At 48.4% G+C, this 115,343-nt stretch carries 103 protein-coding genes (1 of these 103 running past the window's edge); 74 read left to right on the forward strand and 29 right to left on the reverse strand.

The annotated features are described in order from the left end of the window. Window positions 1–253 precede the first annotated feature (253 nt). Complete coding sequence (locus HMPREF0860_RS14200; protein ID WP_021329643.1) at window positions 254–376, forward strand: hypothetical protein; 123 nt, start codon at window positions 254–256, stop codon at window positions 374–376. Between the two features lie 321 nt (window positions 377–697). Here the strand turns inward: HMPREF0860_RS14200 and HMPREF0860_RS02875 are convergent, their stop codons facing one another. The 3 genes from HMPREF0860_RS02875 to HMPREF0860_RS02885 all read right to left on the reverse strand — a co-directional run bounded on the left by HMPREF0860_RS02875 (window position 698) and on the right by HMPREF0860_RS02885 (window position 3,123). Next, a complete protein-coding gene (locus HMPREF0860_RS02875) occupies window positions 698–2,434 on the reverse strand; it encodes an AMP-dependent synthetase/ligase (RefSeq protein ID WP_021329617.1) in 1,737 nt (578 codons plus the stop codon). 196 nt (window positions 2,435–2,630) lie between these two features. After that, window positions 2,631–2,861: a DUF7723 family protein gene (locus HMPREF0860_RS02880; RefSeq protein ID WP_021329641.1), complete on the reverse strand. Its 231-nt coding sequence runs from the start codon at window positions 2,859–2,861 to the stop codon at window positions 2,631–2,633. Further along, entirely contained in the window at window positions 2,854–3,123 is a 270-nt protein-coding gene (locus HMPREF0860_RS02885) for a DUF7724 family protein (protein WP_021329686.1), read from the reverse strand. Before HMPREF0860_RS02885 ends, HMPREF0860_RS02880 begins: the two co-directional genes overlap by 8 nt. 134 nt (window positions 3,124–3,257) lie before the next feature. Here HMPREF0860_RS02885 and HMPREF0860_RS13165 point away from each other — a divergent pair, with 134 nt between their 5' ends. The 8 genes from HMPREF0860_RS13165 to HMPREF0860_RS02925 all read left to right on the forward strand — a co-directional run bounded on the left by HMPREF0860_RS13165 (window position 3,258) and on the right by HMPREF0860_RS02925 (window position 12,036). After that, the gene (locus HMPREF0860_RS13165) at window positions 3,258–4,448 is read left to right on the forward strand and encodes a C40 family peptidase (protein WP_156002016.1); all 1,191 of its coding nucleotides are present in this window, start codon (window positions 3,258–3,260) and stop codon (window positions 4,446–4,448) included. A gap of 149 nt (window positions 4,449–4,597) precedes the next feature. Continuing rightward, a complete protein-coding gene (locus HMPREF0860_RS02895) occupies window positions 4,598–5,824 on the forward strand; it encodes a chloride channel protein (RefSeq protein ID WP_021329710.1) in 1,227 nt (408 codons plus the stop codon). Window positions 5,825–6,171: 347 nt separating this feature from the next. Next, window positions 6,172–7,482, forward strand: coding sequence for an extracellular solute-binding protein (locus HMPREF0860_RS02900; RefSeq protein WP_021329635.1), 1,311 nt, complete (start codon window positions 6,172–6,174; stop codon window positions 7,480–7,482). 58 nt (window positions 7,483–7,540) lie between these two features. Continuing rightward, window positions 7,541–8,416, forward strand: coding sequence for a carbohydrate ABC transporter permease (locus HMPREF0860_RS02905; protein WP_038080524.1), 876 nt, complete (start codon window positions 7,541–7,543; stop codon window positions 8,414–8,416). A 4-nt stretch (window positions 8,417–8,420) separates the two neighbouring features. Beyond that, a complete protein-coding gene (locus HMPREF0860_RS02910; RefSeq protein WP_021329671.1) occupies window positions 8,421–9,269 on the forward strand; it encodes a carbohydrate ABC transporter permease in 849 nt (282 codons plus the stop codon). Window positions 9,270–9,271: 2 nt separating this feature from the next. After that, window positions 9,272–10,234: a nucleoside hydrolase gene (locus tag HMPREF0860_RS02915; RefSeq protein WP_021329731.1), complete on the forward strand. Its 963-nt coding sequence runs from the start codon at window positions 9,272–9,274 to the stop codon at window positions 10,232–10,234. Further along, on the forward strand, window positions 10,231–11,139 hold the full coding sequence (locus HMPREF0860_RS02920; protein ID WP_021329665.1) for a nucleoside hydrolase: 909 nt from the start codon (window positions 10,231–10,233) through the stop codon (window positions 11,137–11,139). Before HMPREF0860_RS02915 ends, HMPREF0860_RS02920 begins: the two co-directional genes overlap by 4 nt. Before the next feature lie 3 nt (window positions 11,140–11,142). Continuing rightward, window positions 11,143–12,036: a dihydrodipicolinate synthase family protein gene (locus HMPREF0860_RS02925; protein ID WP_021329652.1), complete on the forward strand. Its 894-nt coding sequence runs from the start codon at window positions 11,143–11,145 to the stop codon at window positions 12,034–12,036. A 137-nt stretch (window positions 12,037–12,173) separates the two neighbouring features. Here the strand turns inward: HMPREF0860_RS02925 and ettA are convergent, their stop codons facing one another. After that, window positions 12,174–13,934, reverse strand: a complete 1,761-nt coding sequence (gene ettA / locus HMPREF0860_RS02930; RefSeq protein ID WP_021329621.1) for an energy-dependent translational throttle protein EttA — start codon at window positions 13,932–13,934, stop codon at window positions 12,174–12,176. Window positions 13,935–14,299: 365 nt separating this feature from the next. On the opposite strand from ettA, the gene HMPREF0860_RS02935 reads away from it, so the two are divergent. Both HMPREF0860_RS02935 and rlmB read left to right on the forward strand, forming a co-directional pair. Then, a complete protein-coding gene (locus tag HMPREF0860_RS02935; protein ID WP_021329655.1) occupies window positions 14,300–14,803 on the forward strand; it encodes a YchJ family protein in 504 nt (167 codons plus the stop codon). Between the two features lie 12 nt (window positions 14,804–14,815). Next, on the forward strand, window positions 14,816–15,667 hold the full coding sequence (gene rlmB, locus HMPREF0860_RS02940) for a 23S rRNA (guanosine(2251)-2'-O)-methyltransferase RlmB (RefSeq protein ID WP_021329685.1): 852 nt from the start codon (window positions 14,816–14,818) through the stop codon (window positions 15,665–15,667). Window positions 15,668–15,716: 49 nt separating this feature from the next. Here the strand turns inward: rlmB and HMPREF0860_RS02945 are convergent, their stop codons facing one another. Further along, window positions 15,717–16,292, reverse strand: coding sequence for a uracil-DNA glycosylase family protein (locus HMPREF0860_RS02945; protein WP_021329711.1), 576 nt, complete (start codon window positions 16,290–16,292; stop codon window positions 15,717–15,719). Between the two features lie 386 nt (window positions 16,293–16,678). Between HMPREF0860_RS02945 and HMPREF0860_RS02950 the strand changes: the two genes are divergently transcribed. Genes HMPREF0860_RS02950 through HMPREF0860_RS02960 form a run of 3 tightly spaced genes read left to right on the forward strand, consistent with a single transcriptional unit; the run spans window position 16,679 to window position 20,268 of the window. Further along, on the forward strand, window positions 16,679–17,308 hold the full coding sequence (locus tag HMPREF0860_RS02950; RefSeq protein ID WP_162146988.1) for an ECF transporter S component: 630 nt from the start codon (window positions 16,679–16,681) through the stop codon (window positions 17,306–17,308). A gap of 56 nt (window positions 17,309–17,364) precedes the next feature. Beyond that, the gene (gene trkA / locus HMPREF0860_RS02955; protein ID WP_021329742.1) at window positions 17,365–18,810 is read left to right on the forward strand and encodes a Trk system potassium transporter TrkA; all 1,446 of its coding nucleotides are present in this window, start codon (window positions 17,365–17,367) and stop codon (window positions 18,808–18,810) included. Window positions 18,811–18,822: 12 nt separating this feature from the next. Then, the gene (locus HMPREF0860_RS02960) at window positions 18,823–20,268 is read left to right on the forward strand and encodes a TrkH family potassium uptake protein (RefSeq protein WP_021329669.1); all 1,446 of its coding nucleotides are present in this window, start codon (window positions 18,823–18,825) and stop codon (window positions 20,266–20,268) included. 48 nt (window positions 20,269–20,316) lie between these two features. Here the strand turns inward: HMPREF0860_RS02960 and HMPREF0860_RS02965 are convergent, their stop codons facing one another. The 3 genes from HMPREF0860_RS02965 to HMPREF0860_RS02975 form a co-directional block, all read right to left on the reverse strand. Beyond that, complete coding sequence (locus HMPREF0860_RS02965) at window positions 20,317–21,429, reverse strand: ABC transporter ATP-binding protein (RefSeq protein ID WP_021329738.1); 1,113 nt, start codon at window positions 21,427–21,429, stop codon at window positions 20,317–20,319. A 3-nt stretch (window positions 21,430–21,432) separates the two neighbouring features. Beyond that, window positions 21,433–23,337 carry an ABC transporter permease gene (locus HMPREF0860_RS02970; protein ID WP_021329666.1) on the reverse strand — a complete coding sequence of 635 codons (1,905 nt, stop codon included), beginning with the start codon at window positions 23,335–23,337 and terminating at the stop codon, window positions 21,433–21,435. Between the two features lie 144 nt (window positions 23,338–23,481). Next, window positions 23,482–24,903 carry a hypothetical protein gene (locus HMPREF0860_RS02975; protein WP_021329730.1) on the reverse strand — a complete coding sequence of 474 codons (1,422 nt, stop codon included), beginning with the start codon at window positions 24,901–24,903 and terminating at the stop codon, window positions 23,482–23,484. A gap of 292 nt (window positions 24,904–25,195) precedes the next feature. On the opposite strand from HMPREF0860_RS02975, the gene HMPREF0860_RS02980 reads away from it, so the two are divergent. Both HMPREF0860_RS02980 and HMPREF0860_RS02985 read left to right on the forward strand, forming a co-directional pair. Then, a complete protein-coding gene (locus HMPREF0860_RS02980; protein WP_021329605.1) occupies window positions 25,196–25,426 on the forward strand; it encodes a hypothetical protein in 231 nt (76 codons plus the stop codon). A gap of 118 nt (window positions 25,427–25,544) precedes the next feature. Then, complete coding sequence (locus HMPREF0860_RS02985; RefSeq protein ID WP_021329691.1) at window positions 25,545–26,756, forward strand: phosphoribosylaminoimidazolecarboxamide formyltransferase; 1,212 nt, start codon at window positions 25,545–25,547, stop codon at window positions 26,754–26,756. A gap of 107 nt (window positions 26,757–26,863) precedes the next feature. Here the strand turns inward: HMPREF0860_RS02985 and pyrE are convergent, their stop codons facing one another. After that, window positions 26,864–27,541 carry an orotate phosphoribosyltransferase gene (pyrE, locus tag HMPREF0860_RS02990; protein WP_021329683.1) on the reverse strand — a complete coding sequence of 226 codons (678 nt, stop codon included), beginning with the start codon at window positions 27,539–27,541 and terminating at the stop codon, window positions 26,864–26,866. A gap of 182 nt (window positions 27,542–27,723) precedes the next feature. On the opposite strand from pyrE, the gene HMPREF0860_RS14205 reads away from it, so the two are divergent. The 3 genes from HMPREF0860_RS14205 (at window position 27,724) to HMPREF0860_RS03000 (ending at window position 29,077) form a co-directional block, all read left to right on the forward strand. Beyond that, window positions 27,724–27,855, forward strand: a complete 132-nt coding sequence (locus HMPREF0860_RS14205; protein WP_269208001.1) for a hypothetical protein — start codon at window positions 27,724–27,726, stop codon at window positions 27,853–27,855. Between the two features lie 91 nt (window positions 27,856–27,946). After that, the gene (locus tag HMPREF0860_RS02995; protein WP_021329720.1) at window positions 27,947–28,738 is read left to right on the forward strand and encodes a class I SAM-dependent methyltransferase; all 792 of its coding nucleotides are present in this window, start codon (window positions 27,947–27,949) and stop codon (window positions 28,736–28,738) included. Between the two features lie 24 nt (window positions 28,739–28,762). After that, on the forward strand, window positions 28,763–29,077 hold the full coding sequence (locus HMPREF0860_RS03000) for a class I SAM-dependent methyltransferase (RefSeq protein ID WP_021329715.1): 315 nt from the start codon (window positions 28,763–28,765) through the stop codon (window positions 29,075–29,077). Window positions 29,078–29,310: 233 nt separating this feature from the next. Here HMPREF0860_RS03000 and eno read toward each other — a convergent pair whose 3' ends face one another. Beyond that, window positions 29,311–30,612, reverse strand: a complete 1,302-nt coding sequence (gene eno / locus HMPREF0860_RS03005; protein WP_021329707.1) for a phosphopyruvate hydratase — start codon at window positions 30,610–30,612, stop codon at window positions 29,311–29,313. Window positions 30,613–30,900: 288 nt separating this feature from the next. Here eno and htpG point away from each other — a divergent pair, with 288 nt between their 5' ends. From htpG to HMPREF0860_RS03035, 6 genes are all read left to right on the forward strand, one after another. Beyond that, window positions 30,901–32,958 carry a molecular chaperone HtpG gene (gene htpG / locus HMPREF0860_RS03010; protein WP_021329611.1) on the forward strand — a complete coding sequence of 686 codons (2,058 nt, stop codon included), beginning with the start codon at window positions 30,901–30,903 and terminating at the stop codon, window positions 32,956–32,958. A gap of 346 nt (window positions 32,959–33,304) precedes the next feature. Then, a complete protein-coding gene (locus HMPREF0860_RS14210) occupies window positions 33,305–35,362 on the forward strand; it encodes a sigma 54-interacting transcriptional regulator (RefSeq protein WP_196799833.1) in 2,058 nt (685 codons plus the stop codon). A gap of 197 nt (window positions 35,363–35,559) precedes the next feature. Continuing rightward, complete coding sequence (locus HMPREF0860_RS03020) at window positions 35,560–36,744, forward strand: MalY/PatB family protein (RefSeq protein ID WP_021329648.1); 1,185 nt, start codon at window positions 35,560–35,562, stop codon at window positions 36,742–36,744. Window positions 36,745–36,816: 72 nt separating this feature from the next. Further along, window positions 36,817–37,950 carry a M20 metallopeptidase family protein gene (locus HMPREF0860_RS03025; protein WP_231364290.1) on the forward strand — a complete coding sequence of 378 codons (1,134 nt, stop codon included), beginning with the start codon at window positions 36,817–36,819 and terminating at the stop codon, window positions 37,948–37,950. A 9-nt stretch (window positions 37,951–37,959) separates the two neighbouring features. Beyond that, a complete protein-coding gene (locus tag HMPREF0860_RS03030) occupies window positions 37,960–39,507 on the forward strand; it encodes an AbgT family transporter (protein WP_021495484.1) in 1,548 nt (515 codons plus the stop codon). Window positions 39,508–39,521: 14 nt separating this feature from the next. Beyond that, a complete protein-coding gene (locus tag HMPREF0860_RS03035) occupies window positions 39,522–40,460 on the forward strand; it encodes a C39 family peptidase (protein WP_021329609.1) in 939 nt (312 codons plus the stop codon). A gap of 151 nt (window positions 40,461–40,611) precedes the next feature. Here HMPREF0860_RS03035 and HMPREF0860_RS03040 read toward each other — a convergent pair whose 3' ends face one another. Beyond that, on the reverse strand, window positions 40,612–41,175 hold the full coding sequence (locus HMPREF0860_RS03040; RefSeq protein WP_021329681.1) for a hypothetical protein: 564 nt from the start codon (window positions 41,173–41,175) through the stop codon (window positions 40,612–40,614). A gap of 190 nt (window positions 41,176–41,365) precedes the next feature. Next, entirely contained in the window at window positions 41,366–42,265 is a 900-nt protein-coding gene (locus HMPREF0860_RS03045) for a M15 family metallopeptidase (protein WP_021329741.1), read from the reverse strand. A gap of 470 nt (window positions 42,266–42,735) precedes the next feature. On the opposite strand from HMPREF0860_RS03045, the gene HMPREF0860_RS13170 reads away from it, so the two are divergent. From HMPREF0860_RS13170 to HMPREF0860_RS03065, 3 genes are all read left to right on the forward strand, one after another. Then, on the forward strand, window positions 42,736–44,445 hold the full coding sequence (locus HMPREF0860_RS13170; RefSeq protein WP_021329645.1) for an InlB B-repeat-containing protein: 1,710 nt from the start codon (window positions 42,736–42,738) through the stop codon (window positions 44,443–44,445). Between the two features lie 307 nt (window positions 44,446–44,752). Beyond that, the gene (locus HMPREF0860_RS03060; RefSeq protein WP_021329737.1) at window positions 44,753–46,120 is read left to right on the forward strand and encodes an MATE family efflux transporter; all 1,368 of its coding nucleotides are present in this window, start codon (window positions 44,753–44,755) and stop codon (window positions 46,118–46,120) included. A 19-nt stretch (window positions 46,121–46,139) separates the two neighbouring features. After that, window positions 46,140–46,640: a GNAT family N-acetyltransferase gene (locus tag HMPREF0860_RS03065; protein ID WP_021329664.1), complete on the forward strand. Its 501-nt coding sequence runs from the start codon at window positions 46,140–46,142 to the stop codon at window positions 46,638–46,640. Here HMPREF0860_RS03065 and HMPREF0860_RS03070 read toward each other — a convergent pair. Next, window positions 46,612–47,571 (reverse strand): LysR family transcriptional regulator, encoded by a 960-nt coding sequence (locus HMPREF0860_RS03070; RefSeq protein WP_021329718.1) that lies wholly within the window; start codon window positions 47,569–47,571, stop codon window positions 46,612–46,614. The genes HMPREF0860_RS03065 and HMPREF0860_RS03070 overlap by 29 nt on opposite strands. 151 nt (window positions 47,572–47,722) lie before the next feature. On the opposite strand from HMPREF0860_RS03070, the gene HMPREF0860_RS03075 reads away from it, so the two are divergent. Beyond that, window positions 47,723–48,742, forward strand: a complete 1,020-nt coding sequence (locus tag HMPREF0860_RS03075) for a TAXI family TRAP transporter solute-binding subunit (protein WP_021329638.1) — start codon at window positions 47,723–47,725, stop codon at window positions 48,740–48,742. Between the two features lie 109 nt (window positions 48,743–48,851). Then, the gene (locus HMPREF0860_RS03080) at window positions 48,852–50,759 is read left to right on the forward strand and encodes a TRAP transporter permease (RefSeq protein ID WP_038080520.1); all 1,908 of its coding nucleotides are present in this window, start codon (window positions 48,852–48,854) and stop codon (window positions 50,757–50,759) included. A 15-nt stretch (window positions 50,760–50,774) separates the two neighbouring features. Here the strand turns inward: HMPREF0860_RS03080 and pheT are convergent, their stop codons facing one another. Then, window positions 50,775–52,520 (reverse strand): phenylalanine--tRNA ligase subunit beta, encoded by a 1,746-nt coding sequence (pheT, locus tag HMPREF0860_RS03085; protein WP_021329630.1) that lies wholly within the window; start codon window positions 52,518–52,520, stop codon window positions 50,775–50,777. 160 nt (window positions 52,521–52,680) lie between these two features. Between pheT and rpmH the strand changes: the two genes are divergently transcribed. The 6 genes from rpmH (at window position 52,681) to HMPREF0860_RS03115 (ending at window position 57,207) form a co-directional block, all read left to right on the forward strand. Continuing rightward, complete coding sequence (rpmH, locus tag HMPREF0860_RS03090) at window positions 52,681–52,836, forward strand: 50S ribosomal protein L34 (RefSeq protein ID WP_016521223.1); 156 nt, start codon at window positions 52,681–52,683, stop codon at window positions 52,834–52,836. A 22-nt stretch (window positions 52,837–52,858) separates the two neighbouring features. Beyond that, window positions 52,859–53,221 (forward strand): ribonuclease P protein component, encoded by a 363-nt coding sequence (rnpA, locus tag HMPREF0860_RS03095; protein ID WP_021495488.1) that lies wholly within the window; start codon window positions 52,859–52,861, stop codon window positions 53,219–53,221. After that, window positions 53,218–53,439: a membrane protein insertion efficiency factor YidD gene (gene yidD, locus HMPREF0860_RS03100; RefSeq protein ID WP_021329642.1), complete on the forward strand. Its 222-nt coding sequence runs from the start codon at window positions 53,218–53,220 to the stop codon at window positions 53,437–53,439. The genes rnpA and yidD overlap by 4 nt, the downstream gene beginning before the upstream one ends. A gap of 80 nt (window positions 53,440–53,519) precedes the next feature. Beyond that, window positions 53,520–55,301, forward strand: a complete 1,782-nt coding sequence (yidC, locus tag HMPREF0860_RS03105) for a membrane protein insertase YidC (protein ID WP_021329624.1) — start codon at window positions 53,520–53,522, stop codon at window positions 55,299–55,301. Window positions 55,302–55,392: 91 nt separating this feature from the next. After that, on the forward strand, window positions 55,393–56,094 hold the full coding sequence (gene jag / locus HMPREF0860_RS03110) for an RNA-binding cell elongation regulator Jag/EloR (RefSeq protein WP_021495493.1): 702 nt from the start codon (window positions 55,393–55,395) through the stop codon (window positions 56,092–56,094). Between the two features lie 138 nt (window positions 56,095–56,232). Continuing rightward, window positions 56,233–57,207, forward strand: coding sequence for a peptidylprolyl isomerase (locus tag HMPREF0860_RS03115; RefSeq protein WP_021329699.1), 975 nt, complete (start codon window positions 56,233–56,235; stop codon window positions 57,205–57,207). Between the two features lie 111 nt (window positions 57,208–57,318). Here the strand turns inward: HMPREF0860_RS03115 and argA are convergent, their stop codons facing one another. Both argA and HMPREF0860_RS13955 read right to left on the reverse strand, forming a co-directional pair. Continuing rightward, window positions 57,319–58,641: an amino-acid N-acetyltransferase gene (argA, locus tag HMPREF0860_RS03120; RefSeq protein WP_021329682.1), complete on the reverse strand. Its 1,323-nt coding sequence runs from the start codon at window positions 58,639–58,641 to the stop codon at window positions 57,319–57,321. 7 nt (window positions 58,642–58,648) lie between these two features. Further along, window positions 58,649–58,927, reverse strand: a complete 279-nt coding sequence (locus tag HMPREF0860_RS13955; RefSeq protein WP_021329688.1) for a hypothetical protein — start codon at window positions 58,925–58,927, stop codon at window positions 58,649–58,651. Window positions 58,928–59,033: 106 nt separating this feature from the next. On the opposite strand from HMPREF0860_RS13955, the gene HMPREF0860_RS03130 reads away from it, so the two are divergent. The 8 genes from HMPREF0860_RS03130 (at window position 59,034) to HMPREF0860_RS03165 (ending at window position 65,522) form a co-directional block, all read left to right on the forward strand. Then, window positions 59,034–59,963: a hypothetical protein gene (locus tag HMPREF0860_RS03130; RefSeq protein WP_021329626.1), complete on the forward strand. Its 930-nt coding sequence runs from the start codon at window positions 59,034–59,036 to the stop codon at window positions 59,961–59,963. A gap of 188 nt (window positions 59,964–60,151) precedes the next feature. Next, the gene (locus HMPREF0860_RS03135) at window positions 60,152–60,859 is read left to right on the forward strand and encodes a glycerophosphodiester phosphodiesterase (RefSeq protein ID WP_021329714.1); all 708 of its coding nucleotides are present in this window, start codon (window positions 60,152–60,154) and stop codon (window positions 60,857–60,859) included. 25 nt (window positions 60,860–60,884) lie between these two features. Next, window positions 60,885–61,907, forward strand: a complete 1,023-nt coding sequence (locus HMPREF0860_RS03140) for a C4-dicarboxylate TRAP transporter substrate-binding protein (protein ID WP_021329672.1) — start codon at window positions 60,885–60,887, stop codon at window positions 61,905–61,907. A 74-nt stretch (window positions 61,908–61,981) separates the two neighbouring features. Then, window positions 61,982–62,467 carry a TRAP transporter small permease gene (locus tag HMPREF0860_RS03145; RefSeq protein ID WP_021329743.1) on the forward strand — a complete coding sequence of 162 codons (486 nt, stop codon included), beginning with the start codon at window positions 61,982–61,984 and terminating at the stop codon, window positions 62,465–62,467. Between the two features lie 12 nt (window positions 62,468–62,479). Continuing rightward, on the forward strand, window positions 62,480–63,766 hold the full coding sequence (locus HMPREF0860_RS03150; protein WP_021329693.1) for a TRAP transporter large permease: 1,287 nt from the start codon (window positions 62,480–62,482) through the stop codon (window positions 63,764–63,766). Between the two features lie 134 nt (window positions 63,767–63,900). Then, on the forward strand, window positions 63,901–64,734 hold the full coding sequence (locus HMPREF0860_RS03155; RefSeq protein WP_021329634.1) for a hypothetical protein: 834 nt from the start codon (window positions 63,901–63,903) through the stop codon (window positions 64,732–64,734). 213 nt (window positions 64,735–64,947) lie between these two features. After that, on the forward strand, window positions 64,948–65,145 hold the full coding sequence (locus HMPREF0860_RS03160) for a type II toxin-antitoxin system VapB family antitoxin (protein ID WP_021329616.1): 198 nt from the start codon (window positions 64,948–64,950) through the stop codon (window positions 65,143–65,145). Next, the gene (locus tag HMPREF0860_RS03165) at window positions 65,142–65,522 is read left to right on the forward strand and encodes a PIN domain-containing protein (protein ID WP_021329701.1); all 381 of its coding nucleotides are present in this window, start codon (window positions 65,142–65,144) and stop codon (window positions 65,520–65,522) included. Before HMPREF0860_RS03160 ends, HMPREF0860_RS03165 begins: the two co-directional genes overlap by 4 nt. A gap of 32 nt (window positions 65,523–65,554) precedes the next feature. Here HMPREF0860_RS03165 and HMPREF0860_RS03170 read toward each other — a convergent pair whose 3' ends face one another. The 3 genes from HMPREF0860_RS03170 to HMPREF0860_RS03180 are packed head-to-tail and all read right to left on the reverse strand — an operon-like array spanning window position 65,555 to window position 67,423. Beyond that, window positions 65,555–66,328 carry a DeoR/GlpR family DNA-binding transcription regulator gene (locus HMPREF0860_RS03170; protein ID WP_021329728.1) on the reverse strand — a complete coding sequence of 258 codons (774 nt, stop codon included), beginning with the start codon at window positions 66,326–66,328 and terminating at the stop codon, window positions 65,555–65,557. A gap of 16 nt (window positions 66,329–66,344) precedes the next feature. Further along, on the reverse strand, window positions 66,345–66,839 hold the full coding sequence (locus HMPREF0860_RS03175) for a VOC family protein (RefSeq protein WP_021329625.1): 495 nt from the start codon (window positions 66,837–66,839) through the stop codon (window positions 66,345–66,347). A gap of 35 nt (window positions 66,840–66,874) precedes the next feature. Then, window positions 66,875–67,423 (reverse strand): SIS domain-containing protein, encoded by a 549-nt coding sequence (locus HMPREF0860_RS03180; RefSeq protein ID WP_021329695.1) that lies wholly within the window; start codon window positions 67,421–67,423, stop codon window positions 66,875–66,877. A gap of 164 nt (window positions 67,424–67,587) precedes the next feature. On the opposite strand from HMPREF0860_RS03180, the gene HMPREF0860_RS03185 reads away from it, so the two are divergent. The 5 genes from HMPREF0860_RS03185 (at window position 67,588) to HMPREF0860_RS03205 (ending at window position 73,408) form a co-directional block, all read left to right on the forward strand. Beyond that, window positions 67,588–68,526 (forward strand): sugar ABC transporter substrate-binding protein, encoded by a 939-nt coding sequence (locus HMPREF0860_RS03185; protein ID WP_021329606.1) that lies wholly within the window; start codon window positions 67,588–67,590, stop codon window positions 68,524–68,526. 67 nt (window positions 68,527–68,593) lie between these two features. Then, window positions 68,594–70,114 (forward strand): sugar ABC transporter ATP-binding protein, encoded by a 1,521-nt coding sequence (locus HMPREF0860_RS03190; RefSeq protein ID WP_231364288.1) that lies wholly within the window; start codon window positions 68,594–68,596, stop codon window positions 70,112–70,114. A 19-nt stretch (window positions 70,115–70,133) separates the two neighbouring features. Next, entirely contained in the window at window positions 70,134–71,111 is a 978-nt protein-coding gene (locus HMPREF0860_RS03195; RefSeq protein WP_021329700.1) for an ABC transporter permease, read from the forward strand. 68 nt (window positions 71,112–71,179) lie between these two features. Continuing rightward, window positions 71,180–72,664: a xylulokinase gene (xylB, locus tag HMPREF0860_RS03200; RefSeq protein ID WP_021329631.1), complete on the forward strand. Its 1,485-nt coding sequence runs from the start codon at window positions 71,180–71,182 to the stop codon at window positions 72,662–72,664. A 66-nt stretch (window positions 72,665–72,730) separates the two neighbouring features. After that, window positions 72,731–73,408 (forward strand): fructose-6-phosphate aldolase, encoded by a 678-nt coding sequence (locus tag HMPREF0860_RS03205; RefSeq protein WP_021329659.1) that lies wholly within the window; start codon window positions 72,731–72,733, stop codon window positions 73,406–73,408. A gap of 33 nt (window positions 73,409–73,441) precedes the next feature. Here HMPREF0860_RS03205 and cls read toward each other — a convergent pair whose 3' ends face one another. Together cls and rbr are read right to left on the reverse strand one after the other, a co-directional pair. Further along, a complete protein-coding gene (cls, locus tag HMPREF0860_RS03210; RefSeq protein ID WP_021329676.1) occupies window positions 73,442–75,031 on the reverse strand; it encodes a cardiolipin synthase in 1,590 nt (529 codons plus the stop codon). A gap of 28 nt (window positions 75,032–75,059) precedes the next feature. After that, complete coding sequence (gene rbr / locus HMPREF0860_RS03215) at window positions 75,060–75,599, reverse strand: rubrerythrin (protein WP_021329607.1); 540 nt, start codon at window positions 75,597–75,599, stop codon at window positions 75,060–75,062. Between the two features lie 285 nt (window positions 75,600–75,884). Here rbr and HMPREF0860_RS13750 point away from each other — a divergent pair, with 285 nt between their 5' ends. From HMPREF0860_RS13750 to HMPREF0860_RS03235, 4 genes are all read left to right on the forward strand, one after another. After that, the gene (locus tag HMPREF0860_RS13750) at window positions 75,885–77,429 is read left to right on the forward strand and encodes an Hsp70 family protein (protein ID WP_021329679.1); all 1,545 of its coding nucleotides are present in this window, start codon (window positions 75,885–75,887) and stop codon (window positions 77,427–77,429) included. Window positions 77,430–77,450: 21 nt separating this feature from the next. Beyond that, on the forward strand, window positions 77,451–79,547 hold the full coding sequence (locus HMPREF0860_RS03225) for a flagellar assembly lytic transglycosylase (RefSeq protein ID WP_021329697.1): 2,097 nt from the start codon (window positions 77,451–77,453) through the stop codon (window positions 79,545–79,547). A 105-nt stretch (window positions 79,548–79,652) separates the two neighbouring features. Then, complete coding sequence (locus HMPREF0860_RS03230; RefSeq protein ID WP_021329614.1) at window positions 79,653–79,895, forward strand: NifU family protein; 243 nt, start codon at window positions 79,653–79,655, stop codon at window positions 79,893–79,895. A 10-nt stretch (window positions 79,896–79,905) separates the two neighbouring features. Next, a complete protein-coding gene (locus tag HMPREF0860_RS03235) occupies window positions 79,906–80,418 on the forward strand; it encodes an FKBP-type peptidyl-prolyl cis-trans isomerase (RefSeq protein ID WP_021329646.1) in 513 nt (170 codons plus the stop codon). 27 nt (window positions 80,419–80,445) lie between these two features. On the opposite strand, the gene HMPREF0860_RS13755 is transcribed toward HMPREF0860_RS03235, so the two are convergent. Beyond that, window positions 80,446–81,027, reverse strand: a complete 582-nt coding sequence (locus HMPREF0860_RS13755) for a shikimate kinase (protein WP_162146989.1) — start codon at window positions 81,025–81,027, stop codon at window positions 80,446–80,448. A gap of 57 nt (window positions 81,028–81,084) precedes the next feature. Here HMPREF0860_RS13755 and HMPREF0860_RS13510 point away from each other — a divergent pair, with 57 nt between their 5' ends. Both HMPREF0860_RS13510 and HMPREF0860_RS03250 read left to right on the forward strand, forming a co-directional pair. Next, on the forward strand, window positions 81,085–81,834 hold the full coding sequence (locus HMPREF0860_RS13510) for a PrsW family glutamic-type intramembrane protease (protein WP_021329702.1): 750 nt from the start codon (window positions 81,085–81,087) through the stop codon (window positions 81,832–81,834). Window positions 81,835–82,085: 251 nt separating this feature from the next. Continuing rightward, window positions 82,086–82,544 (forward strand): YbhB/YbcL family Raf kinase inhibitor-like protein, encoded by a 459-nt coding sequence (locus HMPREF0860_RS03250; protein ID WP_021329647.1) that lies wholly within the window; start codon window positions 82,086–82,088, stop codon window positions 82,542–82,544. A 148-nt stretch (window positions 82,545–82,692) separates the two neighbouring features. Here the strand turns inward: HMPREF0860_RS03250 and HMPREF0860_RS03255 are convergent, their stop codons facing one another. Then, window positions 82,693–83,133, reverse strand: coding sequence for a Dps family protein (locus HMPREF0860_RS03255; RefSeq protein ID WP_021329745.1), 441 nt, complete (start codon window positions 83,131–83,133; stop codon window positions 82,693–82,695). Window positions 83,134–83,307: 174 nt separating this feature from the next. On the opposite strand from HMPREF0860_RS03255, the gene HMPREF0860_RS03260 reads away from it, so the two are divergent. Beyond that, the gene (locus tag HMPREF0860_RS03260) at window positions 83,308–84,072 is read left to right on the forward strand and encodes an IclR family transcriptional regulator (RefSeq protein ID WP_021329705.1); all 765 of its coding nucleotides are present in this window, start codon (window positions 83,308–83,310) and stop codon (window positions 84,070–84,072) included. A gap of 83 nt (window positions 84,073–84,155) precedes the next feature. On the opposite strand, the gene HMPREF0860_RS03265 is transcribed toward HMPREF0860_RS03260, so the two are convergent. From HMPREF0860_RS03265 to HMPREF0860_RS14030, 3 genes are all read right to left on the reverse strand, one after another. Further along, window positions 84,156–85,592 carry an aldehyde dehydrogenase family protein gene (locus tag HMPREF0860_RS03265; RefSeq protein ID WP_021329633.1) on the reverse strand — a complete coding sequence of 479 codons (1,437 nt, stop codon included), beginning with the start codon at window positions 85,590–85,592 and terminating at the stop codon, window positions 84,156–84,158. A 20-nt stretch (window positions 85,593–85,612) separates the two neighbouring features. Next, the gene (locus HMPREF0860_RS03270; protein WP_021495486.1) at window positions 85,613–86,782 is read right to left on the reverse strand and encodes an FIST signal transduction protein; all 1,170 of its coding nucleotides are present in this window, start codon (window positions 86,780–86,782) and stop codon (window positions 85,613–85,615) included. Between the two features lie 460 nt (window positions 86,783–87,242). Continuing rightward, window positions 87,243–88,457: a pyridoxamine 5'-phosphate oxidase family protein gene (locus tag HMPREF0860_RS14030; protein ID WP_021329704.1), complete on the reverse strand. Its 1,215-nt coding sequence runs from the start codon at window positions 88,455–88,457 to the stop codon at window positions 87,243–87,245. A gap of 213 nt (window positions 88,458–88,670) precedes the next feature. On the opposite strand from HMPREF0860_RS14030, the gene HMPREF0860_RS03290 reads away from it, so the two are divergent. The 3 genes from HMPREF0860_RS03290 (at window position 88,671) to HMPREF0860_RS03300 (ending at window position 92,537) form a co-directional block, all read left to right on the forward strand. Further along, window positions 88,671–89,087 (forward strand): VanZ family protein, encoded by a 417-nt coding sequence (locus tag HMPREF0860_RS03290; protein ID WP_021329739.1) that lies wholly within the window; start codon window positions 88,671–88,673, stop codon window positions 89,085–89,087. 330 nt (window positions 89,088–89,417) lie between these two features. Further along, window positions 89,418–90,797 (forward strand): MATE family efflux transporter, encoded by a 1,380-nt coding sequence (locus HMPREF0860_RS03295; protein ID WP_021329639.1) that lies wholly within the window; start codon window positions 89,418–89,420, stop codon window positions 90,795–90,797. Window positions 90,798–90,956: 159 nt separating this feature from the next. After that, complete coding sequence (locus tag HMPREF0860_RS03300) at window positions 90,957–92,537, forward strand: HAL/PAL/TAL family ammonia-lyase (RefSeq protein WP_021329709.1); 1,581 nt, start codon at window positions 90,957–90,959, stop codon at window positions 92,535–92,537. 94 nt (window positions 92,538–92,631) lie between these two features. On the opposite strand, the gene HMPREF0860_RS03305 is transcribed toward HMPREF0860_RS03300, so the two are convergent. Further along, complete coding sequence (locus HMPREF0860_RS03305) at window positions 92,632–93,558, reverse strand: ROK family protein (RefSeq protein WP_021495485.1); 927 nt, start codon at window positions 93,556–93,558, stop codon at window positions 92,632–92,634. Further along, window positions 93,555–94,535 (reverse strand): LacI family DNA-binding transcriptional regulator, encoded by a 981-nt coding sequence (locus HMPREF0860_RS03310; protein ID WP_038080558.1) that lies wholly within the window; start codon window positions 94,533–94,535, stop codon window positions 93,555–93,557. Before HMPREF0860_RS03310 ends, HMPREF0860_RS03305 begins: the two co-directional genes overlap by 4 nt. Before the next feature lie 129 nt (window positions 94,536–94,664). On the opposite strand from HMPREF0860_RS03310, the gene HMPREF0860_RS03315 reads away from it, so the two are divergent. From HMPREF0860_RS03315 to HMPREF0860_RS03335, 5 genes are all read left to right on the forward strand, one after another. Next, window positions 94,665–96,551, forward strand: coding sequence for a PfkB family carbohydrate kinase (locus HMPREF0860_RS03315; protein WP_021329640.1), 1,887 nt, complete (start codon window positions 94,665–94,667; stop codon window positions 96,549–96,551). Between the two features lie 74 nt (window positions 96,552–96,625). Further along, a complete protein-coding gene (locus HMPREF0860_RS03320) occupies window positions 96,626–97,732 on the forward strand; it encodes a GSU2086 family protein (protein WP_021329703.1) in 1,107 nt (368 codons plus the stop codon). 122 nt (window positions 97,733–97,854) lie between these two features. Continuing rightward, a complete protein-coding gene (locus tag HMPREF0860_RS03325) occupies window positions 97,855–99,387 on the forward strand; it encodes a sugar ABC transporter ATP-binding protein (protein WP_021329696.1) in 1,533 nt (510 codons plus the stop codon). Next, on the forward strand, window positions 99,384–100,403 hold the full coding sequence (locus HMPREF0860_RS03330; protein WP_021329632.1) for an ABC transporter permease: 1,020 nt from the start codon (window positions 99,384–99,386) through the stop codon (window positions 100,401–100,403). Before HMPREF0860_RS03325 ends, HMPREF0860_RS03330 begins: the two co-directional genes overlap by 4 nt. 40 nt (window positions 100,404–100,443) lie before the next feature. Next, a complete protein-coding gene (locus HMPREF0860_RS03335) occupies window positions 100,444–101,349 on the forward strand; it encodes a substrate-binding domain-containing protein (RefSeq protein ID WP_021329650.1) in 906 nt (301 codons plus the stop codon). Between the two features lie 86 nt (window positions 101,350–101,435). Here HMPREF0860_RS03335 and HMPREF0860_RS03340 read toward each other — a convergent pair whose 3' ends face one another. Beyond that, the gene (locus HMPREF0860_RS03340; protein WP_021329712.1) at window positions 101,436–102,398 is read right to left on the reverse strand and encodes an ROK family protein; all 963 of its coding nucleotides are present in this window, start codon (window positions 102,396–102,398) and stop codon (window positions 101,436–101,438) included. 371 nt (window positions 102,399–102,769) lie between these two features. Between HMPREF0860_RS03340 and HMPREF0860_RS03345 the strand changes: the two genes are divergently transcribed. The 10 genes from HMPREF0860_RS03345 to HMPREF0860_RS03390 form a co-directional block, all read left to right on the forward strand. Beyond that, window positions 102,770–104,353 (forward strand): peptide ABC transporter substrate-binding protein, encoded by a 1,584-nt coding sequence (locus HMPREF0860_RS03345; RefSeq protein ID WP_021495492.1) that lies wholly within the window; start codon window positions 102,770–102,772, stop codon window positions 104,351–104,353. A 118-nt stretch (window positions 104,354–104,471) separates the two neighbouring features. Then, on the forward strand, window positions 104,472–105,401 hold the full coding sequence (gene oppB, locus HMPREF0860_RS03350; RefSeq protein ID WP_021329725.1) for an oligopeptide ABC transporter permease OppB: 930 nt from the start codon (window positions 104,472–104,474) through the stop codon (window positions 105,399–105,401). Window positions 105,402–105,419: 18 nt separating this feature from the next. Further along, window positions 105,420–106,469, forward strand: coding sequence for an ABC transporter permease (locus HMPREF0860_RS03355; protein ID WP_021329654.1), 1,050 nt, complete (start codon window positions 105,420–105,422; stop codon window positions 106,467–106,469). 7 nt (window positions 106,470–106,476) lie between these two features. Continuing rightward, window positions 106,477–107,493 carry an ABC transporter ATP-binding protein gene (locus HMPREF0860_RS03360; protein WP_021329692.1) on the forward strand — a complete coding sequence of 339 codons (1,017 nt, stop codon included), beginning with the start codon at window positions 106,477–106,479 and terminating at the stop codon, window positions 107,491–107,493. Then, complete coding sequence (locus HMPREF0860_RS03365) at window positions 107,490–108,491, forward strand: ABC transporter ATP-binding protein (protein WP_021329628.1); 1,002 nt, start codon at window positions 107,490–107,492, stop codon at window positions 108,489–108,491. The genes HMPREF0860_RS03360 and HMPREF0860_RS03365 overlap by 4 nt, the downstream gene beginning before the upstream one ends. A 155-nt stretch (window positions 108,492–108,646) precedes the next feature. Then, window positions 108,647–110,239 (forward strand): sensor histidine kinase, encoded by a 1,593-nt coding sequence (locus HMPREF0860_RS13180; protein ID WP_162146990.1) that lies wholly within the window; start codon window positions 108,647–108,649, stop codon window positions 110,237–110,239. Continuing rightward, a complete protein-coding gene (locus tag HMPREF0860_RS03375) occupies window positions 110,217–111,743 on the forward strand; it encodes a response regulator transcription factor (protein WP_021329623.1) in 1,527 nt (508 codons plus the stop codon). Before HMPREF0860_RS13180 ends, HMPREF0860_RS03375 begins: the two co-directional genes overlap by 23 nt. Window positions 111,744–111,935: 192 nt before the next feature. Further along, window positions 111,936–113,228: an extracellular solute-binding protein gene (locus tag HMPREF0860_RS03380; RefSeq protein WP_038080549.1), complete on the forward strand. Its 1,293-nt coding sequence runs from the start codon at window positions 111,936–111,938 to the stop codon at window positions 113,226–113,228. An 84-nt stretch (window positions 113,229–113,312) separates the two neighbouring features. Further along, a complete protein-coding gene (locus HMPREF0860_RS03385) occupies window positions 113,313–114,917 on the forward strand; it encodes a glycoside hydrolase family 32 protein (protein WP_021329619.1) in 1,605 nt (534 codons plus the stop codon). Next, window positions 114,904–115,343: the start of a carbohydrate ABC transporter permease gene (locus HMPREF0860_RS03390; protein WP_021329735.1), read on the forward strand. 451 nt of this gene lie beyond the right edge of the window; the window shows 440 of its 891 coding nt (coding positions 1–440); its start codon is at window positions 114,904–114,906; its stop codon lies off the right edge, out of view. The genes HMPREF0860_RS03385 and HMPREF0860_RS03390 overlap by 14 nt, the downstream gene beginning before the upstream one ends.

Raw genomic sequence — 115,343 nt, forward strand, 5'->3', positions numbered from 1 at the left:
ACCGAAAAAGTCGACAAAGACCGAATCTTTATACCGGCGATTATACTTTACCATAAAACCTCCGCTATATATATCGCGGAGATGTTGCGATTTCGGAGTTTTTTGAAGCGATTTTGGAGAAGGAGCTGCGGAACCGCCGTTCGGGGCAGTTACGTTTATTTTCATAAAAAACCGCGTAATTTATTAATTTACGGGCGATATATATTGCAGAGGCTTTCCTGCCGGCTCTATCTCAACAATCGAAGGTATCCCCATGGAATATATTCATAAACCCGTCGAAGAACTCACCTTTACCGACGACTTTATGTTCGGTACGGTCATGAAGATGAGGTATAAACCTACGCCCGGCCGGAGCGGTGCTGCAGGCAGCCACTGAAGCGAGCGCAAGCGAGCGAGGAGGCCGAGCGTGAGTGAGCCGCGGAGGGCGGGATCGCAGATACGTGTCGTCCGAAAAAATTAATAATTAATTTTATATCGCATTAAAGCCGGTTTCGGATCGCGTCGATAAATTCCCACGAGTTGAGCACGCGCTCGGGAACAGGATTTGCGATGCGCGCAGTTGTATCAAGTAGTTTGCTTTACTTGTATGCGCTTTTGTGCGAGGAAGTGTACTGTTTTTATCGGTGCGCTTCTCTATCATCACTAATACAGTATAGCATATTTCATCGCTTTCCACAACTTTTCGAATTATTAATTATTATTTTTTGTAATTTCGTTTTACTTTGAGCGTCGTCGTCATCTCCAGCGGCTTATCGAGTATCGTTATCTTTGTGATCCGCGCATAAGGCTGCAGTGTGTGATTTACCGCATCGACGTCGGCTTGGATCAAATGACGTATATCATCGTTCGAAAAAGAATCGCCTCGTTCTATGCCGAGTTTTTTAAACGCTTCGTCGCTCGGATAGACGAGCGCTTCTATGCTTTCCGATTTCGATTCGTCGTCTTCGACATAACCTTGCGCCGTGATCTGCTGGATGTTGTCGTAGAGCTGGAACGCGTCTTCGATCTCTTCGGGATACACGTTTTTTCCGCCCGACGTGACGATGATGTTCTTTGCCCGTCCGCACAGCGAAATATAGCGTTCGTCGTCGATTTTGCCGACATCGCCCGTTTTGAAAAAGCCGTCGTCGGTAAACATTTTCGCAGTTTCTTCCGGCATATTGTAATAGCCCTTCATCACCATCGGGCCTTTCACGGCGATTTCTCCGATGCCGTCTTTATCGGGATTGATAATTTTAACTTCTTCATACGGATAAAAATCTTTGCCGACGCTTTCGATTTTAAAACGTTCGACCGGATTCAGCGCGATGATGGGACTCGTTTCGGTCAAGCCGTATCCTTGAATAAAATTGATACCCGCAGCGTTGTACGCTTTGAACACACCCGACGAAAGCGGGCCGCCGCCGCAGATTGCGACGCGCAGCGTGTAGATGTTCGCCTGTTCGAGTACCGCTTTGAACAGCACTTTGCCGGGATTTTTTCCGGTGAGTTTTTTGACGAAGTAGGAAAATCCCATGAGAAAGCGCATAATGCCTGCGACGAGTACGCCTTTTTCGCGTATGCCTTTTTTTATGCCGGCGAGCAGTTTGTTGTATAAAAGCGGCACACCGAGCATAACGGTAATCTTACCTTCGCGCAGTTCTCGCATGAGGCGGGAGACGGCCATGTTTTTTCCGAATACGATTTCGGCTCCCGTCGACAGCGGATTGATAAACGCCGCCTGCATCGTGTACGCGTGATGAATCGGAAGGAGCGCGTAAAACACGTCTCCGTTGTAGTGCCTGAAATTCAGCTGTGCGATATAGCAGTCGCTTATTAAATTTTCGTGCGTGAGCATGACGCCTTTGGGCGTACCCGTCGTTCCCGACGTAAATAAAATTGCCGCGACATCGCCGCTTTCGGCTTCCCGGTTCGGTTCGATTTTACCGTCGGCTTTTAAATTACAAACATAGGTTTCCGGGTACTTCGGACTCAGCGACATGACTTTCAAAGAGGCGGCATTGCGCGCGAGGGATTCATATTTTTCTTCGTCGACGAAGATGATTTTCGGATCCGATACGCGCAAAAGATTGTCGACTTCGTTGTCGTGCAGCGCGTAATCGATCGGGACGACGATACCGCCGGCAAAGAGAATCGCCAAATACGCGATCGCCCATTCGGGCGAATTCTTTCCGGTTACGGCAACCCGATCTCCTTTTTTAACTCCGTTCACCGCGAGCCATATCGCAAGCGATTCTATATTTTTCAGCGCTTGCGCGTAACTGAAAGAGCGTTTTGAAGCGTTCGGCCCGTCGAAATCGGTAAAGCACGGACTGTCGGGAAACCGCTCTGCGGAAATCCGAAACACTTGCGGAAAAGTCGGCCATTCGGTGTCGAACACTTTGCCGCGGTATGAATCGAGAAACGACCAGGGAAGATTGTTTGTGTTTGTCATAATGTACTATTTTATCACATAATTGTGAAATCGGGGGATAAATTTATGTGATTTATGTCTGTTCTGAATCCTATCGGAAGGGATTGCTGAAATTATTTTCCCGTGAAGAATCCGCTGTCGCTGAGTGCCGACCACTTTTTATACATTTCTTTATAATTTTCACAGATAATAGCCGCAAACTTTAAAATCATAATATTTAGGCAATTTCATTCTCCATATATTTCCAGCTCCGTTTTAAATAATCTTTTACAATCGAAATTTCAATATCATCCATTGTGGTTTCAAGAACTTCGTTTTTTCGCGAAAAAACCGCCGCATGTGCCGTATTGTTGAGATTTAAGACGCGGACTCCTGATTCGTGTTTAAAAAAAGCATAACCGTCTATTATAACATCAGCCTTGTTCGCCAGTTCTTTTACATCAAGCATTTTTTAACCGTACCTCTTTTATTTGTTTTAAAAAATCCTCAGGGTCTATAAATAAATTTTTCAACATAGGTACTAAATCGATATACTCTTCTACGGCACCCGTTGTGTCGTAGTCGGCTGTCACGACAAGATATCCGTTATCCCAATGTTTGATTTCATCGTATTTACGTAAATGAGAAGAAGTCCTAAAGCGAATTGCATATTGATTAAAATCAAATTCCGAATAATTTCCGGAACAGCTTAAATATGCATAATTTTCCATGTTTAGAATCCTCATCGTGTCAAGGCTGGTATAACTATAACATAAGCCGCCGATGTTTTCCACTGTTCAAAACATAATTGCCGAACTTCAAAAAAAACTTTAAAAAATTACCGCTTTTCGCCTATAATAGAAGTATGGGAATTTTACGAAGGAGTCTGTACGTCGGCATGGTTTTGCTTGTGCTCTGCTCGGCGGCATACGCCGCATCGAAAACGGAAACGGCTCAGGCGAAACGCGAAGCTCTTATCGCGGATGCAAAAAAATATATCGGCTCTCCTTATGTTAACGGCGCAACCGGTCCGGAATCGTTCGATTGTTCCGGCTTTATCTATTTTATCGCGCGAAAATCGGCAAAGGTGCAGCTTCCGCGGAGTTCCCATGCCATATATCGATTTGTCGAGCATATTTCGGACGATGAAATCGAAGCGGGTGACTTGTTGTTTTTTTCGGCATCTTCGTCGGGGCGCATAACGCATGTCGGTCTGTACATCGGCGGTGATAAAATGATCCACGCGGCGAGCGACGGTCCGAAAACGGGCGTTATCGTTTCGTCGTGGAACGAGCGATATTGGAAGACGCATTACGTCGGCGCGGGGCGTTTTATTTCTTCGGCAAAAGGAGCGGCCGGCGCGGCTTCGGACAACTCCGATAAACAAAAATCCGATGCGCCTTCTTCCGGTAAAGATCGCGATAACAAAGCAAAGGGCACTGCGCCATCCGATAAAAACGGAACCGATAAGGGTACGCCGTCCGAGCCGTCGCATAAAGGTACGTCAAAAATCGATACTGCGAAAAAAAAGAACGGCGGCGATTCCGGTGCATTTATCGATAACTTTTATTGCAGTTTTTCGGCGGCAATCGATTGGTCGTTTTTTAAGAATAATGCTTTTGACGCAAATTTTCGCGGTGCTTGTACCGAAGCCGACGTAACGATTTCGAAATGGCCGCTTTGTCCGGGAATCGGCACAATGATTCGGGGATACGAAGGAGGGGCGGTTTTCGTTCCGCTTATGCTCGTACTGTCGCCCGCTGCCGCAGTCCGTATATATGCCGGTCCTGCCGTCGCACTCGGCGCTCCGACGTTTTCAGGCGAACGCATGAGCGTATCATCTTTTCCCGGCGTTTTCGGTATATCTTTTTGTACGCCGCCGCTCGATGCGGGCAGCGTGTCGATCCGTTTTACACAAGACATCTCGTATACCGTTTTTAAAAAACGCGACGGCTCAATGCCTTCCTTCGGCGATGCGTTTTGTGCGGGTTTTGCACTTGTGACGGGCATACGTGTGAGCCTTCCGATGCGCACCTTCGGCGGCAAGCGCGGTTAAGCGGAGGATGAAAGCATATCTTATAGTTAGAAATACTTTCAAAATTCGACATTCAAGTAAAATAATTTTTTACGAAAATATCACGTATCCTCGAGATTTTTTTTCAAAGCGATAGACGTGGAATTGTGAAATAATTATAATCGTATGTTATGCGCACGTTTCATATATGGTGGTATCGAATTTTATCCGCGCTCAAAATAGGCGCGCTGTCCTGCGCAGTCGGCGTGTGTTCCGGTGCCGTGTGCGCGGTATTCGGACGAGGCTTATTGTTAATTAATAATTTTCGCGACGCACATCAAATATTTTTAATTCCGCTTTTGCCGCTGCTCGGGCTTTGTATCGTGTTCGTATACGACAAGTGGGGCGGCGGCGCGGAAGAGGGTATGAATCTCGTGTTCGCCGCAGAGTTTGACGACGGACGCACGATTCCGTTCCGCATGGTGCCGCTTGCCGTCGGTGCAACGTGGCTCGGACACGTCGGAGGGGCGAGTGTAGGGCGGGAAGGGGTCGCCTGCCAAATCGGCGCGGTGATCGGATATACTGTCGGAAAGCTCGTAAAAAACAAACGCCTCGCGCAGACCTTTATCATTGCGGGGATGGCCGGCGGTTTTGCGGGTTTGTTCCGTACGCCCGTTGCTGCGGTGTGCTTTGCGCTCGAAGTGATGATCACGGGTCGCCTCTTTTATTATGCACTCGTGCCGGCGATTATCGCAGCGGGAAGCGCGTCAGCCGTTTCGGGGCTCTTCGGCGTTACGCACGAATATTCGCCGCTTTCGGATATGGGCGGCGCAGCGGCTTTTACGCTGCCCTTTATCGCAAAGCTCACAGTGCTCGCCCTGCTCTTTTGCGCCGCGGGGCAGCTTTTTGCGCATCTTTTAAAATATTGTCATGAGCGTTTTCAAGTTTGGCTGCCGAATAAATACAAGCGGGTTTTTATCGTCGGCGCGGTTTTGAGCGCGCTGCTTTTTGTCGCCCATCGCGGAAGATACGCGGGTTTGAGTTTTCAGATAACCGATGCGATTTTTGCGGGCGGAAACGTGTTTGCGTACGACTGGATTTTAAAATTGCTGTTTACCGTTGTCTGCCTTTCTGCCGGTTTTCAAGGCGGAGAGCTTACGCCGCTTTTTATCATCGGTTCGGCTTTCGGCTATGTCGCTGCCCCTCTTTTCGGCTTGCCCCCGCTTTTGGGTGCGGCGCTCGGTCACGGCGCGGTGTTCGGCAGCGCGACGAATACGCTCCTTGCGCCGATCGCGATCACGGGCGCGGTTTTCGGTTTTCAATACATGCCGCTCTTCACGTTCGTGTGCGCCGTAGCGTTTTACTGCAACGGAAATCACAGTATCTACCGCTTGCAGCGCGCGGCAACCCGCTGGTAGCTTCTTTATTCAGGGCAAGGGCTGTCAGAAACTGTATTTTCTAAAAAAAACGGTATCGTAAAAAAAAACAGCCGCACTTCCGTATTGATAGCTTCTCCATAAAAAATGAAAATTCAGCATACCTTGAATAAAGTAAAAACATATAAAAAAATTTGACAAATATGAATTTCAGGTATATCCTGTTTCTAAATTAGAAAAATATTTTCGGAAAATGTTTTCCTAATTTATATTTTAATTCTCCATAGGATTAAATTAGCAGGGTCGCATATACACATATACATCAAGAAAACTGTCCAAAAATTTCAGTTTTTGAACAGCCCATTAGCGTATTATATTTTGGAGGAAAAATGAAAATTTTTATCCGGAAAACAGCTCTGTTTTTAATGGTTTTTTTATCGGTTTTTGCGGTCGGATGTACGAAAAGGATATCAGTTGGAGAGGCTACAACGGAAATTGTTTTTTTGAGTAATTCCGTCAAGCCCTATGATACGGCTATTCCGATAATGATTGCTGAATTTGAAAAACAAAATCCGAATATCAAAGTAAAAGTGGAAATGCTTCCTACAAAAAGCCTTTGGGAAGCGGTGGAGATTAAACTGAGTTCAAAAGAACCGACGCCGGATGTTTTGTTTATCGACAGCCCTCTCACAACGACTTATGTTGCTAAAGGCTATATCGATTCTCTTAATGATCGTTTTTCAGCCGATGAACTTGCACAATACGTTGATGTATGCAGACAATACGGTACTGTCAACGGTAAGTTGTACGCCGCACCTTTTGTAAATTCATCTCAGGTTTTGTATTATAATACGCGTCTTTTTGATGAAGCCGGTATAGAACATCTGTCAAAAGATCCCGAAAAACGATTGACATGGGAAGAATTGGTTGAAATTGCAAAAAAATTAACAATAGATAAGGACGGTGACGGTGTACCGGAAGTATTCGGACTCGGTATTGCACAGATAAGCCGACCTTATCAAATGCTTACAATGCCGGAGTCATTAGGCGGAAAAGCGATCGGAAAGGACGGCCTTACCGTATCGGGTATTTTGACGGATGATGCATGGATAACATCGTGTCAGTTTATTTCGGATTTGTTCAATGTACATAAAGTAACGCCGAAAGGGGTAAGCGCTTCGGATATGCTCGCTTATTTTCCGAGCGAAAAATTGGCAATGTTGATCGGCCCCGATTATAATCATTTGGCATACAGTAAGAATGAAAATCTTACATGGGATTATGCTCCGTACCCGTATTTTAGAAACGGAAAACCTGTTACTCCGACCGGCTCATGGAGTTTGGGTATTAATAAATCTTCAAAGAATAAAGATGCTGCTGTAAAGTTTATTAAATTTCTTACATTATATCCATCATGTATTGAATGGTTCAATCTTGACGGTCATTTGCCGGCAAATAAGCGGACATTGGAATATATCGCCGATAATGAGAAATTTACAAAGTGGCCATTTGATATTTTTACATTGATTAACTATGAAAGCCGAAATACTGCAATCCCGCGCCCCCTTTCACCCGGATACTTGGAATATGAATCGCTTCTAACCAATGCATTTGAAGATATTCGTAACGGCGGCGATGTAAAAGCTATTCTGGAAAATACGGAAATATCCGTTGACAGAATGTTGCGTAAATATAAATAAGGCTATTAGGAGCTTTCGGACACATCGATATCGGTGTGTCCGAACGGGAGTGCGGTCGATGATTCTTTCAAAAAGAGAGAAGATAATTCCCTATCTGTTTTTAGTCCCTGCTTTTTTGGGTCTCGGTATTTTTCGCCTCGCACCGATCATTTCCTCTCTGTTGGACAGTTTTACGACAGTAAGTTTTGTGGGCGGTATCACGCGGAAATTTTGCGGTTTAAAAAATTATGTATTTGCATTAACGGATCCCGTTTTCTTAAAATCGTTGAGAAATACATTAATTTTTACGCTTATCGTTAATCCTTTTGAAGTGTTATGGGCATTCATACTTGCCTTGCTTGTATATAAACACGGCAAAGGGATGGGAGCGTTTCGGACGATTTTCTTTGTGCCGTTTACGATGTCGTTGGCGATTACCGCTACTATTTGGGGAATAATGTTTAATCCGAACGGAGGATTTATTAATTCGATTTTAGGATTGATAAGAATTAAACCGCTGCAATTTTTGACAAGTCCGTCTCAAGCTCTGGGAAGTATCATATTTCTCGTATCCTGGAGATGTGTCGGATATTGGATGATTTTTTTAATAAGCGGCCTGCAAAATATTTCTCAAAGTTTATATGAATCGGCATGGATAGACGGTGCCCGCGCATGGCAAAGTTTTTGGTATATTACATTGCCTATGATGAAACGTACGCTTTTATTTGTAATCGTTGCAGATACTACACAAAATTTTTTAATGTTTACACCGATGTATATTCTTACCGGCGGCGGCCCGGAAAATGCAACAAACGTCGCAATGTACGAAGCGTATAAAAATGTTTTTATTTATACGGATAGAGGCGTCGGAAATGCGATGGTTATCATTATTATTTTAATGATTTTAACAGTCGTTTTCTGTGAGTTCAAATTTATTCGTTCTAGGGAGACATAAATTTATGGTACATAAACAAATCGTTGCAGCCAAAATTGTAAAATATACGGCACTTATTTTTTTTTCAATAGTGTTTTTGCTTCCGATTTATTGGGTTGTGATCTCGGCGTTTAAAACGGATAAGTCGATTTTTGCCGCGCTCATGCCTTTTAGTACAAAGGCATTATGGTTCGATACGAAATTGTATTTCGGTGCTTTTCAAGATATCCTTGTAAAACGAAATTTCGGACGCGCAATATTTAACAGTTTCTTTGTAACGTTCAGCACCGTGATCCTCGGGGTACTGGTTACTTCTCTTTGTGCATTTTCTTTTTCCGTATTCGATTTTAAAGGTAAAAATATTTTATTTGTGATCGTACTTATTACATTTATGATTCCGTTCAGTTCCATTGCACTTCCTCTATATCAAATCGTAAGCGGATTGCGCATGATCGATACTTATTGGGCGCTTATTCTCCCTGCCGTTGCAAACGGATTATCCATTTTTTTATTTCGTCAATTTTTTATGGATATACCGAAATCGTATCTGGAAGCGGGAAGGCTTGACGGCGCGTCGTGGCTGACGATTTACGGAAAAATTTATATGTCCATGTCGCTTCCTATTATCGTAAGTGCGGGGATTATTATTTTTATGGACCAATGGGAGGCGTTTTTATGGCCATTGCTTTCGGGGCGGTCGCCTGCAATGAAAGTAATGCAGGTTGCTATTGCGGATTTATCGCAAGATAACGAAGTGTATTGGAATCAAATTTTTGCGGCCTGTGCAATTTCCATCGTTGTGCCGATTTTGATCGTACTTCCCTTACAACGGTATTATATACTCGGTATTGCAAGTTCCGGAATTAAAGAATAACTATGTCCGTTTTTTCTATACTGATAGATAGCGATATGGCGCTTGGAAGTAAAAATGCCGATGTCGACGATGCGCTTGCTATTCTGCTTGCGCTTTCCGAGCCTGCGCTTTCCGTTAAAGGTATAAGTCCGTCGGCAGGAAATGTTCCCGGTGAAAAGTCGGGGCCGAATATCGATCGTCTGCTTCGTATGATCGGAAGTACCGTCGAACATGCGTCGTTTGCTGCACGCTGTTGGAATCCGTCATTGTGGGTGTACAAACGATGGGAAAAACAAGAACCCGTCGAAATGCAGCGCACTTTCGGCAATGGAATGACAAGCGCCGATTTTATTGCAGGAAAATTATTAAAATCTTCCGAACCTTTGTATGTAGTAACGATCGGACCGCTCACTAATATTGCTGCGGCATTGTCGATGTATCCTGAAGTAGTGCATAAAATCAAAGCATTATATATGATGGGCGGATCTTGGCATGAGCCGGGTGTAGGCGGCGGTGAAGCGGAATTTAATGTGCTTTGCGATCCCGAAGCTGCACAATTCGTTTTTTCGTTTCCCCTAAAAATCGTAATGTTCGGACTTGATGTGACAAAGAAACGTAAAATTGTTCCGGATGACTTGAAATCGTGGATGAATTCCGGAAGCCCTTTTTTACGATATCTTGCTCAAGAATGTATTTCCTTTATGCATTTCAGAGCACAACGCGACGGTTATGAAATTCCGTATGCCTTTTTCCATGATATCATGCCGATAATCGGACTGCTGTATCCCGAATGGTTTACGTTTGTACCCTGTAAAATCGATATCGATACGGACGGAGAATTTACGCGCGGTAAAACACTTATCGATATTAAACTGCGCGGAGAAAAAGCATTTCCTCATCTGGTTGCAAAGGACGTCGATGCGGAAAAAACATTTTGCTATGTGTGTTCAAAAATTATGTCTTCATACGGAGATATAACGATATGAAAAAAATACTTTTTGATACCGATTTGCTCGGAGATGATTTGCTTGCGTTATTTGCGATGGTAAAGGATCCCGATGTCGAAATAGCGGGAGTAACGGCATACGGGCGGAGAATTCCGAGTGTAGAGCGCTGTAAAACGGCATGTGCTTTTCTCGAAGAACAGGAGATATCGGGCATACATTTCGTTCCCGGTGTATCTCATCCCTTGGTACGACGTCCGCTCCCCGGTTGCAGATATTGTGATGATGTATTATGCACTCTTCATACTGCATGGTCGCATACAAAAAATATTCATAATGTAATAGAGGATTCTGTGCATGCTGCGTCGTTTATTATGGACACGGTAAAAAGGAATCCGAAGGAATTTTCTTTATTATGCACAGGACCGCTTACGAATATTGCACTGGCTGTTTTGCTTTGTCCCGAATTGCCGTATCTTATAAAAGAAATTACCGTTATGGGAGGAACGTGGAAAGAATGCGGTAATTCATCCGCCGTTGCAGAGGCGAATATTTACAACGATCCTGAAGCGGCAAAAATTGTATTTGCCTCTTTTCCGTCGGTTACTATAGTTCCGCTTGATATCACTATGCAAGTAACGATAAAAACTGCGGATTTGCCGCAAGATGTGCCATCATCCGTTTCCGGTATTGTGGCATCATGCTGTAGGGCGCACAGCGATAGAGGAGAAGATGCAAAGATGCCGTTACATGACGTACTTGCATTTTTGGTAATGAAATACCCCGACTTGGCAGAGAAGAGGAAATGTGCGATACATATTGAAACAAAATCTTCGAAATCAAGCGGTATGATGATTTTTGATTTTCTTCGGGGAGATCATATGCTTTGCTGTAATGTCAATTCACAAAAAGCGACGGAATTTTTTTTGGAATTATTGGAACGGTAAAATATGATAGAATTACACGGCATTATTCCATATTTGGTGAGCCCGATAGATAAAAACGGAAATATTATCGCTGACGCATTACAACGATTGTGCACCGATTTAATACGTGATGGAGTACACGGGCTGTGCGTACTTGGAAGTTCCGGTGAATTTCCGTATTTGAATTTTAATCAAAAGAAAGAAATCGTTTCTGTCGCTGTAGATGCCGCGTCAGGCAAGGTTCCTGTCATCGCCGGTGTTTCCGGTTTTTCAATTGAGCAGACACGGACAGAAGCTAAAGTATTCGCGTATTTAGGGGTAAGCGCGATCGTTATCATGCTTGAGATGTATTTTCCTCTATCGATGGAATGTATAGCCGCTTATTATCGTAGCATAGCGGAGAGTGTTCCCGATGTACCGTGTGTCTTATACTCGAATCCGAAATTTATGCACTTTGAAATTCCGGCAGAAGTCTTTGAAATGATTTCCGATGTTTCGAATATTGTTTATTATAAAGATGCGTCGGGTATAACCGGAAAATTATTAAATTTAAAAAACCGCTTTAATACGCGATATAAATTTTTCTCAGCATCCGCCCATATTCCGCTCTTTGTCTCGATGCTCGACGGAGTCGGATGGATGGCGGGGCCTGCCTGTCTTGCTCCGAAAACCTGTATAAAACTCTATGAGTTGTCAAAGCGGGGTAATATCGAAGCGGCGCTTGAATTACAAAAAAATATGTGGCCATTGAATGAAGCATTTTCTCGTTTCGGCTTGGCGCGATCTATCAAGGCGGGATTGGAATATTTAGGATATAATGTAGGAAATCCTATCCCCCCGTTGTCTCCTCTTTCTGACGAAGATAAGAAAATCCTTTTTCCGATAATCGATATCGTTCGTGCATTGGGTGAAATATAATAGATCTGCCGCTCCTCGCTGTCCCCGCCGGCTGAGCACTGCAGTCGCCCGCGAGCATTGCCCGCTTTGCCGACGGCGTACTTTCTGCAGATTGTGCACTGCTCGTTTCTTCCGCAGCTTCCGCACAACAACCCGCGCTATCGCGTGAGCTTTCTGTACACGACCCTGCGCGGCACTTCGACGTCGTCTCCGAACTGGGCTTTCCGCCACGCCGCGTACTCCGACCAGTTGCCTTCGAAAAAGCGTACTTGGCTGTTGTTTTCAAAGGCGAGTATGTGCGTGCAGATCCTGTCCAAAAACCAGCGGTCGTGGCTGACGACGAGCGCACATCCGGCAAAGTCTTCGAGGGCTTCTTCGAGCGCGCGCACCGTCTGCACATCCAAGTCGTTCGTCGGTTCGTCGAGCATCAAAACGTTACCCGCTTCTTTGAGCATCATGCCGAGATTCAGCCGATTTTTTTCGCCGCCGGAAAGTACGCCGATCTTTTTATTCTGTTCCGCGCCGGAAAAATTGAACCACGAACAATAGGCATGCGCGTTTACTTCGCGCACTCCGCCTTCAAGCGCTCTGCCTTTTTCATCGACCGCTCCCAGCTTGACGATATCCTGTCCGCCGGAAAGCAGTTCGTACACCGTTTTGTCGGGATCGAGCTTCGAGCGGAGCTGATCGACGTAAACCAATTTTACCGTCGAACCGATTTTGATTTCACCGGAATCCGGTTTTTCTCCGCCCTCTTTGCCGTCGAGCCGTTCTACCGTTTGACCGGCCGCATCCGCGATCAATTTGAACAGCGTCGTCTTTCCCGCGCCGTTCGGTCCTACGATGCCCACGATCGCGCCCGCCGGAATGTGAAACGAAAGATTTTCGAACAGGAGTTTGTCTCCGTACGATTTTGTTAAATTTTCCGCATCGATAACCGCCCCTCCGAGCCTGGGACCTGCGGGGATCGAAATCTCCGTGTCTTTGAGCGCGGTTTTGCCGCTTTGCGAAAGCAGTTCGTTGTAGCGCGTAATGTGTTCTTTGTGCTTCGCCTGCCTGCCTTTCGCACCCATGTGAATCCACTCGAGTTCGCGCTGCATCGCTTTTCGCCGTTCGCTTTCGCCCTTTTCTTCCAGCGCAAGGCGCGCTTCTTTTTGCTCAAGCCAGCTCGAATAATTGCCTTTAAACGGATAACCTTCGCCGCGGTCGAGTTCCAAAATCCAACCGGCCACATCGTCGAGAAAATAACGGTCGTGCGTGATCGCGATAACCGTACCCTCGTAATCGTTCAAATGCTTTTCAAGCCACGCGACCGTTTCCGCGTCCAAGTGGTTCGTCGGTTCGTCGAGCAAAAGGATATCGGGCTTTTGCAAAAGCAGCCTGCACAGCGCAACGCGCCTGCGCTCACCGCCGGAAAGCACGTCGACGATTTGATCTCCCGGCGGACAACGCAGCGCTTCCATCGCGAGCTCCAAATTCGCATCGAGATTCCACGCATCGAGCGCATCGAGCTTTTCCTGCAGCTCCGCCTGCCGCGCGCCGAGTTTGTCGAAGTCCGCGTCGGGATCTCCGAACGCTTCGTTTACTTTATCGAATTCCGCAATGAGGTCGGTAATCTCTCTGACACCTTCGCCGACGATCTCTCTGACCGTTTTCCCCGCTTCGAGTTCCGGCTCCTGTTCGAGATAGCCGATCGAATAGCCCGGCGCGAGATGCGTTTCGCCCGTAAACTCCGTATCGCGTCCCGCAAGTATTTTAAACAGGCTCGATTTACCCGATCCGTTCGGCCCGATGACGCCGATCTTTGCACCGTAATAATACGAAATGCCGATATTTTTCAAAACGACTTTTGTGCCGTACGCGCGGCTCACATCGTCCATCGTGTAGATGATTTTTTTATTGTCAACCGTCTTTGCCATACGCACATCATATCGGAAAAAAACGAATCCTGCAAGTTTTCGATTTGCATTTCCCGATTATTAAAATTTAATAATAGCGATTGATAAATTATTAATATATTTAGCCGCCCGCATTTTCCGTATCGTCTGTTCGGGCGTTTATTAATTTTCAGGGCGTGCCCCTCGCGTTTCTCGGGTCGGGCTTTGCGGGGTTCCGCGCTCGCGCGCTCCATTCCTCCGTTCGTTCATCGCTCGCTCCGGAACTTTCGCCCCTCCAATCCCTCACGCTTCGATCCTGTCCGCCGGAAGCCGGTACGGTGTGCGTACCGCATCAAGCACATGCGGAAACCTTGAATTCTGAAGAACCTTAATGCTATACTCGCGCTATGACCAAAGAAAAAATTGATATGTGTCCGTGCGGTTCCGGTAAAAAATATGCGGACTGCTGCGAACCCGTTATCACCGGCAAAACAAAAGCCGCTACGGCGGAAGCGCTCATGCGCGCGCGGTACACGGCATACGTCGTACATGCAATCGACTTTATCGTAAACACGTGCAAAGAGGGTGAAGGACGCGGCGACATAGACCGCAAAGCAACGGAGGATTGGAGCAAGCAGTCCGTGTGGCACGGTTTGAAAATTCTGCGTACCGAAAAAGGCGCGGCGGGCGACACTGAAGGCATCGTCGAATTCGAAGCCGACTATACGCGTCACGGTCTTCGCGATAAACATCATGAAACCGCAGCGTTCGAAAAAACGGACGGCGAATGGCTGTATACGACGGGCAATCTCAAAACGACGACGATTCGCCGCGAAGGTAAAAAAATCGGGCGGAACGATCCCTGTCCCTGCGGCAGCGGAAAAAAATACAAACAATGCTGCGGGCGGTAAACTCGGTACGATATGGCTGAACGAATCGTCACAGGCTTTCATGCAATCGAAGAGCGCATACGGAGTGATTCGCGCGGAATCGGCCGGATGCGCATCTTCTGGAGTAAAGCGGGGCCGCGCGCGAAAAAAATCATCGCGCTTGCAAAACAGGAAGGCATTCCTTGCGAACAAGCGGACGATGCCGCACTCGATTCGCTTGCCGCGCGCCTTTCCGAAACCGCACGCGACCACCGCGGTATCGTGCTCTGTATTTCGGGAGAATCGGAGAATGCACACAATATCGTCGATTTTGACGAATGGCTCGCATCTCTTCCGTCCGATTATGACGCTTCGTCGGAACAAAGCGGCGCTTTACAAAACAGCGGACCGGAAAATTTGTGTACGACGGTGCTCGTGCTCGATTCGGTGACCGATCCCCACAACGTCGGAGCGATTATCCGAAGCTGCGATCAGTTCGGTACTTCTCTCGTTATCTTACCGCAGGCTAGAAGCGCAAACGACATAGCACATAACGAAGTGATCGCCCGCTCAAGCGCAGGAGCCGCCGCGTGGGTTCCCGTGAGCGTCGTGCCGAATGCGGTGCGCGCGGTTCAACGCTTAAAAGACGCGGGCTTTTGGGTATACGGCGCAGATGCCGGCGGAGAGGCGCTTGGTTCCGTCGACTTTGCACGGAGAACGGTCATCGTCATGGGAAGCGAGGGAAAAGGGATTTCACCCCTTCTTGCAAAACAGTGCGATGCGATCGTATCTGTTCCGACCTGCGGAAAAATCGACAGCTTAAACGTATCGGTTGCCGCGGGCATTTTGCTGTATGAACGATACCGGCGTTTTGCGGCTACCCTGTCAAAGCAGCAGTCTTTTTGAGCGCGGCGTGATTGCATCGCCGAAGTCCCGCTCCTTAAAAAATCGCGCCTTATCGAATCGCTTTTTGTACGAGCACCTGCAGAAGCGGAATCACCTCTTTTTCAAACCACGGATTGTGCTTTCGCCAGCCGAAATTGAGCGGCGAGGGATGTACGAGCGGAAAATACTCGGGCAGGTAATTGTTAAAATTTTTTACCGTTTCGGTTAAGTTTCGCTCCGCCCACATTCCCAAATAATATTTTTGCGCGTACGCTCCGACTAAAATTGTCAGGCGGACGTCCGGCATAAGCGCTAAAAGCTTCGGATGCCATGTCGGTGCAAATTCTTTCCTCGGCGGCAAATCGCCGTGAGCGCCTTTTCCCGGATAATAAAAATCCATCGGCATAATTGCAAACAGATCGGGGTTATAAAACTGTTCGTCCGTTACGCCGAGCCATTTTCGAAGCAGCCGTCCGCTTGCATCGTTCCACGGTTTTCGCGTTTCCTGTGCGATCCGTCCGGGTGCCTGCCCGACAAGCACGATGCGCGATTTTGCCGACGCGGTGTAAACGGGAGACAGTCCGCGATTATGCAGCAGCGCATTCGTTTCGGCGCGGTCTATTTTGTGATAAAGGAGCGGGAGCATAAGCGTATAACCTCGATAATAAATATTATCTGTTTTTCTAAAATAAATAAATATTCATAGATATGTATATCTCTGTTTTTTAAATTTCCGCTTTTTCAATTGCTAATATGATTTTACCGGCAGAAAAAAACGGCTCTCGAGCTAATGCAACATCAAGGACAATATCGGTATCAATAAAGACCTTTTTTATCATAAATATTTGTCCTGTAATGCTTCACTGAGCATATCTTTATATGATTTTCCATTGTCATAAAACATTCCGGAGATACTGTCAGTTATCGGAGATTTCATGGAAAGCGCTACACTACATATTCTTTGTTTTGTACTTTTATTTTATATTTCGCCGCTCGTTGTCAGACACATAATAATTCGCTATGATACAGCGTATGGAAAAAACGGTATCGCGAAACAGAAAAATCGCATTGACGGGCGCGCTCTGCGCGCTTGTCGTCGTCCTCGGTATGCCGCCGCTCCACCTCGGCATGATTCCGCTCGGCCCGAACGCGTCGATTACGATCATGCACATCCCCGTTTTGCTCGCCGTTATGCTGTCGGGAGGCGCATCGGCTCTCGCTTCGGGGATCGCCGTCGGCACGGTGTTCGGTGTGTTCAGTTTAATCCTTGCGGCGATAACGCCGACCGGCGCGCTCGATCCGCTTTTTATCAATCCCGCCGTTTCGGTTTTGCCGCGTGCGCTTCTTGCCGCAGCCGCTTGGCTTTTATGGCGGTTTTTGTCGCTCATTCCGCATTTGCCGAAAACGGTTTCCGCCGCGCTTGCCGCGTTTATTTCGACGCTCGCGCATACGTGTTTTGTCATCGGTGCGCTGTATATCTTTGCCGGCGGCAGGATGATGAGCGCGATGGGCGGCAAAGGTTTTATCGCCGTGCTGCTTTTACTGCTGCCGAACGCTCTGCTCGAAGCTGCCGCTGCGGCGATCGTATGTGCGGCGGTGATCGCATCGGCGACGGTCGTTGCAGGGAAAAAATCGAAATTGTCGCAGGAAGATAAAAATTAATAATATGAATATCGCACTTAATAAAACTTCAAATTAATTAATAAGGAATACATTCGATGCGGATCGTTATTATCGGTGCCGGTTTTACCGGCGTGCAGCTTGCAAAATTATTGATCAATGAAAAAAATACCGTCGCGATTATCGACAACGATGAAAACAATGTGCGTCACGTTTCGAATCAGCTTGACTGTACGGTGATGCTCGCCGACGGCAACGATTTGGAAACGCTCGAAGAAGCGGGTATCGCGAAAGCCGACGCGCTCGTATGCGTTACGGAAAACGACGAAGTGAATATGATAACCTGTTCGCTCGTCGACGCGGTATATCCCGACATCGTAAAGATCGCGCGCGTGCGCAACTACGCGTACTACGTCAACACGGCGGCCGCAAAAAAGAGCCACGCGGATTCGTTCGGCGGAAAGCATCGGCCTCTGTACGGCATCGATTACATGATCCACCCCGACGTGGAAGCCGGCGAAGCGGTCGTTCAAGCGGTCGAAAACGGCGCGGTGAGCGATGTGCAGGTTTTCGGAAACAATGCGTACGAGCTGACGCGCATGACGGTCGCAAAAGGAAGCAAGCTTGCGGGGCAAAAACTACAGACTGTCCGCACGCTCATCGATAAGCCTTTCCTCATCGCGTACGTCGAAGAAAACGGCAAAACCTCTCTTCCGAGCGGCAATACGGTTCTCAATCCCGGCGACAGCATCGGCGTGATCGTCGCCAAAGAAGACGTTCCCGAATTGCTCGCGCTTTGCGGTTCCGAGCAAAAAGAATTGAAAAACATTGCGCTTATCGGAGCGGGAAGAATCGGTACGATCATCGCGGAACGATTGATTCAACCGAAGGAAAAGCGCTCGCTTTTCGATCTGTTTTCGAAGCAGGTTATCAAACGACCGCAAAAATTCGTCATCATCGACAGCGACGAAGAGCTGACGAAAATCGCATCCGAGCGTTTCCCGTCGGCAAAGGTTTTTTGCGCCGATGCGACGGACGAAGCTTTTTTGCAGGAAGAAGGGATCGCGTCGTTCGATTTGGCGATCTGCGCGACGCACAATCACGAAATGAACATGGTGCTCGCGGCCTACCTGGAATCGCTCGGTGTCGGAAAATCGATAAGCCTTGTTACGAGTTCGGCCTTTTCGTCGATTTCGCGGAAGCTCGGCGTCGACGTACCCGTTCCGATCCGCGATGCCGTCGTCGATTCGATTATGAGTCATTTGCGCGGAAAATCCGTTAAAGAAATTCACACCGTGACGACCGGCGATTTGGAAATAATCGAGTGCGCTCTTCCCGGTGATTCGAAGGCGATCAATAAAACGCTCCGCGACATCGCAAACCCCGGCGTGTTTTTAATCCTTCTTGTCAAAAAATACGATTCGCAGGTTTACGAAATACCCGCCGGCGATACGCGCCTCAACGCGGGCGATCACGTTATCCTTATCACCGTCGCGGAAGAAAACGGCAATGTCGTTTCGTTTTTCGGCGGCAGCGTAAAATAGGGGAGCGGCGTCATGGCGGTTTTAACGTTTTTGAAAATCATATCCATTATTGTCGCATTTATCGGCGTTTCGTTTTTAATTCCGATCGGCACGGCTCTCGCGCTCGGAGAGACCTCCGTCATCGCTTCTTTCGCCGTTCCGATGGTCGCAAGCTGGATCGCGGCGATCGTCATCTTTATCGCCGGACGAAAAACGGAAATACGTCTTTCAACACGCGGTACTTTCGTCATCGTCGCGCTTGCGTGGATTTCCGGAAGCGTATTCGGGGCGCTGCCGCTCTGGTGCAGCCGTGCGATCCCGCACTTCGCCGATGCTATCTTCGAAAGCGTCAGCGGTTTTTCGACGACGGGAGCGACGATTTTGAGCGAAGTCGAATCGCTGCCGCGAAGCATCAATCTGTGGCGGTGCGAAATGCACTGGCTCGGCGGTATGGGTATCGTCGCGCTCACCGTCGCGCTTTTGCCCCTGCTAGGCGTCGGCGGTTTTCAGCTCATCAAAGCGGAAACGACAGGTCCCGAAAAAGGCAAAGTGACGCCGAAGATTACGACGACGGCAAAAATTTTGTGGATTTCCTATACCGCACTTACGGTCGTGCAAACGGTGCTGCTCTTGTTTGCCGGTATGGATTTTATCGATGCGCTTTCACACGCGTTTGCGACGCTCGGTACCGGCGGCTTTTCGACGAAAAATTCGAGCGTCGGTACATACGGTTCCGTTTCGATCGACGTCATCTGTACGGTGTTTATGTTTTTGTCGGGAATCAACTTCAGCTTATACTACTACGCCGTCACCGGAAAATTTTCCGAGATCCGCGATAACTCGGAATTAAAAGCGTATTTCGCCGTTTTTATTGTGGCTTCGCTCGGTATTGCGTTCGTTATCACAAAACAGTACGGTTCGTTTTTGCAGGCGCTCAGATACGGTTCGTTTCAAGTCGCTTCGATTTTGACGACGACGGGATTCGGCACGGCGGATTTTACAACGTGGGCACCGACTGCACAATTATTAATTTTTATACTCTATTTTTTAGGCGGCTGCGCAGGCTCTACCGGAGGCGGTATAAAAGTCGTGCGCTGGGTCGTCCTTGCAAAACAGCTGCACAACGAAACCGAAAAAATGCTGCATCCGCACGGTATATTCAATATTCGATTAAACGGAAAAGTTGCCGGCAAAGATTTGGCGCCGAACGTCGCCGCCTTTGTTTCGCTGTATCTTTTGCTCGTGTTTATCACGACGGCAATCGGCTGCCTTTTCGATTTGGATTTGTTCAGCGCTTTGACGGGTGCGCTGTCGATGGTCGGAAACGTCGGACCGGGCTTCGGAAAATTGGGGCCGGTGTGCAATTACGGCTTTCTTCCCGATACGGTCAAATGGTGGTATTCGTTTGCGATGCTCGCCGGACGGCTTGAACTCTATACGATGATTTTGTATTTCCTGCCCGCATTTTGGAAAAAATAAAACCGGAACGCAAAGCCGCGCTCCGGTCGTTTTAATAATTAATAATTATTATTTAACTTTAACGGAGCCGAGGCAGATATTTTTTTTCGTTTCGGTATCGAAGACGATGATATCGTCTCCGACGATGTCGAAACGGATCGGCTTATCGACCGCATAGTCGATCGAACCGAATACGACGGAAGATAAAATATCGCCCTTGAGGTTGATTTTGACAATCGTCTCCATACCCGACGGAAGCGTCGAATACGCAAGTCCCTCGATAGCGCCGCTGTCCCTGATCGGAAGAAATTCCGGACGGATGCCGATGATGACGTCTTCTCTTTCAAGCTGCACGTCTTTTTCGCACGCGAAGATCGCATCGATGCCGAAAAATTGTACCGCGAGTTCGTTTTTCGCCGTCTGCTTTGCTTTTGCCGGAATGAAATTCATCGTCGGGTTTCCGATAAAATCCGCGACGAACAAATTCGCCGGCCGGTTGTAGACGACGAGCGGCGGATCGTACTGCTGCAGGTCGCCCTTTTTGATCAAACAGATGCGCGTCGCAAGCGTCATCGCTTCGAGCTGGTCGTGCGTAACGTAGACGAAAGTCGAGTTCGTGTCCGAATGCAGGCGCTTCAATTCCGTGCGCATTTCGCTGCGCAGTTTCGCGTCGAGGTTTGAGAGCGGCTCGTCCATAAAAAGCACTTTCGGTTTGGGCGCGAGCGTCCGTGCGATTGCGACGCGCTGCTGCTGTCCGCCCGACAATTCGGCCGGATAGCGGTCTTTGAATTCTTCGATTTTTAAAGTCTTTAAAACTTCCCGTACGCGCTCTTCGATTTTGCTTTTCGGCCACTTTAAATTTTCAAGACCGAAGGCGATGTTTTTATACACGGTCATGTGCGGCCACAACGCGTAGTTTTGAAACAAAAAGCCGATATCGCGCTTGTCGGGCGAAACGTTGATGCCTTTTTCCGAATCGAAAACGACCGTATCGCCGATGGTGATCCTGCCTTCCGTCGGCGTTTCAAGCCCCGCGATCATACGCAGCGTCGTCGTCTTTCCGCAGCCGGACGGACCGAGCAGCGTGATGAATTCTCTGTCTTCGATAACCATATTGAGGTGATTGACTCCGACAAAATCGCCCCATCGTTTTGAAACATCGTGTAATTCTATTCGCGGCATATATTAACCTCCAATTCCTTTATCAATAGATGCGCCGGTAAATTTATTAATCGATAAATTAATAACAATAACAAATACGACCAGTAACAGGTTGATGCCGTTCGCAAGCTGATCGACGCCGTTTCTCGTGTAGTATTCGAGAACGTTTGTCGACAGCGTAACGCTCGATGTGATCAGTGCAAACAGCGTATACTCTCTCATACAGGATATAAACGGCAGCAGATAGCCGCTTATAAAACTCGATTTTTGGATGGGAAACAAAATCTTCGTCATCCGCTTGCCCCACGGACAGCCGGTGATTATTGCAGCTTCTTCGATTTCACCCGAAACCTGCAGCATCGCGTTCGTTCCGCTGCGCGACGCAAAGGGCAAAAACTTTATGCCTCCGACGATGATGCACAGCGCGACGGCTGACCATTCGCTGAGCGTCGTCGCAACGTCCAAAAAATGAAACGCATTCGTCTTCGACAGCGAAAAGAAAATTGTGCTGAAACTCAACGCGGGAATCAAGTACGGCAAGAACGCCAAACTGGAAACGTAATTGGCAAGACGGCTTCTCCTGTTTTTGCTGACGGCGTATCCGATCAAAATGCCGCAAGTTCCGCAGATAAACGAAACGATGACGGCGACGATGATGGTTCTGCCGAATGAATGCAAAATCGTGCTGTTGTGAAAGATGCCGTTCAGAGAATAATCGCGCGCGCCGACAAAGGCGTCGTCGATTGCGGGCGTCGGAGAGATCCAATATTTGAGCGTAATCGAAGAAAAATCGCCGGCCGTTTCTTCGAGGCTTTCGAGTACGAACGAAAGCAGCGGAATGACGGCAAAGAACGTTACGATAATGAGCGTCGTAACGGCGATGGGCCACTTCGCCTTTTTCAAATCGATTTTGGTGATTTGTCCCGATTTGCCGGATACCGTCGTAAAGCTCCTGCGGCTTTTTGTAAACCGGTTGTTCAGCGTCAAAATCAATACGCTGAAAATCAGCAGTATCGTTGCGATGACGTAGCCTTCGCCTTTTTTCCCCGTCATCAGCGCCGAGCGCAGCGTGATCGAAATCGAATTGAACGATCCGTCTTTATTTAAAAACTGCGGAACGGTGTAGCTTGAAATGGAACTCGCAAACACCAGCAAAACCGTCGATATCATCGCGGGCGCGACGATCGGCAAGGTAATCCTTCCGACGATTTTTAAGCGCGACGCTTTTAAAATCGTCGCCGCTTCTTCAAGGTTCGCATCCATGTTCCGCAGTATGCCGCCGATCAATATGTACGCGAACGGTGCGTAGTGCAGACCGAGCACGATTGCCGTCGGGAAAAAACCGTAGACGAGCCATTGCGGCGCGCTTATTCCTGTCAACGCCTGCAGCAGTCCTTCTCCGGGACTTCCGCTCACGTTCGTGTTTTTGAAAAAATTTTCCCAAAACATCGCGATCGACCACGACGGCATGATATACGGAAAAACGAATACCGTTGAGATAAAGCGCTTAAACGGTATATTCGTCCGCGTGATAAAGAATGCGAGGTTGCCGCCGAATACGACCGCGATCGTACAGGCGATCAGCGCCATGAGCACGGAACGATACAGCGGGATCCAAAAAAAGTTTTTCGAATACAGCGGCGTCAATTTGTTGAACAACAGCGACGGCCATTGCAAAAACGTAAAATCGCCGCGCTTTACGGCCGCATCCCAAATCTCATTGATGTTTTTTGCTTCCGAAACGCTTTGAACCGTAAACGAATCTTTGACCATCGAAAAAAGCGGATAGATGACGGTAATCGTTAACACGATGCCGAAAAAAACGATGATGCAATTGGAAGACTTTGAAAAAAATTGTTTTATGTGATTTAAAATTTTTTTAAAACAAAACGGAGCGGGTTGTGTTTTTAGTGTTTGATTATCGGTCATATGTATCTTCTCCCAAATAATCCAACCGCGCCGACGGCGGATGAAAACGCGGTGTCGCTTTCCGCCCGCCGTACATGCCGGTTAATCTTCAATGCGATTAACCGGCCGCCGGTTGATTATTAAGATTTTAAGCGATGCGGCGGATTATTTTTTTGCTTCGTCTTCCGCCTGCTCCTGCTTTGTTACTTCCGTCGCTTTGCTGTTCGACGTAACGAGCGCCAACAGTTTATTGACTTGGGAGACTTTGATATTTTTTAAAAATGCGTAATTTTCATTGATCTCTCTTGCGATGTGCGTGTCTTTATCCCAATCGCCTTTTGCGTAGGTGATGTCGTTCGAGCACGGGAAATAATATCCGTATTGATTCGCTTTTTTGCCGTCCGCCGATGGAGTCGCGGAATTGTAAACCATCGCTTCGTAGCATTCCTTCGTCAGCAAAAAGCGTGCGAACAGACATGCGGTATACGGATGCGCGGCATTATTAACGATTTGAGAACACATCGTATACATGAATCCGTTGAAGCCGTCGATTTCCCAATCGAACTGTACCGTCTTTTTCGCTTGAATCGTTCCCGCTTTGCCGATGACTTTTCCGTTTTTGTCTTTGACGTCTTCTTTTTCGTAGAACGAAGGATCCGCACCGACGATGCCGCCGTAATACTTTGTCGCAGCGTCTTTCATCTTTGCGAACGCACCGTAGTACACATAGCCGCGGTCCCAATCGTATTTGAGCTGAGTTTCTTTCATCGCCGTACCGTCGGATGCATGCCAGCGTGAAATATTTGCAATCATTTCGGTAACCCACTGTTCACCGGCTGAAGCATAGCCCGTTTCCGAAGCGCTCCAATCTTTGTTGTAATAATCTTTGTACGCTTTTTCGATGCGCGCTTGATTTGCCGGAGCTTCGCAGCTTAAGAGAAAAGACATATTGATTTGTTCCGTAACCGGAGATTGGAACGATACTTTGTCCAAGTGATCGGGATCGGCCGATGTTCCGGCGAGCTGCCAAATATTGTATAATTTTTTTCCGGTCACTTTTTCAAAGTTCGTATTCGTATAAAATATTTTATTGAAGTGAATGCCTTTTAACGGATACGTGTCCGCTTCGGATAATCCCATCTCTTTCCAATCGGACGGAACGAAGTTGCACACAATACCCGCGGCATCGTAGTCGGCGAGAGAGCGGACATCCTGTACGAGAGCATAGTCGGCAAAATACGTTTTATCCGCGACTTCGAGCGCCGTCAACAACGTGTAATCCTTATAGCTGTTGTTTACATAGACATTGTCTTTGCCGTCTTTCGTACCGTAGTGCAGCCAATCGTAGTGTTCCGCGAATTTCGTTGCAGCCGTTTTCAGCGCGGAAGTCAAACCGACGATTTTGAAAGTGTCGTTCGACGCTTCCATTTCCGCCTTTGCCGCCGCTTCGAGTTTTTCAAGCGGCATTTTGCTTGCTTTTGCAACGATGTCCGCAGTGGACCCGGCTTTTTTCCCGCTGCCGCACGCACCGATACATAACACCGTCAAACCGAGCATCGCCGTTTTAAATAAATTTTTTTTGATCATACTACGTTTTCCTCCTGATGTATAAAACGATAGATAAAATACAAGCGCGCATCCGTTTGTATAAAACAGATGCATAAAGCGATTGCGCCTGAGTTTTTAAATTGATTTCATTTCAGTATAAATGAGAAAAATCGCGTTGTCAATAAAATAATCGAACGCTACGATAATTTCGGCCGGTCGTAGACCCTACGAGCGGTACGGAGCGCCTGAAATTTATTGAACATTCGCCTTGATTTATAATACGCAATCGTGTATACTGAACGTATCAATTTTATATTGGGGTACAGAGAGTATGAGTGATATTTATATCAATTATAACGGAAAATCGGGATTCAGCAGAGCGGCCGATAAAGGCGCGCTTGCCGGTACGGCGATAAGCTATGCGGATTTTAAAGGCGTCAGCGGCGATATCAAATCGGGCAGCGATGTCGCATACGGTATTACTATGAGCTCCGGAGACGTGCAGGATTTTATCGCAAACTACGAAGTGGATTCGATTTTTACTGACGCGGAAAAAGGTTGATTTTTCTTTCGAAAACCGCATCGCAGACCGTTTTATTCTGCAATTGATTCGCAATGAAAACTTCGTTCCGGTGCGGAGCGGAGTTTTTTTTTATTCGTGCGGAGGGTTTAATACCCCGATGCCGCTTGAAGCTTCGCTGCGAGGAGAATTATTAATTATGACGGAATTGCCGCTCAAATACGGATGCAACCCGAACCAAAAGCCCGCGCGGGTATTTATCGAAAAAGGCGAGCTGCCGTTTGTCGTTTTAAACGGAACGCCGGGCTATATCAATTTGCTCGACGCGCTCAACGGCTGGCAGCTTGTTAAAGAGCTCCGCGCCGTAAGCGGCATAAGCGCTGCGGCTTCGTTTAAACACGTGTCGCCTGCAGGAGCCGCCGTCGGTTTGCCGCTTTCCGATACGCTCAGGCGAATTTACTTTACGGAAGACGCCGAGCTTTCACCGCTCGCCGCCGCCTATGCCCGTGCGCGGGGGGCTGACCGCATGTCGTCGTTTGGAGACTTTATCGCATTGTCCGATCCGTGTGACGAAGCGACGGCTCGCCTCATTGCAAAAGAAGTGTCCGACGGCGTCATCGCGCCCGGCTACGACGGCGCCGCACTCGAGCTTTTAAAAGCGAAAAAAAAAGGTGCTTATGTCGTCCTGCAAATAGACGACACGTACGTGCCCGAAAAAATCGAACGAAAGCAAGTGTTCGGCGTTACGTTCGAGCAGGGACGGAACGACAGTATCATTGACGCTTCATGCTTGACGAATATCGTAACGAAAAATAAAACGCTTTCAGATGCCGACATATTAAATTTATTAATTTCGCTTATCGTGCTGAAGTACACGCAGTCGAACAGCGTCGCCTTTGTCAAAGACGGGCAGGCGATCGGAGTCGGTGCTGGACAGCAGTCGCGCGTTCACTGCACGCGCCTTGCCGCCGGCAAAGCGGATACGTGGTGGCTCCGCCAGTCGCCCGAAGCGCTCGCCCTCGAATTCTGCGACGGCATAAAGCGAGCCGAGCGCGACAATGCGATCGATGTATACGTCGGAAGCGAATCTGCCGACATACTCGCGGACGGAGCGTGGCAAAAAGTATTTAAGAGGAAGCCGCCCGTTTTTACGGAAGAAAAAAAACGCGCGTGGATTTCGAAAAACGGCGGCGTTGCCGTCGGAAGCGATGCGTTTTTTCCGTTCGGCGACAACATCGAGCGCGCGCATAAAAGCGGAGCTTCCGTCGTAGCTGAGCCCGGCGGTTCGATCCGCGACGACGATGTCATACGCACGTGCGACGCCTATGGCATGGTTATGGCATTTACCGGCACGCGCCTCTTTCATCACTGAGCGATGTGCCGCAGGCGATGCATCGCCGTTTTGCCGATCGGCCGCCGCAAGCGCAGATTTGAAGCGGCCGTCCGAACATTACGGAAACCGCACGTCCTTTTGCACTTTCAGCGCTTGGCGCCCCATTCGGCGTAGTAGTCGTCGAGCGATTTTTTGATGCCCTCGGTGATGACCGTTTTATCGCCGTGCGTGTAAAGCGCGTCGATTATGTCGTCCATCGAAACGATCGCGCGGGCGGGAAAGCCGTATGTATCGGAAATTTCGTCGAGTGCGCTTTTATCCGTCGTAAGTCCCCTTTCCATTCTGTTTATCGACACGACCAAACCGATGACGGCCGCGTTTTCACTCTGCGCTTTGATAATCGGGTAGGTCTCTTCGATCGATTTGCCGCTCGTCGTCACGTCTTCGATTATTAAAATTCTATCGCCGTCGGAAATTTTTCCGCCGAGCAAAATGCCCGCTTCTCCGTGGTCTTTCGCTTCTTTGCGGTTCGACGAATAGCGTACCTCCTTGCCGTACAATTCGTCGTAAGCGATCGCCGTCGCAACACCGAGCGGAATGCCTTTGTACGCAGGGCCGAACAATACGTCGAAATCGTCTCCGAAATTATCGTGAATCGTTTTTGCGTAAAATTTGCCGAGCTGCAAAAGCTGAGAGCCCGTTACGTATGCTCCCGCGTTGATAAAAAACGGAGAGTGCCGCCCGCTTTTGAGCGTAAAAGAGCCGAACGCGAGCGTGCCGCACGAAACCATAAAATCGATAAATTCTTTTTGATAATCGGTCATAGCACTTCCGATATTTCAGTTTCAAGCTCCGCAATAAAAGTATTGCTTCCCTTTTTTCTGTTCATATACTCTAAAAACGCTTGAAGTTCCGGCTTCTGCGTTTTGCCGCCGCCTTGCCGTTAAGTATAACCTTTGTTACCCCGTCAGGCAACAGTATTTTGTCGTTTTTCGTACGGTTGGTAATGATGAAAAAATCGCGTATCGTGTATGAAAAACCGCTTACGGGCGGATTTACCGGAAGCGCGCACGATATCCTTATCGAACTGCTTTTGAAAGAGAGCAGTCGGTCGAATCGTAAAATTAGCTTATCCTAACTCCTTGCAATTATCTTCGAAAAAGCATATAGTTTTTGCGAAAGCATCATAAAAAGTGTCGTCTGAAATATCACCGCCGATGGATGAATCTATGAAACCCGATTATAAAAACTGGGTGCCGAAAGAAGTGCTCGTCCTTTTTACCGCCTGCACATGCGTTTCGTTTATCTTGCTCGCTGTTTTCGGAATTGCCGGCGTCGGCGTTTCGGGAACGTTCAGGGCTGTGCTTTCGGTGCTGTTTGCGCTCTTTTTTATCGGCTTCGGTGCTGCAGCGATGCTGTTTTTGCGCTGGTACCGCGCATTCGATTACAACGGCAAGCGGCAGATGTCTCGCGGCATTATCGAAGGGACGGCGAAGTATGTGACGCTGCCATCCGGCGGTACGGGACTTGACGTCGGCTGCGGCAGCGGCGCGCTTACGATTGCGTGTGCAAAGCGGAATCCGCAAGGGACGATGCTCGGCGTCGATCCGTGGGGTGCGGAGTACCGCTCGTTCAGCAAAGCGCTGTGCGAAAACAACGCGCGGGCTGAAGGCGTTTCGAATGTGCGCTTTGAAAAGGGCAACGCGGTAAAACTCGATTTTCCGGACGAAAGCTTCGATGCGGTTACGAGCAATTACGTGTATCACAATATCACCGGTGTAAATAAACAGGCGCTGCTTTTTGAAACGCTTCGCGTGCTGAAAAAAGGCGGTGTCTTCGCGATTCACGATCTCATGTCCCGTTCCCGCTACGGCGACATGGATGCGTTTGTTGCGGACTTAAAAGCGAAAGGCTATGAAAAAGCCGAACTGATCGACACGACGCAGGGCATGTTTATGACGCCGAAAGAAGCGAAGTCGCTGCAGCTTGCGGGCTCGACACTGCTCGTCGGCAAAAAATAATCGGGCGAACGAAACGTTGCGGAATTGTTAAAACGATACCCGCAGGCGGAAGTTACGGGACTCGACTATTCGGCAATATCGGTTAAAAAATCGCAGGAAGTAAACGCCGATGCCGTACAAAACGGCAGGTGTCGCATCGTACAGGGCGGCGTTTTCATGGTCGTCAATGAAGCGGACGGCAAAAACAAAGCCGATGAAAAGTGGACGACTATTATAGACGGTATGAAAATCTACGGTAAGGAAGAATTGGAACGCTATCTTCGAGAGGCGGGATTTACACGAATTGAAACGTATCGAAGCGAGGGAAAGCACCGGCTCACCGTCCGTGCGGTAAAATAAGCGTTTTTGGACGCTCGAATGATTTCGGCAGCCGCTAAAAAATTATTAATTATTAATAAAAAGGCGCACGGGCGGCTTTGTTATAAGCCGATCCGTGCGCCGTTCGATTGCGGGGCGAGCAGCCTACGCCCGCGTGGAGTACCGCGAAGCGTCCGCGCGTGAGCGCGGATGAGGGTTACCGAAGTACGGAAGGCGGGTTCTTCCGTTCCGTGTCGTCCGAAAAAATTTGAAAACTATGCGTTGCGTTTTACATTGAACGCGCCGAATCCGGGGTATACCGCGCCGGCTCCGAGATCTTCTTCGATGCGGAGGAGACGGTTGTATTTTGCGACGCGTTCGCTGCGGCTCGGTGCGCCGGTTTTGATTTGGCCTGCGTTGAGCGCGACTGCGAGGTCTGCGATCGTCGTGTCTTCGGTTTCGCCGGAGCGATGCGATATGATTGCCGTAAAGCCCGCTTTGTGCGCCATCTTTACCGCGTCCATCGTTTCGGAGATGGAGCCGATTTGGTTCAGCTTGATGAGGATGGAGTTGCCGCATCCGTTTTGAATGCCTTTGATGAGGCGTTCGGTGTTCGTGACGAACAGGTCATCGCCGACGAGCTGCACGTTTTTGCCGAGTTCTTTTGTCAAATGCTGCCAGCCTTCCCAATCTTCTTCGTCGAGGCCGTCTTCGATGGAGATGATCGGATATTTTTCGACGAGCGATTTCCAGTGCGCGACGAGTTCGCTCGACGTAAACGTTTTGCCGCTTTTGGGCTGTTTGTATTCGCCTTTTTTACCGCCCTTCCATTCGGAAGAAGCCGCGTCCATAGCGAGCAGGAAATCTTTTCCCGGAGCGTAGCCGGCTTTTTTGATCGCTTCGAGGATCGTTTCGATCGTTTCGTCGTCGCTTGCGAGATCGGGCGCAAATCCGCCTTCGTCGCCGACGGCCGTCGCGAGTTTTTTCGATTTTAAAATGGATTGCAATGCGTGGAACACTTCGGTGCACCAGCGGAGTCCTTCTTTAAAAGACGGAGCGCCTGCCGGCATGATCATGAATTCCTGCGTGTCGACGCTGTTCGTCGCGTGTGCGCCGCCGTTTAAGATGTTCATCATCGGGACGGGGAGATTCGTTGCATTGACGCCGCCGAAAAAGCGATAGAGCGGGATGCCGAGAGAAGAGGCCGCCGCGCGCGCGCTTGCAATGGAAACCGCAAGGATCGCGTTCGCACCGAATTTCGATTTGTCTTTCGTGCCGTCGGCAGCGATCATTGCGCGGTCGATCGCGTAGATATCGGACGCGTCTTTTCCGACGAGCGTTTCGTTGATTGCGCGGTTTACATTTTCCGCGGCTTTTAAAACGCCTTTTCCGCCGAAGCGCTTTGCGTCTCCGTCGCGCAGTTCGAGGGCTTCATAAGTACCCGTCGATGCGCCGCTCGGTACGGCTCCCGTTCCGACCGTTCCGTCGGCAAGCGTTACTTCCGCTTCGACCGTCGGATTTCCGCGCGAGTCGATAATTTCTCTTCCCGTTATCTTTGTTATAAGGCAAGATTTCATACGAACACTCCTTAAAAATGAATTGCGATTGATAAATTCGGTTTGCAGAGTTGCAAGATAGGTTGAACACCGCTTTATTTACTATATATAAAAACGGCGGCGCGTGTCAATGTGCGGGTAAAAAAGTTGCCGGAAGATGAGAAACATAAGCAGCTCATGAAGCGGCTTTCGGTACGGATGTCGTGGGACGGACATTTTCCTTCTTGCCGAAAGCCGCCGTTTATCAGTACATTAGAAGTAATCTGCGAATTTTCCGCACTATTTTTCAATTTCTAAAAAGAGGCTTATATGGCAACGTATCAATTTCAAACCGAAGTAAATCAGCTTTTAAAACTCATCATCCATTCGATGTATTCGAATAAGGATATTTTCCTCAGGGAAATCGTTTCGAATGCATCGGACGCGCTCGACAAACTCAAATATCTCACCGTATCCGACGACGCGTTCAAAGACGTGCATTTTGCGCCGCGCATCGACATTTCGTTCGAAGGCGGGGATGAGGGCAAAGAGAGCGTGCTCACCGTGCAGGATTCCGGCATCGGCATGACCGATAAGGATTTAACCGATAACCTCGGTACGATCGCGCGCAGCGGCACGAAAGCGTTTTTTGAAAAATTAAACGAAGCGGCGTCGAAAGATTCGGCGCTCATCGGGCAGTTCGGCGTCGGCTTTTATGCGGCGTTTATGGCGGCAAAAAAAATCGACGTATACACGCGGAAAGCGGCCGATCCGTCCGGAAAAATTTGGCACTGGTCGAGCGACGGCACGAACTCGTACGATATTGAAGAAATCGCATACGACAGCGAAGAAGCGAAAAAATACGGTTTCGATAAAAGCGAAAGCTGCGGTTCCGCCGTCGTCATGCATTTAAACGACGACAGCAAGGAGTACGCGAGCCGCTGGAAGATCGAAGAACTTATTAAAAAATACAGCGATTATATCGCGTTTCCGATCTATCTTCACTATACGCAAAACAAATACGACGACAAGGGTAAGGTTACGTCGAGCGAAAATAAAGTCGATCAGGTAAACAGCGCGAGCGCGGTATGGAAACGATCGAAGAGCGATTTGAAAGAATCGGACTACAACGAATTCTACAAAACGATGAGCCGCGACGGCGACGATCCGCTCATGTACGTCCACACGCACGCCGAAGGTACGCAGGAATATACGACGCTCTTTTACGTTCCGAAAACCGCGCCCTTCGATATGTATCAAGCCGACTACAAAAGCGGCATAAAACTCTACGTCAAGCGTGTGTTTATCACCGACGACGACCGCGAACTGCTTCCGGCATACCTCCGTTTCGTGCGCGGTATCATCGACAGCGAAGATTTGCCGCTCAACGTGAGCCGCGAAATTTTGCAGCAAAACCGCATTCTCGAAACGATTAAATCGCAGTCGGTAAAAAAGCTGCTCGGCGAATTTAAAAAGCTTGCAGACGAAGCCGATAAAGCGCGAAAAAGCGAAAAGCCGACCGATGCCGAAAAAAAAGCGATCGAAAAATGGAATACGTTTATCGCGCAGTTTAACCGTCCGATGATGGAAGGTCTGTACTCGGATTTTGCAAACCGCGCGGAAATTGCGGAAATCGTACGATTTAAAACGACGTACAAGCCGGAAATAAAAGACGGCGCAAGCGATATGGATACTGCGAAAAAAGACGCGGGTGCTTCCGCTCAAAATGCGGCGGACAAAACTGCAGGCGGCGAATGGACGAGTTTTGCGGACTACGTACAGCGCATGAAAAGCGGCCAAAAATCGATTTACTACATTACCGGCACGGACGAAAACAATCTGCGTTCAAGTCCGCTCCTCGAAGCGTATACGAAAAAGGGTTTTGAAGTTTTGATAATCGCAAGCGACATCGCGGACATCGTTATTCCCGCGCTCGGGAAATACAAAGAATTTGAATTGAAAGCGGTGAACAGGGCGGGCAGCGACGATGAACTCGGCGTCGATAAAGCCGAAGCGGAAAAGAAAGAAAAAGAGTTCAAACCGCTCGTCGAAAAAATTAAAGAAGCGCTCGGTGACAACGTCAAAGAAGTAAAGCTCAGCAAGCGCCTTTCGGACAGTCCTTCGTGTATCGTCGTCGACGAAAACGATCCGTCCTTCCAAATGGAGCGCATGATGAAAGCGATGGGGCAATCCGGCGTCGACGTAAAGCCTATCCTCGAAGTGAACGGCGATCACCCGATTGTGCAAAAACTCAAAGACACCGACGACAAAGAACGCATCGCCGATATTTCTTTCGTACTGCTCGATCAAGCGCTGCTCGTGGGCGGTGAAGAGCTGAAAGATCCTGCCGATTTCGTAAAGCGCATGAATAATCTTTTGAGCAAATAGATCGCCCGTTCGTTATGTAATTCACGTTTTCGGGAGAGAACGTGAATTGCAATCGGTAATAGCATTGCGCGTATCGTGTGTGTTTTAAAGATAAAATAAAAATTAAAAAAGTCGTCGTGAAAATGACGGCTTTTTTTGTATATTTTTCGAGATCTTATTTGACGACCTGATATACATAGGTTATACTTAAAAAACAAAACGGTATGTTTTAAACAACACACTGCATTGGGTATCCATAATAAAAATACAGTATTCGAGTAAAAAGGTTGTTCTTATGAAAACAATCGCGGTTATTGCATATGACAAAGTCTCTGCAGATGTGTATGCGGAGCAAGTACGATATTTTATGGGCGCCAAAGCAAGTGTCTTTTCATACAGTACACGAGAATATTTCAACGATATTCGTCCCGCCGACCTGTATTTGATTTCGACCTGCGCGTGTACGGATCTCAACAATTTACAAAAACAGTTGCCTTCAAACGGCGAAGTGACCATTATCCAAGTAACGATACGAAAAGAAAGTTTAAAACAATTATTAAAAATTCCGCAGGGAACAAAAGCGCTTGTCGTCAATCTCAGCCATAAAATGGCGATCGAAACGATGGCTCTGTTCAATCGCTTCGGCATCGACAATATCGAATGTTATCCGTGCAGTCCGAACGAAACGTATAGACCGGACATTACCTTTGCCGTGACGCCCGGCGAAAGCCGTTATGTCCCGAAAGAAGTGACCGATGTTTTGGATATCGGGCCGCGTCTTTTAAGCGGTGACACTGTTGTCGAACTCCTGCTTAAATCCGACTGCGAAGAACTTCTCGAAGAAGAAAAAATCAAAAAATATCTTAAAGACATCGTCGATGATAATTATAATTTCAACCGTATGTTTTATCGTTCCATACGGATGGAAGGACTTTTCGACAATCTTCAAAATATGCTCGATATCGGCATTATCTGCATCGATGCGGAAGGAACGGTATTTTATTTAAATAAAAAAGCGGAGGAAATACTCGCCGTATCGAAAAAGGCGGTTGTCGGCAAAAAATCCGACGGCGTGCTTCCGTTTATTCCGTTCGGTGATTTTTTGATTTCACAAAAAGCTGTAAAAGAACACATGCTCAAAATACGCAATGTCGATATGACACTCAATATTACGCCGATCGTCAAAGGCAATTCGTTTGTCGGAGCCATGGCGGCGATTCAGCGTTTCAGTGACGAAGAGTACCGCCAGCATAAACTGCGCCGTCAGCTTATGAATAAAGGACATGCGGCAAAATATACGTTCGATTCTATAATCGGAAGCAGTGCCGCCGTGCGTCGTGCAAAGGAAGTTGCCGCGAAAATGGCATGCCGTACCGCTCCCGTTCTTTTAACCGGAGAAAGCGGTACCGGCAAAGAGCTTTTCGCACATGCAATTCATGCGGCATCCGAACGGCACGGATATCCGTTCGTCGCGATCAACTGTGCTGCCATTCCCGACAGCCTTATGGAAAGCGAATTGTTTGGCTATGAAGAAGGCGCTTTTACGGGTGCGAAAAAAGGCGGCAAAATGGGATTTTTCGAATTCGCACACCGCGGTACGCTTTTTCTCGATGAGATCGAAGGCATGAGCAAAGCGCTGCAGCTGAAGCTTTTGCGCGTTATCCAGGAAAAAGAAGTGCTGAGGATCGGCGGCAACAGCGTTATCAACGTCGATGTGCGCATTATCGCCGCAACGAATGAAAATCTCGGCGAATCGGTACGGCTCGGAAGATTCAGAAAAGATTTGTATTACCGGCTGAACGTATTGAGTTTGGAATTGCCGCCGCTGCGCGAGCGGGGAACGGATGTTTTGGAATTGATCGATAATTTTAAAAAACGTCTCCATTCCGATTTTACGCTCGCAAACGAAACGGAGCGGATACTGCTCGATCAAGAATGGGACGGCAATATCCGGCAGTTGAAAAACTGCGTTGAATATCTTGCCTGCTTGAATAAAGCCGAAATCGTACCGGATGATTTGCCGGCGGATTTGCAGATAAAGCGGAAAAAAACAGAAACACTTGAACGCTGCTTTGAAGCACAAGGACGTTCGGAAGTTTCCGTCCCGCACCCTGTTTTTTCGTCCGTATCTTCAGCTCCGCATTTTGAAACCGAGAGCGTCCGCTTTTTTCCTTCCGACGGCTCGGTAAAATACGCACAGCTTTTTTTACTCGAACAAATGAAACGTCGTGCAAAAGAAGGAAAAAGCTGCGGCAGGCGATTTTTATTGCAGCAAATCAGAGATGCCGGTTATATCGTCGGAGAAAAAGAAGTGCGTGATTTGCTGCAGGATATGGCCGCGAAAAGATTTATCGATGTAAAAAAAGGCAGAAACGGCGCACGGATAACCGAAAACGGGTTAAAATGGTTTAATGTAAACAAATAATGGGGTAAATGGGTTTTTGTACGAAGATACGAAGAGATGCGTCCGTAATGATTTCCTGAATTCCGTAGAATCTCCGTTAAATCTCAAAATACTCTCATAAAAATCATAATTAAAACCAATATCTCTATTATTATTTATTGGCATATAAATTGCATATAGTTAAAAAATCGATACATACCAATATAAGGGAGAACGGAATGATATATGATTTCGATGCGATAACGGACAGAGCGCATACCGATTCCGTAAAATATGACGAAGCCGAAAAAAAATTCGGTACGAAAGATATTATACCGCTGTGGATCGCCGATATGGATTTTCCGACTGCCAGACCGATTATCGATGCGATGGCGGAGCGGAATAAAAACGGGATTTTCGGCTATACGTCACGTCCCGATTCGTATTTTGAATCCGTCCGGGACTGGCAGGCAAAAAGGAACGGGTGGACATTCGATACCGCCCTCGCATCTTTTTGTCCGGGGGTCGTACCCGCTTTAGCCGCCATTGTGGATCGGTTCAGCGGCGAGGGCGACGATATTTTATTTTTGACGCCGGTATATTCGGAATTTTTCAGCGTTACGCAAAACTGCGGCAGAAATCCGCTTACCGTTCCTCTTATTCAAAAAGACGGCGGTGCGGTCGATATCGATTTCGACGCATTCGAAAAAGCGCTGCAAAAAAAGCCTGCGTTATTTATTTTTTGTCATCCTCACAATCCGCTCGGCCGCGTCTGGAAAAAATCCGAACTGCAGAAAATAGCCGAGTTGTGTATCCGCTATAAAGTGCCGATCGTATCCGACGAAATTCATGCGGATCTTATGCTGTGGGGGAACAAGCATATTCCATTAGCTTCCATCAGCTCGGAAATCGCAGTACATACGATTACCTGTACGTCGGCGACAAAAACATTCAACCTTGCAGGCTTGCAGGCATCGACGATTATCTTTCCCGATAAAGCGGCAAAAGAGAAATTCGATGCTTTTTGGCACCGCATAGACGTTCATAGAAACAACTGTTTCAGCGTCGTCGCGGTCGAAGCCGCCTTTCGACACGGTGAAGAATGGCTTGAACAGGTACTGCGCTACATTGAAGCCAATATGAAATATGTAAAGGAGTATATCGATACGAATATTTCCTCGATTAAAACCTATATTCCCGAAAGTACGTATTTGATGTGGCTCGACTGCCGCGGACTCGGTTTTACCGGTGATGAACTCGTGGAATTTATGGCGAAAAAAGCGCATTTGGGATTAAACGACGGACGCGCATTCGGTGCCGAAGCCGGATATATGCGGATCAACGTCGCCTGTCCGCGCTCGATATTAACAAAAGCGTTGGCACAGCTCAAAGATGCCGTCGAAAAAAATAATCGGGTATCTTAAAAACCGAAGTTTCGGCGTCTGCGAATCATACGGTGCGGTTTTTCCGCAAAGGAAAATATTATGCTGAAAGGTATGGAAGAATACGTTATCGCACTCAGGCGAAAATTTCACAAAATTCCGGAAATTTCTTTAAAAGAAAAAGAAACTTCCGAATATATCCGGCGCGAACTTGAAACGTTGGGTGTTTCGTATGAATCCGTCGGCGAATACGGTACGGTCGCGAGTATCAAAGGCGATCTGCCCGGCAAGATATATGCGTTCCGATCCGATATCGATGCGCTGCCTATAAACGAAGATACGTCGCTCGAATTTAAATCAGAGCATGAGGGCTGTATGCATGCATGCGGGCACGACGGCCACATCGCAATTCTTTTGACATTTGCACGCGAACTTGCGGCTATGAAATCAGAACTCAAAGGAACCGTTTACCTCTGTTTTCAGCAGGCGGAAGAAATCGGCAAAGGGCATCGGGAGATTATCGACTATCTCAAAACCGTCGGAAAAATTGAAACGATGGTCAGCTCTCATCTTTGGGCGGATATTCCCGTCGGAAAAATATCGCTGCAGGCGGGAGCGGTGATGGCGGGAACGACGAGCTTTCATCTGACCGTAACCGGAAAAAGCTGTCACGGCTCGCGCCCCGATCAAGGTATCGACCCCATCAACGCCGGTGCAATGATCGTCGGAGAAGCATTCCGAATTAAAGACAGGGAATTCAGTCCGCTTCAGCACAATACGCTGAGCTTCGGATTATTTCACAGCGGTACTGCGACAAATATCATTCCCGATCAGGCGGAACTCGGCGGAACGATGCGTTTTTTTTCGGACGCCGAACGCACGCAATTATTTTCCGTCCTCGACAGAAGCTGCAAAGCGGCGGAAATACTGACCGGTGCAAAGGCGGAATGGAAGCCGCTTGTCGGTCTTCCTCCCGTTGTAAACGATCCGGCAAGTATTGCAAAAGCGCTTCCGTCGGCACAGGCCGTTTTCGGAGATAAAAACGTCATCCGATTTGAAAAGATTATGGGAGCCGATAATTACGGTTGTTATCTGCAGGAGTTTCCGGGCTTCTATGCATTTATCGGCATCAGAAACGAAGAAAAAGGAATTTGCCACGCACATCACAGCAGTAAATTCGATATGGACGAATCGGCGCTGCCGAATGCCGTTCGTTTTTATATCGATTTTATACGCAAAAATATGTAGGAGGTATCTATGGATACTGCAAATCGGAAAGCCGAAAATAAGCGACAGCTTTCGGGTATGTTGGGTTTTATCGAAAGGGCGGGAAATAAAATTCCGCATCCGATTTATATGTTTATCGTGTTTTTCTTTTTGACGCTGATTCTTTCGGCGATCTGCGCCGCGGCCGGAGTCAAAGCGGTTAATCCGGTAAACGATAAAGAAGTCGCCGCCGTCAATCTGCTTACGGCGGGAGGTATTGCCGATATTTTGAAAAGCTTTCCGTCGGTGTGGGCAAGTTTCGCTCCGATAGGCGCGGTGTTTATCGCGACATTGGGACTCGGCGTTGCGAACGGCAGCGGATTTTTAAAAGGCATTTTGTCGCTTGCAAGCAATTTCAAATCGAAATTCATCGTAACGATGATCGTCGTTTTGATCGGCATCAACGGAAACCTGATCGGCGACACCGCGTTTGTCGTATTTCCTCCGCTCATTGCGATCCTGTATATAAATTTGAAACGCAATCCGCTGGCGGGACTCTTTACGGCGTATGCATCGGTGGCTTGCGGATTCGGAGCCGCCTTGGTCGTCGGAAACGGAGACGCCATGCTTGCAGGTATGACCGAAGCTGCCGCGCGTTTGGTGGATCCGGCGATGGTCGTTTCACCGGCGAGCGGATATTATTTTATGCTCATATCGACGATTTTGTTGAGCCCCGCAATCGCATGGGTATCTATCAAATTCGTAGAGAAAAAACTCGACGACACGGGCATGGGAGCCGAATTCGAACTTAAAGAAGAAGAGCATATAAAAGTTTCGCTTTCAGACGTGGAAAATAAAGCAATGAAATCGGCGGCATTGGGGTTGGCGGGGCTGGTTTTGGTTCTCGTTGCCATGGGATTCAAAGGAATGCCCTTTGCGCCGCCCGAAGGAAAATCTTTTGCATTCAGCCCGATGCTCCGAGCCATCCCTGCCGTTATCCTGTTTGTGTTCGCCGTTCCCGGCTACGTATACGGAAAAATTACCGGCTCGATTAAGGAATTTAAAGACATATTCGCTATGATGACGAACGAAATAAAAACGATTGCACCGTTTTTCCTCATTTGTTTTTTTGCGAGCCAATTTATCTCCGTATTTGCAAAGAGCAATTTGGGAACGATCATCGCAATCAAGTGCGGTCTGTTTTTGAAAAACAGCGGCATTCACGGCGTCGGTCTCTTTATCGCCTTCGTATTCCTTATCGCGATCATAAACCTCTTCGTCAGCAGTATGAGCGCGAAATGGGCGGTGCTCTCTACGGTTTTCGTTCCCATGCTTTTGATTGCCGGCATAACTCCTGCAGCAACGCAAATGGCATATCGCATCGGTGACAGCTTGACAAACAATATTACGCCGACGTTCGCATACTTGGGCATTATCCTTACCTATGCGCAAAAATACGATAAACGTGCGCAGACCGGTACGGTCATGGCCTATATGCTGCCGTTTTCAATCGCGTTTACGCTCGTATGGGTTCTTTTACTCGTATTGTGGACTGTTTCCGGTCTGCCGATCGGCCCGGGATATCATGTATTTATGTAGGAGGTATGATAACTATGAAAAAGATAATCGTATTGTTATGTGCCGCATCCCTTATGTTTGCGGCGGTAACAGGGTGCTCTTCGCCGATGTCTGATAACAACGACGATCGATTTCTTCCTGCGGAAGACATCGATCCGAACGGGGGTGCGGATATTCACGGTGCGAATAATCACAAAAAATCGAAATATTGGCTGCATCCGGATTTTTATAATATGGAAAGCGATGATCAGGTAACGATTATATCGCATTTTAAAACCATGCAGCAAACGACCGAATACAGCTGCGGTCCTTCGTGCGTTACGATGGTCCTCATGCATTTGGGCATACCGATGACCGAATGGGAAGCTGCAGTCGGTATGCACTGCAATATGGATGAAGACGATCCGGACGCAAAACCGGGCAGTGCAAACAACTGGTACGAACCCGGTGCAAATGTCGGAAAAATCGTCAAGTTTTTAAAAACGCTTTCCGATGTGAAGATTGTCGAAGCGAATTACAAAGAGCATCCGCGGCCGGACGATTTCGTGACGGAAGAAGATACTAAAAACTTGAAGTATTCTCCTGCTATGGTTGGTAATTATAAAAGATATTTTGAATCCGTATCCCTTTACTCGAGCGAAAATAAAGCGGATACCGACAAATGGGTTACGGATGCAAAAGATTCGTTTTTTGTAAAATGGCTGACCGGTCATTTGAAAGACGGGCATCCGATTATCGCTCATACCAATCTGTGGAACGGGCATTATGTCGTAATTGTCGGCTATGATAACGGCGGAACACCGCAGCTTGGTGATGACGTTTTAATTATTGCCGATCCTTATGATACATGGGATCACTGGCAAGACGGATTTATCGTACTGCCGCTTGAAAAATTTTTTTATGAATGGAATGATTTTAATATTGCGGCGAAACCGTATCAGCTGCAGCCCTTTGTAGTAGTAGGGAAAAAATAAAAAACAAATTCTTGCACGGTATTGCCGTATCGTATTACATAATATTGCAATACCGGCAGAATCGCCGGTACGAACGCTGCGAAGTAACAGTTGATGCGGCAGCGGCGCACACACTGCAGTCACGCTGCCGCCTTTGCATCGATAAATACCGTTATCTGTCGCCGAGTCTGAAGCCGACACCGACGTAGGGCCTGAACGTCAAATACGTCGCCTTTTGTTTTTCGATAACATCATAAAAATCGTATGAGACGTTTACTCCTGCGACAAGCGACGTCGTTTTGCCGAGTCCGAACTGTACACCGCCGGTCGTCCCGACGCCGAGCATCGCGTGTTTAAAATCGGTCGGCAGCTTTGTGTTTACACCGATTCCCATTTGAACGGAGAAGAGTTTACCGAACGGAATTCTGAACGCGGGGCCGAGATTGAAATCGAGTATACCCCACGTATCGAATAATTTATTTTTCGGAAAAATCAATGCAGCGTTTCCCCACAATCCGGTAAACGTAGACGTGTAAGTAAAAAACGTAAGGTCGGGTCCGAAGCTGATGTCTTTGTCGTGTAGACTGCCCTCGATCAGAGAGCCGCTGAAATCTTTGATATCCGTCCAATACGACAATTCCATCGTTCCACCGAGCGACAGCGTCGTCTCCGCGGCCGCCAAACCTGACAGGGCGATTCCCGAAACGAGAGCCGCCGCTAAAATCAATTTTTTCATAGTTACCTCCTATAAAAACTTTTGCAGGAAATATCAATTTCCGAAAAAGTTTTTAGCCGTGCGCAAACGCGCACACGTTCAATAATCGAGTTTGCAAATACAGTGTATTGTACTCATACGATTCTTATCGGAACGATACGTATACACGTTTTCTGCAAACATCCGCGCAAACTCGCACACGTTATGTCTCTTATCGATTCCGGCTGTATGCGATCAGTTCAGGATGATATTCGAAATGCATATTATCCCAAATCGGCCACTTGCCGCCCCAGATAAATCCTTCCGATTCGAATGCTTCGATCACGCCGTCCGGCGGCATCCAGCGTTTTTCGAGCGGAAGTGTCATCCATCCTTCGGGGTCGATATCGCGCCGCCATGCCCAGTAGATGTTCTTTTGTCCCCAGCCGCGCGGCAGGACATCGATTGCGATGCCGTAGCTGTGAAACGAACGAGACACGCGATCGCCGATTTCCCTCCAGTTGTAGCTGTCGACGCGCGCCAGTTCGTCGATGAAGTGCTGTACGGCGGCATCGGTTTTTGCGCGCTCTCGGATTTTGTTTTCGACGCGCGCAAGCGGTGCAAAAATTCGTTCGTGTGCGTTCGTATATTTGCCGAGAAACGATATGCGCTTTATATGCGCTTCGGTCGATTGCCGCGTTTCACAGTCATAGACTGTATTAAAAAAATAAAGCGATGTGCCGCCCTGACGCGAACGGGTTTCCGCCGAAGAAAAATTACGCAGGCGGCGTAAGTCCTCTTCGGAAAAATTCGCAGGATCGGGAATTTCTTTTGCATAGGGATAGAGGAGCGGCCAGTACGATTCGCGCTCGGTAAGTTTGTCCGCAGGAAGCATTTTGCCGTCCGCCCAATACAATGTCGCCGTTTTGCGGATTGCGCCGCGGTTTTGTACGACATCGATTTTAAAATCCGAGAGTGCGGCGTCGTAGACTGCCGTGAATGAAACGTCGGGATAGGCGTGCCTGAGTATAGCGAGCTCTTTCGGTTCGGGCGGAGCGGGGTAAAGAGACACCGCAAAAAATATAAAGAGCAGCGATTCGAAAAAATATTTTAGGCATTTCGATATGTGCATCGGGTACTCCAAAATGCGGTGTTGTAACTCGCGATAATACAGCGAGTTACAACTCGTCAGCATCTCGAAAAAATCGCTAAAGGTGAGTTTTTTGAGATGCCCTATATATGAAAAAAATATAAGGGCGGCAAGTTACGCGTAAAGCTAAACGTCCTCTTGCCGACTTACGCCGTATACCGTATACTAAGAGTTATGAGAGAGAGCAAAGCAACCGTTCCCGCGCCGTACACACAAGCGCCCGCATACAGAAATTCCGCTGCAGTCATCGTAGATTGTCTTATAGCAGCGTGCTTGACACGTCTGCGCGGGCGCAGCAAAATTCTCAGCTTCTCAGCTAAGGGCGTTTTCCGCTCATCCGCCGTATATCCGTCCGCACATAAGGGACGTACAACATACTTTTCGCACCACATGCACGAAAGGCGTACCGTCTTCCGTGCGTTTTTTTATTTTTTCATTAAAAGGAGTTTTCTATGAAAACAAGCAACAACGAAAAAGCGGGTGTCTTTAAAGTTACGGCGCTCGTCGCAGCTGCGCTTTTATTTGCCGGCATGGCGATAAGCTGTTCTAACGGAAGCGATTCCGGCGGAACGTCCGTTACCAAGTATAAAGTAACGCTTGAAAAAGACATCGGCGGCAATGTAACGGTAAATCCTACGCTGCCTGCGGACGGTATGGTAGCCGAAAACACGGAGCTTACCTTTACTGCAGAGCCGGTTGCGGGCTACAAGTTTGTAAAGTGGCAACGTGACGGAACCGATGCCGGTACCGAGACTACGTACAAGCACACGGTAACACAGGCCGTGCAGGTAAAAGCCGTTTTTGCAGAAGACAATCCGGCTCTTATTACCAAGTACGCGGTAACGCTTACCTTGCCGGTAAACGGTACGGTAAAGTCCGTTCCCGAAATCCCATCCGATAACCAAGTGCCCAAAGACACCGAGATTACCTTTACGGCGACGCCCGCTTCAGGCTATGCGGTAGACAAATGGACAATTTCGACGGGCACGTTTACCGTGGGCGGGACTGCAGGAAGTGCCACCGCAACGATAAAGGTTACCGCAAACGTAACGGTCGGCGTAACATTTAAAGAAGGCGGCAACACGTCCATAGACGGTGTGTGGAAAATGATTTCGATACGGAAAGGATCGACAATTCAAACCTGTCCCGTAACCGAGGACGGTATTACAACACAGCCGTATTTATGTTTTACGGCAGGAAAGTTCTATTTTGCAAGTGAAATATCGGGTTCGCTTCAGGATGGGCTGTATAAAGACTCAGCGGAAGGAACACCTTTTACCCTCGACGGCGCCAAAATTATGATAGATGGAGAAGAATTTGCTGCATTCGGTTTAAGCGGAAATACTATGACGCTTAACATAGCGGACGGAGACTTCGATACTATGGTGTTAGAAAAGACGGCAAATCCCACCGTGGGACAGGTTTTGGCCGCCTCTGTATTCGTGCAAGTAAAAGATTTTGAGCAATTGCTGGAGTATTACTTGGGCGGAAAATTTTCAACAGAAAAAGTAAACTACATCGAAATAATCGGTGTCATACCGGCAGCCGACTTTATACCGCACGGTCCTAAACCGAGTAATCTCAGCACAAGTCTTAAAGACTATTCGGACATAAAAATCGCCCTTAAAATCAAAAACTATCCTGCAGGTCTTACCGAAATGTACGGCTGTTTTGAAGACTGTACAAACCTCGTATCGCTTGCCTCCCTTCCTGACGGTCTTGACAATATAAACGGCCTCTTTAAAGGCTGTACAAACCTTACTGGTGTGCCGACTATTCCTGCCGGCGTTACGAATATGAACAGCTGTTTTTACGAATGTACAAGCCTTACCCGTGTACCCGATATCCCTGACAGCGTTACGAATATGAACGGTTGTTTTAAAGGCTGCACAAATCTTGCTACCGTACCGGATATCCCTGCAAGCGTTAAGCGTATGGCGACCTGTTTTGAAAACTGCACAAGTCTTACCGGCGTAAAGCTTAAATGCAATTACAATCCTGTCAAGCCGCCATTATCTCTTGACCTTGCTTTCAAAGATGCCTTTAAGGCTTGCACCGCTCTCACTGCAGGCAGTATCAAAGTGCCTTCCGGTCAGCTTACAGCATACCGAAATGCTGCTGGTGTTATGGGCACCGAAGCGGAAAACTTTGAAGAGGAGTAACTTCACCGACGGGTAATTTCGGCGGTTGACAACTTGATTACCCGTTGAATAAAACATTAAGCTGACCGCCCCCAAGTCGGAAAAACTCCGGCTCTGAGGGCGGTTTTTTTGTGCGCGGGATTACCGGATTACCTTACGAAACAGGTGAAGCTGTGATATAATTCAATTATCGTCTGCGTGTACGAACATCACGTGCCGGAATATAAAACCGGGAAATTCGTTATGCCTGCAATGCCATAGATGAGCACTATAAAGACTATGACACAAGCACTGAAACACAACGGACGGTGAGTGCACGGGGTTGATTATGACCGCATTGCCGGGATTTTACAGTACGCTTTTTACTATTGCGCTTCCGATCGTTTTGCAGAATTTTTTGCAGACCTTTGTCAACATGCTCGACACGGTTATGGTCGGCAGACTCGGTGCAACGGAAATTGCAGCGGCGGGGCTGGGTAATCAGATTTTTTTTATCCTCAATATGATGCTTTTCGGTATTTCAAGCGGCGGCGCCATTTTCGTCGCGCAGTATTGGGGCAAAAAAGATATCGCCGGAATCCGTCGAACGCTCGGGATTACGCTTGCGCTTTCGTTCTCGCTTTCACTCATCTTTACCGCTGCCGCCCTTTTTTTCCCTCGCGAATTGATTTCGCTGTATTCTTCGGATGAGCGCGTCATCGCTCTCGGCGGCCGGTATCTGCGCTGCGTCGCGCCCAGCTATCCGATGCTCGCACTGAGTTTCGCGTTTCAACTCGCTTTCCGCGCAACCGAGCACGTACGGCTGCCGACGGTAAGCACGGCAATATCGTTTTTCGTAAACGCCGTTTTCAATTATCTTTTGATTTTCGGCGCCTCCGTTTCCGTTTTCGGAACCGCCCTAACCGTACCGGCGATGGGGGTGCAAGGAGCCGCAATCGCGACGGTGCTTTCCCGCTTCGTGGAACTCGCGATCACGGTCGGCTGGTCGTATCGCAAAAAATACGAAGCGTGCGGCCGGTTTGCCGAACTCTTTTCGTTCGATCGCGATTTCCTCGCGCGCTTTGTCAAAATCGCGCTTCCCGTCATCATAAACGAAACGCTGTGGGGCTTGGGGATCACGATGGAAAATTCGATTTTTTCGCATGCGAGCACCGATGCGCTTGCAGCGTTCAATATAACCGGAACGATTTCCCAGCTGACGTGGGTATTTTTTATCGGCGTCGGAAACGGCGCGGGTATAATAATCGGTAAAAAAATCGGCGCAAGTGCCGAAGCGGAAGCGCGCCGGTATGCAAACCGATTCGCATGGTTTATGCCCGCGATGGCCGTCCTTATCGGCTCTCTGCTCTTTCCGCTTTCGCTCGCACTTCCCGTTTTATTCAATGTCGGAACGCATATCATCCGTCAAGCGCGCCTTATGCTGCGCATCCTCATGTGCGTTTATCCGCTGAACGCGTTCAATATGTTTTTTATCGTCGGTATGTGCCGCTCGGGCGGCGACACGATTTACGCCGCAATCAACGACGGCGTATGGATGTGGTTCGTTGCGATCCCGCTCGCATACACAGCGGCTTTTGTACTGCACGCGGAACCTTACGTTATCTATGCGTGTTTGCAGATTGAACAAATTTTTAAATCCGGTGCGGGTCTGCTCCGCGTGCGCAACGGCAAATGGCTGCACAACGTTACGCGCTAGATTAATAAATAGGGGCAATATGACGATTCGAAACGCTCTGCAAAAAGATTTCGACGATATCCTGCGCATTTATGCGCGCGCCCGCGAGTACATGAAGCACAGCGGAAATCCGACGCAGTGGGGAGAAAACTTTCCGCCGGAGACGTTAATAAACGATGACATACGGGAAAAACGAAATTACGTCGTCGAAGCGGACGGCGGCATACACGGAGTGTTTGCATTTATCCTAGGCGACGATCCGACGTATGCGCGCATCGAAGGCGCGTGGAAAAGCGATGCATCCTACGGCACGATTCACCGCATCGCAAGCGACGGCGAAGTAAAAGGTATTTTTGCCGCAGCGATTGCGTTTTGCAAAACACGCAGTGCTCACCTCAGAATCGACACGCATGCCGACAACAAAACGATGCGTCACGCAATCGAAAAAGCGGGATTTAAAGAATGCGGCATCATCTATATAGAAGACGGCAGTCCCCGCATCGCATACGAACTTATGCCTGAGGAAGCGGGGCTTTGGTGAGCGTATGCAGATCGACGGTATGGAAAGCTGCTATCTCTTTTTTAAAGATATCGATTATATTCTGTTCCGTTGACGACAGCGTTTTCCCTTTTCGCCACGCTGCCGCATAGTGACGAAAGGCAGGCATATTTGCGATTCGATAGTAATGCCTCGATGTATCTTTTGCATGTTCCGAATAAAGGATATCGGGGATAAATCCAACCCCTATGCCGCTCGCGATCATGATATCGACGGTATCCCAGTCAAGCGTTTCATATACGACGTCCGGGGTAAATCCTATTTGTCTGCATATTCGATCCGTAAGCGATGTGATCTTTTGTATTTTTTTCAGCGATACGAACGGCATCTGTTTTATCTGTTCGATATCCAAATACGGCAACCCGTTTCCCGAAATCGGCGTAACGGACGGGATGCGGTTTTGCGGTAACGCGATCAATATTTCCTCGATACATAAGATTTGATAATCGAGGGCGCCGTTGCGCGGTTCAAGCGGCACAAAACAAATATCGAGATCACCGCTTTGCAATTTTTCTTCGAGGCGTATCGAAATATCTTCGACGATTTTATACTGTAGATTTGGAAACAATGCGGTAAAGTGCAGAAGCAATTTCGGCAGATAGTATTTACTGTAAAACGGCGATATGCCGATTTTCAGCGATATCGGTTCGGGGCGGGAAAGTGCGCCGATTTTATGTATCGTTTTGTTTTTTGCTGCGAGGATCGATTTACCGTCCGCATACAGTATTTCGCCTGCCGGAGTCAATTCGAGTTTTTTCGTATTTCGTTTGAACAATGCCGTCGCAAATTCCTTTTCAAGCTTTTTAATGCATTGACTGAGCGCCGGCTGGCTTATATGCAATATTTCTGCAACGGTAGAGTAGTTTTGATAATCCCAAATCGCCGTAAAATATTCAATATCTTTAAAATTCATATAATGATTCCATTGTCCATAATATTTATTTATAGTAGTATTAAAATTATGTATTTGACAAGGGTAAAACTTACACTTTATACTGATTATAACGCATAATCTATAAGTATAAATTATAATTACAAGGAGGGCCGTTTTACGGTATGAGCGTATGAAATTAAAGCGGATTATTACGATTGCGGCAGCGTTTTGTGCAAGTGCTGTTGTCTTTGGAATGGGTGAGCCGGATTCGGGTAGCGTAAAAAAAGACAAAACCTATCTTACGATGGCGGCGGTCGCATCGAGCTCGGGATTGTTTCCGTACGTCGTTTCAATCGGAAAAGTTATCAACACGTATTGTCCCGAATATTCGATTACCGTTTCGGAATCGGGCGGCAACGTCGATAACACAAAACGTCTTCGTGCGGGTGAAGTAAAAATTGCCAATTCGATTTCAAACACCGATTATGAAAGCTATACCGGTACCGGAAAAACGTTTAACGGTCAACCGTTTAAAGATTTCAGGATTCTTTGGTACTATGAACGATCGCCTATTCAAATTTGTGTCGCAAAGGATACGGGGATCACATCGATTTATGATTTGAATGGAAAAAGCTTTAATCCCGGAGGAACGGGGACTGCGGCGTCCGTCGTTATCCACGCTGCATTCGATGCGCTCGGAATTAAACCGAATTACTTTGAAGCGGGACAGGCGGATGCCGCCGACGCATATTCGAATCGTCAGATCGTCGGTGCAGTGAAAACGGGGCCAGCCCCTGACAGTTATGTCATGCAACTCAATGCGAATCGTCCGATTCGAATTCTTTCCATCTCCGACGCCGATATGAAAAAAATTCTGGCAGCTATCCCGAGCGTCAAAACCGCCGTTGTACCCGCAAATGCTTATGACGGCGTCGATTATGACGCGACCTGTATTTCAACATATCAGGGCATTCAAGTGCGTACGGGATTTTCTCAAGAAGACGGTTATCGTTTTTTTAAGGCGATGTGGGAAGACGGTAAGTCGATTTGGCAGACCGCATATCCGGTCGGCGCCCGCAACGACGTTCCCGAGATGACGCTTCTTGCCGCTTCGACACCGCTTCATCCGGGTACGGTGCAGTATCTTAAGGAAAAAGGATATACGGTGCCGCCTTCTCTGATTCCTCCCGAATATACCGAAAAGAAATAATCGTCATCGTTATACCGTACGATCTCACTGTGTCGTACGGTATTTTTATTATAGCAAAATGTCCCGAAGCGGAAGTTTTCGGACAGTCCCATAGTCTTTAAGGAAAATCATGAGAAAGCTAAATTTGTTTTGGATGCGCTTTGTCCGCATCGCATCTTTTGCCCTGATCGCATTTCAGCTGTTTACGACTGCCCGCGGCCCCTTTTCCGATATCATTCAAAGAAGCGTCCATCTTGCGTTTGTTCTGACGCTCTTGTTTATCATAAAACCCGCGACGAAAAAAGGAAAGGAAAACGAAAGCGGCACGGTTCCCTGGTACGACTGTATCTTCGCCGCCGTTTCATGCGCTTCCTGCATCTATTGTACGTTTATTGCCGACGCGATTCTGTACGACCCGCTGAAATGGGTAAGCGGTTTTGACATATTTGCTTCCGTCGCCCTCGTCGTATTGATCCTCGAAGCGAGCAGAAGAAGCGTCGGCTGGACGTTTCCGGTTCTCGGCGGTATCTTTCTCTGCTATGCATTTTTCGGCGAACTGTTCCCCGGTGTTTGGGGTCATCAGAATTTTTCGTTCAATTTGGTATTTCAAACGTTTTATCACAATACGCGCGGTATTTGGGGAACGATGCTCGGCTTATCGGCGACGATGCTTGCGATGTTCGGTATTTTCGGGGCGATTTTGTCGGAAACGGGCGGTGCGGAAACGTTTATTAAAATGGGACAGCGGCTTACCGGAAAATATACCGGCGGGCCGGGAAAAGTGGCAGTGTGTGCGAGTATGCTTTTCGGCATGATTTCCGGTTCTGCGATCGGCAACGTCGCTGCAACGGGTGTCTTTACGATACCATCGATGAAAAAAGCGGGATACTCGAATGAATGGGCTGCAACGATGGAAGCCGTTGCGTCGACGGGTGGTCAGCTCATGCCGCCGATTATGGGCGCTGCAGCGTTTATTATGTCGCAGTTGATCGGCGTGCCGTATCTTGCCATCGCGAAAGCCGCCTTTGTTCCCGCGCTCATTTATTTTATAAGTTGCTTTATCGCCGTTCATTTAAACTCTGCGAAAAATAATATTAAGGGAACAACCGATAAACCCTACATCGCTCTGATCGATTATGCTGTAATCCTCGTACCCCTTGCAGTGTTTCTGTATTTCCTTGTTATCGGATATACCGTACTCATGGGAGCCTTTTATGCGACGGTCGGTGCGTTTGTGATGTATATTTTAAAATTCAGTCTCGCATCGAAAAATTTTAAAAGCACCGTCGTCCAAACGGGAAAACTTTGTTTAAATACGACGCTCAACGGAACGAAAAGCATTATCGATATGTGCGGTATTCTTGCCGGTTCTCAAATCACCGTTTCGCTTATCAATTTGACCGGCTTCGGCGTAAAGCTGTCCGATATCATCGTTTCGCTCGGGCAGAGTAATGTTTTTTTATGTCTTATCTGTTCCATGTTCGTGTGCATTATCCTCGGCATGGGTTTGCCGACGACGGCGGCTTATGTACTCGGTGCCGCGGTTTTGGCTCCGCCGCTTGTCGCACTCGGGCTTGAGCCGCTCGTCGTGCACTTGTTTATTTTTTACTATGCATGTCTGTCCGCAATTACGCCGCCGGTATGCGTCGCCGTCTTTATGGCTGCCGGTCTTGCCAAAGCGAAATGGCTGCATGTGGGAGCTATCGCATGTATGATAGCCTTGCCGTCGTTTGTGATTCCGTTTACGTTTTGCTATAATCCCGCGTTGCTGCTGCAGGGAAATGCATTTGCCGTTTCCGTTGCGATTGTAACGGCGCTTTTGGGCGTCGGCTTGATGAGCATCTGTTTGACGGGATATATCGATAAACCGGTGCCGATGATATACCGCATCGTCTTTTTGATCGGCGGAATATTATTGCTCGTTCCGTATTATTTGGAAAGCGCCGTTGGCTTTATCCTTGCCGCCGCGGCGTTCGTCGTGTTTTCGATTTCGTCAAAAAAACGCGTACGCGCAAATATGCCGCAAGAAAATCGATAACGACGACGGTATGTTTCAGAGGCTTTCGAGTAACGCTTCCAAATCGATTTCGCCCGCAGCGCAGGGCACCGTAACGGCCCAGTTTTCGAGCACTTGCGGATTGACTTCGCCGAAAACACCGACTGCTTTGCCGCCTACGATAACGGATGCTTGACGGCCGACGATAAAGCGCGGATCGGAGCTTTCTTGTACTTCGTACGTGTGGTCGAGGAAATACAGGAGCGCTGCGACTTCGCTTGCCGCGTCGTTGAAGTTTGCATTTGCCGCCGCCGTCAAAAAGCCCAAGTGCGCTCGTGTGCGCGTGCCGGTATTTTCTTCGTCGCAGAGATAGGCGACTTTGCCGATTTCGAAAATTTTGTGCGGGAACTGCGCGTTTGCCGATTTGCTTTCCGCGCGGAGCAGCGAAGAGATTATCTCCGGTCTGATAAATTGATAATTTTCGCTCATCGGATTTGCGATTTCGATAACGCTCGATTCGTCGATGAGCATATTGTCGATGTAATCGCGGCGGCTTCCGACGTAGTTGAAAATCATCTCCTGATAGCCGAGTCCGACCATAAGCGTTTTTGCTTTACGGCTGAACTGCGTTATCGGTAAAAGCCTGCCGATCGTAAAATCGCTCGGGCTTTCCGGTTCGAACGAAGCGATATCCCGCCCGATCATGACGTCTTCGATCACATCGGCTTCGTGCAAAAAATCGTTGCGATAGGGCGGCGGAAAGAGCGTAAACTCCGCATCGTCTTTTCCGTCGATCGTCAATTTTTTTACCGTCGTTTCATCGCCCATGCGGTAGAGCGCGGCGCACACTTCGTCCGCAGTAAACGACGAGCCGAGCATTTTGTTGATATGCGAAAGATAGGCTTTTGTCGGAACTTGAAAATAATACGGACACACGACCGTTTTGCCGAATTTCGTTTCGTAAGGATAGTCGACGCGCATCGGAAGAATTTCGTAGCCGCTTTCAAAAAAATCGCACGCGACGATATTCGCCGCAAGCATAAGGCTTTCCATATCGTCGCCGGTCAGTTCGACCATTAAGCCCGTGTCTCCGACTTGTACCGCACCGAGCGTCGCACTGTTGATGATCGGCGCCATCGACATGATTTCGCCTTTGTCGTCGACGAGCAGCGGAAATTTTTTAAAGTCTTTTAAAATCCAACCGTATTCTTTTCCTTTCGGATGTTCGCTCAGGATTTGACGGCACGTCATGGGCTCTGCGCACTGCAGCGGCACAAAAGAGGTTGTGTCCGGATCGACGGCTTTATAATGCACGGGAAATGCGATATCGGAAATACGGTATACGCCCATCGAAATCGTCTTCCGCTTGCGTCCGAAATTCCACGCGAGTTTTTCCTGCGTTTGGATGATGTCTTTCAGCATCGCCTCGTCGATCGCTTTTCCGGAAATAACGAAGGCGACGATATACGGGCGGATATGCTGCAGTTCGGCGTCCACGGTGACGATGCGGTTGGCCGGATCTTTTATCGCATCGGGAGCCGACATGAATTTTTGATAATCCGCGTGTTTTGCGCCGTCGTGCAGGGCGATCTGCCGCGCGACGCCGACCGTCGACCACAGATCGGGACGATTCGTGTCGTTGAGTTCGATTTTAATAACGCGCTCATCTTCAGGCTTGGACGCGTCGGGTTTTTCATCGAGTTCGGCTTTTGCGCACGGCAATTTTGTTTCAAGTGTATCGTAATCGTATTTTTTTCCGAGCAAAGCGAAAAAATTTTTTTCGTTGACTTCGATTTTTGGCATCTCTATCCTCGCAAGTATTGTAACTATTATAAAGCATCATATCGATTTATTCAATTCGCCTTGACCAAGTATAAAAAATAATGATATATTTGATTACTTATTTCGATATCTTATGACCTCGATAGCGATATCGCGGTTGATTATATAAGGAGCATGTTCTATGTTACGGACATATCAGCCCAGCAAAGTTAAACGCAACAGAAAATTCGGATTCAGAGCGCGCATGGCAACAAAGGGCGGCCGCAAAGTTCTCGCCCGCCGCCGCGCAAAAGGACGCAAAAAGCTGTCGGTCGCAGACGAAAAAAAGAAGTATTGATTTTTAGGGACGGAAGCTGCCGATGGAAGCCGCTTTGAGAAAGAAGAGCGGATTTAAACGTTCAGAACGTATAAAAAAATCCGCCGCTTTTAAAGCGCTTTTTAACAACGGAAAGCGAACGGGTATTCCGGGCGCAAAGCTGTTTTATGCAAAAAACGGATTGCGCGTAAATCGCGTCGGATTTCCTCTGTCCCGCGGATACGGTAACGCGGTGCAGAGAAACTTGTCGAAAAGATACAGCCGTGAAGTCTATCGTTTATTAAAAGCACAGTTGAATGTCGGATACGATATGCTCTTTTTATTGTATCCCGGGCGGGATTCGTTCGACGCCCGATGTGCGCAATTTCGATTATTGTGTAAAAAAGCGGGATTGATTGCGGAATGAAACAATTCCTTACGAGAATTTTCTGTCTTTGTATCCGTGCCTATCAAATCTGTATTTCTCCGTTGTTTCCGTCGTGCTGCAGGTACACGCCGACGTGTTCGCAGTATGCGATCGAAGCGATTAAAAAATACGGGCCGAGCAAAGGGCTTTTTTTTGCAATAAAGAGAATCGTTCGCTGTCATCCGTTTCATGCCGGCGGATACGACCCCGTTCCGTGAAATAATAATTTTAAATGCCGTGCCGATGTGTGCACGCTTTTTTACTGTTTTAACAACGATGAAAGTGATGGAGATTTATTATGGATAAAAATACTGTTTGGGCGATCGCGTTGTCGACGGTCGTGATCGGTACCTTTATGGTTTTGCAGGCTACCGTATTTGCGCCGCAGCGACAAAACGTTTCGGCAAACACGGAAGGGCCGGCAGCAATTTCTACGGAGGCTCTTCCGGGAAATTCGCAAGACGCGGCGCCCGTGCTTATCGCTTCTTCCGATACCGAAGAAGCCGTTTCCGAGCAGAGTCTTACGATCGTAACGGATAAAATCAAAGCGGCCTTTACGAACAGGGGCGGCGATATCATCGGCTATGAATTGCTGAATCACGTCGATACCGATACGAACAAAGGCGTTGAAATGGCGGACAATATTTCCGCTTTTAACCGCGCGTGCGCCGTTTCATTCGGCGATGCGAACGGCGCGATGATAAACGATCTGTTCAGCGTCGAACAGCCGGATGCGAATACCGTACTTTTTACGAAGCGCTATAACGGCTATACGTTCGGCAAGCGCTATACGTTTATCCCCGGCGAATACATGTTCAAACTTGAAGTTTTAATGCACAGCGACGAGGGTACCGTTTCACTCAACACGAACAACGCCGCTTACACGATCCGCACGGCGCCGCAAGTCGGGCCGCACTATAACCCGCGCATGAACCGCTACGATTCGCGCATGTTTATCACGTTCGACGGCAACAAAAAAAAATACGTACAAGTCGGTACGAAACAGTTTAAACCGTATAAACGCGATTACGTATGGGCAGGCATCGCCGGAAAATATTTCGAAGAACTTTTCATTCCCGAAAAACCGGAGACGATGACGGGCGAAGCGTATTATTCTTCGCGCACGGAAGTCGGCGACTATGCGAACGCGCAAGCTTTTTTTACGCGCAAGCCTTTTTCCGGCACCGATATGGCCGACACGTATTACGTTTACTTCGGGCCGCGCAACGAAACCGATTTGCGCCTCTACAATACGGCGCAGGCGAACGGCTGGCAGCTTGAAAATGTAAAACTCGACGAATCGCTGCAGGGCTACGGCTGGCTCGGCTGGCTTGAAAAGATCCTCAAATGGGTTCTCGAAATGCTGTACAAAGTCGTTCACAACTGGGGCGTCGCGATCATCATCATGACGATTTTATTAAAACTTGCGATGTTCCCGCTGACAAGACAGCAATCGCTCGGCACGCTCAAAATGCAGGCGCTCCAGCCGAAGATAACGGAGCTGCAGACGAAGTACAAAGACAATCCTCAAAAATTACAAGCGGAAACGGCAAAACTTTACAAAGACAACGGCTACAATCCGATGAGCGGCTGCCTTCCGATGCTCTTCCAATTTTTAATAATTTTTGCGATGTACGATCTGTTTAACAATTATTTCGAATTCCGCGGTGCGTCGTTTATTCCCGGATGGATTCCCGATCTTTCGACCGGCGACAGCGTATATGCGTTCAAACGCGACATACCGTTTATCGGTTCGTTTTTGGGCAATTCGATCCGTATTCTTCCGATCATCTATCTCGCATCCCAGCTTTTGTACGGTAAAATCACGATGGTCGGCGGCACTGCGGCCGGAGCCGGTTCGAGTGCAGGACAGATGAAATTTATGATGTACGGTATGCCCCTCATTTTCTTTTTCCTGTTCTACAATGCGCCGTCCGGACTGCTTTTGTATTGGACGGTGAGCAATATCATCCAGATGGGGCAGCAGCTCATAATCAACAAATTCATGCGGCAAAAAAAAGCGGAAATCGCCGCGCAAGCCGGACAATTTAAAATTGTTAAAAAAGGTAAAAAACGCTGAGCCGTATTTTATTAATCGGCTGATCGGCGGCTTTCGAAAATTGTACTTTCGGAAGTTTTAACCGCCGTTCGGAAAAAGCAAGAGGTACGTTATGATATACGAGTATGAAGGAAAAACCGAAAAGGAAGCGATCGAAAAAGCCGCGAGCGAACTCGGTCTCGAACGCGATCAGTTCGACGTGGAGATCCTTGAAACGCAAAAAAATTCGCTGTTCAAAAAAGGCTATGTAAAGATCCGCGTCAATCCGGTCGATTCTCCCGATGCGTCGCACGCGGGGAACGACAACAGAATGTATGAAACGCCTGCGAGAATCGTCGCCGATCCGCTGCCGCAGGATGAGTTCGAAAAAAAGCTGCTTGAGTTCGTCGACACGATCATCGAAAAGATGGGCTACGACGTAAAAACGGAAATCGTATTTCGCGAAGCGAAGAAAATCGGCATAAAGATGAATTCGCAGAATTCGTCGATCCTTATCGGACGGAAAGGAAAAAACCTCGATGCGCTCCAGCTTTTGGCAAATATCTACGCTGGCCGGCTCGGCCACGAAGACGTGCGCATCATCCTCGATTCGGAAAATTACCGCATCCGCCGCGAAGAATCGCTTGTGCGCCTTGCGTACACGACTGCGGACAAAGTGCATCAGACGCACAATTCGATTTTACTCGAACCGATGAATCCGTTCGAACGCCGCCTCATTCACACGACGCTCAACGACATCCCCGATATCGACACGAAATCGGAAGGCGACGGTCTGTACAAGCAAGTGCGCGTTCTCTATAAGGGCGTTCGCTGACGTATCCCGCCGCGTGCGGCGCGATCGAAGCGGTTTGAAATTTTATTAATTTTTGATAAGGTAAAAATGCCTATGCGTAAATTGTTATTATCGTTTGCAATGTGCTGTGTCACGATCATGTACGGAGGATGCAATCCTATGGAAAAAAGCATAAAATCGATTCAAGGGAAAGACGGAGTATTCGCCGTCATGGAAACATCCCGCGGAAATATCGTGCTCGAGCTGTATTACAAAGATACGCCGCTTACCGTCGTGAATTTCGTCGGGCTTGCCGAAGGTACGCTCGATGCGGCGAAAGGCAAACCCTTTTACGACGGACTCACGTTTCACCGTGTCATCAGCAAGGGAAACGGCGATGATCAGGATTTTATGATTCAAGGCGGCGACCCGCGGGGCAACGGCACCGGCGGCCCGGGCTATTCGTTTCCCGATGAAATCGTCGACAAATACGCCTTTACTTCGGGCGGCCTCCTCGCCATGGCGAATTCCGGAGCGAATACGAACGGCAGTCAATTTTTTATCACGATCGTTCCGACGCCGTGGCTTACCGGCAAGCACACGATTTTCGGCAAAGTGCTTGAAGGACAGGACATCGTCAATAAGACAAAACAGGGCGACGCGATCAAAAAAATTACGATTGTGCGGAACGGCGAAGAGGCGAAAAAGTTTACCGCATCGCAAAGCGATTTTAATAAATTATCCGCCGACGCGCTGAAAGCGGCCGCCGCTCGAAAAGAAGCCGCGTTCGCCGATCAAATCAAAACGATCGAAAAGAATTTTGCGAATTTCGAAAAAAACGCCGACGGCATTTATTATAAAATAAAGAAAGCCGGCAGCGGCGAAAAAACGGGAAAGGGCAAAAAAGTTTCCGTCGATTACAAAGGCTACCTCATAGACGGCCGCGTATTCGATTCGTCGGAAGGCAGGGCGCCGCTGTCCTTTACGACCGCCGCGGGACAGATGATTCCCGGTTTCGACGCGATGGTACAGGATATGAAAAAAGGCGAAAGCCGCACGATCGTCATCCCGCCCGATTTGGCGTACGGCGAGCGCGGTTACCCCGGCGTCATTCCCGAAAATGCGTATATCGCATTCGATATTACGCTGCAGTAAAGGTAAATAAAATTTGTTAATTATTAAAACGTCGTGTTTTCAAGCGCGGCGTTTTTTTATCGCCTTGTAAAAAAACGAAACTCGTTTCGATTGTTATTCGGCACTTGCCCTCTACTGCAGTTTCAGCCGGTACAGTTTCGAGCCTCGGGCGGGCGTCCATTTTTCTTTGCGCTTTTTAGGCAGCGTTGCGATATCGTCCGGCACAAAGCCCAAATTTTCAAACCAATCGGCCGCCTGTGTCGTGAGGATGAATACGCTTTCCGAGCGTTCCCGCTTTGCCTTTTTTAATAAAAATTCGATGAGCTTCGGTCCGACACCGATATTCGCGCAGGATTCGTCCACCGCGACTGCTGCGATTTCCGCCTGATGCGCGTCGTAAAAATGCAGCGCGGCGCATGCGCGTATGCCGCCGTCGAGTTCGTAGACGATATAATCGTCCGCGTTTTCGAGCAGTTCGGCATCGCTTCTCGGCAAAAGTTTTCCGGACGCGACGAAGGGGCGCATAAGCGAAAGAACTGCCGGAATGTCTTCGGTTTGCATAGCGCGTATGCCGCCGTAGTTTTCCGAATAGACCATCGTACCGCTTCCGAGTCCTGAAAAAATTTCGCAGGGCAGCACGCCGTCGAGCGCACCGTTTACGATATGAGTTCTTGCGACGCCCGATGCACACGCGCTCTTTGCCAAGAGCAGGAGCGAAACGATTTTTCCGTTTTCCGAATTCGCGTTCGCGTCGATAAAAGAATCGAGTTCGCCGAGATTGAGCGCGGGGATTTCGCCCGTTTCCGACACGGCGATTCCGGGCGGTACGGTAAAATGCGATGCGTTTATATCGTCGCCGCTTGTGACGAAAAACAATTTATCGGCTTGCAGCTGTACGGCGACTTCTTTTGCGAGCGCCGGAGAAGAGATGTTGTACGGCTTTCCCGTTCGGCTCCAGCCGATGCACGGAAAAATCGGAACGAAGCCGTCGGCAAGCACCGTGCGGATCGCGTCGGTTTCGAGCTTGTCGATTTCGCCCGCGTCCCCGTAATCTTTGCCGTCGAGCACGCCGATCGCGCGCGAGCGTACCCAGTTTCCGATCACGGCGGAAATGCGGTTCGCGGCGAGAGAAGTCATCACCGTATTCGAAACGTCGAACGCCGCCATTTTTATGAGAGGCATCGCTTCATGCGTCGTAACGCGCACGCCGTTTTGCATCGTCCATGAAATATGCGATGCCGACAACACTTCGTCGATGCGCTCGCGCGAGCCCGGCACGATGAGTACGTGCAGTCCCGCTTTTTTGATAAGCGCTATGTCGCGGATGTGGCTTGAAAAAAGCGGCGAGTCGATGTCGTCGAGATAGATGACGACGACGGCGTTTTTAAATCGGTCGACGTACCGAATGACGTCGCGGATGCGCTGTGCTTTTTCGATTCGTATATTGTCCGCCATAAGGCTATTATAGCGCGCGGACGCGGCCGGTGGCAATGTCGAAAAGCGGATGGCGGCAGTACCGGCGATCTGTTTTAAATTTAATAATTCGGGCGTTGCGGCGGGCAAGCCCGCCGCCGCTCTGTACGGGACTCCGCTTTCGCTTCGGTACAAACGTGCGGAAATTGCCGCACGTTTGCGTACAGACGACGCGGTTTTGAAAAACCGCGTCGTCTTCCCTCCCGCCGCTAACGCGGAAATATTTTGAAACCGTCAAAAACCCGCTCGGCTTTTCAACGGCGTTCATTTGTATTTCGCTCCGCTATTCAGTAAACGCGCGTTATCGGCTATACTCGCCTCATGACGATTTTTGCACTGTATCCCGTATATTTCGAAAGCCGCGGAGCGCGGTGATGCTTCGATCGCAATTTAAAGCCTTTGTCGAATTCCGCGACGAATTCCGCTCTCGCGTTGCCGAGTGGTCGAAGTACGCTTCGGCGCTCGAAACGCTGCAAAAAACCGCCGCGCAAAAGGATACGCCGGATTATCCTATTGAAACGACGGTCGTGTACAACCGCGCACTCGACGACGTTTCCGCTCAAGATGAAATCAAATTGATCGTCATCGGCGACAATCCGGGCAAAGACGAACAGCTTTCGATAAACAATCGTTACCTCGTCGGACAGAGCGGAAAAATCGCCGACGGTTTTTTTCGGCGCAATCCCGAACTGCAAACCGATTTCAGAAAAAACGTCGTCATCCTGAATAAAACGCCGGTGCATACTGCAAAGACGCACCATTTGCGCTCTCTGCAAAAAGCAAATCCTGAAATCGCAAAGCTCATCGAAATAAGTCAGCTGTGGATGGCCGAACATACGGCAAAGCTGCATCGCGCACTTTGGGAAAACGGTGCAAGCGGAAAACGGGGAACAAGCGGCGGCTTCGTCCCGACCGGCGTAAATGATGGAGAGCGCGGTCTGCTCGATACGGTCGGCACAAAAATCGGCGAGTGTTTTGATCCTCCTCAGCTGTGGCTTGTAGGTTATGCAGAGTTGAAAGAGAAGGGTATATTTGCGCCGTATCGCGACGCACTGAAAGCCGCCTATGCCGGAAGCGATGCGTGGAAAAGCGTTTTCGTCTATCAGCATTTTTCGATGAACCGCTTTCTCATCGATTTGAAAGCCTATCAAAAAAATTGCGCGGCAGACGGAGGAGGTGAAGCCGTGTCCGGAGGAGATAAAACCGCGTACAACGGCACGGTGAACGGCGGTGAAAACGCATCTCTTGCGCGCGATCTCGAAAAGCTCGGCGAATACCACAGAAAAGAAATTTTCGGCGAATGAGTATCGAATCGAAAATAAAGTCTGTTAAAATTTGTTAATTTTATTTTTTATTAATATCAAAATATTTCAACCCGTTTTTATATCATAACTTTATGTAAAAACGGCAAAATAAAAAACTTGACAGCTGAAAAATCTGCCTCTATAATTTACTTATACTTATTAAGTTTTCAAGCTTTTCGGATCTGCAGATGGAATTGATTGCGCACAGAGGCGTCCCCGATCTTCGCCCGGAAAACACAGCGAGCTCTTTTATTTTGGCAGTGGAATCCGGTGCCGACCAAATCGAATGCGATATACAGCGGACAAAAGACGGAGAATACGTCATTTTCCACGATTTTACCGTAGACCGCACGACTGACGGTACGGGCAAAGTGCGGGATAAAACACTTAAAGAACTGAAAGCGCTGTCCGCTCACAATAACATGGAGCGCTATCTCGGAGAGCGGATTTTAACTTTGGACGAATTTTTACACCTTGTGCCTGAAAATCTGATGCTGAATTTGGATGTAAAGCGCGACGTCAAAGAAGAAGAGCCCTGGGAGACGGATTTGCTGCGTTTCGTGCTTGAAAGGCGAAGTACGGATGCGTTTATTTTAGCTTCATTAAATCATATTGTTTTGGAACATATCGCAAAAGAAAATCGCGGCGTAAAGCTCGGTCTCGCATTGGACGGCGAATTGCTGGAATTAAAAACCTATTTGAAAAATCTTCCGTTCCGTATTTACAGTTATCATCCGGCTGCGGAATACGTAAATAAAAGCGGTGTGGAATTTTTACATTCTTTGGGCATAAAGGTATATCCGTGGATTATCGACGACAAGGATACCTTTTTCGATATGTCGGAATGCAAAGTCGACGGCATTATAACCAACAGGCTTTGTTTTTTGAAAGATTAATTACCAATCGCAAGAGGAGTGAAAGATGAAACAAAGGATCAAACGAACGGCATGGTTTTCGACGTTGATTGCAGTATTGTTTTTAGCGTTCGGATGCAGCAAAAAAAATGCGGGCGGACAGGGAGCGGCAAAGCACGTATTTAAGCTCAGCAACGTATTTACGAACGAACAGCCTTTGAACGTTACGTTGCGCGAAGTTGCCGACAATATCAACAAAAGAACGAACGGTGCGATCGAAATTCAGATTTATCCGAACGGTGAAATTGCGACGTATAAAGACGGCATCGAGCAAGTGCGTGCGGGTGCCTATTTTATTTCCAACGAAGATCCGAGCTATATGGCGGACTATGTACCGGATTACAACGCGCTTGTCGGGCCGATGCTCTACAACAACATGGAAGAGTATACGGCGATATGCCACAGCGACTTTGCAAACGATTTAAATAAAAAAGCCGAAGAAAACGGGATGAAAGTGCTGGCATTGGATTACGGGTTCGGTTTCCGCCATATCTGCGCGAACAAACCCGTGCGCAATCCGAAAGAATTGAGCGGTATGAAGCTGCGCGTGCCGAAATCGAATTTGTGGATCGAAACGCTGAGCGCGATGGGTGCGAACCCCATACCGATGGCGTGGTCGGAAGTATATTCTGCCGTACAACAGAGCGTCGTCGTCGGACTTGAAACGTCCATCAGCGATATCGCGGACAATCAGATGGGCGCCATTATCAAAGATATTTCGTTGACCGGGCACTTTTGCGGAACGACATGCTGCGTTATGTCGAAGAAAATTTGGGACAGTCTTACGCCGGAACAACAAAAAATCATGGAAGAGGAATTCCTTGAAGGTGCAAAACGGAACAACGAACGCGTAGCGTTGCAGGAAATCAAAGACAGAGAAAATCTCGGAAAAGAAGGAGTAAAGTTCCACGAAGTCGAAAAAGACGAGTTCCGTGTATTGACAAAAAAAGTGTTTGAAAACAATAAAAATCTTACGCCCGGCGTATACGATACGATTCAAGCCGAGTTGGCAAAAATTCGCAATAAGTAAAAATTAATAATACGGGTCAAGGCGGATCGGCTCAGCGGCATTTCGTCTTTACCCGTATTAATAAGGAAATGAACATGAACAGAAAATCCGTGCTCGGTAATTTGGATTATATTATCGCAGCCGTTGCGCTTTTCGGCATCGTTTTCTTCGTTATCATCAACGTCTTTTGCCGATATATTTTGGGTTTTATTTTTAATTGGATGGAAGAGCTTGCGACGATTATGTTCGTGTGGTGTACCTATATGGGCATCGCAGCCGCATATAGAACGCACGATCACGTAGGCATAAACATAATCGTAAATCTGCTGCCGGCAAAATTGCAGTTTGTCATCGAATTTTTAATCGACCTTTTCGTATTGGCGCTCGATAGTATTATTTTCATACTCAGCATCAGACTCTGTATCAGTTCATGGGGTAAAATAACTCCGATAATCGGATTGTCGTACACTTTTGTCAACGCGTCGATCAGTATCGGATTTTTGCTTTTGATCGTTTATACGGCGCTGCGCTTATTCGAAAAAATAAAACGGATAAAGCACGCGTTTTTTTCAAAAAAATAGGCAGGAAAAAATATGAATTTAATACCGCTGTTGATCGTGTTTATTTTATTTATGCTCAATGTACCGATCGGTTTTGCACTTATCGGCGGATCCATGACCTATTTTTTATTTATGTCGAACAATATGCCGCCGCAATTCGTATTGCAGAATTTCATATCGGGAATCGAATCTTTTCCGCTGCTTGCCATACCGTTTTTTATCTTTGCGGGCGTGATTATGAATTATTCGGGCATCAGCAAGCGCTTGATGCATTTCGCCGATCTCTTGGTCGGACATCTTCCCGGCGGACTCGGACAGGTAAACGTCGTATTGTCCGCGCTGATGGGCGGAATCTCGGGCTCCGCAAACGCCGACGCCGCCATGCAGTGCAAAATTTTGGTTCCCGAAATGGAAAAGCGCGGTTTTCCGATGCCCTTTTCCGCTTCGATTACCGCGACCAGTTCCATCATACCGACGATTATTCCGCCGGGCATTATGCTTATTTTGTATTCGATGGTTGCCCGCGTCAGCGTGGGTAAAATTTTTATGGCGGGATATCTTCCCGGTTTGGTTATCACCGCCTGTCTCATGCTCTCCGTCCATATCGAATCGATAAAACACAATTACGGACGGACGCGGGAAAAGATGGCGAGCGGTAAAGAAATCGTGCGGGGCGCGGGAGCTGCCGTCCTTGCCCTCATTTTGCCTTTAGTCATCATCATGGGATTGCGGCAGGGCGTTTTTACTCCGACGGAAGGAGGCGCCATCGCATGTTTTTACTGCACGCTCGTAGGGATGCTGGCTTATCGCGAACTGCACATCAAAGACTTTATTCCGATTTTACGGGAAACCGTCAATTCCACCGCGCAGGTGATGTTTATCATCGTCGGTGCGAATCTCTTTGGAATGTATTTAAGTTATGAACGCATTCCGCACATGATCGCGCAGGCGGTGTTGAGTATTTCCGCCAACAAATACGTATTTTTGATACTCATCAATATCTTTTTATTCATCGTCGGAATGTTTGTCGAAGGCGGCCCCGCCATCATCATCATTGCACCGCTTTTGGTTCCGATATTGAATACGCTCAAAATCGATCTCGTTCACTTCGGCATCGTCATGACGTTGAATATGGCGATCGGAGGATTGACGCCGCCCTTCGGTTCGATGATTTTCGTCGTATCGTCGCTGCTCAAAGTGTCGATATGGGATTTTTTGAAAGCGAATACGCCCTTTCTTTTGGCAAGCATCGCCGCACTTTTAATCATCACGTATATACCCGCCATATCGCTGTGGCTGCCGACGCTCTTGGGTATGTAGTTGTGCGTGCACTCTGCCCGGCATTCGAAACGCCCTGCTCATTTTGACAAAGGCCGCCGATTACGTGTATAATGGTTAGAAATTTAATTGATAAAAAGCGATCTTAACGATTTGATGATTATTACGGGGGTTGTATGAAAAAGATGTTCGCCGCACTGGCTGCAGCTGTCATGTGCGTTTCTGCGTTTGCGTTCGATGTCACGGAATATCTTCCGCTCAAAGGTACGGTAAAAAATTATACGCGTACCGATTACGGTATTACGTCGAAATTCGGCGAGTATTTTCGTACGCCGGAGATGAAAATCGTCCGTGTATTCGACAGAGCGGGACGGGAAATCGAATCGTCTGAGATGACGGGACGCGGAACCCTCGTCAATAAAATCAAAAACACGTACGACGCGTCGGGAAAACTTACTGCGCAGGACGGCTATAATGCGGACAATGCGCTCATTTGGAAAAGTGCCGTCACGTATGGTGCGGCGGGAAATAAAGTCGACGAATCCGAATACGGAAAAGACGGCGGTTTAAAAAATAAAACGATGTACACGTATACTGGCAGCCTCCTCACCGATGAATCGTACTACGGCGCAGGCGGCGAGCTCGTGTGGAAAATCGTATATGCGTACGACGATGCAGGCAGGCTTTCGGTCGAAAATCATTATTATGCGGACGGTTCGCTCGACGAAGAGATCGACTACGCGTATACGGACGGCGGCAAAATCGACGCGATTACGTTTATCGACGGGACGGGCGCGGTACAAAAGCGCAGTTACTTCCGCTACGGCAGCGACGGCGTGCTCAACGAAATCACGACGAGCGACGCCGAAGGAAAAACGATCGCCCGTGAAATTTACAAATACGACACCGCCGGCAATATCGCACGGATTTCTTCGTATGCAGTCGCAAAAAAATTCGGCACGACGGTTACCGAACTCGTCGGTATGTCGGAACTGACGTACGAGTATTGACGATAAAGCGCCGCATCCGTAAACGGAGCGGAAAACCGTACGACAGGCGGCGGTGTTTTAAAAGCGGGCGCGAACTTCGTTTCCGTCCGCGACGCCGCGGATTACACGACGATCAGCCGTACATTGTTTTCGGATGATAAATCTGCGCAAAGAATACGCACTATCATAGACAATGCAGATAGTCTGTCTTAATAATATGTAGACGGAGGGTATATGAAAACAACGATTGTACTGGAAGACGTAAAACTTAAAAAGGCTTTTGCCCTTACAAAAATTAAAACAAAAACCGAATTAATCGATGTTGCTTTAGATAATCTTATAAAGAGATATCAAATACAAAATATAAAGAAATATTTCGGAAAAAGCGATTTAAAAATCGATCTTGATTCAATGAGGAAAAGAGAACAATGATTCTCGTAGATACCTCGGTATGGATTAATTATTTTAAAGGTCGTGAAGAAGTAAAACGGCTCGATACGTTTATAGAAACCAATTCTATTGTCGTAAACGATTTAATTTTAGCAGAATTGTTGCCGTTTATAAATCAAAAGAAAGAATATGAATTACGAAATCTACTTTTAAATATTGAAAAAGTCGTCTTACATATAAATTGGAACGAAATTATTAAAATGCAGACGGAAAACTTGAAGAACGGTATCAATAAGGTCGGTGTACCGGATTTGGTTATAGCACAAAATGTAATACAACATAACCTATATCTGTATTCAATGGATAAACATTTTAAATTCATGAGCAAATTATTTCCGATCAAACTGATAGAATTTTAATCTCGTATGTATATTTGAAAACGGTATGACGGCTACACGACGATCAGCCGTACATTGTTTTCGGCGAGCTGTTCGGCGTATTCTCGGGGAATTCCCGAATCGGTGATGACCGTCGTAAAATCGCTTATCTTTGCGAACGAACATGTGCTCACCAAACCGAATTTCGACGAATCGATGAGGAGCACTTTTTCTTTGCTCGATTTGATGATCGCGTGTTTGAGCGGCGCGTCTTCGACGTATGCGCATGTCGGCCCCATTTCAAGTTCGTAGCCCGTCGCTCCGATAAAGGCGATGTTTGCGCGGTAGCGCTGTATCGCTTTGATCGATTCTTGGTCGTAAAAGACTTTCGGTTTATGCGAAAAGACGCCGCCCGGGGTAATGACGGTGCTGTTCGGCAATTTCGTCAAAATGCTGAGCGCGTTAAAGCTCGACGATATCGCGGTACACGAAAAATCGTTCGGCAGCTGTTCCGCTAAAAGTTGTACGGTTGATCCCGAATCGAAAAAGACGACGTCGTTTTGCCGGATAAGCGTGGCGGCTTTTTGCGCGATGAGCAGTTTGAGCGCTTTATTTTTTTGCTGCTCTTCATCCGCAATGTATGACGTATCGTTTTGTTCCGCACCGGAAACCGGTACGACGCCGCCGTACACTTGCGAAACGAGATTGTTTTTGCCGAGCAGCTGCATATCTCTGCGGATCGTCATCTCCGATACGTGTAAAAATTGCGAGAGTTGCTTAATTGTTAAAAATTGTGAATTTTTTATTAATTTTGCTTCTTGTATTTGCCGTTCGTTCAATAGTTTCATAACTTGCCGGTTGCTGTCACGGAAATACGGCTTCCGGCTCGTGTCTGCGAAGCGGCCGCTGTATCAGTTCATAGGTTATGCCGTATACCTCTTCCGTATCAAGATACGCAAAATGGCCGTCGCCGTCAAGCCCGAATCCGCCGCCTTCCATAACGACGGAAAAACCCGCTTTTCGTGCGGCTGTGAGTTCTTTTTGTATGTCGGCGACATAGATTCCCAAATGCTGAACGCCGTAGCCGTGTTTTTCGATAAAGTCGGTGTAAATCGTTTTTCCTTCAAGATTTTGTATAAGTTCGATCCTCGTTTTACCGAAATAACTGAGTGCAAGCCGCGCCTTAAAACGAGTCGGTTTTCCGTGATAATTCATAAACGAAAGCAGCGGCGCGCCGTACGTGTAGAACTTCCAGTCGCCGATCCCGAATTTTTCATAGTACGCTTTTACTGCAGCTTCGGCATCCGGTACAACGTAACCGATTTGCCCGATCGACAGATCCAAAAACGATGCTTTCATAAGTCCTCCGTTGTGATGTTGCGAAACGACGGCCGCTATTCGACGTTCGTGTGCCGTTTGATGATTTGTTCGGCCGGAATATCGCTGCTCATCTTTTCGATTATCGCCTCCCCGATGATAAAGACGATCTGCTCGAACAGCGTCCGCATCAGCTGTCGGCTGCAGCCGCCCGTTCCGTCAAGCGTATATGCAGCCGGAATGCGCAAGACGATGTCTGCGGTGCTTTTCGGGATAGGATTCGGCGACGCGGTAAATAAAAAGACATCGACGCCGATTTTTTTTAAGCGTTCCAGCACGGCAATGATAGAGGGCGTTTCTCCGGAACCGGATGCCGCGACGACGAGATCGCCTTTTTCAGCCGGCGGACAGGGGATATTTCCTGCGACAAAAGCATTGTATCCCAAGTGATTTAAACGCATGCAAAACGCTTCCAGCATGATTTTCGACCGCCCCGCACCTATGACGAACACGTTTTTTGCCGATCGTATCTTTTGAATGAGAATTTCCACTTGCGCGCCGTCGATTTGTGCAAACGTATCGGATATTTCGCCTATAATCGACATGCCGCATTGTTGTATCGTCATCGCGGAAGCCTCCTGTAGTAATAGAATAATAACATAATTATCACATATAATGATAATTATGTCAATAAAAAGTATTTTTTGGTAATATTTAAACTTTTTTGCTTGACATATTACCATTTTCATGTTTGAATATTAACATAACGGTATAATCCAGGATGACTAGAATGAAAAAACTTCGTATAGCGGGCGTCATACTTGCGCTTATTGCATTCGGTACGGCGACATTGGCGGCTACCGGAACTACGGATTCCGCCAAGAGCGGGAAAAGGGTGTTCGGTTTAACATATTGGGCTGCGAGCGATTTCTTTGAAACGATCGCGAATACCGTAAAAGCCGCGGCGGAAGCGAACGGTGATGAAGTTATCATTATCGAAGCACAGCAGGACAACTTGAAACAGCTTAACATCATTGAGGACTTTATTACCCGCGGTGTTGATGCTGTATTTTTAAATCCCGTCGATCGCGATGCGATCAAGCCGGCGCTTGTCAATTTACGAAAAGCCGGTATTCCTGTTATTAACTTCGATACTTCTGTTGCCGATTTATCCTATGTCAATTCCTATATCGCATCGGATAATGTCGGAGCCGGCGTCCTTTGCGCACAGGCTATCAATAAGCAATTCCCCGAAGGCGGAGAAATAGCGATTCTCGATTATCCTGCAAACAGCGCTTGTCTTGATCGTACCCAAGGTTTTATGAAAACGATCAATAAAAATTTTAAAGTCGTTGATCAATTCGATGCACAGGGTAAACCCGATCCGGGACTTGAAAAAGCGACGGATATTCTTACTGCACATCCGAATTTAAAAGCGATTTTTTGCGTAAACGATCAATGCGGTATGGGTGCTTTCGGTGCTATTCGAGCAGCTAATTCCAAAGTGGTCGTTGTCGGCGTCGACGGTGCGCCTGAATCAAAACAGGTTATCGTACAGGGGACGCAGTTTATCGGTACGGCGGCGCAATCGCCGATCGCGATCGGAAAAAAATCCATAGAAGTTGCATATAATATTCTTGCAGGGAAATCATACGAAAAAGAATTTTATGTTTCGACTTTTTGGATTGACAAAAACAATGCCGGAAAATATTTGAACTCTTGGCAATAAACGATTGATAATCGGCGGATTTTGTAAAAAGATTCGCCGATTTTTAAAAACTATAAAAATACGGCGCATGGCAATGCACGATACGGAAAATCGACAAGTAAAAGGGACGCTTGTCCTGGAAATGAAAAATATCTGCAAATCATTTCCGGGAGTTAAAGCGCTTGATAATATAAATTTTGACGTGCGTTCCGGAGAGGTTCACGCACTGCTCGGAGAAAATGGGGCCGGAAAATCTACGCTTATAAAAATACTCGGCGGCATCTACCCTGCCGACAGTGGGTCGATTTTTATTGAGGGCAAAGAAGTACATATCGCCGATGCGCATTCCGCGTTTTTGCACGGTATAAGCATCATTCATCAAGAACTGATGATTTTGCCGGAATTGACGATAGCTGAAAATATTTTTCTCGGCAAGCAGATAATGAAAAATCGTTTCTTTATCGATTCGCGTACGATGAATAAAGAGACGGAAAAGATGCTCGGCGATTTTGACTTGCATTTTTCGCCGACAATGAAAGCAAAAAAATTAAGCATCGCAAATCAACAGATGATAGAAATCATTCGTGCTATTTCGTTCGGTGCCCGCATAATAGTCATGGACGAGCCGACTTCCTCCATTTCGGAAAAAGAAGTTGCAGTTTTGTTTGAAACGATTCGAACACTGGTGTCGAAAAATATCGCGATTATCTATATTTCGCATCGTATGAACGAACTCAGCAAAATAACGGATAGAATCACCGTTTTACGCGACGGACAGTATATCGGTACGGTAGATACGAAAGACACTACAAATACAGAACTTATTTCGATGATGGTTGGACGAAAGTTGACAAACTATTATACGAAAGATGCGTCTCATGCCCGAGATGTTATTTTAAAGGTTTCGCATTTGAACGACGGAGAGCTGGTACGCGACGTAACATTTGATCTGCATAGAGGCGAAGTGCTCGGTTTTGCCGGTTTAATCGGTGCAGGCAGGTCGGAAACGATGAAGTGTCTTTTCGGTTTGACGGAAAAACGGTCGGGAGAAATCGAACTCGAAGGAAAACCGCTTTATATTTGTAACGTTAAAGATGCCGTAAAATTCGGATTCGGACTTGTTCCCGAAAACAGGAAAACGGAAGGTATCTTTCCTGTAAAAGATATTCTGTTTAATACGACGATAGAAGTGCTCGATTCTTTTATTCACGGAATTTTTGTCGACGCTGAAAAAGAAACGGAAACGGCGGAAAAATACAGTACAAAGATGAAAGTAAAAGCGACATCGCTTAAACAAGCTGTAAGCAAATTAAGCGGCGGTAATCAGCAAAAAGTGGTTATTGCTCGATGGCTTGCCGTAAATCCGAAAATATTAATTTTGGACGAACCGACACGCGGAATCGATGTCAACGCAAAAGCGGAGATCTATTTTATAATCAACGAGCTTGTCAAAAACGGTATGTCTATTATATTGATTTCTTCCGAACTTCCCGAACTTATCAATATGAGCGATAGGATCGTCGTGATGAGTAACGGTTTTGTTACAGGTATTTTGGATACGGATTTTACGCAAGAAAAGATAATGAAGCTGGCTGTGCAGGATATGTAAAACAACGTAGGGGTATAGTATGAGTGATGGCAAACTGTCAAATTTACAGCGCATACCGGGCTATGCGAATATTAAAGAGCAACTCGGGATTATAATCGGATTATTACTTTTATGCGTATTACTGAGCGTGCTTTCGAGCGTTTTTTTAACATCGAGAAATTTTTTCAATGTCCTCTTACAGCTTGCGAATAATATGTTTTTATCATGCGGTATGCTGCTTGTTATCTTAACGGGAGGTATCGATCTTTCCGTAGGTTCCACCATTGCGGTTACCGGTTGTTTCGTCGCCGGTTTTATCACAAATTACAATATGCCGGCTGCAGTTGCCGTTTTGCTGGCACTGCTTATCGGAGTTTTGATTGGGATTATAAATGCAAGCTTGATTTCTTTTACCGGAATACCCGCATTTATCATTACGCTTGCAACGATGAACATCGGACGCGGCGTTGCGCGGTTGTATACGAGTTCAAAAACGATAACCGTCGATAATGATTTTTTTGCATTTATCGGAACCGGTTATCTTTTTAACGTTGTACCCATCCAAGTGGTTTACATAATTCTCGTTTGCACGATTACGGGAATTTTATTAAATAAAACAAAATTCGGGCGAAGTCTCTATGCTACCGGAGGTAATCCTGTTGCGGCGTCTTTCAGCGGTATCAATACAAAACGGATAATTTTTACCGTTTACGTATTCAGCTCGCTTATGGCGGCGATTGCAGGCATTTGCCTGGCTTCACGGATGTACAGTGGCACATCAACGTCGGGACAGAGTGCTGAAATGGACGCGATTGCAGCTGTTGTTCTCGGCGGTACGAGTATGACCGGAGGCATCGGCAATTTATTTGGTGTTATCATCGGTGTTTTGCTTATCGCGATTTTGAGCAACGGGTTAAATTTACTCGGTATCGATTCATCGTGGCAGCTCGTCGTAAAAGGCATCGTTATCATCATTGCCGTACTGCTTGACTTTTTTAAGAAAAAACGCGAAATCTAAACTATCGGACACAGCTAAAAACGTGCCTGTGTTTTCGGAGATGCCATGACAGCAATAACGGAGATCGTATGTATTTTTTGGGAATAGACTGCGGTACGCAAGGAACAAAAGTCGTTATCTTCGATTCAGAAAAAGGAACGGTTTTATCAAAAGGCTATGCAAGACACGATATCATTGCGGATGATTGCGGGGTACGCGAACAGAATGCGATTTGGTGGATAGACGCACTTAAGGATGCCGTTCACCAAGCGCTTGCACAAGGCAATATCGACGGAAAAAAGATTGTCGCCTGTGCCGTATCAGGACAACAGCATGGACTCGTATTGCTGAATAAAAACGGAGACGTGATTCGTAACGTAAAATTATGGAACGATACGTCGACCGCATCGTTTAATGATAAGATCATCGATGAAATCGGTTCTACCGATGCGGTACGAGCCGAAATAGGTACGTCATTTCCCGTCGGGTTCACGGCAAGTAAAATACGATATGTATGCGAACAAGAGCCGGCTGTATGGGAACAGGCGGAGCACGTTTTACTCCCGCACGATTATATTAATTATTATTTAACCGGAAAATACGCTACCGAAAGCAGCGAAGCGAGCGGTACCGGGTACTACGACGTCGTACACAAATGTTATTCGGAAAAGATGATGAACGCTGTCGATCCGACGGGTAAACTTGTTCGGTGCATACCGCCGGTTATTCCGTGGAACGAACCCCTCGGTAAAATCACCGCCCGTGCAGCAAGCGATCTCGGGCTTTCGACGGATACGATCGTCGCTGTTGGCGGCGGTGACAATACAATGGGTGCGGTCGGAACTTCGGCAGTCGTTCCCGGACATTGTACGATGAGCTTGGGAACGAGCGGAACGGTATGTCTCTTCTCTCCGACGGTTAAAACAGGAACCGATAATCTTATCCAAGTATATGATGTACTTGACAGCTATCTTGCGACGGTATGTACGCTCAATGCAACGTCTGCGGCAAATATCGTGCAGGATTTATTTAACGTATCCGTGAAACAATTTGACGAGTATATTGAAAAAGCGCATCCGGGCAGCGAAGGTGTTTTTGTACTGCAATATTTCAACGGCGAACGAATGCCGCCGCTTCCGCATGCACGCGGACATATCAAACGGCTTACGATGCAAAATTGCAAGGCGGAAAATATTATCAGAGCGACGGCGGAATCCGTTATTTATACGTTGCGGTGGGGATACGATAAATTGTTGAAAAGTTTTCCTGCTCCCGAAAAATTCATTATTACCGGCGGCGGCGGCAATTCTGCTCCGTGGCGACAGATCGTTGCGGATGTATTCGATATGCCGGTACACGTCATGAAGAGCGATGAAGGTGGTGCATTCGGAGCTGCCCTTCAAGCCTTGCATATACTCGACAAAAGTAAAACGCTTTCGACATTTTGTGAACAATATATCGCTTTTGATGATGCAAAAAAAGCATTTCCCCGAGCGGATTCCGTTGAAAAATATAAAAGTTTTTTTGCGGAATTCAAAGAACTTGTTTCTTCTGAATATTCGATAGCGATGTAGACAAAGCTATATTTTGTACTATCCTAAAATCCGCGTTTCAGCTACAGCGATGTATGGAGGTATGCAATGGAACTCATGCTCGATACGGCAAACATCGACGAAATTACGGAAGGAATCGGCTGGCTGCCGGTTTCGGGCATCACGACGAATCCGACGATCCTAAAACGCGAACGGCCTGCGGATTTTTTTGCACATTTGAAAAAAATCAAAAGCGTATGCAAAAATATCTGTCCGCTGCACGTGCAGGTTTCCAGCGGCCGCTGCGACGAAATGCTCGACGACGCCGAGCGGATTATCCGAGAACTCGGCAGCGACACTTTCGTTAAAATACCGGTTACGCAGGACGGACTTGCGGCGATAAAAGCGCTTTCTGCGACGGGACGGCACGTCACCGCGACGGCGGTGTATTCGACGGTGCAGGGCGCGCTTGCGATGATGAGCGGCGCAAACTATATCGCGGTGTACTACAACCGGATAATGAACATCGGCAGCGATCCCGACCGCGTCATCCGCGAGCTTTCCGGCTTGACCGCGTCTTCGAACGGCGATTGTAAAATTCTCGGAGCAAGCTTTAAAAATACGGGACAGCTTGTCGCCGCGTTTGTAAACGGAGCGGAAAGCTGTACGGCAAGCTGCGATATTTTAAAATCGGGAGCGAACTTTGGTTCCGTCCGCGACGCCGTGGATGCGTTCAACAGGGATTGGAAATCGATGTACGGCGACAAGACGATCGCAAAATTATAAATTTGTTAATTATCAATCCGTTGCCGTGCTTTGTTAGAGAAGCGGTGCGAACACTCGGAATATGCGGCCGATGATGCGGCGGTGAGCCGGCGTCTTTTTGTATGTCGCTTTCGTTATTTCGGTGCTTTGTGCTTTCGTTTTTTGAAAGTCGGCTTCGATCTCCGCGACGACGGGATGCTTGTAGATAAACGCCGCGTCTTCAAACTGGTCGAAGAGGCTGCGGTAATCGAGATTGACCGAGCCGACGACGGCCGTCGTATCGTCGGAGATGAACATTTTCGCGTGAATGAAGCCGGGCGTAAATTCATATACGCGCACTCCGTTTTCGACGAGCGTATTGATAAACACGCGCCCCGTGCAAAACGTGATAAAGTGATCGATCGTATGCGGAACAAGCAGCGTTACGTCGACGCCGCGCCGTGCGGCAAAGATGAGCGCGTTCATCATTTGATTATCGATGATGACGTAGGGCGTCGTTATGTGCACATACCTTTTCGCCTGCGTAATAATATAATAATATACGTTTTCCGCGATATCCTGATTATTGTAAGCGTTGTCGCTGTACGGAATGACGATTCCCGGCACGTCGTATTTTTTATAGCGCAAGTCGAGATAGGTGTTGATATCCTCTTTCGTTTCGGTGACGATATCCCAGAGTTCCAAAAACATGCCGGTAAACGAGCGCACGGCCGGCCCCGACACGCCGATAACGGTATCTTTCCAATAACCGTATTTATGCGTTTCGTTGATGTATTGATCGCTTAAGTTGATGCCGCCCGTAAATGCCGTTTTCCCGTCCACAATGCAGATTTTTCGATGATCGCGATTGTTGAGATATGCGGTGAATATCGGTATGACCGGCGTAAAGATAGCCGCCTGCAAACCGAGCGATCGCAGGTATTTTTGATAGCTGCGCGGAGAAAGCGGCGCACAGCCGAAGCCGTCGTACATGATGCGAATTTCGACGCCCTCTTTACGCTTTTCAACGAGGGTGTCGAGAATCGTTCCCCACATAACGCCGGGAAAAATCGCAAAGTATTCCATAAAGATGAATTTTTTTGCAGCTTTCATCGCCCGTATCATTTCGGGAAAGGCGTCTTCTCCGCTCGGATAGTACGCGATACCGGTATGCGCATACGGCAAAAAAAATGCGGAATCTTCGAGATACATTATGATATCGCGTATTTCCGGATACGGGATGTTTTCGTTTTTATGTGTGGAATTAATAATTTTCCGTGCGGCGTTTTTATCCGCGCGGGAAATCTGCTTTTGCATTTTGCTTGTCAGCGTTTGATAGTGTACTAAAATATAAAAGCAGATTCCGCTCAACGGGAAGATAAAGATCGGAAGCAGCCATGCGAGTTTGTATTCGTTTTTGCTTTCCCGGTTTATTAAAAAGACAAAAAACACGACGCTCGCACAGAGGCTGACGGCAAGGAAGTATTCTATGGACGAACCGAGCCACAGAAAAAATCCGATAAACAGCAAAAGCTGCAAAACGAGCAGCAAAATCATAAAGATGATCCTGCCGTAGATCAGCGATTGCACGATCGGCATGGTAAGCCATTTGTGATATTCGCTGTCTTTACTCCGATCGATTTTTTTTCTTCTCTTTGCCGTCATATACCCCCGATTACCGGCTTTCCGTTAATTAATAATTTTCTGCGCGGATTTCAAAAAAGCTTTGCGGATGCGCGCACACCGGGCAAACGTCGGGAGCTTTTTTTCCGACGACGATATGGCCGCAGTTCCGGCATTGCCAAATTCGATCGTCGTCTCGCGAAAAGACGAGTCCGTCTTCGACGTTTTTGAGCAATTTCCGATAGCGCTCTTCGTGTGTTTTTTCGATAGCGCCGACCCCTTCAAAGAGTTGCGCGATTTTATCGAAGCCTTCGTCTTTTGCGACTTTCGCAAATTCGGCGTACATATCGGTCCATTCGTAGTTTTCGCCGGCTGCAGCGATTTTTAAATTTTCCGCCGTCGTACCGATGCCGCCGTTAAGCAGCTTATACCATATTTTCGCGTGCTCTTTTTCGTTGTGCGCCGTTTCTTCAAACAGCGCGGCGATCTGTTCGTATCCGTCTTTACGCGCTTTGCTTGCAAAATAGAGATACTTCGTGTGAGCTTGCGATTCTCCCGCGAACGCCGTTTTAAGATTTTCTTCTGTCTTTGAACCTTTCAGTTGTGCCATAGCAACCTCGAATAACATAATGTGAGCCGCACGCAGCGATTTTTACCGAAACGCCCGTCGCCGCGCGAACCGTTTTTTGCAACGCAAAAAACGGAAATGATAAAAAATTTTATCACGGCTTCGTTCAATGTACATAGCTTTTATAAATTATACTGTGAAACTTGACGTAAGAAAAGAGGCAAAGATGTCGACAATATAATAAGGCGGAATGATTTTGTATTCGGCGCACGCATTGCGCTATATTCGGTTTCAGTGTATCATAGCTGTAACAGTTGAGGGTGTTTTATGAAGATGATCGGAATCAAACTTGCGGACGGTTCGTTTTATCCGCTGCTCGAAGAAGGCGTTCCCGCAAAAAAAACGCTCGACTTGACGACGGCACGCGACAATCAAACCGCCATTATGGTCGATTTATACCGCTCGGAAACGTCTTCTATGGAAGACGCGGAGTATGCGGCGACGCTGCAGATCGACAATCTCGTCGCGCATCCGAACGGCGAGCCGGACATATCGTTTACGGTCGCTCTCGACGAAGAAAATAAGCTTTTTGCGGAAATCAACGATGGGGAATCCGGCGGGCACAATACGGTTACCGTATCGCTCGTCGAAGGTGCCGCGCCGCCGCATCCGAACGGCGGCGATCGATACGGACCTGCGATTACGTCGGGAGCTGCAATTGCGTCCGGCGGATTGATGCGCGCCGCTGCGGCGCAGGAAGACGTACCGATCGAAGCGCCCGATTTCAGCGATCTCGATTTGCCGGAAGAATTGGATTTAACAAAACCGGTTTCCGAGTCTGCTTCGGATGTTTCCGATGCGGCAAATGATACCTCCGGTATGTTGCCGGCAGACGATATGTTCGTGCCGCCTGAGATTTCTTCGACGGAAGAAACGGATGAAAGCGGTTCCGCTGCGGAATCATTTGATACCGTGTACGATGCGGATTTTGGCGATATCGATCTTTCGACGGCCGGCGCCGAGCGGCAGACAGAACAGGCGCTTGACGGTACCGTCGGTTCATCGGCGGCAGAAGATTCCGCAGGCATTGCGCTTGCCGATAATGCGGTGAGTGAAAGCAATGCGGCAGAATCGACTGTAGCTGCAGAATCGCCTGCAGTCGACGACAGCGACGACTTTCACTTCGATGCGGCCGACTTGCCGTCGTTCGATGAAGCTCCGTCTGCGCAAAGCGATGCCCGGGATACCGACGCGGCATCCGGCGATGATGCGTTTTCGGATGATTTTTTTGACGGTATCGATATGCCGTCAAAAAAAACCGACACTGCGACATGGAATATCGATTCGCTCGATGATCTGCAATTCGACGAAACCGATGATATACAAACAAAAGAGGGGACTACCGCTACGAAATACCAATCGGAAAAAACAATCAAAAGAAAGACAAAAGTGCCGGTGCTTATCTGCCTGTTGTGCGCATTAATCTGTGTTATTGCAACCATATTGATTTTGTTTGTGATACCGTCGAAATACAATGTGCTTTTATCGCGCGCTTCGCATGGAAGCGGCGCCGTCGTTTTGCCGCCGCGGGATACGCAGGCTCTTCCGCAGGAGACGGAGGTTTTGCCTGCAAAGACCGATGAAATCGTCGTTGCGCCGCGTGCAGAAACGGTTGCGCCCGTTCGTCCCACACCTGCTCCGAAATCGACGGGAGACGTTGCATACCGCATCAAATGGGGCGATACGTTATGGGATATAGCCGACGCGTATTATAAAAATCCGTGGCGCTATCCGCGGATCGCGCGGTACAACAATATCAAAAATCCCGATTATATCATTTCGGGAACGACGATACTCATTCCGGTAGAGTAATCGCCGTCTTGTAAAGAAGCTGTGCGGAATTCTCGTTTATTAAAATTATTAATCTGTTTTACGCTCTTCACTTTTGCCGTCGGTTTTTCGGGTTGCAGCGAAAGCGGTTTCGATTCGCTTCGCAGGCTGTACGGAGAAGATGCGAATTATTATATCGCGCTTCGGAAAAAAGCGGACGGCGAAGAAAAAGCGGCACGCCAGCTTTTTTTGCGATGCGCGAAAAAAGGCTCGTATTACGCAGCCCGCCGCAGCGCCGAAGCACTTACACAATTCGGTTCGGTGCAGGATCGGCTTTCGGCGTGCGAAAAACTTTTAGCAAACTATACCGACGAAGACGCGCTTTTGATCGCGTTGCGCGAATACGAAAACGCGGGCGAGTATTCGAAAATTCTCATTTTGACGGAGCCGATCGACGTTGCGTCGTGCAGCAGCGAAATCGCCCGCATTAAATTGAACGCGTTATTTAAAAGGAACAGCCGGCGTTTTGAAGACGAAGCGTACGTATGGTACACGTCGAGGGCGATGACGCTTTCGATGAATCGGTTGTATCAGGAAACGGTAACTGAAAATCTTCAATCGGCGAAAAACAAAATTATTAATTTTCGGATCGACGTCTATAATGCGAATTACAATTCGGCGTATGAGCGCTTTTCGGACATTATCGATATCACGGTAAAAAGCAAGGCGCTGCCGCTTACGGCGCAGATCGTTTCGGACATGGGAAAGGCCTGTCTCTACGGCAGCTCGAGCTATATAAAAAATGCGAAGATTTTCAGCGATATTGCGGCACATGAAAAGAACGATGCGGCCGTCGTCTACAATGCGTATTTTTATGCCGGCCGGCTCTACGATAAAGCCGATTCCGATTACGCGGCGGCGGCGGATCGTTTTGTCCGTGCCATGGACTGTGCGCCGACCGGTGCGCAGTACGACAATGCGCTGTGGTATCTCTTGAACGCCAGTCTGCGCGTTTCGGTCGATACTTCGATAGACGTGTTTAAAATCCATCGCGCAAAGATCGACAACCCTTCGTACTTCGACGATTTTTTCGAGCTCTTTGCGCCGCTGCTCCTTTCGCAATCGCGCTGGAGCGATTTTAAAAAAGTATACGACGCTATCGACGGCTACGCATCGGATGTGTCCGTCGGCCGCTTTGCGTATCTTTACGGACGGCTCGTGCAGGAAGGTTTGATTGCATCCGGCGAGCCGCGAACGGAAGCCGATAACGCGTTTCGTCGCGTGCTTTCGCTCGATTGCGATCTTTATTATAAAGCGCTTGCGACGGCAAAACTCGATCTTGACAGAGAAGAGGCGAAAGCTGCGCTGTATCGAACAAAAATTAATAAAAATTTTATAAAGGACGAAGCCGCCGAGCGGCTGCTTGCGGGTTATGCGCTTTTCGGATTGCCGGAAAAAATTTATCCCGAATGGCTTGCGTTTACTTCCGAAGGTAAAGCGATAAGTGTCGAATGCGCCGTTACCCTTTCGGATTTTTTAAATAAAGGGGCGTCGGGTACGGACGAATATTATACGCAGAGCCTTCGGATCGTCGCAAAAACGGCTGCGGAAAGCGATATGCCGTTCGGCGAAGACGCGTACCGGCTTTTATACCCGCGCAATTATGTGAAAGAGGTTTCCGCTTCGTGCGAAGCGTTCGGTATCGACGAGGCGATTTTGTACGCGCTCATCCGCACGGAAAGCTTTTTCAGCAATAATGTCATAAGCGCAGCGGGCGCGCGCGGTTTAACGCAGCTCATGGATTTGACGGCGGATGAAATCGCAATGCGCTTGAAACGAAGCGATTACAATTTGCTTGATCCTGCGACGAATATCGAATTCGGCGCATATTATCTCGCATATCTTACGAAGCGGCTCGACGGTTCGCCGCTCACCGCATTTTTCGCATACAATGCGGGAATCGGGCGGGTACGCCGCTGGATGAATAATTCGCATTTGGAACTCGGCCGACATACGGCAAGCGATTTGTTTCTTGAAACGATTCCGTATTCGGAAACGCGCGACTACGGACGAAAGCTTATCTCCGCTTCGGCGATGTACGGTATTTTGTACTACGATACGCCGGTTCAAACCGTTGTGAAAAAAATCACAAATCGATAAAATTACAGTATATTTATAGTATTAGGTTGAATGACGAAGTTTGAAAGTATCGGTTAATAAACTCATGCTTTCGGTGATAACCCGTCGGCACCGCTAGGAGATCGTATGGCAAACGAAAGACTTGAAGCTTCGATAAAAGAAGCGCTCGATATGTTCCGCCCGCAGCTGCAGGCTGACGGCGGCGATATGGAATATATTTCCTTGGATGAACAGAACCGCGTTCATTTAAAATTGGTCGGAGCCTGCGGCAGCTGTCCCATGGCGATGATGACGCTTAAAATGGGCGTCGAGCGATATCTCAAAGACGCGTGTCCGGAAGTGACGGAAGTCGTTCAGGATATGGATTGAGGAATCGAATATGTGCATTGCAAAAAACAGGATGGTAAAAATACACTATACGCTGAAAGATTCCGACGGCGTGTTGATCGATTCGTCTTCAGGGCTTGCTCCCTTCGAATACCTGCACGGAAACGGCAATCTGATTCCGGGACTCGAAGCGGAACTTGAAGGCAAAAATCCCGGCGATGCGTTTACGGTAACGGTTTTGCCGAAAGACGGTTACGGCGAATACGATCCGAAGCTGCACATAGAAGTGCCGCGCGATCAGTTCGACAACGGATCTCCGCTTGAAGTCGGTATGAAATTTCAAGCTCAGACTGCCGGCGGTCCCATGACGGTGACGATACAAAATATCACGGACAACACCGTTACCGTAGACGGTAACCACGAATTGGCGGGAAAGACGCTCGTATTCGATATTAAGGTTGTCGACGTGCGCGAAGCGACGGACGAAGAGCTCATGCCCGAGATGTCCGGCTGCGGCAGGAGCTGCAACGGAGGATGCGGAGGCTGCAGCGGCGGGTGCGGTTGATCGCGGTAATCCGAACGACCGCCGGCGTCACACTATGCCGAGCGCGCCGCACAGCGTTTTGAAATTTTCTTCTTCGGAAACGGCGTCGAGCGGAACGATCGTATCGACAAAGGATCGATAGCGCGCCGTCCGCTCGGTAAAAACGTCGTGAAAGACAGCGCGCACTTCTTCTTCGGTTTTCGGTTCTTTGCGCGCGATATATGCGGGCAGATTTGCGATCGAGCCGTCGTCGTTGAACTTTATCTTTTCCAGAATCCTGTCGAATGCGATTTCTTCGGAAACTTCGAGAAAAATAAACATTCCCAAATCACGCAAACGCATCAGCGCCGGAGCGTTGTCGCATATACCGCCGCCGGTCGCGATGACGATCTTTTTACCGGTACATTTTTTTTCGAGCACGCGGCAGATTTTTTCTTCGGCGCTCATGAATTTTTCCGGCCCGTAATCGAAGTATATTTGACGCGGCGTAAAACCCGTTTGCTTTGTGATGATCTCATCGATATCGACAAAGGGAAAAGAAAGTTTTTTTGCGAGGAGACGGCCTTGCGTCGTTTTTCCCGAATGTTTTATGCCGAAGAGGATGTATGCCGGATCAGGAGATGTTGTCATGCCGTCAGTATATTGCTTGTAATTGCAAAAGTCCATAACTTGCAGTATGCTTTTTATATGAATATCTACGCGCCGCTTGCGCTTTGCTTTGTTCCTCTCCTTATCATATTTTTGCCGATACACCGCTTCGGTCGCGTCGGGATAATCTCGATGCTGTATGCGGTGCTGCTCGGCTTGTTGGCTGTAGCGCCTATTTCGATTTTACAGTTTTACGCGGCGGATATTCCGTTTTTGCATTCCGATGATTGGATTACGCAGCTTTTACGCGCGATTTTGTTTAACGGACTCATCGAAGAATTTATTAAAATGATCGTCATGTTGTTTTTGCCGTCAAAGCGGCTGTCGCTCGGAAAGTTTTTTATGTGCGCGTGTATCTGCGGTATGAGTTTGGGCTGTTTTGAATCGGCGATTTATTTTTTGCAGCACTTGCAGCAGGCGAATACGATAGGTGCGCATCTCATCTACGTTCAGCTGTTTGAGCGAATGTTTACGAGCGATGCGGTGCATACTTTGTGTGCGGGATTGAGCGCTTTGTTTATTCGATCGGTAAAGCGGATGCGGATCGACATCGCCGCACTTTTGTTTGCGCCGCTGCTGCACGGTCTATACGATTTTTTCGCACTTTACGACGATTTTAAATGGTTTTCTATCGCGGCTATTTTATTTTTGGCCGTTCAATGCAGGATCAGCTATAGGATGCAATCGGACGAAAAGCAAAAAGCGGATATAAGGTCGAAAGCGAAAAAGACGGCGGAAAAAGAGATGACGAAAAAGGAAAACTCCGCGAAAAAATTGAAGGTTCGGTAAAGCGGAAAAAACGCTGATTAACGCAGCGGTCGGCGCGTAAAACGAGGGACCTTGGGCGTGTGTATTTATTGCAAGCGGCGCGGGAATCTTTGCGTTGTATGGTACGGATGCCGCATCGCAGCGTTGCAAAACCGCTGTAAAGGTTTGCAAAAACTATACCGGCGAGCGGTATATGGATTACCTCGCACGGTCATCGTTCGTGTTGACTTTCCGCATCCTTGCGATACAATGATGTGTGGAGGCATCGCGTTATGAAATTGACAAGCACGGCGTTTGCCGACGGCGAAAAACTGCCGAAAGAATTTGCAAAAATGGGGGCGAACCGCATTCCACCGCTGAAAATCGAAGGGGTGCCGAACGGGGCAAAGAGCCTTGCCCTTATCATGCACGATCCCGACGCACCGTGTGCGGGAGGATTTTATCATTGGACGCTGTGGAATATTCCGCCCGAGACGACGGCGATCGGGGAAGGTGCCGTTCCTCGCGGCGCCGTAGAAGGAAAGACGAGCTGGGGTACGAGCGGCTACAACGGGCCGCAGCCGCCGTTCGGTACGCATCGCTATATCTTTTACCTCTATGCGCTCGACGCGACGATCGATCTTCGCCCAGGCAGCGACGTCAAAGCGCTCAAAGATGCGATCTCCGGACACGAAATCGAAAGCGCATCGCTCACCGGTATGTTCGGCGCGCTGGATAATTTCAGAAAATAACGTTATCTTACGCGAACGAATCGACATACTTCGACGCAAAGCGACGGGGTATTAAATCCTCCGTACGAATAAAAAACGCGGCGCCGCTTTCAAAAAAGCAAACGCCGCGTTTTTTTTATGACTGTCAGCATACGAGCGGAGAAGGCTGTCAGCTGTTATAAGCTTTCAGCATCCACGCCAATTTTTGATATTCTTTTGTAAAACCGTTGAATATGTCGGCCGTCACGCCGTCGCCTTCTTTTTCCGCAAGTTCGACGATTTCTTTCGAATCTTTGATCCAATAGTCGGTGTCGGAAACGAGGGCGCGGATCGTCTCGTCGGCGGATTTCGGACCGCCGTCCAATTCTTTGATCGTCGCCATCGCAAGCGCTTCTTTCATATTTGAAACGGGATTGCCGCCGAGGGCGAGAATGCGTTCGGCAACTTCATCGAGGATGTCGTTCGCTTCGTCGTACAACTCTTCGAGTTTTGCATGAAGGGTAAAAAACTGAGTACCCTTTAAGTTCCAATGGAGATTATGTTTTTTGACATAATCGATCATCTGATTTGCAAGATACAGATTTAATTTTGATTCCAATTCTTTTGTCATATAAACCTCGTATTAAAAAACGTTTGAGTTTTATGCAATTTCAAAAAATTGCACTACGCTAACTTCATTTAAAATAATAAAAAAAACGGCAATCGTCAACCGTTCATTAAGGATAAGCGTGCGAGGTACTTGAACAGCAGGGATACTTTACCGTACATTTAAAGGGGGTGCGTGATGGCGAATGATTACGGTGTTCAGTCTATTGAACGGGCATTGGATATCATCGAAGCGGTAGCGGCAAATAAAAATTCCGCCGTACTGACGAAAATCGCCGAAAAAGTAGGTCTGCATAAAAGTACGGCATACCGCATTATTTCGACGCTGCTCAAGCGCGGTTATTTAAAAAAGAATGAAGACGGTACATATAAAATCGGATTGAAGCTTATCGAAGCGGTGAGCTATTATATCGACAGTTTGGAGCTGCAAACGGAAGTGCGTCCGTACATCGCACAGATTACGGCAAAGTTCGGGCTTACGTCGCATTTGGGCATTTTGGAAGGCGATAAAGTAGTTTATATCGAAAAGATGGATATATTTTCGAATATCAAATTGTATTCGCAAATCGGACTGCGTATGCATGCATACTGTTCTTCGCTCGGCAAGTGCCTTTTGGCAAATTATTCCAACACACAGCTCCGATCGATTATGGGAAGAACCGAATTCACGCGTTTTACTCCGAATACGATTACGACGATTGAAGCGCTGCAAAAAGAAATCGATTCGGTCAGGCAGCGGGGCTGGGCGATCGACAACGAAGAATTCGAAATCGGACACCGCTGTATCGGCGCGCCGGTATACGATTATCGGGGCGATATAATCGCGGCAATAAGCGCAAGCGGCAGCACGACCATACTCACCGACGAGCGGATTCCCGAAATAGTCGAATACCTGAAACAAACCGCCGCGGAGATTTCTCAAAATATGGGCTACGTGCCGTAAGACGGCGTTCATAAAAAAGGCGCTCGCGGATTTTATCCGAAAGCGCCTTTCGGAATTTTTATAAATTTTTTTAATTTTTTATTTTACGCTTCAATAATATTTTTCAGCACGACGGTTTTTACCTTCGTCATTTCGTTGAACGTGGACATGACGCCTTCAGTGCCGATGCCGCTGTGCTTCCACCCGCCGAAGGGCATTTCAAACGAGCGATAAAAACTCGCTCCGTTGATAACCGCTTCGCCCGCTTCCATCGCGTTTGCGATTTTAAACGAGCGTTTTTGATCACGTGAAAATACGCAGCTTGATAAACCGAATACGGAATTGTTTGCGATTTCGATCGCTTCGGCATCGGTATCGAATCCGATAATCGGTACGACAGGACCGAATATTTCCATGTCTTTTGCGACATCGGCCGTTTTCGGAACATCCGTGATGACCGTCGGTTCGTAAAAAGCGCCGTTGCGTTTTCCGCCCAAAACGATTTTGCCGCCCTGTTCGACGGTTTTTTGCACTTGCTTTTCAACCTGTATCGCCGCTTTTTCGCTGATAAGGCAGGCGATTTTCGTATCTTCGTCGGCAGGATCGCCGAATTTCAGCTGCTTTATTCTTGCAACGGTTTTTTTCGCGAATTCGTCTTTCAGCGAATTGTGAATGATAAAGCGCTTGCTTGCGCAGCATACCTGTCCGGTATTGTACATGCGCCCCCACACGAGCTCTTCGACCGCCAAATCGACGTCTCCGTCGTCCAGCACGATGAACGCGTCGTTTCCGCCCAATTCAAGCGCCGTGTGCGTAAGGTTTGCAGCCGCCTTTATCGCCGAATCGATTCCGACTTCGGTGCTTCCCGTCAGCGTAACCAAGCCGACCCGCTTGTCGGAAACGGCGTAACTTTTTACGGAGCCGGGAGCCGTAACGCACTGGATCGCACCGTCGGGTACGCCCGCTTCGACGAGCAGTTCCGTCAGCCGCATCAATGTCAACGGATTGTCGGATGAAGGCAGGACGAGCGCGGAGTTGCCCATCATCAAAGCCGGAGCGACTTTTTGGTCGAACAGGTCGCACGGAAAATTGAACGGAATGATGCACACGACGACGCCGACCGGCTCTCTGAGCACCAGCTGCATCGTTGTCTGCTGTCCCGCTTCCGTTCCCTGCGGAATGATCGTGCCGTAAAAGTGTTTTGCCCGCTCGATAAATCCGCTGAAGCCGATCGTAACGTTTCCGATTTCGGCTCTTGCTTCGGTTATGGGTTTGCCGTTTTCGCTCGACAAAAGCCGTGCCAAATCTTCGTGCGATTTTTGCACCAAGCTCAAGAACTTATACAACACTTCGGCGCGTTTAAAAACAGGTACTTTCGCCCATTCTTTTTGTCCGCGTACGGCCGCAGCGATTGCCGCATCCAAATCTTTTTCGTTTGCGCGCGGGACACTGTCGATCACTTTGCCGGTCGCAGGCGCGATTACGTCAAAGGTTTGACCGCTCGCGCTGTCGGTCTTTTTTCCGTTGATAATCATCTTCATAGTTGTTACCTCTCGTTAACTCACTTTTCACCGAATGCCGTAAAGGACAGCATAAGGCCGCCGCAGGTATTGCGTCCGTCGTCTTCGTAACCGTATTCGCCGAACGTAAATTCGACGATAAACGGAATCGTTCCCGCCTCTTTTTTAATCGCTGCGGTCAATTCGTTTATCCGCTCTCCGATTCCGATCCGCCTGCCGCCGCAGTGAACCAAATGGAAACCGGCTATCGGCCCTTTCATTTTCGCTTTTAAGTCGGCAAGAGCCGTACTCACGGCTTTTATTAAGCCGTCCGTATCGCTTTCGAGGAGGGCTATCGCCGTTCCGACCGCAAGATTGTTTCCTACTGCGATTGAACCGTCGGCATTGCCGTTCATCGGGTGACGCACCGCGATCAAATCGCCTAAGGGATCTTTTACTCCGAGCGGATTCGTAATGGAACGCACGAGCAGATTGCCGCCTTCCGTATCTTTTGTGCTCGCACCCGTCCATTCGCGGTATTGGTCAAGCGCCGGTTTTCCGTTGATTTCCACGAGGGTACGCTCTTTTGCGATTTTGGTAATAACGCCGTATTTACCGGTTTCACTGTAGCCGCCGGTATATTTGTTTGCAAAGGCGGCTTTCGTATAGAAAAAAGCAAGGGCTGCACCGTCGCCGGTTATCGTTTTGTCGGCAAACAGCTTCCATTCGCCTGCGAGCGTATTGTCCGCCGCGCTGCCGCCGAAAAGCGGTACTCTTCCCACAACGTCGGAAACACCTTTCAGATAGTATTCTTCTTCGCCGGGAGGCGCGACCATATACATATAGGCGGGCGCTTCCTTTTTACCGGCAGCGGCGAGCGCCTTTTCCGCCAATTTCCGTCCCGTTTCCCGCGCACTTCCGCTCTTTGCCAAGCCCGCCGTTCCGACCGTCAAATCGGTATCCGACAGCGCCATGATTCCGACAAAGCCTTTTTCGCCGGTAACAAACCCGTCTTGCGTGACGACGCCGGAAAACGACGTGTTTCCGATCAACGGCACTCCCGGAAGTTCTTCGCCGATCGCTTTCAATAACGCCTGTTGATCATACGAAACGCCGCTGTATACAAATACAAGTTTCAGATCGTGCAGCGCGTCTTTTACTTTCCGTGCGCATTCCTTTCCTGCCAGAGCCGCATCGGCATTATTGCTGCTCGCAGTCCGTATTCGTAACATAGCAACCTCCTGTAAAAACTTTTTCAGGAAATATCAATTTCCGAAAAAGTTTTTAGTCGTGCGCGTGAGCGCACACGTTCAATAATCGAGTTTGCAAAATACGGTGTTATCGTACACATACGATTTTTATTGAAATGATACGTATACACGTTTTCTGCAAACATCCGCGCAAACTCGAGATAAAAAGCGACGGCGATATTTTAGACGGCGCTTTTTATCGACCTCCTGTAAAAACTTTTTATAAGCCTTTTGATTTTATGATAGGAGGTGAATTTTCAGCTGTCAACGAAAATAAAAATTTACGGTTTTACATACTAAAAATACGGTTTTACAATATGAAACAATAGATGATTCGGCTTTCGGCAACGGCGGTATATGTGCTTTTCACCGCCGCCGTTTTATTATAGAGAATAATTATTATACAGTAATTTTTAAGTGAGAAGTTTTGATATGCAAAAAATTATTGCATATCCTCTTCCAGCCAGCGTTCGAAATCTTTTTCACCGTCGGGGGCGTCGTCGACGAAAGAGGGATCCATGTGCATTAAAAAATGCCAATCGCTTTCTCCCTTTTTTTTATACACGATCGCTTCTCCGTCTTCGGAACCGAAAAACGACCTGTCAACTTCGCAGCCTTGTCGTTCAAGCAAAATTTTTGCGCGTTCGTATGTGCGCTCCCGCTTTTCGATATACGCTTTTACTTCCGCATTGTCGATAACGTATGCGTCCACGCGCGTATATCCTGCCGCAAGTCCTCGATTTGCTTTTTCCATATTCGGAATTTCCCGCCAGATGATTTCCACGTCTTCCGTATTCGGAAACATAAAACGGCTGAGCGGTATGCACTTGCCGTTGTATTCGATTTCGGTATAATCGGGGAGCAGTTTGGGGCGCAGCGTTTCGCGCACGTCGCAAAAATCGCCGTCCCGTTCTTCGCTCATCGCATAACCGGGAACGGATCGAAGACTCTTTTTCGCTTCGTCGATGTTTTCAAACAGCGCCACCGGCGTTTCATTTCCGTTTTGATTGAAAACCAATAGATACGTCGTTTGCTTCGGATCGGATTTTTTGCCGTTTTGCTGTTCCATCTCCGGCTTTTCGATTTCCGATGCAGCTCGTTCGGATACCCTGTTTTCGGACACAGCGCTTTCCACATCGCCGCTTTTTATCGCACCGTTTTCCTGCCGTACGTCTTTCGGCGCTTCGCTCGACCGGCTCTTTGCCGTCACGCGGGGAACGGAAATCTTTATGACGCTCACCGCCGCCGCCATCCGCTCCGATACGGTAAAAGCTTTGCCGGTTTGCGTTTTCATAATCGACTCCAAACCGAACACCTTTTCCTTTGGGTTTTCGACGATTTCGGCCGTACCGTCGCCCATAACGCTCGCATACGCGGAACTGTATTTGCACGGAATGTCGCCCCCTGAAATCAGAGCAATGTCCGTTTCGAGTTCGATAAAAACGTTCGGATTTTTTTTAATGCAATCGATTTTACGCCCTTCTTTTGCGCTGTGCAGATAGAGCGTCAGCGCTCCGTCGGTAAAAACATAACCGTACTGCATCGGTACGACGTAGGGCACGCCGTCGTCGATCATGCCGATATGCACGACCTTCGCTTTTTCGATGATGCTTTCGATTTGCCGGATATCGGTCACTTCTCTGTCTTTTCTTCGCATGCGAGCCTCCGTACGCCCAGCTTTTTAGTATAACAAAGTTCGATTTACGTCAAGCGATGTATGTAACATCTCAAGGGCTGTTTTGCAGCGTATGCAAAGCAGCCTCTTTTGTTTTAAACTTCAGACGGCATATTGTAATCATTCTCTTTCCTCCGTTATACTGTCGCGTACAACGCAGCGGTTTTAAAATCGTTGTACGACGGAGGTTCTCTAATGCCAAGCGAAAAACGCTTCGTTTATTGTATGCGCTGTATGTCGATTGTCGTCGCACTTTCTATTTTTATGCTTTCATCGCGCTCGAAACTGCCGCTGCCCGATTCGGTAGTGTTTCCGGGCATGGATAAAGTTTTGCATGCGCTCGCGTTCGGGTGCTTTGCGTTCGCTTTTTCGTATTGGTTCGGCAGCGATATGTGGAAGGCAAAGCCTGCCGTATGCGTTTTGATCGTGTGCATCGCCGCCGCCTGTTACGGGGCAAGCGATGAAATTCACCAAATGTTTGTTCCCGGCCGCGACGCTTCCGTATACGATTGGATTGCCGACTGTACCGGAGCACTCGCCGCATCTTGTTTGCGCACGGTTCTCATCCGACGGCGTCAACACGTTGCGCGTGTTAAAAAAATCGAACGCTAAAGGGACATAAAGAGGTTTGCGGGGAAACGACAACGACGGTTTCTTTTTCCCGCGCCCTTATTCGTGCGGATGGTTTAATACCCCGACGCTTGCGTCGGGGTTGTTGATGCTTCCCTTTCGCAGGTTAATAATTTTTACAATGTGAGCGACGGCGGCGCATAAGCGCGCGCTTTCAATTCGTTGTCGAGCAAGTACAGGGCTTTCACGTCGCTTCCGAACAGATCGTATTTTGCAGATACTATCTCTTAATAAAATCCGATATTTGTCGGACACTTAACGCAATCGATCAAAGTCACTATAATACGCCGAATGTTTTCTCAGAGGAATTATATGTCAAAACATACCTGCTTCGGCACGACGCATTTTTACACTCGCGCGCTTTCGATTGCACTGCCGGTCATGGCGCAGCTTTTTGTACAAAGCTTTGTTTCGCTGATCGACAATTTTATGGTTGCCGGACTCGGCGATATAAAAATGGCCGGCGTAAATACCGCAGGGATGATTATCTTTGTCTTTATCATCCTCGTAAATACCCTTTGCTCTGCAGGCGGTATTTTTATGTCGCAATTCAGAGGAGCAAAAGACGGTGAAGGCATGCAGCAAAGCCTGCGCTTTAAACTTTTGCTCACCGGTACGGCGGGACTTGCGTTTACGATTATCGGTTTGATTGCACCGCGAGGTTTGTTCCGTCTTATGCTGACGGTGAACACCGATGCGGAGCCGATTATCGATCAGGCCGTACGGTACTCGCGCGCGGTTGCACTTTCATGGATACCGATGGTGTTTTCACAATCGCTTGCTTCTTCTTTGCGCGAAATCGAAATCGTCCGCCCTCCGTTGGTTATCTCAGTTATTGCAACACTTGTAAATACATTCTTTAATTGGGTTTTTATTTTCGGAAACCTCGGTTTTCCGCGTCTTGAAGTTGAAGGAGCCGGAATCGCAACAGTCATTGCGCGAGCGGCGGAGCTGATATTGTTTATTGCGTATGTTGTCGTAAAAAAGCCGCCGTTTCTTTTCAATATATTCAAACTCTTCAACATAAAAGTGCGGCTGTTCGGAACAATTATCAAAAAATCGACTATGATTTTATATTCGGAGCTGACATGGGCTTTAGCGGAAGCCGTTTCAACCGCTTTGTACAATACGCGCGGAGGAGCGGAAGTCGTCTCCGGTATGTCGGCGGGTTTTGCGATTGCAAATCTCTTCTTTATCTGTTTTTCAGGAATCGTAACCGCTTCGTCGGTTATATTGGGACAGGAACTGGGGGCGGGCAGACTTCAAGAAGCAAAAAAATATAAAAATTGGATACTGTCCGGCTCCGTACTCTTCGGCTTTATATTTATGGCAGCCGGATTTTGTACGGTAGGTTTAATCCCCTTTGTGTTTAAAAATTTAAGCGGCGGTTCTCAAACTATTGCACGCGGTCTTATTATCACCGCAGCTGCATACCTTCCGCTTTGGGCATATTTAAACGCACAGTATGCGATTTCACGCACCGGAGGCGATACGACGATGGGTGTTATCTGCGATACTATTGCCAATATTCTTTTTGTAGGCGGCATCTTTCTTTTAGTACGCTTTACCGCACTCGGTCCCGTTGCGATGTATGCGATCGTTAAAACCTCCGATGCGGTCAAAGCCGTCATCGCGCATTTTTGGCTCAAAAAAGAACGTTGGCTTGTGAACTTGACTTCCGATAAAAAGTAAAATCGCTGCGCGGCCTCTGCATACTTTAGAAAACTCGAAATTAAACGGGACGCGCTATTTCAGCGTTTCGTTTTAACCTTCAAATAAAAGTATATTGCGTATTCGTCAGCTTGTGTATCGGTGCAATATACTATACAGTAATTCAAACAAGGGAATACAATGATGAAAACGATAACGATTGACGGCGAGCATCTTACAATCGACGGCGTGTGTGCCGTTGCATACGGTAAAAGTGCGGTTTCGTTTCCGGAGGACGACGCGTTTTTCGAAACGCTCCGCCGATCGCGCAAATTTCTCGAAGAGTATATCGCAAAGGGTTTTCCGACATACGGCGTAACGACGGGTTTCGGCGATTCGTGCGGAAACCAAATCAATCCTTCACGCGCGGCAGAGCTGCAAAAATCCATCGTGCGCTTTCACGGCATCGGGCTCGGTAAAAAATTTTCGCACGAAGAAGGACGCGCCGTCGTACTGTGCCGATTGAACTCCGACGTAAAAGGCGGGCATTCGGCGATCAGAGTCGCCCTCGCCGAAATGCTCAAAACCCTGCTCGACAAAGATATCGTTCCCGTGATCCCCGAACTGGGATCGGTCGGCGCATCGGGTGATTTGACGCCGCTGTCCTATGTGGCTGCCGTCGTCATGGGAGAGCGCGAAGCGTATTACAAAGGGAAAATCGTTCCGGCGATTGACGCGCTCAAAGCCGAAGGAATCGCTCCTCTTCCGCTCGCGGCGAAAGAAGGACTTGCGATCATGAACGGTACGTCGGTGATGACGGCCGTCGCCTCCCTTTCATGGAAACGCGCGCGGAGGCTTGCGAATATCTGCGATTTCGTCACCGCAGCGACTGCGGAGATCGTGCGCGGCAACGAAGTGCCCTTCCGAAAAAAAGTCGCGGAGATGAAAAATCACGCGGGACAGATCGAAAGCGCGGGCTATATTTACGATATCGTAAAAAACTCGAAGCGCGTGTATCGATACGAAGACCTGCTCGAACGCATCGGCTCCATCGGCGACGCGCAGTTTGAAAGGCGCTTTGTCAAAATTCAGGATCGTTATTCGATTCGCTGCGCTCCGCAGATAAACGGCGTCCTGCGCGACACGCTTCGGATTGCCAGGCAGTGGATCGAAGAAGAGCTCAACTCCGCGAACGACAATCCTCTCGTCAACGTCGATACGGGAGAGCTCTACAACACCGGCAATTTTTACGGCGGGCACATCTGCGCCGCCTGCGATTACCTGCGTATCGCGCTTGCGAACATCAGCGATTTGGCGGATAAACAGGCGGAGATCATAATCGACGGAAAATTCAACAATCTTACGGAAAACCTGATCCCGTTTACCGACGATACCGACGAACGTGCGGGACTGCGCTTCGGCTTTAAGGCGGCGCAGATCACGATGTCGGCAATCCGTGCGGAAGTGCAGCATTGCTGTACGGCGATGAGTATTCAGTCGAGCCCGACGGAAGCGCTCAATCAGGATAAGGTTTCCATGGGGACGATTTCGGCACGAAAACTGCGTGACCAAATCGATCTCATCTATCTGCAATACGCCGTACACATACTCGCAGTGTGCCAAGCGGTCGATTTGATAGGCGCTTCGGAGTTCGGCGAATTTACGCAGCGAGTGTATGCCGAAGTCCGCGCCGTCTCCGCTCCGCTCGTCGACGACAGGCGGCTCGATGAAGACGCGGAAAAAGTCGCGCGGCTGCTCGAAGCGACGGAACTCTTTGAGTAAATTGATGCTACGTCTTCCATGCTTTGAAAACATTACGTAAAAAAGATATTTGCGTCGTAAGTATGTATCGGCGATCTCCGCTGCATACGCATCGCTATTTGAACGGTATTTTTGAGCCGCGGATAAATGCCGTTGCCGCGGCGCCGAGCAGCGACGCATTGTAGCCGAGCGCCGTCGAAACTATCGTCAGATTTTTATTTGCCGTCGCGTATAGGTGTTCGTCGACCGTCTTTTTGAGCGCGGCGATGTAGAGACTGCTGTCCATACCGATTCCGCATCCAAGAACGACGAGCGGAACGTTGAGTATGTTTACCGCGGCGGCGATTGCCTTACCGATATAGACACCTGTTTTTTCATATACGGCGCGCGCCGCCGCATCGCCCGCTTCCGCCATGTGTGCAATTGTTTTAGCTGAAAGCGAAGGCTTTCGAGCCGTGACGGCGGCTTCATATCTTCTAACGATTCCCGGCCCCGCAGCGACCGATTCAAGGCAGCCTCTGTTTCCGCACGGACAAAGAAAATCTTCGTCGGTGACGCACACATGTCCAAGTTCTCCCGCGTTGCCTGCCGCTCCCGAAAAGAGTTGTCCGTTGAGAAAGATACCGGCACCGCAGCCGTTGCTTATCGTGAGCCAAATAAAATCGTCGACGGTTTTTGCACAGCCGAATATTTTTTCCGCACATGCGCAGTTGTTCGCATCGTTATCGATAAACACGGGCAGAGCGAACAGTGCCGCCAAATTTTCCGCGATGGGAAAGTCCCGTACTTTTGAAAAAACCGCTTCTTTCCAAACACCCGTTTTCGGGTCGGCAAGTCCCGGAATGCTTACGCCGATACGGTCGGGCGCAAACATTTCGGCAAGCGGCATACAGAGCTGCCGGATCGAATCGAGGATGATCTGCCGGCTGACCGACTGAAATTGCATTTTACGTTCAGCGAGAATCTGTCCCGTTTCGTCTACGATCCCGACAAAGAGTTTTGAGCCTCCGATATCGATTGCAAGTGCGGTGCGTTTTTTCATCTGCTCGACTCCCGTACGATCATCGACGGCGCGTACACGGTACCCGTCGGCACGTCTTTTTGTGAAATGATGTCGAGGAGCTTTTCTGCAGCGGCTTCTCCGAGCCGGAATGCATTTTGCGAAACGGTCGTCAGCGCAACTTTGCACAGTTTTGCGAGTTTTATGTCGTCATAGCCGATGACGGAAACCTGTTCGGGAACGCGTATTCCGCTTTCGATCAGTTTATGCAAGGTTCCGATTGCAACGTTGTCGTTCGTGATAAAGAGCGCGGTTTTTACCGTATCGATTCGATTGTTTTTTATTAAAATCGGAACGAGATTTTCTCCGTCTTCAAATGTGCTTACGTGTTCATAACGGACGACGCGCTTCGCTTTCAGCGCGGCCAGACATCCGTTTACTCTGTCCGTAATCGTTTGGTGTTCGAAGCCCGACACGACGATGTGCTGCTTTGCGCCGAGGGTGTTCATGTATTCACCCGCGAGTTTTCCGCCTGCGAAATTGTCGGAGGCGACGTAGGGGCAGCGGCGCGAATCGGGGATGCAGTTGAATACGACGAGCGGTATCTTCGCTTTCAGCAGTATATTGATACTCTTGCTCGAACTCGAAAGCGGGGCGAGCAGCACGCCGTTCGCACGTTTGCTGATGAGCGAGCGTATCTGCGCGCTCTCTTTTTCGGCGATCCACTGCGACGAATGGATTTCAAGCGAATATCCGTTTGCGGAGAGCACGCGGTCGACTCCTTCAAGGATTTCGACGAAAAAGAAATTCGCCATTTCGTTGATGACGATGCCGACGGTCTTTGTCGGCGTACCGCTGAGGTTTTGTGCAATCGTACTGGGTACGTAATTTTTTTTGCGGATGACGCGCTGCACTTTTTCTCTCGTTTCCGCTTTGACGATGGACGGATTCGTCATAACGCGGGAAACGGTCGACTTCGATACGCCTGCTATGTGTGCGACATCGTTGATGGTAATCATAGGATTATTATCAACCGTATTTTGTCCTTTTGCAACTTTAAATTTTTTGTATAACTTAAAATTTTTTATTGACAGACGGACGGTCATGCCGTATCATTTAATAAAACCGGTTTCAAAAAAGGTAAAAATATGCCCCTTTCGTTTTTGGATCAATTCGATAAAGCGGCTTTGGAAGCCGCATCCGTTGCCGTTATCGGCGATATCTGTATCGATCATTATTATTTTACCGATTCGGCGGTATCCGAAATTTCCGTAGAAACGGGGCTCGAAACGGTATCGGTAAAATCGAGCGAGTATTATCTCGGAGGCGCGGCAAACGTTGCCGAAACGCTTCGAACGCTCGGAGTCGGAAACGTCGATCTCTACGGCATTTCGGGTTCTGATGCCGAAAGTGCGATTTTGGAAGCGCTGTGCAAAGAACGCGGGATTTCGACTCGCGGTATCGTGCTGCAAAAAACGGACTGGCAGACGAACATGTACCATAAAATCATCAAAGACGGAAGAGAGCTGCCCCGTTTCGATTTGGGAAACTTCAATCTTGTTTCCGAAGCGACGCAAAACGAGCTGCTCGAAAAACTCGATGCGTCGCTTTCCGAATACCGCTGCATCATCGTAAACGAACAGCTGCTTTCCGGTTTGACGAACGATTATTTTATACGCGAACTCAATAAGCGGATCGCTTCGACTGCGGGGCAAATCGTGTGGCTCGTCGATACGCGGCATCGCATCGGAAGCTATGAAAACGTCATCTATAAGATGAACGAGCGCGAAACGCTCTCGTATTATAACGGAAAAACCGGAAGCGAACGCTCGGTCGAAAAAGCCGCCGCCTCTCTTTCGGCGCGTTGGAACCGACCCGTCGCCGTAACGCTCGGAAAAGAAGGCGCGCTCGCAGTGCAGGACGGCAAAAGCCGCCGCGCGCTCGGCATAGATTTTACGCAGCCGATCGATACGGTCGGAGCGGGGGATGCGTTTATCGCTTCGATGGCCGCCGCCCTTGTTTCGGGGCTTTCGTTTTTCGATGCCGTCGATGCCGCAAACCTCGGCGCATCGGCAAGCGTTTTGACGCTGTATCGGACGGGACATCCTTCGCTTTTGGATATGCGTTCCGTCGCGCACAATGCGATGTTTCGCTATCATCCTGAAATTGCGAGTTATGCGGAAAAGCCGCGCACGCTTCCCGATTCGCACATCGAAATCATTGACGAGGCGGCATTCGAAAATCGCCGCATCTATCCGCAGGTTGCGATCTTCGATCACGACGGAACGATCAGCGTGCTTCGGCAGGGCTGGGAAAGTGTCATGGAAGCCGTCATGGTCGAAGCGGTGACGCAGGATGCGAGCGCGGATGAAGAGCTTCGGAAGCGTATTACGGCGGACGTCAAAGAGCTTATCGATAAAACGACCGGTATTCAAACGATCATTCAAATGCAGCTGCTCATCCCGATCATAGAAAAATACGGGCTTGTAAAAACCGTCCGCTCGGCGGAGGATTACAAAGCGATATTTGTCCGGCGCTTAAAACAATCGATGCAGGAAAAAGTCGATGCGCTGAGCCGCGGTGAATTGAACACCGACGACGTAACGATAAAAGGAGCTCGGGATTTTTTGCAAACGCTTTTTGAAGCGGGAACGAAATTGTATTTGGCAAGCGGCAGCGATCACGACGACGTCGTGCGCGAAGCGGAACGGCTCGGTTATGCACATCTGTTTACCGGAGGCATCTGCGGTTCGGTCGGCGATCCTAAAAACGATCCGAAAAAAATCGTCATTCAAAAAATTATTAAAGAGCTTGCAGAGCAGGGTATTCGTCCGGAAAGCTGTGCGGTTTTCGGCGACGGGCCGGTCGAAATGCGCGAAGCGCACGAAAACGGATTTTTTGCAGTCGGCGTTTTGTCCGACGAAAAACAGCGCTTCGGCGTCAATCGGGCAAAGAGAGCGCGCCTCGTGCTTGCGGGGGCGGACGTATTGATTCCCGATTTTTCGCAGATACGCCGCATTTACGGCAGGGCGTAATCGGTGGATCGGTGTACGATTTTACGGGGCGGGGCGATATTTTCATCGGTTAATAAATTTTAATAAGGAATGTTATGGCTGCGATGCGATTGTTCGACAGGTCGGAGATGCGCTATTTCCCGCTGTCGGAAAGGAAAAACAAAGTTTTCATCGAGCACGATTACGTCGATGAAAAAACGTATAAAAGCAAAGCCTCGCCTGAACTGCGCCTTCGCGCCGAACAAATTGCCGACGAACTGCGGAAAGCGAAAGAGGCGGGCGCTTCCCGTATGTGTGCATTCGGGGCGCACGCGATCAAAAACGGGCTCGGCCTGCTGCTTTCGAAATTCGTTGCGGAAGGATGGTTTACGCACCTTGCGACGAACGGCGCCGGCGTCATCCACGATTGGGAATTTTCGTTTCAGGGACAAAGCAGCGAAGACGTCCGTGCGAACGTCGCGCTGGGGCAATTCGGCACGTGGCAGGAGACGGGTTTTTCGATCAATGCGGCGATCGCCGCAGGCGCATACGAAGGACTCGGTTACGGAGAAGCCGTCGGCAAAATGATTTCGAAAGGCGGCATCGATATTCCGTCGGCAGAAGAGCTCGAAACTGTCGTCTGCGATAAAAACGCTCCGCTTTCAAAACGCGCCGCCGCCGCCGATTTTCTCGATGAAATACGTTCCCTCGATCTGCCGGACGGGCGCTTTTTGGCGATAGCGCATCCGTATAAGCGTTTCAGCGTGCAGGCTGCCTGCTATGAAAACGGCGTGCCGTTTACCGATCATCCGATGTTCGGCCACGATATCATCTATACGCACAAAGCGAATAAGGGAGCTGCGATCGGGAGGACGGCGGAAGTCGATTTTTTACGCTATGTTGCATCGGTGAGCGGTTTGCAAAACGGCGTGTATTTGTCGATCGGATCGGCGGTTATGAGTCCGATGATTTTTGAAAAAGCGCTGTCGATGGCGAGGAACGTTGCAATTCAAAACGGGCAAGAGATTCGGAACGCTGCGATCCACGTATTCGATTTGCAGCGCGAAACGTGGGATTGGAGAAGGGGTGAGCCGCCTGCGGACAATCCCGCATATTACCTGCGCTTTATGAAGACCTTCAGCAGGATGGGCTGTCCCGTCGATTACACGTCGGCCGATAACCGAGACATATTGGTGGAATTGTACAGAGCGCTGCATCGGTAGCCGCCGAATTCGAATGGGTAAGGTGCGGAAAAAAATCTTTGACTTTTCGAAAATGAGGTCGTATAATTTATGAGAACGGTTTCATAAAACAGGAGATCGTTTTAAAGAACGAGGGACTGTGTATGGATAAAAAAGTAATTGTGGATATGCGGCATATCTACAAATCGTTTTTCGGCGTGCATGCGCTCAACGATGTGTCGTTCGAATTGTGCGAAGGCGAAGTGATGGCGCTGCTCGGAGAAAACGGCGCGGGAAAATCGACGCTCGTCAAAATCATCTCCGGTGTTTACACGCGCGACGAAGGCAGCATGAAGCTTTTCGGCAAAGACGTCGAGATACATCTTTCGCCGAAAAAAGCGCAGGAGCTCGGCGTTACGATCATCCATCAGGAGCTCAATATGTGCGGGCATCTGACGGTTGCGCAGAATATTTTTTTGGGGCGGGAACTGTGTAGGGGTTCCGTGCTCAACGAACGCGAGATGAAAAAACGCACGCAGGAAGTGCTCGACGAACTGCAAATGGACGACATTACGCCGGATACGATCGTCGGAAATCTTCAAGTGTCGAAACAGCAGATGGTCGAAATCGCAAAAGCGTTTCATACAAATGCGAAGATTTTGATTATGGACGAACCGACATCCGCGTTGACGAGCAAAGAGATCGATCGGCTCTTCGGCATTATTAAATCATTGAAAGAAAAGGGTGTCGGCATTATCTATATATCGCACCGTCTCGAAGAGCTGCAGGATATTGCCGATCGCGTGACGATCATGCGCGACGGAAAATTCATCATACGCGGCGAATTCAAAGATATGCGGATGGATGAAATTATTAAAAATATGGTCGGTCGCGAAGTCAAAGAAAAGTTCCCGCGCATATCGACGCCGAAAGGCAAAAAAATATTTTCAATTAAAAATCTTTCGTCGGGTAAAATGGTGCGCGACGTATCGTTCGACGTATACGAAGGCGAAATCCTCGGCATCGCGGGGCTTATGGGGGCGGGGCGAACGGAATCGACGCGTGCGCTGTTCGGCGTCGACGCGAAAGACGGCGGAACGATCGAACTCGACGGCAAAGAAATTTTCGTCAACTGTCCGACCGATGCGATCAGGCAGGGCGTCGTGCTCGCTCCCGAAGATCGAAAAAAAGACGGACTGTGTACGAAGCTTTCGATCAAAGAAAACATCGCGCTGCCGAACCTCGATATTTTGTGCAACCGATTCGGCATAATCGACCGAAAAAAAGAAGCGGCGATGCTTGAAAACGCGGTAAAGCGGCTGTCGCTGAAGATGGCAGGCGGCGATAAAGATGCGGCATCCCTTTCCGGCGGCAACCAGCAAAAGCTTGTCGTTGCAAAGTGGCTGTTGCGCGAAAGCCGTGTTATCATATTCGACGAGCCGACTCGCGGCATCGACGTGGCGGCAAAAGTCGAAATATACAATCTGATGAACAAACTCAAACAGGAAGGAAAGGGCGTCGTATTCGTGTCGAGCGAACTTCCCGAAATTTTAGGAATCGCCGACAGAATCGTCGTTCTGTGTGAAGGACGGGTTACCGGAGAGATGCCTGCATCGGAAGCGACGCAGGAAAAAATATTATATCTTGCGACACGTTTTCTTAATAAAAAAAGCGAAAAAGAGGCAAAAGCGGTATGAGTGAAATACAAAAACAAAATCCCGTAAAGCGGCTTTTTGAGATCCGCGGCATGGGACAAGTGCTTACCGTTACGGCGGGGCTTATCGTGCTGAGTATCGCGTTCGGCATCGTAAACCCTGTATTTTTCAGCAGCCGCAACGTCGGAAATCTTTTGCGTCAAATTGCACCGATACTGCTCATCGGTATAGGGCAGTCCTATGTGCTCATTACCGGAAATATCGATTTGTCAATAGGTTCACTCATCGGCATGAGTTGTATGATAAGCGCAACGCTTATGACGAAAGGAACGAATCCGTGGGTTTCGGTTGCGATTACGCTCGTGTGCTGCCTTGTCATAGGAGCTGCGAACGGACTGCTCGTCGCGCTGTGTAAGCTGCCGCCGTTTATTGCGACGCTCGGTACGATGACGATTGCGCGCGGCGTCGCACAGATCGCGAACGGCAACTACAATACCGATTCGATCGGAGAAGCGGCGGAAGGCTTCCGCAATTTTTTCTATTACGGAAAGACGCTCGGTTTTTACAATACGATTTGGATAGCGATCGCGTTGTGGTTTGCGTTTAATTTTGTATTGACGCGGACGCGGACAGGCCGGCATATCTACGCGATCGGATCGAATGTCGAAGCCGCGCGTCTTTCGGGCGTCAACATCGTTTCGACGACGCTGAAAGCCTATCTCGTGTCGTCATTCGTTTCGTGCGTCGTCGGCCTTATTACGTGTGCGACGAGCGGTATGGGGACGATGGACAGCGGCAATTCATACGAATTGTATGCGGTCGCAGCGTCCGTTATCGGAGGCGTGTCGACGCTCGGAGGACAAGGGCTTTTGTTCGGTACGGTTATCGGCGCTTCGATTTGGGGCGTACTGCAAAACGGATTGCAGTTTGCGGGTGCGCCGGTCGCGATCAGAAATATCGTTATCGGCATTATCGTTATCCTTTCGGTATTGCTCGACATCATCGTGCGTACCGGTCGTCATGCCGGCAAAAAAGCGGCAAAGAATTCTGCTGTATAAAATGCAGGAAATATATTATTAATTATCATAGGAGGAAATTATGAAAAAAGGTATTACCTTTATTATCGCGGCGCTTGTTTTGGCGGGATCCGTGTTTGCGAACGGCACACAAGATACGGGTTCGAAAAAAGTTTATTTGATCACGATGGATCAAATGGACCAGCACTGGGTCAATGTCAATCAGGGCTGCGAAAAGGCGGTAAAAGAGATCGGCGGCATCACGTACAAGTGGCTTGCTCCCGATGTAAAAGACGATAACAAACAGATCGAGTGCATCAACAATGCGGTCGCCGACGGTGCGAATGTTATCCTGCTTGCGGCAAACGGTCCGACGGCGGTACAATCCGCGTTGAAAGAAGCGGTCGCTGCGGGCGTTAAGATTATCTATGTCGACAGCCCTGCAAAATTCCCCGGAGAGCAGACGCTCGCGACGGACAACAAAGCTGCAGGCGTAACGGCGGGCAAAGAACTTATCAAAGCGCTTTCGGCAAAAGGAATTACGTCGGGCTCGATCGGTATTATCAACACGAATGCCGCAACGACGTCGACGCTCGACCGCGAAAACGGATTCCGCAGTGCATTTGCCGGAACGCAGTTCAAAATCCTCGCAACGCAGTATTGCGAAGGAGACGCCGCGCGTTCGAAAGATGCTGCGTCGAATTTTATCGCTCAAGGCTGCGTCGGTCTTTTCGGTGCGAACGAAGGTTCGACGGTCGGTGTCGGAAGCGCAATCGCCGAGTCGAACGGTGCGGCGGTCGGTGTCGGTTTCGATAAATCCGATATGATCATGAATTTGATTCAGCGCGGTTCTCTTGTTGCGACGATGGCGCAAAACCCCGACGTGATGGGATACGAAGGTATGAAGAGCGCGGCGAAAGTGCTGAACGGTGAAAAGGTCAGTCCCGCCTACTATGATACGGGCGTTTCCGTTTTGACGAAAAAATAAATGTGTCGAATTCGCATTTTGTGATTTAATCAATTTACCCCGGTATTCCGTGCCGGGGTATTATAAATTCCCTACGAAAACGCCGTTTATCCGTTTTTGCAAGCGGCTGCAATCGCCGCATAATCGCCGATGGCGTTTCCGAGCGCGGCGGGTACGATGCGGCAGCTTTTTCGCGGAACTTCGAGCGCTTCTCTTTCTACGGCGAGCTCCATCGAAGGGCGCAAAAGATTTTCAGAGCGCGCAAATATGCTTCCGATGATGATGCATTCGGGATTTAATAAATCGATTAAAAGCGCGAGTCCGCGTCCGAGGTATTCTCCGGAGCGCGCGTAGATGCGCCGTGCGAGCTTGTCTCCCGAATCGGCAGCTTCTGCGATCGTTTTTGCCGTGAGTGTTTCGTCCGGCACGGCGAGCAGTACCGATCGTTCGCCCGATTTTTTTGCATCCGACACCATCGATCGACCGAGACGCGCGATGCCGCCTCCGGAACAAAATCCTTCAAACGATCCGAACTTTCCGTAACCGAGCGGGCCGTTTTCGGCGAGCCTGATATGCCCTGCTTCTCCTGCGAGTCCGTTCGCACCTTCGTAGAGCCGGCCGTCGAGGATGAGCCCTGCTCCGAGTCCCGTTCCGAAGGTCAAAAATATGAGGTTGCGCGTACCTTTTCCCGCACCGAATTTCCACTCGGCGACGGTACACGCGTTTGCATCGTTTTGCAAAAATGCGGGAACGGAAAGCCGTTCGGAAATATACTCCGTGACGGGAACCGCATCCCAGCCGGGAAGATTCGGCGGTGACATGACAAGCCCCGCTTTTTCGTCGAGCGGGCCGCCGCAGCTGATGCCTGCCGCCGCCGGATGCAGCGAATATTCGGCGATGATGCTTTTTGCCGCAGCGATAAGCGCGTCGAGCGTTTTTTGCCACGGCACGCGTTCGGTCGCGATCTGCTTCCGTGCGACAATCGTACACGCATCGTTCGCCCAGTCAGCACGTGCGGCGACGACCGCGCATTTCGTTCCGCCGATATCGAATCCGATGTAATCGTTCATTAGGTAGAATATAGCGTAAAAAGAAAAATCGTTATATACCGGCCGATATGGCCGCACGAATTTCGCATTTCAAAAAATCCGACGGAGAGCATTTTTTTCTCGACATTTAACCGAATACTTTGTACAATACATTCGCAAAAGTTTTTATGGAGGTACGATAAAAAGCGCCGTCTGAAATATCGCCGTCACTTTTTATCTCGAGTTTGCTCGGATGTTTGCAGAAGTCGTGTATATGTATCGTTCCGATAAAAATCGTATGAGTACAATACACCCCATTTGCAAACTCGACTATTGAACGTGTGCGCTCACGCGCACGGCTAAAAACTTTTTCGGATGTTGAAACATCCTGCAAAAGTTTTTATGGAGGTTATATGAAAAAGCTATCGGTATGGGTTCTTGCGCTCTGTGCCGCCGTGCTGTGTTTTTCGGCGTGCGGTAAGAAAAGCGCTTCAGGTGCCGAGTTTACTGTCAGCAACGGTGCCGAACCGCAGTCGATCGACCCGACGCAGATCGAAGGCGTGCCCGAACATCGTATTTATTTGGCGCTGTTCGAAGGGCTTGTCGGCTACGACGTTAAAACATGCGAAGCCGTTCCGGGCGTTGCGGAAAGCTGGGAGCGCAGTGCGGACAACACCGTTGTGACGTTCCATCTGCGTAAAACGACGTGGAGCGACGGTACGCCGATTACGGCGAAAACCTTTGTCGATTCGTGGCTCTATTATATGTCGCCGAAAACGGCAGCCGTCTACGCGTATATGCCGGCGTTGGTTATTAAAGGTGCGAAAGAATACAACGAAGGAAAAGCGCCCGAAACTTCCGTCGGAATCCGTGCCGTCGACGATTATACGTTCGAAGTGACGCTCGTGGGACCTGTCCCCTATGCGATCGATATGATGGCGCACTATGCGTTCGCGCCGCTTCCGATGCATGCCATAGAAAAATACGGTTCCGAATGGATTAAAAAAGAAAACTTCGTCGGCAACGGTCCTTTTGTACTCGAATCGTGGGTGCCGCAGGATAAGCTTACCGTTGTACCGAACGATAAGTATTGGAACAAAGAGAATGTATTTTTGTCGCGCATTACGTTTTTGCCGATCGAAGACAGCGTTACATCGTACAACAAATATAAAAACGGCGAAATCGATTGGAACTCGTCGAGCGCCCATATTCCGCCGGATTTAATCGACGAAGTTGCGCTCCGCGACGATTACCAGTGTGCGCCGTACCTCGGTTCGTATTATGCGTTTTTCAACGTAAACAATAAAACGCTCAAAGATGTCCGCGTACGCAAAGCGCTCATCCTCGCCCTCGATACGAAAGAGCTCGTTGAAAAAGTGACGAAGGGCGGAGAAATGGCGACCGGTACGTTTGTTCCCGAAATGGCGGGTTATACGCCGCCGAAGGGATTTTCGTTCGATGCGGTCGGTGCTAAAAAGTTGCTTGCGGAAGCGGGTTACCCCGACGGCAAGGGCTTTCCGGTACTCACGTATATTTTCAATACAAACGAAAAGCACAAAAAAACCGCCGAATGGGTGCAGCAGCAGTGGAAGAAAAATCTCGGCATCGACGTCGAACTGCAGAACATGGAATGGAATTCGTTCCTGACAAAACGGCAGGCGAACGACTTTGAAATCGCGCGCGCGGGGTGGATCGGCGACTACAAAGATCCGTCGAACTTCCTCGAACTTTTGACAACAGGCAGCGGAAACAACGACGGACGCTACAACGTTCCCGAATTCGATAAGCTCGTCAGTGACGCCGCTCGTATGCCGGCGGGAGCTGCGCGCATGAAAGTGCTTGAAAAAGCGGAGTCGATTGCAATCGCACGCGATGCGGCGGTTATCCCGATGTACATCTACGTTTCGCAGTGTCTTATCGATTTGAATAAATGGGAAGGCTGGTACTCGAACGTCCTCGATATTCATTCGTATGTAGGGATAAAACCGAAAAAATAAAAGGTGTGAACGTTCTGAAATAAATTCAAAAATAAATTGCAGAAAATATAATTTTCTGGTACAATAAACGGAACGGCCTAAAACGGCTGTTCCGTTTTTTTATGCCGGAGTACTGTATATGGGAAAATTTATTATAAAACGTTTGCTGGGGCTCATTCCGACGCTTTTCGTTATCATAACTCTGAGTTTTTTTATCACTCGGCTTGCGCCGGGCGGTCCGTTTGCGAGTGAAAAAAAAGTACCTCCGGAAATTCTCGCCAATCTCGAAAAGCAATATCACATGGATGAACCGCTGTTTAAACAGTACCTGCGCTATGTCGGCAATGTCCTCCACGGCGATTTGGGGCCGTCGTTTAAAAATAAAGATTTTACGGTCAATCAGCTGATCGGTTCGAGCATGCCGAATTCGCTTGTTCTCGGCATCATCGCCCTCGCGCTTGCGATGCTGTTCGGTATTACGTTTGGACTCATTTCCGCGGTAAAACAAAACACGTGGGTCGATTACACGACGATGTCCTTTGCGAGCGTAGGACTTTCGGTGCCGCTGTTCGTCGTAGGGCCGGTCGCGGTGTTTGTTTTTGCGCTTACGCTCAAGTGGCTTCCGACGTCCGGCTGGATTACGGGGCGCTACGGCTGGAAAACCCTCATTATGCCGGCTTTTACGCTCGCGCTTCCGCGCTTTGCGTCGATCGCGCGCTTGACTCGTGCGAGCGTGCTCGAAACGCTGCGTTCCGATTATGTGCGTACCGCCCGCGCAAAGGGTTTGAAAAATTCAGTCGTTATGGTAAAGCACGTGCTCAAGGGTGCGCTGCTTCCGGTCGTAAGCTATCTCGGCCCCGCGTTTGCAGGCATCGTTACCGGCTCGGTTGTCGTCGAACAAGTGTTCCTCGTGCCGGGTATCGGAAATTTTTTTGTTAAATCGGCGCTCAACCGCGATTATACGCTCATCCTCGGCACTGTCATCGTATATTCGGGAATCCTCATTCTCATGAACCTTATCGTCGATATTTTGTACGGATTCCTCGATCCGAGAATCTCTTATAAATAACGGGAATATTAAAACGCTATGATTAAAAAAGAAAAAAAAGCGACAAACGAATTTAATCAGGAGATGAAATCGGTGTCGCTGACGGCGGATGCGTGGAACCGTCTGCGGAAAAATAGAATGGCGTACGCGAGTTTTTGGATCGTTGTCGTCTATGCGCTCGTTGCGCTTTTTGCGCCGGTGCTGCCGTTTTATCCGTATGCGCAGCAGGAGTTGAATCACACGAATCTTCCGCCGTCGTTTCGCCGTGCAGGCGAAGTGGAGCTCATGGCGCGCAAAGCGTATTTTGCAAAAGTCATGGCAAAGGACAAGCGCAGCGAATACACTGCGGAAGAACAAGCGGTGATCGCTTCGATTGAAGAACGCAATAAAACCGATCCCGTGCAAAACCGCCGCTATATTTTGGGCACCGATTCGCTCGGCCGCGACATGCTGTCGCGCACAGTGTACGGCGGACGTATCTCCATGATGGTCGGCCTCATCGGCACGGTAACCGCGCTTCTCATCGGCATCGTCATCGGTTCGATTGCAGGTTATGCCGGCGGTAAAATCGATTCGTTTCTCATGCGCTTTGTGGATGTCATGTACGGATTGCCGTACATGCTCGTCGTCATCATCATGATGGCGATTGTCGGGCGAAACGTCGCTATCCTCTTTATCGCGATCGCGCTCGTGTCGTGGCTCACGATCGGCCGCGTCGTGCGCGGACAGGTGATGAGTTTGAAAAATATGGAGTTCGTCCTCGCCGCCCGTTCGATGGGCGCCGGCCCGTGGTATATCATCATGCATCATCTCATTCCGAATACGGTCGGCATCATCATCGTGTATACGGCGCTGTCGCTTCCGTCTTTTATCATGAGCGAAAGCTTTTTGTCGTTTCTCGGGCTCGGTATTTCGGCACCGCTTGCGTCATGGGGTTCTCTCATCGCCGACGGCGTACAGGGTATGGCGCTCTATCCGTGGTGCCTGCTCGTGCCGGCAATCGTCATGACGGTGTTTTTGTTTGCGATGAATTTTTTGGGCGACGGCGCGCGCGACGCATTCGATCCGCAGTCGAAAAACAGGGTGTGAGGCATATATGACGGACGAAGTGATTTTACAGGTAAAAGACCTCCGTACCTATTTTTATACCGACGCCGGAGTCGTAAAAGCCGTCGACGGTTTGACTTTCGATCTGCACAAAGGCGAAACGCTCGGACTCGTCGGCGAATCCGGATCGGGAAAAAGCGTTACGAATCTTTCCATTATCAATTTGATTCAAACGCCGCCGGGAAAAATCGAAGGCGGGGAAGTGCTGTTTTACGGCGAAGATTTGTTAAAGATGAGCGATGCGCGCCTGAGGGAAATACGCGGCGACAGAATCGCGATGATCTTTCAGGATCCGATGTCATCTCTCAATCCGTACCTTCGGATTTCAACGCAGATGATCGAAACGATATGTCTGCATCAGGGGCTTAACAAAAAAGCCGCAAAAGAAAAAGCGATCGAAATGCTGAAGCTCACCGGCATTCCCGCAGCGGAAAAACGCATCGACGGATACCCGCATCAATTTTCCGGCGGTATGCGCCAGCGCGTCATGATCGCGATGGGGCTTTCGTGCAATCCCGACATACTCATTGCCGATGAGCCGACGAGCGCGCTCGACGTGACGATTCAGGCGCAGATACTCGATTTGATGCAGGATTTGACGCACCGGCTCGGAACGGCCGTCATTTTAATAACGCATTCGCTCGGCGTCGTTGCCGGCGTGTGCGACACGATCGTCGTCATGTATGCAGGACGTATCGTCGAACGCGGTACGACCGAAGACATCTTTTACGATACAAAGCATCCGTATACGCAGGGGCTTATCAAATCGGTGCCGCGCCTCGACCGCGACGATGAAAGCCGGCTCTTTTCAATAGACGGGCAGCCGCCGAACGTCGTCGATTTACCCGACTGTTGTCCGTTTTATCCGCGCTGCCATAAGGCACTGCCCGTGTGCAAAAACCGCTATCCGCCGGTCGTGCAGTTTTCCGGCACGCACCACGCGGCGTGTTGGCTCTATGCGCAAAAAGACGGCGGAACACTCACCGCAGAGGACACGACAAAATGAGCGACAACATCCTTGAAGTGCATGATTTGAAAATGCATTTTTCCGACGGAAGCGAAGGCCTTTTCGGCGGCAAAAAAAAATATATCTATGCGATCGACGGCATCAGCTTTGACATAGCGAAGGGCGAAACGCTCGGACTTGTCGGCGAATCGGGCTGCGGTAAATCGACCGTCGTGCGGACGGTCGCGCATCTGTACAAGCCGACTGCGGGAAAAGTAATGCTCGACGGAAAAGATTTGACGAAGATGAAGCGCTCCGAAATGGTCGCCGTCCGCCGCGATATGCAGCTCGTGTTTCAGGATCCGTATTCATCGCTCGACCCGCGCATGACGACGTCGGAAATCATCGCCGAACCCATGCGCATTTACAAAAAATACGGTTTGCTCGACGTATCGGAAGCCGACATTACGTCCCGTGTCGAACACCTCATGGAACTCGTCGGACTTTCAAAATTTTTCAAAAACAGATTTCCACACGAATTTTCCGGCGGTCAGCGGCAGCGCATCGGTATCGCACGTGCGCTTGCGCTGAAACCTCGCCTCATACTCGCCGACGAACCCGTTTCCGCCCTCGACGTTTCGATCCAGGCGCAAGTGCTGAATCTTTTTAAAGACATTCAAAAAGAGATGGAGCTGTCGTATCTGTTTATCGCGCACGATTTGGCGGTTATCAAATACATTTCCGATAGGATCGCCGTCATGTATCTCGGAAAAATCGTTGAAACGGGCGGCTATAAAGATCTCTACGCGAATCCGCTCCATCCGTATACAAAAGCGCTGCTTTCCGCCGTTCCGATCCCCGATCCGAAAGTCGAGCGTCGGCGCCAGCGCATCATATTGAAAGGTGACGTACCTTCTCCCGACACACAGCGTCCGGGCTGTTATTTTTACGACCGCTGTCCGAACCGCATGGAAAAATGCAAACAGTGCCAGCCTAAGTTCGTAAAACCCGCACAAGCGGCTGCCGATCACAGCGTCGCGTGTTTTTTGTACGAGTGAGGGAGAGACCGTCGCGACGTTATATGAGCGGGCTGATACTGCGTAAATTTTATCGGCTGCGCGTATACGCGCAGGAATTCACTGTCTTTTTGTTACTGTCGATCCTGCCTATTATTATCATTACCTGTTTGATTTACGGATTATTTTATCGCAAAATGCAGGAACAAATTGTACGCGATGCTTCCAACAGTGTTTCTCAGGCATCGAACAGTATAGATATGATAACCGAGCGGGTAGAGGCGCTATCGACTACAGTGATCTATACGGAACGGGTACAAAATTATCTGCATAACGTATATGCGGGGATAAAAAATTCAAGGGCAGAGCTTTTTGCCCTCGAACAGGGGCTTGCCGTATTTTACGACAATGCATTGATGCGCTCTATGACGCTCTACGATACCGCCGGTAATTATACGCACTATCCTATCGGAAGTGAAAACAATTTTTACGGTGATATCAGGAATGCAGCAGATTTCGGATATCATGCGAAATGGATCGGCGATACCGATACTCATCTCATGCATCTTATCAGACCCATAGAAAGTTCGCGGAATTTCGATCGGTTGGGTTTTTTCGATATCGTACTGTATGCGGACGTATTTGCGCAGCCGCTGAAAGAGCTCGATTTCGGACGGGACTGCATGTTTGCCGTTTTTGACGAAAACATGCAGTGCATAACCGGAAATGCGAATATGATTTCACCGTTGCTTATCGATGATATTGCAGCACGGCGGAATAATTCGGTTATTAAAATCAAAGGACGCGATTATTTTGTCTTTTATCGAACGTCCGATTCGACACGCTGGACTACGATCGGATGTATTTCGCGAAGCGTGATTTATGACGGTATTCAAAAAATCATGCTTATAGTCTTCTTGCTGGTATTCGCCATCATCGCTGCGGCGATGTGGATATCGTTTTTGTTTTCGCAGTATTCGGTACGGCGTATCAATCGTTTGATATCTGCAATGCATGCCTTTTCAAACGGAGATCTCTCGGTACGTATTATGCCCGATGAAAATCCCGAGTTTAAAGAATTGGGCAGTTGCTTTAATGATATGGTAAAACGGATCGAAAGCCTGATCGATTCGGAGTATCGTGTAAAGCTTTTGAAAAATCAGGCCGAATTGAGGATGCTTGAGGCGCAGATCAATCCGCACTTTTTATACAATACGCTGAACGTGCTGTATTGGAAAGCGCAGATGACCGGTCAGGACGATATTGCGCAGATAACCGTTTCGCTGGCAAATCTCTTCCATGCCAGTATCGATCGCGCAATCGATTTTATTACCCTGGGTGAGGAACTGAACAATATCGACGATTACATATATATACAAAAAATGCGGTTTCGGGATAAAGTGCAGGTACGTATCGCCGTTTCCGATGCGCTGAAATCCTATCTTGTGCCGAAACTCGTGTTGCAGCCGATCGTCGAAAATGCTTTTATTCACGGTATGGAACCGAAAGCGGGCAGCGGAACTATCGGTATTGCGTTTGAAGATACCGGATGCGATGTAGTCGTTACCGTTTCGGACGACGGCGTCGGAATGGATGCCGAAATTGCGAGACGTGCGCTTACCGAACGACAAGGGAAAAAGTTTCAGGGTTTGCTCAATGTTCATAAACGCTTGCAGTTATATTACGGACAGGATTACGGATTATCCGTCGTATCGACAGCCGGCGTCGGAACGGTCGTAACGATGCGGCTTCGGAAGGAAAACGAACATGTACCGCGTAATGATAATTGACGACGAACCGATTGTTTTGGAGGGTATGCGGATGTTTCCGTGGAAGAACGAAAACTGCACCCTTGTCGGAGAAGCCCGTGACGGAGCGGACGGGCTGGCTTTAGCGAAAAAATTGATGCCCGATATCGTTTTTACCGATATCAAAATGCCCGGCATGAACGGTTTGGAATTCGCCGATGCGTTTCGCGAGATACATAGCAATGCCCTCGTCATCGTGTTTACCGGTTATTCCGAATTTTCGTATGCACAAAAAGCGCTGCGTATCGGCGTATTCGATTTTTTGGTAAAGCCGGTGAGCGTCGGTGCGCTGCGTGCGGTTTTAAAGAAGGCGTCGGAATTTTTAGATGTGCGGAGCATGGAAGGGCGGCGAACCCGGGAGCTTACCGATACCGTAAAGCGTATGAAATTCGCGGTTCAAGAACAGCTTCTGTCCGACGCTTTGCGGGGAGTTTTTAAATTTGATAAAAATACCGTTTCGGCCGGCGATCTGAACGTCGGTTATTTTGTCGTCGCCGCCGTTTCGGGAGACGGCGAAAAAAAATTGGAAACCTATCTGCTTCGGGACAGCTTGTTAAAGGTTGTCAAAAATGCGAACGAATGCAATCTTTTGCGATTCGAATTTGAACGATATGTGTTACTGTTTTGTTTTCCCCATGAAACCGAAGCCGAGCGGTGCCGGAAATACGTCCTGCAAACATTGGAAGAAGCGCAGCTTTCGGTATGGAAGCGATTTAATTTCTCTTTTTCCGCAGGCATCAGTCTTGCGGACGATGATATTTTCAGTCTGCCGCAACTGAAGCGACAGGCATTGCAGGTATTACGGAACAATTTGCTGCACGGAAAAAACACTGTTTCCCGTTTTGAGCGGAAAGATACGGCGCCGATCGTTTTCGCCGATTTTGAAACGCAAAAGATACAAATCCTTTCTGCAATCCAGGCAAGAGATCGCGTTCTGCTGATGAGTGAATTCGAAAAATTACTTGCGACGCTTACATCGAATACCGGCAACAGTGAGCAGGTATGTGAAAATATCCGTGATGTATTGGTTGAAGTGGCGTTTTTAACCAACAGCGATATGTGTATCGGTGATTATGTCGGCAAAAAAGCTGCGGATTACGTTTGCGAAGTGAAAGATGAGCTGTTGCGTATCTTCCATCGTCTGCAAGTGCAGGACGGTGAAATGAAACGGGATATTGCAACTATCGTTGAAAATTATATCAAAGAGCACTATGCCGAAAATATTTCTTTGACAACGCTTTCCGAGCGGTTGTGTTATAATACGGCATACCTTTCTAAATTGATACGTAAAAATTGTAAACGAAATTTTATGGACATACTTATACGTACCAGAATGGAAAAAGCAAAAGAACTGTTGCATACGACGGAAGAAACAATCTCTCGAATTGCGGCAAAAGTCGGCTATAATGATGAAGGTTATTTTATTACCGCTTTTAAAAAAGAGACCGGCTGCAGTCCTGCCGACTTCCGTTTACGGCGGTTTTAAAAAATTGTCATTTTTTTTGTAAAACGGACAAAAAATTAAAATATCAATATATAAGAATATCCCGTAAAATAATAGCGATAAAAGCGCATGGCATCGTGTTGTATTCTGCTTGTCGAGTTTTACCGATACGCGGTCTGCTTTGCGTTTTTATCGTATCGCAATTCTTTGTCGGATTTTTCTATAGGAGGCATTATGAAAAAAATGTTGTGTTTTTGCACAGCGCTGTCCGTTACCGCGATGATGCTGTTTGCAATGGGGATGAAAGAGGATTCGCCTTCGAGCGGAAGTACCGGTGTAAAAGAAATTACCATGTGGTATCAGGAAAATAAATCGATGATTCCCGCATTCGATAAGCGTGTCGCCGATTTTAATGAAGCTTATAAAGATAAGTATCATCTGACGATCCAGTATATTCCGCGCGGTTCGGCGTACGCGTACGAAGATAAAGTCAATTCGGCCGCTTTTACGAATCAACTCCCGGATCTTTTGGCGCTGGACGGACCGAATGTCGCGAATTATGCGGCAAACGGTATTATTATTCCGATCGACGATTACGTTTCGGCGGAAAGCAAAGCCGATTTGATGCCCTCGATCATCATACAGGGAACGTATAATAACCGTCTCTATGCCGTCGGGTTAAACGAATCGTCATGTGCGCTGTTTTATAACAAAGAGATCTTTGCCGCCAACGGCTTTCGAATTCCGAAAAGCATCGAAGACGCCTACACGTGGGACGAAGTGTATGCCATGGCAAAAAAGATTTCCACTCCGGGCTGTGTCGGCATCAAATTGATCATGAATAAGGGCGAAGGCATCCCGTATGTTTTGTCGCCGTTTTGGGATATGAATAATTCCGCTTTTACAAGTCCCGACGGCAGCAAATGCAGCGGCTGGATCAACAATAAAGGCGGCGTCGAAGCGGCTGCATATCTGCAGCGATTTTTCAAAGAAGGGCTCGCAAATATCGATCCGTCGCCGACTGAATTTCAAGACGGAAAAAGCGCGATGTGGATTACCAATTCCGGACAGCTGCGCGGTATCTTAAAAAATTATCCGAATTTTCCGATCGGCGTAACGTATTATCCGGTCACAAACGATAAATCTTCCGCATCTCCGTGCGGCAGCTGGGCGTTGGGCATCTCCAAAAACGCAAAGGATAAAACCGCTGCCGCCGTCGCGCTTGCGTTTATGACAAACAGCGATTCAACACTGGCGTACAGCACGGAAGGCGGATATCCTCCGTCCCGACGTTCCAATTATACGAATAACAAGATGTGGAATACGATGCCGTTCAAAGTGTTTTCGGAAGAATTGTTTGCGTGTGCGGTACCGCGTCCGAGGACGCCGGTCTATACCGTTTTGTCGCCGAAGTTTTCCGAGATTTTCCTCGATATCTGTTCCGGTTCCGATCCGAAAAAGAGTTTGGATGAATTGGCGTCCTTTGTCGATGCGGAGTATTCTCGTTTTAAAAGCTCGCATCGGTAATTAAAAATATATTTGCCTTACGGAACGGAAATCCGTTCCGTAAGGTTTTGCGATTTTAATAATTGTTAATTAATAAAGGAAAAGATGAATTCCATAACATTCGATTCGAACGGATATGCCGGTATTTCCGTATTCGGGCATAAAACCGTATCTCGCGGCAACATGACGGTGCTGCTGAAAACCGGTGAAACACCGCAATCGTCTGAGGAAATTGCGACGGAAACGTTTATGCTGCATTTTCCTCTGCACTGCAATACGGCGTATTGTCTGGCTTTAGCCGGCGGCGATTTCGATCTCGTATACTTGGATACGGGAGAAAATACATTGCATAACGGTATTCGTTTTTTAACGGATGTCCGCTATGATCAAGCCTATCGTAATCAATGTCATTTTTCTCCTCCTGTCGGATGGATGAACGATCCGAACGGTTTGTGCGTATACAACGGTTATATTCATCTGTTTTATCAATTCAATCCGTTCGCTCAGGTATGGGGAAATATGCATTGGGGGCATGCGGTCAGCACCGATTTGATGCATTGGAAACACATGCCTGTCGTATTTTTTCCGCAGAGAGAATTGCAGGATCGCCGCGATTTGCGAGGCGGCGCTTTTTCCGGAAGCGCGCTTGTCAAAGACGATACGATGCACGTATTTTTTACACGGCATTACGGAGCCCATGATCGTTCATGGGCGAAGGAGCGGCAAGTAAAAGCGTCGAGTATTGACGGTGTGGAATTTACCGGCGAACACGACGTTTTAGATGACGATGCGGGCGATTCTCGCCGCAATTTCCGCGATCCGAAGATATTTGAATTTAATAATTATTATTTTATGGTTATCGGCGGCGATCGAAACGCCGTTCCGACGGTATTTTTATACCGTTCGAAAGATACCGAGCATTGGGAATTCGTTTCGGATATGTATACGGAGTCCGATAAAAAATACGCCGTCGCCGAATGTCCAGATCTTTTTTTTCTTGACGGAAAGTGGGTTTTGATTATCGGTTTTATCAACAGTGATCCGGTATCCGATATTCAGCGCGACGTAAAATACATGATTGGGACGTTCGACGGAGAAAAATTTATTCCCGAATCTTCAGGTCTCCTCGATTACGGTAAAGATTTTTATGCCGTACAGACTTTTTTATATCGATCAAGGCGAATCTGTTTCGGCTGGAACAGCGATCAGTTGAAATCGTATCGACTGCAGCGAGGGAGTGCAAACGGTACCTTATCGTTTCCGCGGGAACTCCATGTGGCGGACGGCACTCTCGTACAAACACCTGTCGAAGAGTTGTATTCATTGGAAACCGAAGGAGATGCGCTGCCGGTACGCGTACCGTTTTTAATAAAAATGGAATCTGACGGACAGCGTGAATTTGTTATCGATTTGGTTTCTTCGCCCGAAGGAAATCTTTCCCTCGTATATCGAAACGGTGTGCTTTCGATAACGGTTGCAGGAATCGTCAAGTGTACAAAGCCGATCGCGCATCTCAAAGATATGGAAGTTATCGTCGACGCATCGCTTGTCGAGCTCTTTGTAAACGGGGGAAGCGCCGTCATGACGGCGCGGTATTATCTGGAAGGCGATCAAACGGCGATGCCCGGAATGGAAACGACTCAAATAAAAGAATTTATTAAATTATATCGTTTGAATGGCATTTGGGAGAATTACGATGAACGAAAATAAAAAAACGTTGAAAAAAACGCCGACAGGCTATGTTGCATTTTTTATCGTGCCGGCGATTGCTTTGTTGTGCTGTTTTTTGCTCGTGCCGGTATTATTATCGTTCGGCTTCAGTTTTATGAATTTCAATATGCTGCAGCCGGAAGCGGCATTTTTTTCCGGTCTTGAAAACTATAAACGGCTGTTTACCGATCCGACGTTTTATAAAACGCTGCGGAATACGATTTACTTTACGCTCGTGGTTGTCGTGTATCAGGACTCGCTCGCATTTGTGTTGGCGTTGCTCGTCAGAAAAAATATTAAAGGCGTCGGTATTTTCCGTGCGATGTATTTTACTCCGCTGGTAACTTCGATCACCGTCGTTTCCATTTTGTGGACGTTTATCTACAATCCGAATCCGACGCAGGGTCTGCTCAATGCGCTGCGCGT

It is taken from the genome of Treponema socranskii subsp. socranskii VPI DR56BR1116 = ATCC 35536, from assembly GCF_000468115.1.
In the GTDB taxonomy this organism is placed as follows: domain Bacteria; phylum Spirochaetota; class Spirochaetia; order Treponematales; family Treponemataceae; genus Treponema_D; species Treponema_D socranskii.

Excerpts from the sequence above, each read along its gene's own strand:
- HMPREF0860_RS14200 (WP_021329643.1), top strand. The coding sequence starts at position 254 with ATGGAATATATTCATAAACCCGTCGAAGAACTCACCTTTACCGACGAC.
- HMPREF0860_RS02875 (WP_021329617.1), bottom strand. The coding sequence starts at position 2,434 with ATGACAAACACAAACAATCTTCCCTGGTCGTTTCTCGATTCATACCGC.
- HMPREF0860_RS02880 (WP_021329641.1), bottom strand. The coding sequence starts at position 2,861 with ATGCTTGATGTAAAAGAACTGGCGAACAAGGCTGATGTTATAATAGAC.
- HMPREF0860_RS02885 (WP_021329686.1), bottom strand. The coding sequence starts at position 3,123 with ATGGAAAATTATGCATATTTAAGCTGTTCCGGAAATTATTCGGAATTT.
- HMPREF0860_RS13165 (WP_156002016.1), top strand. The coding sequence starts at position 3,258 with ATGGGAATTTTACGAAGGAGTCTGTACGTCGGCATGGTTTTGCTTGTG.
- HMPREF0860_RS02895 (WP_021329710.1), top strand. The coding sequence starts at position 4,598 with ATGCGCACGTTTCATATATGGTGGTATCGAATTTTATCCGCGCTCAAA.
- HMPREF0860_RS02900 (WP_021329635.1), top strand. The coding sequence starts at position 6,172 with ATGAAAATTTTTATCCGGAAAACAGCTCTGTTTTTAATGGTTTTTTTA.
- HMPREF0860_RS02905 (WP_038080524.1), top strand. The coding sequence starts at position 7,541 with ATGATTCTTTCAAAAAGAGAGAAGATAATTCCCTATCTGTTTTTAGTC.
- HMPREF0860_RS02910 (WP_021329671.1), top strand. The coding sequence starts at position 8,421 with ATGGTACATAAACAAATCGTTGCAGCCAAAATTGTAAAATATACGGCA.
- HMPREF0860_RS02915 (WP_021329731.1), top strand. The coding sequence starts at position 9,272 with ATGTCCGTTTTTTCTATACTGATAGATAGCGATATGGCGCTTGGAAGT.
- HMPREF0860_RS02920 (WP_021329665.1), top strand. The coding sequence starts at position 10,231 with ATGAAAAAAATACTTTTTGATACCGATTTGCTCGGAGATGATTTGCTT.
- HMPREF0860_RS02925 (WP_021329652.1), top strand. The coding sequence starts at position 11,143 with ATGATAGAATTACACGGCATTATTCCATATTTGGTGAGCCCGATAGAT.
- ettA (WP_021329621.1), bottom strand. The coding sequence starts at position 13,934 with ATGGCAAAGACGGTTGACAATAAAAAAATCATCTACACGATGGACGAT.
- HMPREF0860_RS02935 (WP_021329655.1), top strand. The coding sequence starts at position 14,300 with ATGACCAAAGAAAAAATTGATATGTGTCCGTGCGGTTCCGGTAAAAAA.
- rlmB (WP_021329685.1), top strand. The coding sequence starts at position 14,816 with ATGGCTGAACGAATCGTCACAGGCTTTCATGCAATCGAAGAGCGCATA.
- HMPREF0860_RS02945 (WP_021329711.1), bottom strand. The coding sequence starts at position 16,292 with ATGCTCCCGCTCCTTTATCACAAAATAGACCGCGCCGAAACGAATGCG.
- HMPREF0860_RS02950 (WP_162146988.1), top strand. The coding sequence starts at position 16,679 with ATGGAAAAAACGGTATCGCGAAACAGAAAAATCGCATTGACGGGCGCG.
- trkA (WP_021329742.1), top strand. The coding sequence starts at position 17,365 with ATGCGGATCGTTATTATCGGTGCCGGTTTTACCGGCGTGCAGCTTGCA.
- HMPREF0860_RS02960 (WP_021329669.1), top strand. The coding sequence starts at position 18,823 with ATGGCGGTTTTAACGTTTTTGAAAATCATATCCATTATTGTCGCATTT.
- HMPREF0860_RS02965 (WP_021329738.1), bottom strand. The coding sequence starts at position 21,429 with ATGCCGCGAATAGAATTACACGATGTTTCAAAACGATGGGGCGATTTT.
- HMPREF0860_RS02970 (WP_021329666.1), bottom strand. The coding sequence starts at position 23,337 with ATGACCGATAATCAAACACTAAAAACACAACCCGCTCCGTTTTGTTTT.
- HMPREF0860_RS02975 (WP_021329730.1), bottom strand. The coding sequence starts at position 24,903 with ATGATCAAAAAAAATTTATTTAAAACGGCGATGCTCGGTTTGACGGTG.
- HMPREF0860_RS02980 (WP_021329605.1), top strand. The coding sequence starts at position 25,196 with ATGAGTGATATTTATATCAATTATAACGGAAAATCGGGATTCAGCAGA.
- HMPREF0860_RS02985 (WP_021329691.1), top strand. The coding sequence starts at position 25,545 with ATGCCGCTTGAAGCTTCGCTGCGAGGAGAATTATTAATTATGACGGAA.
- pyrE (WP_021329683.1), bottom strand. The coding sequence starts at position 27,541 with ATGACCGATTATCAAAAAGAATTTATCGATTTTATGGTTTCGTGCGGC.
- HMPREF0860_RS14205 (WP_269208001.1), top strand. The coding sequence starts at position 27,724 with ATGATGAAAAAATCGCGTATCGTGTATGAAAAACCGCTTACGGGCGGA.
- HMPREF0860_RS02995 (WP_021329720.1), top strand. The coding sequence starts at position 27,947 with ATGAAACCCGATTATAAAAACTGGGTGCCGAAAGAAGTGCTCGTCCTT.
- eno (WP_021329707.1), bottom strand. The coding sequence starts at position 30,612 with ATGAAATCTTGCCTTATAACAAAGATAACGGGAAGAGAAATTATCGAC.
- htpG (WP_021329611.1), top strand. The coding sequence starts at position 30,901 with ATGGCAACGTATCAATTTCAAACCGAAGTAAATCAGCTTTTAAAACTC.
- HMPREF0860_RS14210 (WP_196799833.1), top strand. The coding sequence starts at position 33,305 with ATGGGCGCCAAAGCAAGTGTCTTTTCATACAGTACACGAGAATATTTC.
- HMPREF0860_RS03020 (WP_021329648.1), top strand. The coding sequence starts at position 35,560 with ATGATATATGATTTCGATGCGATAACGGACAGAGCGCATACCGATTCC.
- HMPREF0860_RS03025 (WP_231364290.1), top strand. The coding sequence starts at position 36,817 with ATGGAAGAATACGTTATCGCACTCAGGCGAAAATTTCACAAAATTCCG.
- HMPREF0860_RS03030 (WP_021495484.1), top strand. The coding sequence starts at position 37,960 with ATGGATACTGCAAATCGGAAAGCCGAAAATAAGCGACAGCTTTCGGGT.
- HMPREF0860_RS03035 (WP_021329609.1), top strand. The coding sequence starts at position 39,522 with ATGAAAAAGATAATCGTATTGTTATGTGCCGCATCCCTTATGTTTGCG.
- HMPREF0860_RS03040 (WP_021329681.1), bottom strand. The coding sequence starts at position 41,175 with ATGAAAAAATTGATTTTAGCGGCGGCTCTCGTTTCGGGAATCGCCCTG.
- HMPREF0860_RS03045 (WP_021329741.1), bottom strand. The coding sequence starts at position 42,265 with ATGCACATATCGAAATGCCTAAAATATTTTTTCGAATCGCTGCTCTTT.
- HMPREF0860_RS13170 (WP_021329645.1), top strand. The coding sequence starts at position 42,736 with ATGAAAACAAGCAACAACGAAAAAGCGGGTGTCTTTAAAGTTACGGCG.
- HMPREF0860_RS03060 (WP_021329737.1), top strand. The coding sequence starts at position 44,753 with ATGACCGCATTGCCGGGATTTTACAGTACGCTTTTTACTATTGCGCTT.
- HMPREF0860_RS03065 (WP_021329664.1), top strand. The coding sequence starts at position 46,140 with ATGACGATTCGAAACGCTCTGCAAAAAGATTTCGACGATATCCTGCGC.
- HMPREF0860_RS03070 (WP_021329718.1), bottom strand. The coding sequence starts at position 47,571 with ATGAATTTTAAAGATATTGAATATTTTACGGCGATTTGGGATTATCAA.
- HMPREF0860_RS03075 (WP_021329638.1), top strand. The coding sequence starts at position 47,723 with ATGAAATTAAAGCGGATTATTACGATTGCGGCAGCGTTTTGTGCAAGT.
- HMPREF0860_RS03080 (WP_038080520.1), top strand. The coding sequence starts at position 48,852 with ATGAGAAAGCTAAATTTGTTTTGGATGCGCTTTGTCCGCATCGCATCT.
- pheT (WP_021329630.1), bottom strand. The coding sequence starts at position 52,520 with ATGCCAAAAATCGAAGTCAACGAAAAAAATTTTTTCGCTTTGCTCGGA.
- rpmH (WP_016521223.1), top strand. The coding sequence starts at position 52,681 with ATGTTACGGACATATCAGCCCAGCAAAGTTAAACGCAACAGAAAATTC.
- rnpA (WP_021495488.1), top strand. The coding sequence starts at position 52,859 with ATGGAAGCCGCTTTGAGAAAGAAGAGCGGATTTAAACGTTCAGAACGT.
- yidD (WP_021329642.1), top strand. The coding sequence starts at position 53,218 with ATGAAACAATTCCTTACGAGAATTTTCTGTCTTTGTATCCGTGCCTAT.
- yidC (WP_021329624.1), top strand. The coding sequence starts at position 53,520 with ATGGATAAAAATACTGTTTGGGCGATCGCGTTGTCGACGGTCGTGATC.
- jag (WP_021495493.1), top strand. The coding sequence starts at position 55,393 with ATGATATACGAGTATGAAGGAAAAACCGAAAAGGAAGCGATCGAAAAA.
- HMPREF0860_RS03115 (WP_021329699.1), top strand. The coding sequence starts at position 56,233 with ATGGAAAAAAGCATAAAATCGATTCAAGGGAAAGACGGAGTATTCGCC.
- argA (WP_021329682.1), bottom strand. The coding sequence starts at position 58,641 with ATGGCGGACAATATACGAATCGAAAAAGCACAGCGCATCCGCGACGTC.
- HMPREF0860_RS13955 (WP_021329688.1), bottom strand. The coding sequence starts at position 58,927 with ATGAACGCCGTTGAAAAGCCGAGCGGGTTTTTGACGGTTTCAAAATAT.
- HMPREF0860_RS03130 (WP_021329626.1), top strand. The coding sequence starts at position 59,034 with ATGCTTCGATCGCAATTTAAAGCCTTTGTCGAATTCCGCGACGAATTC.
- HMPREF0860_RS03135 (WP_021329714.1), top strand. The coding sequence starts at position 60,152 with ATGGAATTGATTGCGCACAGAGGCGTCCCCGATCTTCGCCCGGAAAAC.
- HMPREF0860_RS03140 (WP_021329672.1), top strand. The coding sequence starts at position 60,885 with ATGAAACAAAGGATCAAACGAACGGCATGGTTTTCGACGTTGATTGCA.
- HMPREF0860_RS03145 (WP_021329743.1), top strand. The coding sequence starts at position 61,982 with ATGAACAGAAAATCCGTGCTCGGTAATTTGGATTATATTATCGCAGCC.
- HMPREF0860_RS03150 (WP_021329693.1), top strand. The coding sequence starts at position 62,480 with ATGAATTTAATACCGCTGTTGATCGTGTTTATTTTATTTATGCTCAAT.
- HMPREF0860_RS03155 (WP_021329634.1), top strand. The coding sequence starts at position 63,901 with ATGAAAAAGATGTTCGCCGCACTGGCTGCAGCTGTCATGTGCGTTTCT.
- HMPREF0860_RS03160 (WP_021329616.1), top strand. The coding sequence starts at position 64,948 with ATGAAAACAACGATTGTACTGGAAGACGTAAAACTTAAAAAGGCTTTT.
- HMPREF0860_RS03165 (WP_021329701.1), top strand. The coding sequence starts at position 65,142 with ATGATTCTCGTAGATACCTCGGTATGGATTAATTATTTTAAAGGTCGT.
- HMPREF0860_RS03170 (WP_021329728.1), bottom strand. The coding sequence starts at position 66,328 with ATGAAACTATTGAACGAACGGCAAATACAAGAAGCAAAATTAATAAAA.
- HMPREF0860_RS03175 (WP_021329625.1), bottom strand. The coding sequence starts at position 66,839 with ATGAAAGCATCGTTTTTGGATCTGTCGATCGGGCAAATCGGTTACGTT.
- HMPREF0860_RS03180 (WP_021329695.1), bottom strand. The coding sequence starts at position 67,423 with ATGACGATACAACAATGCGGCATGTCGATTATAGGCGAAATATCCGAT.
- HMPREF0860_RS03185 (WP_021329606.1), top strand. The coding sequence starts at position 67,588 with ATGAAAAAACTTCGTATAGCGGGCGTCATACTTGCGCTTATTGCATTC.
- HMPREF0860_RS03190 (WP_231364288.1), top strand. The coding sequence starts at position 68,594 with ATGGCAATGCACGATACGGAAAATCGACAAGTAAAAGGGACGCTTGTC.
- HMPREF0860_RS03195 (WP_021329700.1), top strand. The coding sequence starts at position 70,134 with ATGAGTGATGGCAAACTGTCAAATTTACAGCGCATACCGGGCTATGCG.
- xylB (WP_021329631.1), top strand. The coding sequence starts at position 71,180 with ATGTATTTTTTGGGAATAGACTGCGGTACGCAAGGAACAAAAGTCGTT.
- HMPREF0860_RS03205 (WP_021329659.1), top strand. The coding sequence starts at position 72,731 with ATGGAACTCATGCTCGATACGGCAAACATCGACGAAATTACGGAAGGA.
- cls (WP_021329676.1), bottom strand. The coding sequence starts at position 75,031 with ATGACGGCAAAGAGAAGAAAAAAAATCGATCGGAGTAAAGACAGCGAA.
- rbr (WP_021329607.1), bottom strand. The coding sequence starts at position 75,599 with ATGGCACAACTGAAAGGTTCAAAGACAGAAGAAAATCTTAAAACGGCG.
- HMPREF0860_RS13750 (WP_021329679.1), top strand. The coding sequence starts at position 75,885 with ATGAAGATGATCGGAATCAAACTTGCGGACGGTTCGTTTTATCCGCTG.
- HMPREF0860_RS03230 (WP_021329614.1), top strand. The coding sequence starts at position 79,653 with ATGGCAAACGAAAGACTTGAAGCTTCGATAAAAGAAGCGCTCGATATG.
- HMPREF0860_RS03235 (WP_021329646.1), top strand. The coding sequence starts at position 79,906 with ATGTGCATTGCAAAAAACAGGATGGTAAAAATACACTATACGCTGAAA.
- HMPREF0860_RS13755 (WP_162146989.1), bottom strand. The coding sequence starts at position 81,027 with ATGACAACATCTCCTGATCCGGCATACATCCTCTTCGGCATAAAACAT.
- HMPREF0860_RS13510 (WP_021329702.1), top strand. The coding sequence starts at position 81,085 with ATGAATATCTACGCGCCGCTTGCGCTTTGCTTTGTTCCTCTCCTTATC.
- HMPREF0860_RS03250 (WP_021329647.1), top strand. The coding sequence starts at position 82,086 with ATGAAATTGACAAGCACGGCGTTTGCCGACGGCGAAAAACTGCCGAAA.
- HMPREF0860_RS03255 (WP_021329745.1), bottom strand. The coding sequence starts at position 83,133 with ATGACAAAAGAATTGGAATCAAAATTAAATCTGTATCTTGCAAATCAG.
- HMPREF0860_RS03260 (WP_021329705.1), top strand. The coding sequence starts at position 83,308 with ATGGCGAATGATTACGGTGTTCAGTCTATTGAACGGGCATTGGATATC.
- HMPREF0860_RS03265 (WP_021329633.1), bottom strand. The coding sequence starts at position 85,592 with ATGAAGATGATTATCAACGGAAAAAAGACCGACAGCGCGAGCGGTCAA.
- HMPREF0860_RS03270 (WP_021495486.1), bottom strand. The coding sequence starts at position 86,782 with ATGTTACGAATACGGACTGCGAGCAGCAATAATGCCGATGCGGCTCTG.
- HMPREF0860_RS14030 (WP_021329704.1), bottom strand. The coding sequence starts at position 88,457 with ATGCGAAGAAAAGACAGAGAAGTGACCGATATCCGGCAAATCGAAAGC.
- HMPREF0860_RS03290 (WP_021329739.1), top strand. The coding sequence starts at position 88,671 with ATGCCAAGCGAAAAACGCTTCGTTTATTGTATGCGCTGTATGTCGATT.
- HMPREF0860_RS03295 (WP_021329639.1), top strand. The coding sequence starts at position 89,418 with ATGTCAAAACATACCTGCTTCGGCACGACGCATTTTTACACTCGCGCG.
- HMPREF0860_RS03300 (WP_021329709.1), top strand. The coding sequence starts at position 90,957 with ATGATGAAAACGATAACGATTGACGGCGAGCATCTTACAATCGACGGC.
- HMPREF0860_RS03305 (WP_021495485.1), bottom strand. The coding sequence starts at position 93,558 with ATGAAAAAACGCACCGCACTTGCAATCGATATCGGAGGCTCAAAACTC.
- HMPREF0860_RS03310 (WP_038080558.1), bottom strand. The coding sequence starts at position 94,535 with ATGATTACCATCAACGATGTCGCACACATAGCAGGCGTATCGAAGTCG.
- HMPREF0860_RS03315 (WP_021329640.1), top strand. The coding sequence starts at position 94,665 with ATGCCCCTTTCGTTTTTGGATCAATTCGATAAAGCGGCTTTGGAAGCC.
- HMPREF0860_RS03320 (WP_021329703.1), top strand. The coding sequence starts at position 96,626 with ATGGCTGCGATGCGATTGTTCGACAGGTCGGAGATGCGCTATTTCCCG.
- HMPREF0860_RS03325 (WP_021329696.1), top strand. The coding sequence starts at position 97,855 with ATGGATAAAAAAGTAATTGTGGATATGCGGCATATCTACAAATCGTTT.
- HMPREF0860_RS03330 (WP_021329632.1), top strand. The coding sequence starts at position 99,384 with ATGAGTGAAATACAAAAACAAAATCCCGTAAAGCGGCTTTTTGAGATC.
- HMPREF0860_RS03335 (WP_021329650.1), top strand. The coding sequence starts at position 100,444 with ATGAAAAAAGGTATTACCTTTATTATCGCGGCGCTTGTTTTGGCGGGA.
- HMPREF0860_RS03340 (WP_021329712.1), bottom strand. The coding sequence starts at position 102,398 with ATGAACGATTACATCGGATTCGATATCGGCGGAACGAAATGCGCGGTC.
- HMPREF0860_RS03345 (WP_021495492.1), top strand. The coding sequence starts at position 102,770 with ATGAAAAAGCTATCGGTATGGGTTCTTGCGCTCTGTGCCGCCGTGCTG.
- oppB (WP_021329725.1), top strand. The coding sequence starts at position 104,472 with ATGGGAAAATTTATTATAAAACGTTTGCTGGGGCTCATTCCGACGCTT.
- HMPREF0860_RS03355 (WP_021329654.1), top strand. The coding sequence starts at position 105,420 with ATGATTAAAAAAGAAAAAAAAGCGACAAACGAATTTAATCAGGAGATG.
- HMPREF0860_RS03360 (WP_021329692.1), top strand. The coding sequence starts at position 106,477 with ATGACGGACGAAGTGATTTTACAGGTAAAAGACCTCCGTACCTATTTT.
- HMPREF0860_RS03365 (WP_021329628.1), top strand. The coding sequence starts at position 107,490 with ATGAGCGACAACATCCTTGAAGTGCATGATTTGAAAATGCATTTTTCC.
- HMPREF0860_RS13180 (WP_162146990.1), top strand. The coding sequence starts at position 108,647 with ATGCAGGAACAAATTGTACGCGATGCTTCCAACAGTGTTTCTCAGGCA.
- HMPREF0860_RS03375 (WP_021329623.1), top strand. The coding sequence starts at position 110,217 with ATGTACCGCGTAATGATAATTGACGACGAACCGATTGTTTTGGAGGGT.
- HMPREF0860_RS03380 (WP_038080549.1), top strand. The coding sequence starts at position 111,936 with ATGAAAAAAATGTTGTGTTTTTGCACAGCGCTGTCCGTTACCGCGATG.
- HMPREF0860_RS03385 (WP_021329619.1), top strand. The coding sequence starts at position 113,313 with ATGAATTCCATAACATTCGATTCGAACGGATATGCCGGTATTTCCGTA.